The sequence below is a fragment of the Streptomyces sp. NPDC052079 genome, from assembly GCF_040680275.1.
Taxonomy (GTDB): domain Bacteria; phylum Actinomycetota; class Actinomycetes; order Streptomycetales; family Streptomycetaceae; genus Streptomyces.
The window spans coordinates 56168-170963 of sequence record NZ_JBFAWL010000002.1 but is presented as its reverse complement, the minus strand read 5'-3'; the positions used below and the strand labels follow the sequence as shown (position 1 = coordinate 170963).

General features: G+C 71.3%; 97 protein-coding genes, 2 tRNA genes and 2 pseudogenes. 57 read left to right on the top strand and 44 right to left on the bottom strand.

Going from position 1 to position 114796, the window contains the following annotated elements; translation table 11 throughout:
- The first annotated feature begins 254 nt into the window (after positions 1–254).
- Entirely contained in the window at positions 255–854 is a 600-nt protein-coding gene (locus AB0L56_RS05195) for a SigE family RNA polymerase sigma factor (RefSeq protein ID WP_365419166.1), read from the top strand.
- A gap of 218 nt (positions 855–1072) precedes the next feature.
- The gene (locus tag AB0L56_RS05190) at positions 1073–2125 is read left to right on the top strand and encodes a hypothetical protein (RefSeq protein ID WP_365419162.1); all 1053 of its coding nucleotides are present in this window, start codon (positions 1073–1075) and stop codon (positions 2123–2125) included.
- On the opposite strand, the gene AB0L56_RS05185 is transcribed toward AB0L56_RS05190, so the two are convergent.
- Positions 2092–2925 carry an SURF1 family protein gene (locus AB0L56_RS05185; protein ID WP_365419159.1) on the bottom strand — a complete coding sequence of 278 codons (834 nt, stop codon included), beginning with the start codon at positions 2923–2925 and terminating at the stop codon, positions 2092–2094. The genes AB0L56_RS05190 and AB0L56_RS05185 overlap by 34 nt on opposite strands.
- 247 nt (positions 2926–3172) lie before the next feature.
- On the opposite strand from AB0L56_RS05185, the gene AB0L56_RS05180 reads away from it, so the two are divergent.
- The gene (locus AB0L56_RS05180) at positions 3173–5023 is read left to right on the top strand and encodes a prolyl oligopeptidase family serine peptidase (RefSeq protein WP_365419156.1); all 1851 of its coding nucleotides are present in this window, start codon (positions 3173–3175) and stop codon (positions 5021–5023) included.
- A gap of 465 nt (positions 5024–5488) precedes the next feature.
- On the opposite strand, the gene AB0L56_RS05175 is transcribed toward AB0L56_RS05180, so the two are convergent.
- Positions 5489–7441, bottom strand: coding sequence for an NAD-binding protein (locus AB0L56_RS05175; RefSeq protein ID WP_365419934.1), 1953 nt, complete (start codon positions 7439–7441; stop codon positions 5489–5491).
- 249 nt (positions 7442–7690) lie between these two features.
- Here AB0L56_RS05175 and AB0L56_RS05170 point away from each other — a divergent pair, with 249 nt between their 5' ends.
- Together AB0L56_RS05170 and AB0L56_RS05165 are read left to right on the top strand one after the other, a co-directional pair.
- Positions 7691–8686 (top strand): permease, encoded by a 996-nt coding sequence (locus AB0L56_RS05170; RefSeq protein WP_365419153.1) that lies wholly within the window; start codon positions 7691–7693, stop codon positions 8684–8686.
- On the top strand, positions 8683–9402 hold the full coding sequence (locus AB0L56_RS05165; RefSeq protein WP_365419150.1) for a TIGR03943 family protein: 720 nt from the start codon (positions 8683–8685) through the stop codon (positions 9400–9402). The genes AB0L56_RS05170 and AB0L56_RS05165 overlap by 4 nt, the downstream gene beginning before the upstream one ends.
- 27 nt (positions 9403–9429) lie before the next feature.
- Here the strand turns inward: AB0L56_RS05165 and AB0L56_RS05160 are convergent, their stop codons facing one another.
- Entirely contained in the window at positions 9430–9717 is a 288-nt protein-coding gene (locus tag AB0L56_RS05160; protein WP_365419148.1) for a zinc-ribbon domain-containing protein, read from the bottom strand.
- A gap of 135 nt (positions 9718–9852) precedes the next feature.
- On the opposite strand from AB0L56_RS05160, the gene AB0L56_RS05155 reads away from it, so the two are divergent.
- The 3 genes from AB0L56_RS05155 (at position 9853) to AB0L56_RS05145 (ending at position 14881) form a co-directional block, all read left to right on the top strand.
- Positions 9853–11424, top strand: a complete 1572-nt coding sequence (locus tag AB0L56_RS05155) for a PH domain-containing protein (RefSeq protein WP_365419145.1) — start codon at positions 9853–9855, stop codon at positions 11422–11424.
- Between the two features lie 251 nt (positions 11425–11675).
- Positions 11676–13187, top strand: coding sequence for a potassium/proton antiporter (locus AB0L56_RS05150; RefSeq protein WP_365419142.1), 1512 nt, complete (start codon positions 11676–11678; stop codon positions 13185–13187).
- A gap of 488 nt (positions 13188–13675) precedes the next feature.
- Positions 13676–14881: a cation:proton antiporter gene (locus AB0L56_RS05145; RefSeq protein WP_365419139.1), complete on the top strand. Its 1206-nt coding sequence runs from the start codon at positions 13676–13678 to the stop codon at positions 14879–14881.
- 23 nt (positions 14882–14904) lie between these two features.
- On the opposite strand, the gene AB0L56_RS05140 is transcribed toward AB0L56_RS05145, so the two are convergent.
- Positions 14905–15363: a TrkA C-terminal domain-containing protein gene (locus AB0L56_RS05140; protein ID WP_365419136.1), complete on the bottom strand. Its 459-nt coding sequence runs from the start codon at positions 15361–15363 to the stop codon at positions 14905–14907.
- A 148-nt stretch (positions 15364–15511) separates the two neighbouring features.
- Complete coding sequence (locus tag AB0L56_RS05135) at positions 15512–15673, bottom strand: tetratricopeptide repeat protein (protein WP_365419133.1); 162 nt, start codon at positions 15671–15673, stop codon at positions 15512–15514.
- A 72-nt stretch (positions 15674–15745) separates the two neighbouring features.
- Between AB0L56_RS05135 and AB0L56_RS05130 the strand changes: the two genes are divergently transcribed.
- Together AB0L56_RS05130 and AB0L56_RS05125 are read left to right on the top strand one after the other, a co-directional pair.
- A complete protein-coding gene (locus tag AB0L56_RS05130; RefSeq protein ID WP_190166603.1) occupies positions 15746–15973 on the top strand; it encodes a type II toxin-antitoxin system VapB family antitoxin in 228 nt (75 codons plus the stop codon).
- Positions 15970–16380, top strand: a complete 411-nt coding sequence (locus AB0L56_RS05125; protein WP_365419130.1) for a PIN domain nuclease — start codon at positions 15970–15972, stop codon at positions 16378–16380. The genes AB0L56_RS05130 and AB0L56_RS05125 overlap by 4 nt, the downstream gene beginning before the upstream one ends.
- Positions 16381–16997: 617 nt before the next feature.
- Here the strand turns inward: AB0L56_RS05125 and AB0L56_RS05120 are convergent.
- The 5 genes from AB0L56_RS05120 to AB0L56_RS05100 are packed head-to-tail and all read right to left on the bottom strand — an operon-like array spanning position 16998 to position 21926.
- Positions 16998–17942, bottom strand: coding sequence for a hypothetical protein (locus tag AB0L56_RS05120; protein ID WP_365419127.1), 945 nt, complete (start codon positions 17940–17942; stop codon positions 16998–17000).
- The gene (locus tag AB0L56_RS05115; protein WP_365419124.1) at positions 17939–19114 is read right to left on the bottom strand and encodes a protein phosphatase 2C domain-containing protein; all 1176 of its coding nucleotides are present in this window, start codon (positions 19112–19114) and stop codon (positions 17939–17941) included. The genes AB0L56_RS05120 and AB0L56_RS05115 overlap by 4 nt, the downstream gene beginning before the upstream one ends.
- 8 nt (positions 19115–19122) lie before the next feature.
- Positions 19123–19797, bottom strand: coding sequence for a VWA domain-containing protein (locus AB0L56_RS05110; protein WP_365419121.1), 675 nt, complete (start codon positions 19795–19797; stop codon positions 19123–19125).
- A gap of 45 nt (positions 19798–19842) precedes the next feature.
- Complete coding sequence (locus AB0L56_RS05105; protein ID WP_365419118.1) at positions 19843–20367, bottom strand: hypothetical protein; 525 nt, start codon at positions 20365–20367, stop codon at positions 19843–19845.
- Complete coding sequence (locus tag AB0L56_RS05100) at positions 20364–21926, bottom strand: hypothetical protein (protein ID WP_365419115.1); 1563 nt, start codon at positions 21924–21926, stop codon at positions 20364–20366. The genes AB0L56_RS05105 and AB0L56_RS05100 overlap by 4 nt, the downstream gene beginning before the upstream one ends.
- A gap of 395 nt (positions 21927–22321) precedes the next feature.
- Here AB0L56_RS05100 and AB0L56_RS05095 point away from each other — a divergent pair, with 395 nt between their 5' ends.
- Positions 22322–22894 (top strand): tellurium resistance protein, encoded by a 573-nt coding sequence (locus AB0L56_RS05095; RefSeq protein WP_365419113.1) that lies wholly within the window; start codon positions 22322–22324, stop codon positions 22892–22894.
- A gap of 575 nt (positions 22895–23469) precedes the next feature.
- On the opposite strand, the gene AB0L56_RS05090 is transcribed toward AB0L56_RS05095, so the two are convergent.
- The 3 genes from AB0L56_RS05090 to AB0L56_RS05080 all read right to left on the bottom strand — a co-directional run bounded on the left by AB0L56_RS05090 (position 23470) and on the right by AB0L56_RS05080 (position 25353).
- Positions 23470–23543, bottom strand: a tRNA-Pro gene (locus AB0L56_RS05090).
- A gap of 48 nt (positions 23544–23591) precedes the next feature.
- A complete protein-coding gene (locus AB0L56_RS05085) occupies positions 23592–24356 on the bottom strand; it encodes a Pr6Pr family membrane protein (protein ID WP_365419110.1) in 765 nt (254 codons plus the stop codon).
- Positions 24357–24411: 55 nt separating this feature from the next.
- Positions 24412–25353 carry a metallophosphoesterase gene (locus tag AB0L56_RS05080; protein ID WP_365419108.1) on the bottom strand — a complete coding sequence of 314 codons (942 nt, stop codon included), beginning with the start codon at positions 25351–25353 and terminating at the stop codon, positions 24412–24414.
- Positions 25354–25454: 101 nt separating this feature from the next.
- Here AB0L56_RS05080 and AB0L56_RS05075 point away from each other — a divergent pair, with 101 nt between their 5' ends.
- Entirely contained in the window at positions 25455–25919 is a 465-nt protein-coding gene (locus tag AB0L56_RS05075) for a GatB/YqeY domain-containing protein (protein WP_361036158.1), read from the top strand.
- A 222-nt stretch (positions 25920–26141) separates the two neighbouring features.
- Here the strand turns inward: AB0L56_RS05075 and AB0L56_RS05070 are convergent, their stop codons facing one another.
- On the bottom strand, positions 26142–28424 hold the full coding sequence (locus tag AB0L56_RS05070; RefSeq protein WP_365419104.1) for a transglycosylase domain-containing protein: 2283 nt from the start codon (positions 28422–28424) through the stop codon (positions 26142–26144).
- 451 nt (positions 28425–28875) lie between these two features.
- On the opposite strand from AB0L56_RS05070, the gene AB0L56_RS05065 reads away from it, so the two are divergent.
- On the top strand, positions 28876–29214 hold the full coding sequence (locus tag AB0L56_RS05065) for a WhiB family transcriptional regulator (RefSeq protein ID WP_361036152.1): 339 nt from the start codon (positions 28876–28878) through the stop codon (positions 29212–29214).
- 63 nt (positions 29215–29277) lie between these two features.
- Here AB0L56_RS05065 and AB0L56_RS05060 read toward each other — a convergent pair whose 3' ends face one another.
- Together AB0L56_RS05060 and AB0L56_RS05055 are read right to left on the bottom strand one after the other, a co-directional pair.
- Positions 29278–30672, bottom strand: coding sequence for an ArsA family ATPase (locus AB0L56_RS05060; RefSeq protein WP_365419101.1), 1395 nt, complete (start codon positions 30670–30672; stop codon positions 29278–29280).
- 124 nt (positions 30673–30796) lie between these two features.
- Complete coding sequence (locus AB0L56_RS05055) at positions 30797–31774, bottom strand: ArsA-related P-loop ATPase (RefSeq protein ID WP_365419098.1); 978 nt, start codon at positions 31772–31774, stop codon at positions 30797–30799.
- Positions 31775–31913: 139 nt separating this feature from the next.
- On the opposite strand from AB0L56_RS05055, the gene AB0L56_RS05050 reads away from it, so the two are divergent.
- From AB0L56_RS05050 to AB0L56_RS05035, 4 genes are all read left to right on the top strand, one after another.
- Positions 31914–32075, top strand: coding sequence for a DUF4177 domain-containing protein (locus tag AB0L56_RS05050; RefSeq protein ID WP_361036144.1), 162 nt, complete (start codon positions 31914–31916; stop codon positions 32073–32075).
- Positions 32072–32539, top strand: a complete 468-nt coding sequence (locus AB0L56_RS05045; protein WP_361036141.1) for a RidA family protein — start codon at positions 32072–32074, stop codon at positions 32537–32539. Before AB0L56_RS05050 ends, AB0L56_RS05045 begins: the two co-directional genes overlap by 4 nt.
- Before the next feature lie 1004 nt (positions 32540–33543).
- Complete coding sequence (locus AB0L56_RS05040) at positions 33544–34425, top strand: NUDIX hydrolase (RefSeq protein WP_365419094.1); 882 nt, start codon at positions 33544–33546, stop codon at positions 34423–34425.
- Positions 34422–35252 (top strand): MBL fold metallo-hydrolase, encoded by an 831-nt coding sequence (locus AB0L56_RS05035; RefSeq protein WP_365419091.1) that lies wholly within the window; start codon positions 34422–34424, stop codon positions 35250–35252. The genes AB0L56_RS05040 and AB0L56_RS05035 overlap by 4 nt, the downstream gene beginning before the upstream one ends.
- Here AB0L56_RS05035 and AB0L56_RS05030 read toward each other — a convergent pair.
- On the bottom strand, positions 35249–36085 hold the full coding sequence (locus AB0L56_RS05030) for a nucleotidyltransferase domain-containing protein (RefSeq protein ID WP_365419088.1): 837 nt from the start codon (positions 36083–36085) through the stop codon (positions 35249–35251). The genes AB0L56_RS05035 and AB0L56_RS05030 overlap by 4 nt on opposite strands.
- A 136-nt stretch (positions 36086–36221) precedes the next feature.
- Positions 36222–36896 carry a Crp/Fnr family transcriptional regulator gene (locus AB0L56_RS05025; RefSeq protein WP_004928297.1) on the bottom strand — a complete coding sequence of 225 codons (675 nt, stop codon included), beginning with the start codon at positions 36894–36896 and terminating at the stop codon, positions 36222–36224.
- A 443-nt stretch (positions 36897–37339) separates the two neighbouring features.
- Between AB0L56_RS05025 and nth the strand changes: the two genes are divergently transcribed.
- From nth to AB0L56_RS05010, 3 genes are all read left to right on the top strand, one after another.
- On the top strand, positions 37340–38596 hold the full coding sequence (gene nth / locus AB0L56_RS05020; protein ID WP_365419931.1) for an endonuclease III: 1257 nt from the start codon (positions 37340–37342) through the stop codon (positions 38594–38596).
- 91 nt (positions 38597–38687) lie between these two features.
- Positions 38688–39383, top strand: a complete 696-nt coding sequence (locus AB0L56_RS05015) for a CoA pyrophosphatase (RefSeq protein WP_361035384.1) — start codon at positions 38688–38690, stop codon at positions 39381–39383.
- Positions 39384–39428: 45 nt separating this feature from the next.
- Positions 39429–40628 (top strand): MarP family serine protease, encoded by a 1200-nt coding sequence (locus tag AB0L56_RS05010; protein WP_365419084.1) that lies wholly within the window; start codon positions 39429–39431, stop codon positions 40626–40628.
- Between the two features lie 25 nt (positions 40629–40653).
- Here AB0L56_RS05010 and AB0L56_RS05005 read toward each other — a convergent pair whose 3' ends face one another.
- From AB0L56_RS05005 to AB0L56_RS04980, 6 genes are all read right to left on the bottom strand, one after another.
- Positions 40654–40836, bottom strand: a complete 183-nt coding sequence (locus tag AB0L56_RS05005; RefSeq protein ID WP_361035391.1) for a hypothetical protein — start codon at positions 40834–40836, stop codon at positions 40654–40656.
- Between the two features lie 139 nt (positions 40837–40975).
- Positions 40976–41941, bottom strand: coding sequence for an alpha/beta hydrolase (locus AB0L56_RS05000; protein ID WP_361035394.1), 966 nt, complete (start codon positions 41939–41941; stop codon positions 40976–40978).
- On the bottom strand, positions 41938–42426 hold the full coding sequence (locus tag AB0L56_RS04995) for a phage holin family protein (RefSeq protein WP_365419081.1): 489 nt from the start codon (positions 42424–42426) through the stop codon (positions 41938–41940). The genes AB0L56_RS05000 and AB0L56_RS04995 overlap by 4 nt, the downstream gene beginning before the upstream one ends.
- Positions 42427–42511: 85 nt before the next feature.
- On the bottom strand, positions 42512–43942 hold the full coding sequence (gene nhaA / locus AB0L56_RS04990) for a Na+/H+ antiporter NhaA (protein WP_365419079.1): 1431 nt from the start codon (positions 43940–43942) through the stop codon (positions 42512–42514).
- Positions 43943–44117: 175 nt separating this feature from the next.
- Positions 44118–46073: an acetate--CoA ligase gene (gene acs, locus AB0L56_RS04985; protein WP_365419076.1), complete on the bottom strand. Its 1956-nt coding sequence runs from the start codon at positions 46071–46073 to the stop codon at positions 44118–44120.
- Between the two features lie 197 nt (positions 46074–46270).
- Positions 46271–48730: a SulP family inorganic anion transporter gene (locus tag AB0L56_RS04980; protein ID WP_365419073.1), complete on the bottom strand. Its 2460-nt coding sequence runs from the start codon at positions 48728–48730 to the stop codon at positions 46271–46273.
- Between the two features lie 330 nt (positions 48731–49060).
- On the opposite strand from AB0L56_RS04980, the gene AB0L56_RS04975 reads away from it, so the two are divergent.
- Entirely contained in the window at positions 49061–50320 is a 1260-nt protein-coding gene (locus tag AB0L56_RS04975; protein WP_365419071.1) for a hypothetical protein, read from the top strand.
- A 3-nt stretch (positions 50321–50323) separates the two neighbouring features.
- On the opposite strand, the gene AB0L56_RS04970 is transcribed toward AB0L56_RS04975, so the two are convergent.
- Positions 50324–51304: an ATP-binding protein gene (locus AB0L56_RS04970; protein ID WP_365419068.1), complete on the bottom strand. Its 981-nt coding sequence runs from the start codon at positions 51302–51304 to the stop codon at positions 50324–50326.
- A gap of 101 nt (positions 51305–51405) precedes the next feature.
- Here AB0L56_RS04970 and AB0L56_RS04965 point away from each other — a divergent pair, with 101 nt between their 5' ends.
- Positions 51406–52230 carry an oxidoreductase gene (locus AB0L56_RS04965; RefSeq protein ID WP_361035415.1) on the top strand — a complete coding sequence of 275 codons (825 nt, stop codon included), beginning with the start codon at positions 51406–51408 and terminating at the stop codon, positions 52228–52230.
- Positions 52231–52635: 405 nt separating this feature from the next.
- Here the strand turns inward: AB0L56_RS04965 and AB0L56_RS04960 are convergent, their stop codons facing one another.
- Entirely contained in the window at positions 52636–53469 is an 834-nt protein-coding gene (locus AB0L56_RS04960; RefSeq protein WP_361035418.1) for an HAD-IB family hydrolase, read from the bottom strand.
- Between the two features lie 581 nt (positions 53470–54050).
- On the opposite strand from AB0L56_RS04960, the gene ssd reads away from it, so the two are divergent.
- From ssd to AB0L56_RS04925, 7 genes are all read left to right on the top strand, one after another.
- Positions 54051–55157 carry a septum site-determining protein Ssd gene (ssd, locus tag AB0L56_RS04955; protein WP_365419064.1) on the top strand — a complete coding sequence of 369 codons (1107 nt, stop codon included), beginning with the start codon at positions 54051–54053 and terminating at the stop codon, positions 55155–55157.
- Positions 55154–56365: a TadA family conjugal transfer-associated ATPase gene (locus AB0L56_RS04950; protein WP_361035424.1), complete on the top strand. Its 1212-nt coding sequence runs from the start codon at positions 55154–55156 to the stop codon at positions 56363–56365. The genes ssd and AB0L56_RS04950 overlap by 4 nt, the downstream gene beginning before the upstream one ends.
- Positions 56362–57237 (top strand): type II secretion system F family protein, encoded by an 876-nt coding sequence (locus AB0L56_RS04945; RefSeq protein ID WP_365419060.1) that lies wholly within the window; start codon positions 56362–56364, stop codon positions 57235–57237. The genes AB0L56_RS04950 and AB0L56_RS04945 overlap by 4 nt, the downstream gene beginning before the upstream one ends.
- Positions 57234–58022 carry a type II secretion system F family protein gene (locus AB0L56_RS04940; protein WP_365419057.1) on the top strand — a complete coding sequence of 263 codons (789 nt, stop codon included), beginning with the start codon at positions 57234–57236 and terminating at the stop codon, positions 58020–58022. Before AB0L56_RS04945 ends, AB0L56_RS04940 begins: the two co-directional genes overlap by 4 nt.
- Positions 58023–58171: 149 nt before the next feature.
- Positions 58172–58381, top strand: coding sequence for a DUF4244 domain-containing protein (locus AB0L56_RS04935; RefSeq protein ID WP_190166658.1), 210 nt, complete (start codon positions 58172–58174; stop codon positions 58379–58381).
- Positions 58368–58733, top strand: a complete 366-nt coding sequence (locus tag AB0L56_RS04930; RefSeq protein WP_365419054.1) for a TadE family type IV pilus minor pilin — start codon at positions 58368–58370, stop codon at positions 58731–58733. The genes AB0L56_RS04935 and AB0L56_RS04930 overlap by 14 nt, the downstream gene beginning before the upstream one ends.
- Positions 58730–59194, top strand: coding sequence for an Rv3654c family TadE-like protein (locus AB0L56_RS04925; protein ID WP_361035436.1), 465 nt, complete (start codon positions 58730–58732; stop codon positions 59192–59194). Before AB0L56_RS04930 ends, AB0L56_RS04925 begins: the two co-directional genes overlap by 4 nt.
- Here AB0L56_RS04925 and AB0L56_RS04920 read toward each other — a convergent pair.
- Positions 59175–61790, bottom strand: coding sequence for a DEAD/DEAH box helicase (locus AB0L56_RS04920; RefSeq protein WP_361035439.1), 2616 nt, complete (start codon positions 61788–61790; stop codon positions 59175–59177). The genes AB0L56_RS04925 and AB0L56_RS04920 overlap by 20 nt on opposite strands.
- Before the next feature lie 79 nt (positions 61791–61869).
- On the opposite strand from AB0L56_RS04920, the gene bldG reads away from it, so the two are divergent.
- The 11 genes from bldG (at position 61870) to AB0L56_RS04865 (ending at position 78136) form a co-directional block, all read left to right on the top strand.
- On the top strand, positions 61870–62211 hold the full coding sequence (gene bldG / locus AB0L56_RS04915) for an anti-sigma factor antagonist BldG (protein WP_365419050.1): 342 nt from the start codon (positions 61870–61872) through the stop codon (positions 62209–62211).
- A 115-nt stretch (positions 62212–62326) separates the two neighbouring features.
- Entirely contained in the window at positions 62327–62764 is a 438-nt protein-coding gene (locus tag AB0L56_RS04910; RefSeq protein WP_361035445.1) for an ATP-binding protein, read from the top strand.
- 318 nt (positions 62765–63082) lie between these two features.
- A complete protein-coding gene (locus AB0L56_RS04905) occupies positions 63083–65488 on the top strand; it encodes a sodium-translocating pyrophosphatase (protein ID WP_365419046.1) in 2406 nt (801 codons plus the stop codon).
- Positions 65489–65683: 195 nt separating this feature from the next.
- Positions 65684–66274 carry a small secreted protein gene (locus AB0L56_RS04900; protein WP_365419044.1) on the top strand — a complete coding sequence of 197 codons (591 nt, stop codon included), beginning with the start codon at positions 65684–65686 and terminating at the stop codon, positions 66272–66274.
- Positions 66275–66344: 70 nt separating this feature from the next.
- Positions 66345–67874 (top strand): methyltransferase, encoded by a 1530-nt coding sequence (locus AB0L56_RS04895; RefSeq protein WP_365419042.1) that lies wholly within the window; start codon positions 66345–66347, stop codon positions 67872–67874.
- A 353-nt stretch (positions 67875–68227) separates the two neighbouring features.
- Positions 68228–68425 (top strand): hypothetical protein, encoded by a 198-nt coding sequence (locus AB0L56_RS04890; protein ID WP_361035457.1) that lies wholly within the window; start codon positions 68228–68230, stop codon positions 68423–68425.
- 248 nt (positions 68426–68673) lie between these two features.
- Positions 68674–71487, top strand: coding sequence for a type I DNA topoisomerase (gene topA / locus AB0L56_RS04885; protein ID WP_365419037.1), 2814 nt, complete (start codon positions 68674–68676; stop codon positions 71485–71487).
- Positions 71488–71623: 136 nt separating this feature from the next.
- Entirely contained in the window at positions 71624–74917 is a 3294-nt protein-coding gene (gene tmk, locus AB0L56_RS04880; RefSeq protein ID WP_361035463.1) for a dTMP kinase, read from the top strand.
- Positions 74918–75038: 121 nt separating this feature from the next.
- Positions 75039–76244, top strand: a complete 1206-nt coding sequence (locus AB0L56_RS04875) for a DNA polymerase III subunit delta' (protein ID WP_361035466.1) — start codon at positions 75039–75041, stop codon at positions 76242–76244.
- 107 nt (positions 76245–76351) lie between these two features.
- Positions 76352–77941 (top strand): alpha/beta hydrolase, encoded by a 1590-nt coding sequence (locus AB0L56_RS04870; RefSeq protein ID WP_365419033.1) that lies wholly within the window; start codon positions 76352–76354, stop codon positions 77939–77941.
- A gap of 118 nt (positions 77942–78059) precedes the next feature.
- Positions 78060–78136 (top strand) — tRNA-Thr (locus tag AB0L56_RS04865).
- 306 nt (positions 78137–78442) lie between these two features.
- Here the strand turns inward: AB0L56_RS04865 and AB0L56_RS04860 are convergent.
- Together AB0L56_RS04860 and AB0L56_RS04855 are read right to left on the bottom strand one after the other, a co-directional pair.
- On the bottom strand, positions 78443–78835 hold the full coding sequence (locus AB0L56_RS04860; RefSeq protein WP_365419030.1) for a PIN domain-containing protein: 393 nt from the start codon (positions 78833–78835) through the stop codon (positions 78443–78445).
- The gene (locus AB0L56_RS04855) at positions 78832–79110 is read right to left on the bottom strand and encodes a hypothetical protein (protein ID WP_361035475.1); all 279 of its coding nucleotides are present in this window, start codon (positions 79108–79110) and stop codon (positions 78832–78834) included. Before AB0L56_RS04855 ends, AB0L56_RS04860 begins: the two co-directional genes overlap by 4 nt.
- 377 nt (positions 79111–79487) lie before the next feature.
- Here AB0L56_RS04855 and AB0L56_RS04850 point away from each other — a divergent pair, with 377 nt between their 5' ends.
- Both AB0L56_RS04850 and AB0L56_RS04845 read left to right on the top strand, forming a co-directional pair.
- Positions 79488–80384, top strand: a complete 897-nt coding sequence (locus tag AB0L56_RS04850) for a glycosyltransferase (protein ID WP_365419026.1) — start codon at positions 79488–79490, stop codon at positions 80382–80384.
- Between the two features lie 252 nt (positions 80385–80636).
- Positions 80637–82733, top strand: a pseudogene (locus tag AB0L56_RS04845) (BTAD domain-containing putative transcriptional regulator); the annotation flags it as partial.
- Between the two features lie 126 nt (positions 82734–82859).
- Here AB0L56_RS04845 and AB0L56_RS04840 read toward each other — a convergent pair.
- Together AB0L56_RS04840 and AB0L56_RS04835 are read right to left on the bottom strand one after the other, a co-directional pair.
- Positions 82860–84551, bottom strand: a complete 1692-nt coding sequence (locus tag AB0L56_RS04840) for a bifunctional 3'-5' exonuclease/DNA polymerase (protein ID WP_365419024.1) — start codon at positions 84549–84551, stop codon at positions 82860–82862.
- 97 nt (positions 84552–84648) lie between these two features.
- Positions 84649–85398, bottom strand: coding sequence for a Clp protease N-terminal domain-containing protein (locus AB0L56_RS04835; protein WP_365419021.1), 750 nt, complete (start codon positions 85396–85398; stop codon positions 84649–84651).
- A gap of 87 nt (positions 85399–85485) precedes the next feature.
- On the opposite strand from AB0L56_RS04835, the gene AB0L56_RS04830 reads away from it, so the two are divergent.
- Entirely contained in the window at positions 85486–86619 is a 1134-nt protein-coding gene (locus AB0L56_RS04830; protein WP_365419019.1) for a DUF2786 domain-containing protein, read from the top strand.
- Positions 86620–86673: 54 nt separating this feature from the next.
- Here AB0L56_RS04830 and AB0L56_RS04825 read toward each other — a convergent pair whose 3' ends face one another.
- Positions 86674–87219, bottom strand: a complete 546-nt coding sequence (locus AB0L56_RS04825) for a hypothetical protein (protein ID WP_365419016.1) — start codon at positions 87217–87219, stop codon at positions 86674–86676.
- Positions 87220–87626: 407 nt separating this feature from the next.
- Between AB0L56_RS04825 and AB0L56_RS04820 the strand changes: the two genes are divergently transcribed.
- Complete coding sequence (locus tag AB0L56_RS04820; RefSeq protein WP_361035490.1) at positions 87627–87911, top strand: DUF397 domain-containing protein; 285 nt, start codon at positions 87627–87629, stop codon at positions 87909–87911.
- A gap of 169 nt (positions 87912–88080) precedes the next feature.
- Here the strand turns inward: AB0L56_RS04820 and AB0L56_RS04815 are convergent, their stop codons facing one another.
- Positions 88081–88584 (bottom strand): ATP-binding protein, encoded by a 504-nt coding sequence (locus AB0L56_RS04815; RefSeq protein ID WP_365419014.1) that lies wholly within the window; start codon positions 88582–88584, stop codon positions 88081–88083.
- A 387-nt stretch (positions 88585–88971) separates the two neighbouring features.
- Between AB0L56_RS04815 and AB0L56_RS04810 the strand changes: the two genes are divergently transcribed.
- The 5 genes from AB0L56_RS04810 to AB0L56_RS04790 all read left to right on the top strand — a co-directional run bounded on the left by AB0L56_RS04810 (position 88972) and on the right by AB0L56_RS04790 (position 93877).
- Positions 88972–89796 (top strand): helix-turn-helix transcriptional regulator, encoded by an 825-nt coding sequence (locus tag AB0L56_RS04810; protein ID WP_361035626.1) that lies wholly within the window; start codon positions 88972–88974, stop codon positions 89794–89796.
- Positions 89797–89896: 100 nt separating this feature from the next.
- A complete protein-coding gene (locus AB0L56_RS04805; protein WP_365419011.1) occupies positions 89897–91357 on the top strand; it encodes an aldehyde dehydrogenase family protein in 1461 nt (486 codons plus the stop codon).
- A 64-nt stretch (positions 91358–91421) separates the two neighbouring features.
- Complete coding sequence (locus tag AB0L56_RS04800) at positions 91422–92069, top strand: PadR family transcriptional regulator (RefSeq protein WP_361035499.1); 648 nt, start codon at positions 91422–91424, stop codon at positions 92067–92069.
- 75 nt (positions 92070–92144) lie between these two features.
- Positions 92145–93119, top strand: coding sequence for an ATP-binding cassette domain-containing protein (locus AB0L56_RS04795; protein WP_365419007.1), 975 nt, complete (start codon positions 92145–92147; stop codon positions 93117–93119).
- Positions 93116–93877, top strand: coding sequence for an ABC transporter permease (locus AB0L56_RS04790; RefSeq protein WP_361035505.1), 762 nt, complete (start codon positions 93116–93118; stop codon positions 93875–93877). The genes AB0L56_RS04795 and AB0L56_RS04790 overlap by 4 nt, the downstream gene beginning before the upstream one ends.
- 98 nt (positions 93878–93975) lie before the next feature.
- On the opposite strand, the gene AB0L56_RS04785 is transcribed toward AB0L56_RS04790, so the two are convergent.
- The 3 genes from AB0L56_RS04785 to AB0L56_RS04775 form a co-directional block, all read right to left on the bottom strand.
- Complete coding sequence (locus AB0L56_RS04785; RefSeq protein WP_365419004.1) at positions 93976–94407, bottom strand: hypothetical protein; 432 nt, start codon at positions 94405–94407, stop codon at positions 93976–93978.
- A gap of 230 nt (positions 94408–94637) precedes the next feature.
- On the bottom strand, positions 94638–96035 hold the full coding sequence (locus AB0L56_RS04780) for a glutamate decarboxylase (protein WP_365419001.1): 1398 nt from the start codon (positions 96033–96035) through the stop codon (positions 94638–94640).
- A gap of 66 nt (positions 96036–96101) precedes the next feature.
- On the bottom strand, positions 96102–97388 hold the full coding sequence (locus AB0L56_RS04775) for an ion channel protein (protein ID WP_365418998.1): 1287 nt from the start codon (positions 97386–97388) through the stop codon (positions 96102–96104).
- 100 nt (positions 97389–97488) lie between these two features.
- Here AB0L56_RS04775 and AB0L56_RS04770 point away from each other — a divergent pair, with 100 nt between their 5' ends.
- Both AB0L56_RS04770 and AB0L56_RS04765 read left to right on the top strand, forming a co-directional pair.
- Entirely contained in the window at positions 97489–98250 is a 762-nt protein-coding gene (locus AB0L56_RS04770) for a MerR family transcriptional regulator (protein WP_365418995.1), read from the top strand.
- A 192-nt stretch (positions 98251–98442) separates the two neighbouring features.
- Positions 98443–99291 carry a VTT domain-containing protein gene (locus AB0L56_RS04765; RefSeq protein ID WP_361035520.1) on the top strand — a complete coding sequence of 283 codons (849 nt, stop codon included), beginning with the start codon at positions 98443–98445 and terminating at the stop codon, positions 99289–99291.
- A gap of 39 nt (positions 99292–99330) precedes the next feature.
- Here the strand turns inward: AB0L56_RS04765 and AB0L56_RS04760 are convergent, their stop codons facing one another.
- Together AB0L56_RS04760 and AB0L56_RS04755 are read right to left on the bottom strand one after the other, a co-directional pair.
- Complete coding sequence (locus tag AB0L56_RS04760; protein ID WP_365418992.1) at positions 99331–101028, bottom strand: threonine/serine exporter family protein; 1698 nt, start codon at positions 101026–101028, stop codon at positions 99331–99333.
- Positions 101029–101192: 164 nt separating this feature from the next.
- A complete protein-coding gene (locus AB0L56_RS04755; RefSeq protein WP_030828087.1) occupies positions 101193–101684 on the bottom strand; it encodes an inorganic diphosphatase in 492 nt (163 codons plus the stop codon).
- A 79-nt stretch (positions 101685–101763) separates the two neighbouring features.
- On the opposite strand from AB0L56_RS04755, the gene dacB reads away from it, so the two are divergent.
- The 6 genes from dacB (at position 101764) to folE (ending at position 109559) form a co-directional block, all read left to right on the top strand.
- Entirely contained in the window at positions 101764–103386 is a 1623-nt protein-coding gene (gene dacB / locus AB0L56_RS04750) for a D-alanyl-D-alanine carboxypeptidase/D-alanyl-D-alanine-endopeptidase (protein ID WP_365418989.1), read from the top strand.
- Between the two features lie 194 nt (positions 103387–103580).
- Positions 103581–104717, top strand: a complete 1137-nt coding sequence (locus AB0L56_RS04745; protein ID WP_361035531.1) for a zinc-dependent metalloprotease — start codon at positions 103581–103583, stop codon at positions 104715–104717.
- A gap of 194 nt (positions 104718–104911) precedes the next feature.
- On the top strand, positions 104912–105937 hold the full coding sequence (tilS, locus tag AB0L56_RS04740) for a tRNA lysidine(34) synthetase TilS (RefSeq protein WP_361035534.1): 1026 nt from the start codon (positions 104912–104914) through the stop codon (positions 105935–105937).
- Positions 105938–106005: 68 nt separating this feature from the next.
- Positions 106006–106566: a hypoxanthine phosphoribosyltransferase gene (gene hpt / locus AB0L56_RS04735; RefSeq protein ID WP_361035629.1), complete on the top strand. Its 561-nt coding sequence runs from the start codon at positions 106006–106008 to the stop codon at positions 106564–106566.
- A 187-nt stretch (positions 106567–106753) separates the two neighbouring features.
- The gene (ftsH, locus tag AB0L56_RS04730; RefSeq protein ID WP_361035632.1) at positions 106754–108796 is read left to right on the top strand and encodes an ATP-dependent zinc metalloprotease FtsH; all 2043 of its coding nucleotides are present in this window, start codon (positions 106754–106756) and stop codon (positions 108794–108796) included.
- A gap of 157 nt (positions 108797–108953) precedes the next feature.
- Entirely contained in the window at positions 108954–109559 is a 606-nt protein-coding gene (folE, locus tag AB0L56_RS04725; protein WP_361035537.1) for a GTP cyclohydrolase I FolE, read from the top strand.
- A 36-nt stretch (positions 109560–109595) separates the two neighbouring features.
- Here the strand turns inward: folE and AB0L56_RS04720 are convergent, their stop codons facing one another.
- The 6 genes and pseudogenes from AB0L56_RS04720 to AB0L56_RS04695 form a co-directional block, all read right to left on the bottom strand.
- Positions 109596–110087: a DUF3180 domain-containing protein gene (locus tag AB0L56_RS04720; protein ID WP_361035540.1), complete on the bottom strand. Its 492-nt coding sequence runs from the start codon at positions 110085–110087 to the stop codon at positions 109596–109598.
- A 61-nt stretch (positions 110088–110148) separates the two neighbouring features.
- Complete coding sequence (gene folK, locus AB0L56_RS04715) at positions 110149–110760, bottom strand: 2-amino-4-hydroxy-6-hydroxymethyldihydropteridine diphosphokinase (protein ID WP_365418985.1); 612 nt, start codon at positions 110758–110760, stop codon at positions 110149–110151.
- Positions 110757–111116, bottom strand: a complete 360-nt coding sequence (gene folB / locus AB0L56_RS04710; protein WP_365418982.1) for a dihydroneopterin aldolase — start codon at positions 111114–111116, stop codon at positions 110757–110759. Before folB ends, folK begins: the two co-directional genes overlap by 4 nt.
- 229 nt (positions 111117–111345) lie before the next feature.
- Positions 111346–111858 (bottom strand): nuclear transport factor 2 family protein, encoded by a 513-nt coding sequence (locus AB0L56_RS04705; protein ID WP_361035549.1) that lies wholly within the window; start codon positions 111856–111858, stop codon positions 111346–111348.
- Positions 111855–112769 carry a dihydropteroate synthase gene (gene folP, locus AB0L56_RS04700; protein ID WP_361035552.1) on the bottom strand — a complete coding sequence of 305 codons (915 nt, stop codon included), beginning with the start codon at positions 112767–112769 and terminating at the stop codon, positions 111855–111857. The genes AB0L56_RS04705 and folP overlap by 4 nt, the downstream gene beginning before the upstream one ends.
- A gap of 80 nt (positions 112770–112849) precedes the next feature.
- Positions 112850–114607: pseudogene (locus AB0L56_RS04695) on the bottom strand (phosphatidylglycerol lysyltransferase domain-containing protein).
- Positions 114608–114796 lie beyond the last annotated feature (189 nt).

Below are 114796 nucleotides of genomic sequence, written 5' to 3'. Positions count from 1 at the left end.
AAACCGGGCGTGGGGACGCCCGTTCATATGGGACACAGGGGAAGAGCGGGACGCATGAGGGCATGGGAAGTGCTGTCGGTGGTGCTGCCTGACGCGGGCGGGCGGCGGGCGGCACCGGTCGCCGCAAAAGTGACGCCCGGCACGTACAACCGTTACGGGGGGAAGCGTGTCCAACTGACGTGGCTGAGGTACTCGACTTCACAGCGCCGCGTGGCACGGCCCTCCGGCCGCCACGCCAGGCACTCCGACCCCGCATGCCCGGCGCGTCCGGCGGCGGCATGCCGGTGATCGCCCCCATGCCCGCAGCGCGCCCCGCCCGCATACCCGGTCAGCGTGACGGCGCGGACGACGCTGTCGCTGCCGGCACCACCGTCGACCACCTCACCGAGACCTACCGCGCGCACTACCGCTCGCTGCTGGGACTGGCGGCGCTCCTCCTCGACGACACCGCCTCCTGCGAGGACGTCGTCCAGGAGGCGTTCATCCGCGTCCACTCCGCCCGCAAACGCGTCCGTGACCCGGAGAAGACCCTGGCCTATCTGCGCCAGACGGTCGTGAACCTGTCCCGTTCCGCGCTGCGCCGCCGCATCCTCGGCCTGAAGCTGCTTTCCAAGCCCATGCCCAACATGGCCAGCGCGGAGGAGGGCGCCTACGACCAGTTGGAGCGCGACTCCCTGATCAAGGCGATGAAGGGGCTCCAGCGCCGTCAGCGCGAGGTGCTGGTGCTGCGTTACTTCGCGGACATGACCGAGGCGCAGGTCGCCGCGACGCTCGGCATCTCGCTGGGCTCGGTGAAGGCGTACGGCTCGCGCGGTATCGCGGCCCTGCGGCTGGCCATGGGGGCCGCGGCATGAGCGACGGCAGGGACGCGCGGCCGGGGGAGCGTGAGCCGGAGGGCTCGCACGCCTCCGACGCGGCGGCGGTGTCCGAGGGGGCGTCTGTGTCTGAGGGCGCGTCGGCGTCCGAGAGCGCGCCGGCGTCCGAGGATGGTGCGCGGTCCGGTGAGGACCGGCCCGGGCCCGGGACGCCGTACGAGCAAGAGCCGAAGCAGACGCACGCTGGGAACGGAACTGTGAACGACGGCCGGGACGAACAGGGCCCCGAGGGGCTCGGCTCGGACGAGCTGGAACTGCGCAGCCTGCTGCACCAGGCGGTGCGCGATGTGGAGCCGGGCGACGGCACCCTGGAGTATCTGCGCCGGGCGGTCCCGGCCCGCCGGGCACGTAAGCGCCAGGCCCTCGTCGGCATGGCCGCCGCCGCCCTCTTCGTCGGCACCGCGGTCCCCGCCCTCGTCCACGTCTCCGGTGTCACCGGCTCCGACGCCAACCCGTCCGCCGTCGGCCACGCCTCCCAGACGCAGGGCAGCACCGGCCGGGGCGAGGACCACGGCGGTGGCCAGAGCACCGCGGGCGGGCCCTCGGACCGGGTCGAGGGCACCGGCAAGGGCGACCAGAAGGACGAGGACAAGGGCGGCGAGAGCACCGGCTCCAGCGCGGGCACGACCGAGGGCGCCGACCCCAGCGCGGGCACCTCGGCCCAGGCGCCCGTCTGCACCGCCGCCCAGCTCGGACCGGCGGTCGCGAGCAGCGGCGCTCCCGAGACCACGGGCGCCGTCTACGGCTCCTTCCGGGTCACCAACGTCTCCACCGCGAGCTGCACCGTCGACGGCCCCGGCGTCCTCAACGTGACCCCGCAGGGCGCGGCCTCCGCCGGCAAGGTGAGCTCCACGCGGCATGTCGCGGGTGACGCGGCGGCCGGACTGCCCGACCCCTCCCTCGAGGCCCCGCAGCAGGTGCTCGAGCCGGGCGCGGCGTACGAGGTGCAGTTCGCCTGGGTGCCCTCCGAGACCTGCCCCACCCCGGGCGACACCGTGGGCGGCGGCACCGGCGGGCCCTCGGCCGACCCGACGCCCAGCAGTGACCCGACGACCACGGACGGTGCCTCCGCCGGCACCGCCGACAGCGGCACGGGCACTCAGCTGATTACGGAGGACGGGGGCGCCGCAGACGGCAGCGTGGCGGTGACGTACACGGCGTCGACGGGTTCCAGCACGGCCACCACGACGGTGAGCAACGCCTGCGCGGGCACGGTCTACTGGACGGGGCTGCTGACGCCCGTCGGCTGACGGGGCGTGCCGTTGCCACCGTCCCCGCCCGGCGCGTCCTTGTCCGGGGTCAGGCCAAGTTCCGCGTCGCGGGCGAGCTCCACCTCGCGGCGCAGCAGACGGAACCACATGAAGATCACGAAGCCGACGAAGGCGAACCACTCGGCGGTGTAGCCCAGGTTCTGGAACGCCTTCAGGTCGAGTCCCGTGCCGTCCGGCGCGGACGCCGGTACCGCCTTCATCCCCGCGTCCCCGCGGTTGAGCGTGACCCAGGCGTCGTACACGTCGTACGGCACCAGGTTGACCAGCGAGGCCGCGCTGATCGCGGACGTCTGGCCCTGCGGCAGGCCGCCGCGGGCGCTGACGCCGTTGCTGCCCGGTGTCTCGGACGCCTGGAGCGCACCGGTGACGGTGACCTCACCGGTCGGTGCCGGGGGCACCTCGGCCGGGTCGGGGGTGCCGGGCAGCCAGCCCCGTACGACGGGCAGTGCGCGGCCGGTGTCGGTGCGCAGCAGGGCCAGGACGTAGTAGCCGTCCTTGTCGTCCAGCTTGCGGTCGGGCACCAGCAGCTGGGTGTCGTACCGGCCGCTGGCGGTGGTCTGCTTGCCCGAGGTGGCCTTGGTCACCGGCAGCAGGTCGTCCAGCGGCCTGGCCGCCTCCCGCTTGTCCGTGGCGATCCGGGCCTCGGCGTCGCGGTGGCTGTCCACCCGGTCCTCGAACCTGCCCAGCTGCCAGGACCCCATGAAGATGCAGAAGGGGATGGAGAGCAGCAGGAAGACGTTGATCCCCCACCAGCGGGGCGTCAGCAGAAACCGGTACACGCCCTCAACGGTACGGGCCCGCGGGCGGTTCCCGTGTCGCGGGGTCGGCTCGCGGAGGCGTCGTGTCCGGCGGGCCGGAGCGGGCCGAGCGGGTGGCCGGACCGGGCGGAGCCGAGTGCCCGGATCGGGCCGAGCCGAGGTGCCCGGATCGGGCCGAGCCCGGGGGGCCGGTGAAAGATCGGGAGAAGTTGTCCACAGGCTGGGGACCTCGGACGCACGATGTCCCCAGGGCAGGCAGTATGGGGTCATGACTGAGAGCAACGGGTCCGACGCGCCGGACCGGGCGGACCACCAGACCGATCGAATGCAGCAGGGCGCCGCGGACATGCCCGACTGGGAGAAGCGCTTCCGCGCGCCCCGGGTGTCCCTGCCCGACTGGGCCGAGGACGCCCCGGACCGCTCCCTGTTCGTGTCGAACGCGACGGGGACGTACGAGCTGTACGCCTGGGACCGGGCGACCGGTGAGCAGCGCCAGGTGACGAACCGGCCCAACGGCACGACGGACGGTGTGCTCTCGCCGGACGGCGACTGGATCTGGTGGTTCGACGACAAGGACGGCGACGAGTTCGGCGTCTGGCGGCGTCAGCGCTTCTCGGGCGGAGAGGACGAGCTCGCGGCCCCGGGCCTGGACCCCTCCTACCCTGCCGGACTCGCGCTGGGCAGGGACGGCCGTACGGCGGTCGTGGGCCGCTCCACGGACGAGGACGGTACGACGATCCACCTGGTCCGCACCGGTGAGGCCCCGGTGGAGCTGTACCGGCACCGGGAGTCGGCGGGCGTCGGCGACCTCTCCTACGACGGTTCGCTGATCGCCGTGGAGCACACCGAGCACGGTGACGCGATGCACTCCGCGCTCAGGGTGATGCGCCCCGACGGCACGACGGTGGCGGAGCTCGACGACACCCGGGGCGGTACCGAGGAACTCGGTCTGGAGGTGCTGGGCTTCGCTCCGGTCGGGGGCGACACCCGGCTGCTGATCGGTCACCAGCGGCGCGGACGCTGGGAGCCGCTGGTCTGGGACGTGGCGACGGGGGAGGAGACGGACCTCGCGCTGGATCTGCCCGGCGACGTGAGCGCCGAGTGGTACCCGGACGGCTCCGGCCTGCTCATCGCGCACGGCTTCGAGGCACGCGGCGAGCTGTTCCGCTACGACCTGACCGAGCGCCGGCTGGTGAAGATCCCCACCCCGCGCGGCGCCGTCTCCGGTGCGACTGTCCGCCCGGACGGCAGCGTGGAGTACCTGTGGTCGTCGGCTGCCGAGCCGCCGGCGGTGCGTTCCACGGCGGGCGGAGTGGTCCTCGACCCGCCGGGGATGAAGTCGCCCGGGTCGGTGCCCGTGCAGGACGTGTGGGTGGAGGGCCCCGGCGGCCGCATCCACGCGCTGGTCCAGAAGCCGGCCGGCACGACCGGCCCGCTCCCGACCGTCTTCGACATCCACGGCGGCCCCACCTGGCACGACAGCGACGCCTTCGCGGCGGGCCCGGCCGCCTGGGTCGACCACGGCTACGCGGTGGTCCGCGTCAACTACCGGGGCTCCACCGGCTATGGGCGCGCCTGGACCGACGCGCTGAAGCACCGGGTGGGCCTGATCGAGCTCGAGGACATCGCGGCGGTCCGCGAGTGGGCGATCAGCTCCGGCCTCGCGGACCCCGCCCGGCTGATCCTCACCGGCGGCTCCTGGGGCGGCTACCTGACCCTGCTGGGCCTCGGCACACAGCCGGACGCCTGGGCGATGGGCATCGCGGCGGTTCCGGTCGCCGACTACGTCACGGCGTACCACGACGAGATGGAAGCGCTGAAGGCGATGGACCGCACGCTGCTGGGCGGCACCCCTGAGGAGGTCCCCGACCGCTTCGAGGCGTCGTCCCCCCTCACCTACGTGGACCGCGTGAAGGCCCCGGTCTACATCTCGGCCGGCGTCAACGACCCGCGCTGCCCCATCCAGCAGATCGAGAACTACGTCAAGCGCCTCGAGTCCCGCAACGCCGTCCACGAGGTCTACCGCTACGACGCGGGCCACGGCTCCCTGGTCGTAGACGAACGCATCAAACAAGTCCGCCTGGAACTGGACTTCGCAACCAGACACCTCCCCACCTGACCCCTCCGTAGCTGCGGCCAGTCGTGCCGCCGGGGCGGCACGGGTGGGCGCAGCGGCACCCCGCACGCGCGGGTAAGCGAACCCCACCCCCGCCCAGCCGCACCGCCGCAGCCGCAGACCGCCGGACTGCCGCCGCAGCCGCGGGCAGCCGCACCGCCGTAGCTGCGGGCAGTCGTGCCGCCGCAGCTGCGGGCAGCCGCACCGCCGTAGCTGCGGGCAGCCGCACCGCCGCAGCCGCAGACCGCCGGACTGCCGCCGCAGCCGCGGGCAGCCGCACCGCCGCAGCCGCAGACCGCCGGACTGCCGCCGCAGCCGCGGGCAGCCGCACCGCCGTAGCTGCGGGCAGTCGTGCCGCTGGGGCGGCACGGGTGGGCGCAGCGGCACCCCGCACGCGCGGGCAAGCAAAACCCACCCCCGCCCAGCCCAGCGCACGGCACCCGCAGCCCGCCCGCCCAGCGGCAAGCGCTACGTCACGCTCCGCGCCCGCCGCCCCAACAGCTCCGCCAACCCCCGCCGCGTAGCCGCCAGCACCACCCGATCCCCCGCCCGCAGCACATACGTGTCCGGCAGATCCCACACCAGCCCACCCCCCGGCGCCTCAACCAGCCCAGCCCCCGCCCCCGCTCCCGCCCCCACATCCCCCCGCACGGCAGTATCCAGCGCCAACACCCGCCACGCCCCCGCCCGAAACGCCTCCCCCACAGTCCGCCCCTCCAACTGCGGATGCCCACCCACCACCACCGCCGCGAACAACAGCACCCGCCGCTCCACCGGAATCGCCCCGAGGATCTGCCGCCCCATCATCGCCCCGGCGAACGCCGGCGCCGCCAGGTGTGACACACTCCGGCTCCGCGTCAGCGCACCAGGATGCGCCGTCCGCAACGTCCGGTACACCGCCTTCGCGAAGTCGTCGTCGTACAGCCGCAGCACGGCCCGCAGATCCTGCCGCACGGACCGCGCATACAGCACCGCCTCCAGATTCGTCGTATCCACACTGGTCAGCGCGAGCAACGCATCCGCACGATGGATCTTCGCGGACTCCAGTACGCCTTCCTGCGTCACGTCCCCGACCACCACCGGCACCCGCAGCCGCCGCGCCACAGCCACCCCGCGCGCCTCCGGATCCGCCTCCACGCACACCACCGGAATATGCAGCTCCCGCAGCCGCGTCAGCACCCGCGTCCCGATCTTGCCCAGCCCGAGCAGCACCACATGCCCGCTCAGCCCCCGCGGCGGCTTCCGCAGCGCAGACGCCGTGCGGAACATCCCCAGCGCCTCAAGGACCGCCGCCAGCAGCACCGGCAGCAGCAGCAACCCGACCACCATGGACAGCAGTTGCAGCACCTGCCGCCCGGTGGACTTGTTGTGCGCGGGTTCGTTGATGGCGAAGAGGTCCAGCAGCGTCACGTAGGTGGCGTGCAGCGGGTTGTCCCGGGTCACCACGGTGAGTGCGACGGCGAGCGCGAGCACCGCGGCGACCAGCCCCGCCAGCGACCACCGCAGCCGCCGCGAGAACAGCGAGGTGAGCGGCGGCCCGCCCCGCCCCGCCGGCAAGGGCGGCCCGGAGTAGGAGAGTTGCTCCAGCACCACCGCTCCGCGCCCGGTCGCCGCCGCCACCGCCGCCGCGTCGGGCAGCAGTTGGGGCCCCTGCTCGCCGCTGTCCTCCGCGCCCTCGTCCCCCGCCGGGTCGTTGCTCGTCGCGGACAGCAGCGCCAGCGTGCACAGCCCCGGGTCGGCCACCTCTCCCGGCCCCGGCGGCCGACGTTCCACGGCGCGCAGCAGCAGCCCTTCCGCGTCGACGACCTTGCTGGTGCCGACGAGCGCGGTGGCGACCAGCGCGGGCGCGGCCGTGTCGGCGTCGGACAGCACGGTAGTACCGATGTCGGCCCCCGAGCCCCCGTCCCGGCCCCCGTCCGCGCCCCCGCCTGCGCCCCCGCCATCACCATCATCCGCCCGCCCCGCAGCCGTACCGCCCGCCAACTCAGCGGCCTGGTCGAGCAGTTCCTCGATGTGCTGCCCGAGCCGCCGGTTGTAGAGCCGCAGCACGAGCCGCAGCCGGGGGTTGAGCCGGCGGGCGTTCAGCGCGGCGCGGATGTTGGTCTCGTCGTCGTCGTACACCAGCGCCAGCGCGGCGGCGCGTTCGACGCCCGCCTCGGCGAGCACGGCCTCGGTCGGCTCGGCGGCCTCGAGCACCCGCTCACCGGGAGCCAGAGTGTCGTCGGAGCCGCCGCCCCGGTTGTTGACGGCGGTCACGACCCGGTCGAGGAGGGCCGCGGAGACCGCACGGGCCCGCCCCACCATCGGCTGCCGTACGCTGCGCCCGGCCGGAGGCACGACGAGGGTCACCTGCTCGCGGTACACGCCCCGGAGTTCGGCGGCGAGCCGGTGCGCCAGTCCGTCGTCGCCGCACACCACCATGTGCGCGGAAGCGTCGTTGGGCAGGGCGGGGTTGGGAAGGAGGCTCACCACAGGGGAAGAGACTGCCTCATCACGACGGGTGGTTCCAGGGGGACCTGAACGCCCGCGCCCGGTCCTCCGTACCTAGGGGCGGGACCCGAGCGGCCCCGCTCTCTCGCGCGCCCATCTCCGGAGGTGCACCCGCCCGTGGCCACCACCACATCACCCCCGCGCGAACCAAGCGGGCCCCAACCCGAACCGTCCTCCCCCGTGCCCGAACCCGAACCCTCCTCCCCCGATACACCCCCCGAGCAGTCCCACCACCTCAGCTCCCCCCTCCTCCTCATCCTCGTCCTGCTCACGGCCGTGATGTTCCAGGGGCCGGTCCGCGGCGCCCTGGCCGCCCAAGTGATGCAGAGCTGGATGACGGTGTTCGTGGCCGTGGTCGTCCAGGCCCTCCCCTTCCTGGTGCTCGGTGTCCTGCTGTCGGCGGCGATCGCGGTGTTCGTCCCGCCGTCCTTCTTCGCCCGCGCCCTGCCGAAGCGCCCGGCGCTGGCCGTACCGGTCGCCGGCGCGGCGGGCGCGGTGCTCCCCGGCTGTGAGTGCGCGTCCGTGCCGGTGGCGGGCGCGCTGGTGCGCAGGGGAGTGGCCCCGGCGGCGGCCCTGGCCTTCCTGCTGTCCGCCCCCGCGATCAACCCGATCGTGCTGACGGCGACGGCGGTCGCCTTCCCGGACAACCCGGAAATGGTCCTGGCCCGTTTCGTGGCGAGCCTGGTGGTGGCGTGCGCGATGGGCTGGCTGTGGCAGCGCCTCGGCCGCACCGACTGGCTGCGCCCGCCCTCCCGTTCGTCGTACGAGGGGCAGAGCAGGGGTGCGGCGTTCTGGGGCTCGGTGCGGCACGACGTGATGCACGCGGGCGGCTTCCTGGTGGTCGGCGCGATGGCGGCGGCGACCCTGAAGGCGGTGGTCCCGGCGGAGTGGCTCCGCGCGGCGGCCGGGCACCCGGTGCTGTCCGTGCTGGTGCTGGCGGTCCTGGCCGTGCTGCTGTCGATCTGCTCGGAGGCGGACGCGTTCGTGGCGGCGTCGCTCACTCAGTTCTCGCTGACGGCGCGGCTCGCCTTCCTGGTCGTGGGGCCGATGGTCGATCTGAAGCTCTTCGCGATGCAGGCGGGCACGTTCGGCCGCTCCTTCGCCCTGCGCTTCGCGCCCGCGACCTTCGTGCTGGCGGTGGCCATGTCGGTGCTGACGGGAGCGGTGCTGCTGTGAGAACCCGGCTCAACGGCCAGGCCCAGGCCGCCCTCCTCTTCCTGCTCGGCGCGACGGTGCTGCACGCCGGCCTGACCGACCTCCACCTGCGGTACGTCAAGGCGGGACTGCGTCCGCTGCTGCTACTGTCCGGCGCGGTACTGATCGCGGCGGCAGCGGCCACGGTCTGGTACGAGTGGCGGCGCCCTCCGCACCCGGGGGAGTCGCACCGGGAACCCCGGGTCGCCTGGCTCCTCGCCGTCCCCCTCTTCGCCCTGATCCTGGTCGCCCCGCCGGCCCTCGGTTCCTACAGCGCCACCCACACCGGTACGGCCCTGCAGAAGCCCCTTGGTTTCCCCGAACTCCCTGCCAGCGGCCCGCTGCGTCTGGGCGTCGGCGAGTACGCGGCCCGCGCCGTCTACGACAACGGACGGCACCTGCGGGACCGCCCCATACGCATCACCGGTTTTGTGGCGATGAGCGGCACGGGCGCCCCGTACCTGGTCCGCATGGGCCTCAACTGCTGTGCCGCCGACGCCCAGCCCGTCAAGATCGCGCTGACCGGAGAACTTCCCCCGGTCCTGCGACCGGACACCTGGCTGGAGGTCACCGGCACCTACACCCCGCGCCGCACCAAGGACCCGGTCAACGACGGCCCGGTCCCGTACTTCGAGGTCACCCGCGCCAAGCCGGTCCCCGCCCCGCGCGACCCGTACGACGCGGCCTGGGACGGCTGACCCCCCCCGCGGACGCCGCTCGCGGGGCTACGACTGGTACGGCTGCTGGGAGTGGGGCTGACCGTACCCCTGCCCGCCGCCGAGGGCCTGCCCCTGGAGCTGTTCGGCCTGTTCCGCGGTCACCTTGTGCTCGGCACCGCAGAACGTGCACTGCGTCGTGTACTTCGTGGAGACCGGGAACAGCGGCACGAAGAACAGGGTGAACTTCGTGACCCGCTTTCTGAGCGTGTGCGCGGCGGGATTCCCGCACTGGGCGCACACCAGCGTCAGTATCGCCAGCTGATACAGATACCCCTTGGTACCGAAAATGATCATGTCGTCGATCCTTCCCGGGCCGCGGCCCCCGGAACCACCCCACCAGATGGTGACCGCGGTCGGCAACGTCACCGGGCGCAACACTGCCGCACCCTGCACAAGCGCACACCGGCCCCCGGTTGCCAGTCTTCTCGTATGACCGACTCCTGGGAAGTGAGCTGCCGTCCCCGCAGGAAGCGCACCCTGTGGGCCTTCGTCGGCCTTGGCTGGGCCGGAGCGGTGGCGGCGGTGGCGCCGGCCGCCTCCACGGGCAAGGGCGTCTGGCTGGTCCCCGGCCTGCTGTGCGCGCTCGCGGGGTTCGCCGCCCTGCACCGGGTCACCGTCCGGGTCGGCGCCGACGGCGGCGGACTGCACTCCCGCACCCTGCTGCGCCGCCGGAGCGTGCCCTGGAGCGAGGTGGCGGAGCTGCGCATCCGGGTCAGGTACGCGCACCTGGCCCGCGGCCAGGAGAGCCGCCGGGTCAGCGTGCGGCTCCGGGACGGGCGCCGGTGGGAGCTTCCCCTGCCGCGGGCCTGGACCCCGCGCACCGGCGAGTTCGACGCGACGCTGGACCGGCTCCGCGCACTGCACCGCCGGCACGGCTCCGGCGCGACGACCGCGGAACCGGGCCCTCTCACGGTCATCTCGGGCCGCACCACGGGCAGTGGTCGGCTCGGCTCCGTCGTCGCGTGCGTCCTGCTGCTGGCGGGCGCGGCCCTCGCCGCGCGGACGGTCCCGGACGCCGGCGCGTACGAACGGGAGTGGGAGTCGGCCACCCCCTGCGCGCCCGGAACGCCGGCGGCGGTGCGCGGTGACTGTCTCCGCACCGTCCGCGCCGTGATCGCACGCACGGAACCGGACCTTCCGAAGAAGACCAGCTGGCTGTACTTCACCGACGACCGCCCGATGGAGCGGCTGGCGGTGTCCTCGGAGGCGGCCGAGCAGTTCCGCGCCGGCGACCGTGTCCGGCTGACGGTGTGGCGCGGCGTGGTGAAGGAAGTCGCGGGGGACCGGCATGTGTGGCGCGAGCACACTCCCGGCGCCGGGGACTTCGCCATGCTCGCGGCCGCACTGGTCCTCGCCGCGGGCTACCCGGCCGCCCGGGTCCTGCTCCGGGTACGCGGGCGGCGCCGCCCCGACGGCGAGGTCCTGCCGTCCGCGCTCCCCTTCGGGGCGTCCCTCGTCGTCACGGCGCTGTGGCTCCTGCCTCTGTGCTACCTGCACCCTGCGGCACCGTTCGCCTCACCCACGACGACCGTCTGGACGTCGCTGGGCACCCTGACCACGCTCACCCTGCTGGTGTGGGCCTGGCGCGCCACCCGCATCCGCCCGCCCGGGGAGGATGGGGAGCCCGGGGTGCCGGCGGACCAGGAGGTCTTCCTGCCGGCCCGCTTCCTGGACGCCACCGACTACAACCCTCACCACTTCGGCACCCACGTCGTCGTGGGCGGCGACGGCCCGCCCGCCGTGGTTCCGCACCCCGGCCCCGGCCGCTTCGCGGCCCGCCCCCTCCCGGTCTCCCGCCTCACCCTCACCCGGGTCCGCCCGATCCGCGAAGGCGACGCCGACACGATCCCGGGCAACTGGCACGTGGCCGAACTGGACGACGCCGGCACCCCGGTACGCCTCGCCGCTGCTCCCGCCGACCTGACCCGGATCCTGCGCGCACTGCACCTCCCGCGAACCCCGGCCGCACCCGTCCCGGAGGCGGGAACGGTAACGCCGTAGCGACCTATGGTGCGGACCGGGGTGATCGGTGACCTCGGGGAGATGGCTGCCGAGGCGACCGGCGGCAATCTCCTCGGGACGGCAATGGCACTGTGTTCGGCTCCGTCGTGCCGTCCGCGATCATCGACAACCGCCCGGATCCTGAACGCGGCACCGGGAACGGAGACCGCCCGAACCCTGAACCGCGGGACCGGGAACGGACACCGCCCGGATTGTGCGAGCAGAACCGCGAACCGAACGGGAACTGGTCGATGACCCTGTCCGAGCTGTACGTCACGCTGCTGATCGGCGGCGCCGTCCTGCTGGCCAGCATCGTCGCCGCCCGCACCGCCCACCGCGTGGGCCTGCCGAGCCTGCTGCTGTTCCTGGCCGTCGGTGTCGTCGCCGGTGAGGACGGGCTGGGCCTGGAGTTCGACGACGCCCAGCTCGCCCAGGCGCTGGGGACCGCGGCGTTGGGGCTGATCCTCGTCGAGGGAGGTCTGAGCACCCGGTGGGAAGACGTCCGGCGCCAGCTGGCCCCCGCGAGTGTGCTCGCCACCGTGGGCGTGGCCCTGTCGGTCGTGGTGACCGCCGCCGGAGCGCACTTCCTGCTGGGCATGGACTGGCAGCTGGCGCTGCTGCTGGGGGCGATCGTCTCCTCCACCGACGCCGCCGCCGTGTTCGCCGTCCTGCGCGCACTGCCGATGCCCAAGAAGCTGCGCGGGCTGGTGGAGGCGGAGTCCGGCTTCAACGACGCCCCGACGATCATCCTGGTCACGGTGTTCTCCACCGCCACCGCCGACCTGCCCGGTCCCGGGTTTCTCGTGCTCAATCTGCTGTACCAGCTCGGGGTGGGCGGCGCGCTCGGCGTGCTGGCCGGCTGGCTCGGGGCAGCCGCGCTGCGGCACATCGCCCTGCCCGCCACGGGGCTGTACCCGCTGGCGACGGTCGGCTTCGGCATCATCGCGTTCGCCGCCGCCGGAGCGGTCCACGCCAGCGGCATCATCGCCGCCTATCTGTCCGGCCTGGTGCTGGGCAACTCCAAGCTGCCGCACCGGGCCGCCACCCGTTCCTTCGCCGAGGGCGTCGGATGGCTCGCCCAGATCGGCCTGTTCGTCATGCTCGGTCTGCTGGTCGACCCCAGCGAGCTGCCCTCCGCGATCCTCCCGGCGCTCGTCGTCGGATCGGTGCTGCTGCTGGCCGCGCGCCCGCTCTCGGTCGTGCTCTGTCTGCTGCCCTTCCGGATCCCCTGGCGTAAGCAGGCGTTCATCTCCTGGGCCGGCCTACGTGGCGCGGTGCCGATCGTGCTCACCACGTTCCCGATCGTCGCGGGGATCGACGGGGCACGCGACGTGCTCAACATCGTGTTCGTGCTCGTGGTCCTCTTCACCCTCGTCCAGGGCCCCGCCCTGCCCATCGTCGCCCGGCGCCTGGGGCTGGTCCGCAGCGGCGCGCTGCGCGAGCTCCAGGTGGAGACGGCCCCCCTCGACGTCCTGGACGCCGACCTCCTCACCGTGACCGTTCCGGACGGCTCCCGGCTGCAGGGTGTCGCCGTCTTCGAACTGCGCCTGCCGCCCCCGACGGTCGTCACCCTGATCGTCCGCGAGGGCACCACCCTCGTCCCCGACCCGGACACCGTGCTGCGCGCCGGCGACGAACTCCTGCTCATCACCACACCGCTGACCCGCGAGGCGACGGAGCGCCGACTGCGTGCCATCGGGCGCCGCGGCAAACTGGCCCGCTGGCTGGACGAGCAAGGATCTCCGCGCATTTCCGACGGATAGCCGCATTCATTACCGGTGGATAAATAGTCGAATGCGAAGAATAAGAGATTAGTCGTACGGTAAACTTCTTTACCGAGTCTTGGCGCTCCATTGAGCGACCACATGCTCATTCCGTGAGATGGCTCTCGATGCCGACAGGGGGAACATGACATGCGTCGACGTGACATGAACCGGCCCGTACGCATCGACAACGCCGCCCGTGACAGCGTTCCCGAACCGGGTACCGCCCTCTCCGGCGTCTGACCCCCGGACCGGCCCCGACGCAGCGTCCCCGCCCGGCCGAAGACCCACCGCCCGGCCGCTACGCGCCCGCCCCGCCCGGACGCCGACCACACCCCTCACCGCCCCCCCGCACCGGTCACGCCTGCTCACCGCCGACAGGCCTGCCCGCCGAGAACCGCCCGCCTGCCCCTGCCGCCACTGTGCAGCCAGCCCCAGCCGACCCCAGGCACTGACGCCGCCGTCACCGAACCGGAGGACCGACGCCCGTGCACAACACCACCGCCATGCTCATCGAACTCGGCGCGATCATTCTCGCGCTGGGCCTGCTGGGCCGCTTTGCCGGCCGGGTGGGCTTCTCGCCCATCCCCCTCTACCTGCTGGCCGGACTCGCCTTCGGCCACGGCGGCATCCTCCCCCTGCAGGCCAGCGAGGAGTTCACCGCCACCGGCGCCGAGATCGGCGTCATCCTGCTGCTGCTCCTGCTGGGACTGGAGTACAGCGCCTCGGAGTTGGTCACCAACCTGAAAACCCAATACCCCTCTGGCGCGGTCGACTTCGTCCTCAACGCGATACCCGGCGCCGTGGCGGCACTGCTGCTGGGCTGGGGCGCGGTGGCCGCCGTGGCACTGGCCGGCGTCACCTGGATCTCCTCCTCCGGCGTCATCGCCAAGGTCCTCGGCGACCTGCGCCGGCTCGGCAACCGCGAAACCCCGGTGGTGCTCGGCGTCCTGGTCATCGAGGACCTCGCCATGGCCGTATATCTGCCGATCCTCACCGCCCTGTTGGCCGGCGCCGGCCTGGCCGGCGGCTCCGTCACCCTGCTGATCTCCCTGGGCACCGTCGGTGCCGTCCTCTACGTCGCCCTGCGCCACGGGCGGCTGATCAGCCGCGCGGTGTCGTCTGACAACGCGGAGATGCTGCTGCTGGTCGTCCTCGGTCTGACCCTCCTGGTCGCCGGCCTCGCCCAGGAACTGCAGGTGTCCGCCGCCGTCGGCGCCTTCCTGGTCGGCATCGCCCTGTCCGGTGAGGTCGCCGAGGGCGCGAGCACCCTGCTCACCCCCCTGCGGGACCTGTTCGCCGCCGTCTTCTTCGTCTTCTTCGGCCTCTCCACCGACCCGGCCGACATTCCGCCCGTGCTGGTGCCGGCGCTGCTCCTCGCCGTGGCCACCGCGCTGACGAAGATCGCCACCGGCTGGTACGCCGCACGCCGGGCGGGCATCCGGGGCGGGGGCCGGTGGCGCGCGGGCGGCACGCTGGTCGCGCGGGGCGAGTTCTCCATCGTCATCGCGGGCCTCGCCGTCGGCGTCGAACCCCGCATCGGCCCCCTGGCCACGGCGTACGTCCTGATCCTGGTCGTGATCGGCCCGCTCACCGCCCGCTGGACCGAGCCCCTGGCCCGGCGCTTCACCCGCCGCCCCGGCCCGCCCGTCCCCCCGGCCACCACGGAACATCCGGAGCCCGCACACGCCTGATCGCTCAGGGCGGCCCGGAACCGCTACCGGCCGAGGATCTCGCCGGCGCCCCCGACGCCCTCACGCGTGCCGATCACGATGAGGGTGTCACCGCCGGCCAGCCGGAACTCCGGCCCAGGCGACGGGATGGCCTCGGCCCGGCGCAGTACCGCCACGACCGAGACCCCGGTCTCCGTACGCATCCGGGTGTCGCCCAGCGGCCGCCCCTGCCAACGCGAGCCCTCCGGCAACTCGATCCGCTCGGCGACCAACCCCAGCTCGGCCGTCGCCAGCAGGCTAGGACTGTGCCGGGCAGGCATCACGGCGTCAATAACCACCGCCGCCTCGTCGGCGGCCAGCCGCACGGACAGCACGTCGGCGTCCGTGCCGTACACGTTCAACGTCCGGGACCCGTCGAGATGGGCCACCACCGACAACCGCCGTCGCTCCCGCGTAGCCATGTCATACCGCACACCGCCACCCGGCAATGGCGTACGCCCCATGCGCGAAGCACCGCCCACAACCGCCCCCCTACCCCACGCAAGCGTTCCCACGGCCCACAATCGAGGCACCCTACGACACCCCCGAACCCCCACGGCATCCGCCCCGCACCCCGGGCAGGGTCCCACCGCCTCACCCATCCGTGACCGACTACAACCCCTCCAACTCGGCCTGTGCGGCCAGCGTGTCCGGGTGATCCTCACCGAGAACCCGCGCGCGGTCGTCCCGAACCTCGCGCAGCAGTGCGGCGGCGCTCTCGACATCCCCCTGCCGCGCGACGACCCGGGCCCGCCCGAAGCGAGTCCTGATCACCTCGGGGATCGCCCTGCGATATAGTCGATTATGTACAGTGATATACTTGCCAATATATGCGGAGGTGGGCTCATGAGCAGAACCGTCATCGATCTCGACGACGACGCGTTGGAAGCCGCAGCGAAGGAGCTGGGCACTTCCACGAAACGGGACACCATCAACACCGCCCTGCGTGAAATCGTCGCGCGTAACCGTCGCTTGCGGGCCTTGCATGAGCTGCAGGATCTCGCGGATGAAGGCGCCCTCGCCGTCGAACTCCTCTTGGACAAGCGCAACTACCGAGGTGGTTCTGCCCGGTGAGCGTGGCCGACTACCTCATCGATACGTCGGCACTGGCTCGCGTCCTGCTGCGTCAGGCCACCGAAGGATGGGAGCAGAGGATCGGCGCCGGTCTGGTCGCCCTGTGCGACCTCACCGAACTGGAAGTCCTCTACTCTGCCCGTTCCGAGAAGGACCGCGAGGCCATCCAGGAACGGCTGAACCAGTTCACCTGGTGCCCCATGCCGGACGGTATCTACCGGCGTGCCCGTGTCGTCCAGCGTGAGCTCACCGCCAAGGGTGAGCACCGCAGTGCCGGAGCCGTCGACCTGCTAGTGGCCGCGGCCGCGGAAGAAGCGGGACTCACGCTGCTGCACTACGACCGCGACTTCGAAACCATCGCCCGCACCACCGGGCAGCCGGCTCGCATGATCGACCTCAAGGGCTGAGACAGGGAACGCCTCAGGGTGCCCCGCCGGCAGCCCTCCCCGCCTAGGCGGAACTCGTGGACCACCTGGATTTCGCCGACGATGTGGGCGCTGCACGCGGGCCGTTGAAACCGGCGGCTCGGGAGACCGGACGAATCCCGTCGTACCACGCCAGTCACCCGTGGTGTCGCCCGGAGCGGCGCAGCCGCCCGCGCCTGGCGTCGCAGGCGACACGGACCTTGCGCCTTGGTTGCCGAGGGCCCCGGGAGGCGGGCCCACAACAGGGGGGCCGGGCGGAGGGTACATCGGCTGCCAGGGTCGCGGAGTCATGCTCCGTGCGTCAACGCCCGAGGCCCTCTTCGCCGTTCCGCCGATCTCGTCAACGCGTTGCCCCCGCTGAAAATGAGTCCACTCACCGGATGACAATGCGCTGCCGTCCCGCATTGCCCCGCCACTACAGCAGCGGCTGGCCTCGATGACACCAGCGGCCATCCAGCGTCCCCTACCTGCCAGCGGCTCGGCGGAACGTGAGGACCCACCGCCGCAGCAGCGGGTAACGCGCAGAACTGTCGGGACTACTTGTACGCGACTTACGTCGGAACCGGATCTCGTCGAGGCCCCGCCTGAGCTGCCGGTCGCTACCCGCGGCGCAGTTGAATCGGCCTGCGATCGCGGACGCCGTCCAGGACGGATGTGTCGACGACGGGCCGCTGTCTGGGCTTCGCCGCGCGGAGCCGGATGGTGCCGCGGTCGCTCAAGGCGTTGCACCACTCGCTCGGCTTTGGCCTAGTGCCGGCCGGGCCGCCCGCCTGCTCGAAGAGGCTGCGGACGGCCGACTCTTGGCGGTCGTTGAGGCAGCCGGCGACCAATTTGAGCGGGTCACCCGGGACCACGTACGGGTCCTCGGCGAGGATTCGTACGACAGCCAGGGCGGTCTTGAAGGCGTCACTGTCGACGCTCGCCCGCGCCGACGGGGTGTGCGGGTCACCCCACTCCGGGGTGTCGGCCTGGATCTGCACCGACGCTCCTCCAATACGACGGAAGCCATCGCAATCGATGAAGTGAACCATCGGCTCCGGCTGCAGGGACCAAAGGATGTTGGCGTGGGAGATGTCCCCGATGACCATGCTGGTGCTGTGGAACCAATCGACGGCCTTTGCACAGGCCATGGCCAGTGCGCGCCGCTGCTCCAGAGACGGGCGGCGAACGTTCTTCGTCGCGGGCCTCTCCGAGTAGAGCAGGTGCTGCAGCTCTAGGAGCTTGCTCTTGCCGTTCGGCGTCTGCCATCTGTACACGTCCGGTGCACTGCGCATGAGGAAGCCGACCGAACGGCCTCCGTCCGTCACGCGGCACAGCGGCCAAGCAGCAATCCGGTCCAGATGGGCGCGCTCCGGGGCAGACAGTGCCTGGCGGAGCGCGGGGAGAGTCGCCAGGGCGCTCTCGTTCACGGTGGCGGGGTTCTTGTACTCCTTGAAGAGCAGGTCATCGCTGGCTAGGTACACGTCGCCCTGACCGCCGCTGCCCATCTTGGCGCCGAGGGTGAGCGACGACTTCGCAACATCCTGACCGTCCTCGGCCGTCATCGGCCCGCCGCCCCCTCCCACACACAGATGACCGTGCGGTCGTCGTCGTACGTCTTGGCGCGGAGCTGCGCCTGCCTGAGGAAGTGAGACATGCTCGGGATCTCGCCGGTACCCCAGTAGGCGGCCAGACGCGCACGGAACTCGGGTTCCTGGTTGATCGGATTGGTGATTCCGTCGGTTCCGAGGAGCAGCAGTCCGCCCGGGTCGGATCGAAAGAGGTCGACCGCGGCATAACGGGTCGAAGGCAGGGCGGTCGTCCGCGTGCTGGCGATGCCACCGTCCTGGCCTTCCAACCCGTGCCACTCGCCATCGACGAGACGTAGCAAACCGCCGTCACCGATGCTGACCCACGCCCTGTACCGGATCTTGGTGTCCGTGGGCACCAGAAGGAGGTGCAGAGTAGTGGCGTAGTCCCGCTCGTCGAACACCTCGGTCTGTGCCGCCCACTTCTTGAGGCAGTCAGGCACGGCCTCGCCGATGGCGCTGTTGACGGCAGCGATGAGCATCTGATGGTCCTGGCCCACCAGCAGGCTGTGGAGGTCCGGGGCCTTCGTGTCCAAAGCCTTGATTACGGCGTGAGCCAATTCCTGCGAAGCGACGTGGGACCGCTTCGACGAACCAACACCATCCGCGACCGCGAGCACCAGCAACTGTTCGTTGCCCTCACCAATCCGAGCCAACACCATCGCGTCCTGGCGGCAGGTCCCCTCCCACCGATGGGAGTCGCCCCGCATGGACGCGCCCAGCACGGACAGTCCGGGCAGGGTGAGACCATCGACGACGGTATCCGGGATGAAGGCGGCGAAATCGTCCTCACCGACGGCCGGCTTGTTCTTCGGGAACGGTGGATAGGCGGGGGGACGCTTGCCAATGTGCTCGGGAAACGTGCGCGCAGTGCCGCCGCACGCGCAGCCGGGGTTCACCGCCGACGGATCGGGGATCGGCTGCGGGGCCGGTACCTGGGTGGGATCCAGGGTCAGTTGCGGCTGCGGCTGCGGCTGCGGCTGCGGCTGGACCTGCGTTTGCGAGGTCTCGTGGGGACCTGAAGCATCCCGCTCGACTTGCGGTTCCTGAGGGGTATGGGGCGCAGGCAGCACCGTACTGACCAGCGCGACGGCTTGGTCCATCTGCTCGGCCGGGCTGATTGGCACGCGCGGGTCGTCATGGTTCATCGGCGCGCTCACATCTTGTCCAGGGAAAGGCTGGTGTAGCCGTCCACGTGGTCGTCGACCTTAAGGTCGAAGCCTTCGCCCCCCTTGGACGAGATGCTAGTGGTCGAGTTGACGATCGAGTTTGTCAAGCTCGACGCGAACTCGCGCAGGGCGACAGCGGGAGACACATTGTCGCTCTCCTGGATGAACGCCTTGAAGTTGGCGACCTCGGCGATCGTCATCCGATCGGCCGTGCCAATGCCGAAGGCGATGATCTTCGGGGCGTAGGAGAACTCCTTGAGTTCCTTGAGCGCATCGCGCCAGACGGTGTCCGGCATGTCAGTCGGAGCACCGTCGGACAGGAAGAAGACGACCGGGCGGAAAACGGAGTGGCCCTCGCCCTTCAGCCGGTCGATATCCTTCTGGATGGTGTCCTTGAGCAGCTGAAACGCCGAGGCAAACGACGTCACGCCACCCGCCGACAGCGACGGCAGAGAGTCGATCTCGCTGAGGTCGACCAGCGGCTGGAGCAGGGTGGCGCTGGTGGAGAAGCCGATCATCGCGAAGCGGGCCTTGTCGGCGACGGCCGGGTTGGAGCTGATCTCGTCGTGCAGGTCCGGCAGGGCGTCGTTGATGGCGTCCACGCCGCCGGCGGCCATGGAGCCGGACTCGTCGCAGACCAGGTAGAAGGGAAGAAGCTGCATTGCTTGCTCCTGAATCGATGGAACGTGGGGACGACGGCCTGGCCGTCAGCGGGTGTAGAAATAGATTTCGATCGCGGCGCTGCCGGAGGTCGGGCTGCTCTGCCAGAACGGGCGCTTCACGGACCCGCCGAACATGTCCGGACGGGCCTTCTTCAGCGCCTTGTTGATCTCACCGGCGTACGCCTGACCCTGACTGGTCTCCGGAGATTCGCCGAAGGTGAGGACCAGAGCGGCCTGGCGGCCCTCATACCGCTTGGTGGCCTTGCGCACCTGCGAGACCATGGCGGACCGGTCGCCTGCGGCCGCCTGCACCCGGATCTTTACCGGCTTCAGCTCAAGCGACCGGGGCCCGGTGGGCGTCGGTGACGGCGAAGGGGACGCAGACGCCGAGGCGGACGGCGACGGCTTCGGCTTCGCCGCCGACTGGGCTGCGAGCGGGTCGGCCCGGTCCCCGAGGGAGACCAGGGCCAGGACGAGCAGCATGTCAGCGAAGAGCCAGCCGGCGAGGTGCAACGGGTTGAACCGGCTCAACCGGCGCCTCTTGCTCACGGATCCGGACGAGGTGGTCATGAGGCCTTGTCCAGGCTTGCCGACGGCCGCTGGGGATAGGCCGGTTCGGAGGACGGATGCGGCCTGGCATCCGAGCGCTCACGCTGCTGCGGCTGCGCGGGGAACGGGTTACCCGGCGACGTGGACGACACGGGAGGCACCGGCGGCGTCGACGCGGAGGCCTGGCCCAAGATCTCCTCGGCCCGTGCGAGCGCTTCCTGCGCCTGCGTCCTGGCGTCCTCCGCCATGCGGCGCTCGGCTTCGGCGGCCGCACGTGCCGCGTCGCCGTCCTTAGCGGCACGCTCGACGACGTCGATCAGGGCAGCGAACCGCTTCGCGGCCTCGTCGAGAGCCTTCGTGCGGTCGGCGATGCCGGAGACGGCGTGCCGGGAGTCCCCGGCCGCCTGTTCGGTGTGTTCGGCCATGGCCTTGAGGCCGTCGATGAGCTGGCTGTGCAGGTCGCCGACCACTTCGACGCTGGTGGTGAAAGAGCGCTGCGTGGCGGCCAGTAGCGTGACGGAGTCCTCGACGCGCTGAGCTGCGTCCGTGAGCGCGGTACGGACGTCGTCACCGTTGCCGGAGACGGTGGCCTCCAGCCTGTCTGTGGTGCGGGAGAGGAGGTTCCGCAGATCGTCGGTGGCGGTGATCAGGCTGTCGCGGCTGCGATCAAGGGCCTCGCGGTGGCCGTTGACGGCATCCCGGAGCTCGTCGCCGAGCTGCGTGAGCGGCTGGTCCAGGTCGCGTACGGCCGTACGGATTGCGGTGCTGCTGTCCCGGACGGTGTCAGCCATCCGCGCGACCGCCGTCTCGAGGGGGCGAACCGAATCGTCGGCCTTGGCGAGGCGTTCTTCCGCCTTGTCCAACGCCTCGCGGACCGCCTCGGCGGCGTTGACGAGCTGCTTCTGTGTGGCGAGCGCCTTGGAGTGCATGCGCTGGATCTTCCCGCCGGCCTTGTTGAGCTCCTCCGCGAACCTTCCCGGCGAAGCGAAGCGGTGCGCGTTGAGGATCAGCTGGGCCTCGGTCAGTACGGGTACCAGGCGGGCCATTGCGGCACGGGTCTCCTGCTCCGCCCTCTGCTCCGCGCGGTCCGCGGCGGCACGACGATTGCCGTGGAGCAGCGTGAGCGCGAGTAGGGCAAGGAGAGCGACGCTGCCGGCCTCGGCGACGTGGCCGAACTCGAACCAGCCGCTGAGGTGCCCTTCGAAGCCGGTCTGCCACAGCTGGAGGAAGGGGCGCGTGGCCGCCTTCGGGTCCGCGGTCGTGAGGTCGCCATAGGCGCTGGTCGCCATCGCGAGACCGGACCAGGTGAAGATGAGCGGCATGAAGACGAGTGCGCCGAGGACCCAGTCCAGCCCGTCGACGGTCTTCGACACCAGGGCGGCACGACGGCCAGTCGCCGGCGTCACGTCGCATGCCATGCTCTCGGGGCGGGCGAAGTTGGCCATCAGGTCGAGGTCGGCCCAGGCGTCCAGCGCGTCATGTTCGGGAGAGTCCATCGCGCGGGCGAGCGCGCGTAGTTCCTCAGCTCGTGGGGCAAGAGCAGGATCCTGCGCCTGGTCCTCGAGATGACGGGCGGTCACCGATTTGTCGTGCAAAACCCCCACAGGGCTCCCCTATCCCGCCCATGGCTGTCGCCAGGTCGTTTGACGGTTCGATGCACTGGCGGCACCGGTGCGTCTGGTCGGATCGCGCATGGCCCTCATGCCATATGGGCGTCGATCGGACGGATCTTCACATCCTGCACAAGAGACGGTCGAGAGTAGTGCAGGGTTGTAGTGAAAGTGTGATGAACTGTGAATCCGGTCGGGCTGACCCGATACGCAGTTGAGGGGGCGTGAGGCGGATGAGCGGGGACGGTCGTAAGCGAGGGGTCGTCCAACTGAAGCCGACGAAGGGGCGTCCGAGGGGGGCGATCACCGAACCAGAGCCGGAGCCGGTGCCGGAATCGCGGCGGGAGCCGCAACAGACATCGAGGGTGACCGGGTCTCCGGTCGAGCTGAGCAATTGGTCGCCGCAGGCCCGGATCGCGGGGCACGGACGGTTGCAGGTCAACCTCAACTGGTCGGCCGCAGCCAAGGCGGACCTCGACCTCGGGTGCATGGTACGTACGCGGGACGGTCGAGGCGACGCGATCCAGCCGCTGGGAGCCAACTTCGGCTCCTTCGATCACTGGCCCTATCTGGAACTCGATCAGGACGACCGCACCGGTCAGGCCTCGGACGGGGAGACGCTGCGGGTCAACCTCGAACGCTGGCGGGAGTTCCAACAACTCGTCGTCTACGTCTACGTCTACGAGGGGTCTGTGGACTTCCGCACGCTGGGTGGCGTGGTCACCATGACCGCGCCGAGCGGCACATGGCGCATCCACCTCGACGACTCCCCCGCCGGGGCGACCGCCTGCGCCATCGCGCGTCTCGTGCCGGGGCGGGAGGGGCTTGAACTGACGCGGGAAGTACGGTGGTTCAGCCCGAAGCTCTGGGACGGGAATCAACAGCAGATCGACCGGGCTTACGGCTTCGGGCTGAATTGGGTGTGGGGAACGAAGTAGCGCAGCCGTACCGGAATTAGAGGATCTGACGCCCCGGTAGCAGAAAGGTTCCGCTGACCTGCAAGGATGTGAGTGTCGAAGTCATATCCGCTGCAGGAGTCAGGGCACCTTTCTGGTGGTTGAGCGTACAGGGTAGGAGCGTCGGCTGTCCGTGGCGGCCGACAGGAAGAGGCTGATCGGTCATGCCGGGGCGGTGCTGCTGCGCCGGTGTGTGGACCGGACGGGCTGACGGGGGCGCTGGAGAAGGTGCTGCCGTCCAGTTCGGTGGCCGGTTGGCGGGACCGGGCAGGGGTGCTGGTGCACCTGCGGTCGCGATCGTGCTCGGGGCGTCGAACCTGTCGGAGTCCGAGCATCTCCAGCTTCACGGCTGTCCGAACCAAGGGGATTGGGGCCTCGCCCGTACTCCACGGCATCCCGTGACCTGCCAGGCGCTGCCTCCGTAGGGAGGCAGAGGGAGCTCGCTCTGGAGCTCGGGTTCCGTGGGCGGCTCCCGTATGGCTCCCAAGAGGCCCGGGAAATGAGTCAGGGGCCCGACCCGCTCGCGCGGATCAGGCCCCTGACCTGGTACTTCACTGTCGGGGTGGCGGGATTTGAACCCACGACCTCTTCGTCCCGAACGAAGCGCGCTGCCAAGCTGCGCTACACCCCGATCATCGCCGCTGTCGCGGCGACGACGTTTACTTTAGCCCACCGGTGGCTAGAGACGAAATCCGGTTTTCGAGGGGCGTCGGCGGACCGGGTTCGGGCGGGCGTGGTCCAGGGCCACGAGGAGAACGGCTAGGGCGTAGCAGGCGAGGCCGAGGAAGAGGGCGTTGGCGAGGACGTTCTTGTAGCCGTGCCGGACGACGTCCAGGAAGGGGTAGAGGTAGCGGATGGGGGAGCCCGGGAGGAGTTCGCCCCGGGTCAGAGTGAAGGCCACGTAGGCCAGGGGGTAGAGCAGCCAGGTCGCGGCCTGGCGGAGGTGCGTGCGGGCGGGTGGGGAGAGGAGGAGCCAGTCCAGGAGCGCCGCCACCGGGAGCACCGTGTGCAGGGTGTGGGCCGCGAGGGGCTCCAGCCAGGCGGGGCCGGCGGGGCCGTCCGCCATGGCGAGGCGCGGGGAGGTGTCCGCCAGGAGTACGTGGTGGACCAGGGCCGCCATGGTCACGTAGAGAAGCGTCGCCCCGGTGACGGCGCCCGGCAGCGGATGGCGGGCGAGCCACGCGCGGCGGGCCGACGTCAGCATGACCACGGCCAGCAGGACCGCGCTCTGGATCGCGAAGTAGCTCAGGACCCGGGAGGGGCTGCCGAGGAGGGTTTCGACGAGCACCGCGCCGGTGGCCAGCAGCGCCAGTGCGAGACGGTACGCCGCTGCCACGGGCCGCCGTATCAGCGGTACGACGGCTCTGGCGGGGGCGGAAATCCCGAGCCTCGTGCGCGGCAGGGCGGGGAGGTCCGGGATGTACCTACGTATCGGGGCGGTCATGCACCCCAGCGTGAGCGGATGTCCCGTACGGGGCGATATGGGTGGACCGGACGGGTTACCGGACGATGCCCTGGTCGCGGTCGACGAGGGTCAGCAGGGTCGCCTCCGGGGGGCAGGCGAAGCGCACCGGTGTGTAGCGGCTGGTGCCGCAGCCCGCCGAGACGTGGAGGTAGGACGTACGTCCGTCCGCCGTGTGCGTGGACAGGCCCTTCACGCGGTCCGTGTCCAGGTCGCAGTTGGTGACCAGGGCGCCGTAGAAGGGGATGCAGAGCTGGCCGCCGTGGGTGTGGCCGGCCAGGACCAGCGGGTAGCCGTCGGCGGTGAAGGCGTCCAGGACGCGCAGGTAGGGGGCGTGGACGACGGCCATGGAGAAGTCCGCGGCGTCCGAGGGGCCGCCGGCCACCTCCGGGTAGCGGTCGCGCTTGATGTGCGGGTCGTCCAGGCCGGTCAGCTCGACAGACGTGCCCTCGATCTTCAGGGTGCCCCTGGTGTTGGTCAGGTTCAGCCAGCCGGCCGAGTCGAATCCGTCCCGCAGGTCCTCCCACGGGTTGTGGATCGCGCCGACGACCGGGGGGTTGCCGTTCAGGCCGTGGCGGCCCTGGACCTTCTCGAGCAGATAGCGGGCGGGGTTGCGCGGCTGGGGGCCGTAGTAGTCGTTGGAGCCGAAGACGTACGCGCCGGGGAACTCCATCAGGGGGCCGAGCGCGTCGAGAACCTCGGGGACGCCCTCGGGGTCGGAGAGGTTGTCCCCCGTGTTGATCACGAAGTCGGGGCGCAGGCCCGCCAGGGAGCGCAGCCAGCGCTGCTTCTTGCGCTGCCCGCCGACCATGTGGATGTCGGAGACCTGGAGCACGCGCAGGGGGCGCATCCCGGAGGGCAGTACGGGCACCGTCACCCGCCGCAGTCGGAAGGAGCGGGCCTCGAAGCCCGCCGCGTACAGCAGTCCGGCGGCACCGGCCGCCGTGATTCCCAGGGGGATTCCGTATCGCGCGCGCATACGTCCATCGTGTCAGACCTTGCACGGCCGGCCGAACGCGCCTGTAACCAGGGCGCCTTAAATGCAAGCGTCCTGGTCCCCGCACCTGCGACAATCAAGCCATGACCACGCTCAAGTCGAAGCTGCAGGATGACCTCAACGCCGCGATCAAGGAGCGCGACGAGCTCCGCTCCTCGACGCTCCGGCTGACGCTCGCCGCGATCACCAAGGAGGAGGTCGCGGGGAAGGAGAAGCGTGAGCTCTCCGACGACGAGGTGCAGAAGGTGATCACCCGCGAGGCGAAGAAGCGCCGAGAGGCGGCGGAGGCGTTCGCCGAGGGCGGCCGCCCCGAGCAGTCCGAGCGGGAGAAGGCGGAGGGCGAGGTCCTGGCCGCGTACCTGCCCAAGCAGCTGTCCGACGAGGAGCTGAACGCGATCGTCTCCCAGGCCGTGGAGGAGGCGAAGGCGGCGGGTGCGGAAGGGCCGCGGGCCATGGGCGCCGTGATGAAGATCGTGAACCCGAAGGTGGCCGGGCGGGCGGAGGGCGGCCGGGTGGCCGCCGCGGTGAAGAAGCAGCTGGCCGGATGAGGGCCGGGGGCCTCGGGGCCGGCGGTAGGCCCGGGCTTCGGGGCCGGCGGTAGGCCCGGGCTTCGGGGCCGGCGGTAGGCCCGGGCTTCGGGGCCGGCGGTAGGCCCGGGTTTCGGGTCCGGCGGTACGCCCGGTCCCGCGTCCGGCGAGTACGACGGCGAACGGCCCCTTCCCCCACGCGGGGGAAGGGGCCGTTCGTCATGTCCGTGCAGTAGCCGCCGGTCAGTCGCGTCCCCCGGGGCCGTTCCCCGGGCCCTGGATGAAGCCCTCCGGGACGGAGAAGGTCGGGTCCGGCTCGGCGCCGCCTCCGCCGTTGCCGCCCCCGTTGCCGTTGCCGTTGCCGCCGCCGATCAGGCCGCCGATGAAACCGCCGTCGCCGTTGTTGCCGTCGTCGCGGTCGCCCTTGTCGCGGTCGCGGTCCTTGTCGCGGTCCTTGGCGTCCGGGATGTGCACCAGGTTGAAGGGGGGAGAGTCCTTGCCCGCCAGGGCGCCGGTCATGGCGTCCTTCCAGATGGGGCCCGGGACCGCGCCACCGAAGACGAGCGGGTGGTACTGGCCGCCGATCGTGATGTTCTTCATCTGGACCTCCTGGGTGGCGCTGCCCACCCAGACGGCGCCCGACAGGTTCGGCGTGTAGCCGACGAACCAGGCGTTCCGCCGCTCGTCCGTCGTACCCGTCTTACCGGCGTTGGCGCGGTCGCTGAGGCCGGCCGCGGTACCCGTACCGGAGTCGATCACGCCCTGCAGCAGGGTGTTCACCGTGTCCGCGGTCTTCTCGCTCATCGCGCGGGAGCACGTCGACTTCGGCACCTCGAGCGACTTCTGCTTGTTGCCGATCTTCTGTGTGATCGATTCGATGGCGACCGGTGTGCAGTACATGCCGCGGGAGGCGAAGGCGGCGTACGCGCTCGCCATCGTGAGCGGCGAGATGCCCGTGGAACCGAGCGTCATCGAGGAGGGCACCTCGGGGATCTTCTCCCCGTTGCCCTGGACCACACCGAGCTTGTCGGTCATGGTCACCACCGGGCACATACCGATGTCCTCGATCATCTGTACGAAGTAGGTGTTGACCGACTTCGCCATCGCTTCCTTGAGCGCGTACGGGCCCACCTCGGACTCGTTCTCGTTCTCGACCTTGTAGCCCCCGTCGTTCACCCACGGCTTCTCGCACCCGCGCACGGTCGACGGGTACGGCATCGAGTACGGGGCGGGGTGCGTCTGGGTCGGCGGCCTGCCCTCCTCCAGGGCGGCGGCGGCCACGAACGGCTTGAACGTCGAGCCCGTCGGGAACCCGAAGTTCGAGCCGCCCCAGGCCTTGTCGACCGAGAAGTTGATCTCGATCTCGTTCTTGCCGTACCCGTACGGCTTCGACTGGCCCATCGCGACGATCTTGCCGGTGCCGGGCTCGACCAGCGTGCTCGCGGCGGCCACCGGGTCGGACTGGTAGACGTGGTTCTTCAGCGACTGCTGCACCGACTCCTGTGCCTGCGGGTCGAGCGTCGTACGGATGGTCAGGCCGCCCTGGTTCCAGATCTTCGCCCGGTCCTCCCTGGTCTTGCCGAAGACCGGGTCGTTCAGGAACACCTCGTGCACGTAGTCACAGAAGAAGCCCGCTCCCTTGACCGCCGTGATGCAGCCGTTCTTCGGCTTGCTCACCTTCAGGCCCAGGGGGCTCTTCGCCGCCTCGTCGGCCTGCTCCTGAGAGACGTCGCCGATCTGAGCCATCCGCTGCAGGACGACATTGCGCCGCTTCTTCGCCTCCGTCTCGTCGTTGACCGGGTCGTAGCGGCTCGGGGACTGGACGAGACCGGCGAGGAGGGCGGACTCCTGGAGGTTGAGGTCCTTGGCGGACTTGGAGAAGTAGCGCTGGGCGGCCGCCTCGATGCCGTAGGCCTGCTGGCCGAAGAAGGTGATGTTCAGATAGTTCTCGAGGATCTTCTTCTTGCCCAGCTCCTCCTCGACCTGGATCGCGTACTTCAGTTCGCGGATCTTGCGGCCGATGGTCTGCTGGGTGGCCTGCGCGACCTTGGTCGGGTCGTCGCCGGCCTCCTCGACGAAGACGTTCTTGACGTACTGCTGCGTGAGCGTGGAGGCGCCCTCGGAGACCTCGCCGCTGCGCGCGTTGCTGTTGAGCGCGCGCAGGATGCCCTTCAGGTCGACCGCGCCGTGCTCGTAGAAGCGTGAGTCCTCGATCGCGACGATCGCCTTCTGCATGTACGGCGAGATGTCCTTGAGGTCGACCACCGTACGGTCGCGCGAGTAGACCGTGGCGATCTGGCCGCCCTGGGAATCCAGGATGGTGGTGCGCTGGCTCAGCGGCGGGGTCTTCAGGTTGGCCGGGAGCTCGTCGAAGCTCTCGACCGATCCCTTGGCCGCGAGGCCCAGCGCGCCCACGGCGGGCAGGGCGATGCCGGCCATGACGGCCCCCGCGAGGACACTGACACCGAGGAACTTCGCGGCCTGCTGCGTGGGAGACAGACCACCGCCCGAGCGCTTCTTTGGCATGGGAGCAGCCTACGTTCTCATTCGCCGGACAAGCGTATAGGCCTTGGCCTAAGCTGCACTCAACTGTCACAGCAGTGAGGCCACGTATCAATACGTCCGGCGAACCCGAATCGTTCCGGATCTCTTCGGCTTTCTTCATATGAGTTCTGTCGAGGGGTGTTGAGTCCGTGTTGAGTCCGTGTTGAGTCCGTGTCCGGATCCGCCTCGTGTGTCATGCGGTGTCCGTTGTGACGTAACTGAACTGACCCTGAACGCCCCCTTTGCCCCACATGTCGACCCCTCACTCCCCCGGGTGATCTGCCGCTTACCCATAGTCCGTTCGGACCATTCAAGATTGGGCCCGCTGGGGGTGTTGCACTGTGCCCACCTTCCGTAACGTCCTCAACTGGCGGCGGTGAATATGCCGCTGCCGCCGTGGGGGAGCCTCGATTCGGGAGAGGACGGCGCCGGTATGGGCTGGGTGACCGACTGGAGTGCGCAGGCTGCCTGTCGCACTACCGATCCGGATGAACTGTTCGTTCAAGGAGCAGCGCAGAACAGGGCCAAGGCGGTGTGCACCGGATGCCCGGTGCGTACGGAGTGCCTGGCCGACGCGCTCGACAACCGCGTCGAGTTCGGCGTGTGGGGAGGCATGACGGAACGAGAGCGCCGCGCACTGCTGCGCCGGCGGCCCACCGTGACCTCCTGGCGCAGGCTGCTGGAGACCGCGCGCTCGGAGTACGAGCGGGGGACGGGTGTCGTATCCCTCAACGAGGACGAGGTGTACGAGAACTTCGCCGCGGTGGGCTGAGACCCTCGGGGGGCCTTGGTCCCGCCGTCTGCCGTCTGCCGTCTGCCCTCCGCCCCGTCGGGCCTAGGGTGTGGCGGGCAGCTCCGGCCGGTCGGCCGCGAGCCGGTCTCCGATGTCCCGCAGTCCTGTGAGGTCGTGCACATCGCCGGGCAGTGCGGCCACCTCGGTCACCGCCACCTCGGGGTGGAGCGCGATGAAGCGGTCGCGTGTGCGCTGTTCGCGTGAGAGCAGCTGCATCCGCTCGGCGTGCAGCCTCAACAGGCCCGCGGTGAGACGGTCGACGGGCCGCTCCGAGCCACGATCCGGATTCGTGTCCACGTTCGTATCCGCGTCCGCGTGCGTGGGGTCGACGTCCGTGGGGGCGGGGGAGCCTCCGTCGGGAACGTCCGGTGAAGCGGGCGATTCTGAACTGTCGTACGGGTCGGGAGAGTTACGAAGTCCAGCTTTCCCGTCCTCCTGATCCACAATGCGGAGGTCCTCAAGATTTTCGGCGGCGGCGAGCGCCCGTTCCGCCGAGAGCCGGTCCGCGCCGCTGCCATGCACCCGGTTGAGCACCAGACCGGCCAGCGGCATGTCCTCCGCGGCCAGCCGCTCCACGAAGTACGCGGCCTCGCGCAGCGCGTCCCGCTCCGGGGCCGCCACCACCAGGAACGCCGTTCCTGGCGCCTGAAGCAGCTTGTACGTGGCGTCCGCGCGCGTACGGAACCCGCCGAACATCGAGTCCATAGCGGCCACGAAGGTCTGTACGTCCTTCAGCAGCTGACCGCCGAGCACCTTGCCCAGCGCGCCGGTCATCATCGACATCCCGACGTTCAGGAACTTCATCCCCGCGCGGCCGCCGACCTTCGCCGGGGCCAGCAGCACGCGGATGAGCTTGCCGTCGAGGAAGGACCCGAGCCGCTTGGGCGCGTCCAGGAAGTCCAGCGCGGAGCGCGAGGGCGGGGTGTCGACCACGATGAGGTCCCACTCGTCCCGGGAGCGCAGCTGCCCCAGCTTCTCCATCGCCATGTACTCCTGCGTGCCCGCGAAGCCCGCCGAGAGCGACTGGTAGAAGGGGTTTCCCAGGATCGCGGCGGCCCGGTCGGCGTCCGCGTGCGCCTCGACGATCTCGTCGAAGGTGCGCTTCATGTCGAGCATCATCGCGTGCAGTTCGCCGCCCGCGGAGTCGTCGATGCCCTTCACGCGGCGCGGGGTGTTGTCGAGCGAGTCGATCCCCATGGACTGGGCGAGCCGACGGGCCGGGTCGATGGTGAGCACGACCACCTTGCGTCCCCGCTCGGCCGCGCGCAGGCCCAGCGCCGCCGCGGTGGTCGTCTTGCCGACGCCGCCCGAGCCGCAGCACACCACGATCCGGGTATCCGGGTCCTCGATCAGCGGGTCGATGTCGAGCGTGCGGGTGGGGGAGAGGTGGCGACGGGCCGGGTCGTGGGTCCCCGCCGGTTCCGTATGACGGCTCATGGCATCCCCTGCTTCCGGTGCTTCCGATTCCGGTCTCTCCGGCTCGCGACGGGGCCGGTACGGCGGTTGCGGTGACGGAGGTGACGGCCGTCGCTGGGCGGCCCGGACGCGTCGGCGCGCGCGGTCATGACACGTCCTGCTCGCGCAGCTGCCTGGCCAGCGCGTACAGTCCTGCCAGGTCCATGCCCTCCGCGAGCAGCGGAAGTTCGTGCAACGGCACGCCCAGGTCCGCCAGCACGGCACGCTGCTCCGTCTCCAGCGCGTACCGCTCCGCGTACTCCTCCGCCTGCGCGAGGAGTGGCTCCACCAGCCGCTCGGCGTGTCCGCCGCGCCGCGCGCCGCCGAGGCCGGCGGACGACAGCGCCCGCGCAACAGAGGAACGAGGGACCGCCGCCACGAGTTCCAGGGCGTCCGCGTCCAGCACCTGCGGCCGCACCATGTTGACGATGACCCTGCCCACCGGCAGCCGCGCCGCGCGCAGTTCCGCAATGCCGTCCGCGGTCTCCTGGACCGGCATCTCCTCCAGCAGCGTCACCAGGTGCACGGCCGTCTCCGGCGATTTCAGCACGCGCATGACCGCCTGCGCCTGATTGTGTATCGGGCCGATTTTGGCGAGGCCGGCGACCTCGTCGTTGACGTTGAGGAAGCGGGCGATGCGGCCGGTCGGCGGGGCGTCCATGACGACGTAGTCGTAGACGAACCGGCCGCTGCGGTCCTTGCGCCGCACCGCCTCGCACGCCTTGCCGGTCAGCAGGACGTCCCGGACGCCGGGGGCGATGGTGGTGGCGAAGTCGATCGCGCCGAGCTTTCTCAGGGCCCGGCCGGCGCTGCCCAGTTTGTAGAACATCTGGAGGTAGTCCAGAAGCGCCAGTTCGGGGTCGATGGCGAGGGCGAACACCTCGCCGCCCCCCGGCGCGACGGCGATCTTCCGTTCTTCGTACGGCAGCGCCTCCGTCTCGAAGAGCTGTGCGATGCCCTGCCGGCCCTCGACCTCGACGAGAAGCGTCCGCTTCCCCTCCCTGGCCAGGGCCAGCGCGAGGGCCGCGGCCACCGTGGTCTTGCCGGTTCCGCCCTTGCCACTGACGACCTGGAGCCTGCTCACGTCTTCGAGCCTAAAGGCTCGCCGCGCGGCCCGGCGGCTCCGGGTGGCGGTTGGCAGCCGTCGCGCCCCGCGCGGCGGGCGGGCACACGGGCGGGCGGGGGCCGCGGGACCGGCTGCGACAGCGGCTAGAGTCGGCCGCATGACCAAGTGGGAATACGCGACTGTGCCGCTGCTCGTTCACGCGACGAAGCAGATTCTGGACACCTGGGGCGACGACGGCTGGGAGCTCGTCCAGGTCGTGCCCGGGCCGAACAACCCCGAGCAGCTGGTGGCCTACCTGAAGCGCGAGAAGCAGGCATGAGCGCCGTCGAGGCGAAGCTGGCCGAGCTGGGTCTGCGGCTGCCGGAGGTCGTGCCGCCGCTGGCCGCGTACCAGCCCGCCGTGCGGTCGGGACAGTACGTCTATACGTCCGGGCAGCTGCCCATCGTGGACGGCAAGCTGTCGACGACGGGCAAGGTCGGCGCGGAGATCACCGCGGAGGAGGCGAAGGAACTGGCGCGCACCTGTGCGCTGAACGCCCTCGCCGCGGTCAAGTCCGTCACCGGGGACCTGGACCGGGTGGCGCGCGTGGTGAAGGTCGTGGGCTTCGTCGCCTCGGCCGCGGACTTCACGGGCCAGCCGGGTGTCGTCAACGGCGCGAGCGAGCTGCTCGGCGAGGTCCTCGGCGACAAGGGCGTCCACGCCCGCAGCGCGGTGGGCGTCGCGGTGCTGCCACTGGACGCGCCGGTGGAGGTCGAGATCCAGGTGGAACTGACGGAGGCGTAGGGCTCGGCGGCCACGCGGGCACGCGGGCAGGGGAGCTTGCTGCCGGGTCGGCGGTGTTGTGGGCGCGGAGTCGGCCCGGTGTGGGCTGCAGGCCGACATCGGTGGTGCGTTCCGGCTTCGGCGGCCCTACGGGTGCGCGCCGCGTGGCGCTTGGCGCGTCGTTCCTGCGGCGGACGTGCGCAGGCGGCGGTGGCTTCGGCGGCTGTGGTACGGCGCCGAGCGGGCACGGGCCCGGCGGGACGGGCGTAGGACGGTCGGTGATCGGTCGCCGTGGGTTTGCTGCCGGGTCGGCGGTGTTGTGGGCGCGGAGTCGGCCGGGTGTCGGCTGCGGGGCGGCATCGGTGGTGCGTTGCGGCTTCCGGCGGGCCTTCGGGTGTGCGCCGCGTGGTGCTTGGCGCGGGTAGTTTTCTGCGGCTGCCGCGCGCGGGCGGCGGTGGCTTCGGCGGCTGTGGTTCGGCGCCGAGCGGGCACGGGCCCGGGCGGGACGGTCGGTGATCGGGCGCCGTGGGTTTGCTGCGGGAGCGGTGGCGTCGCGGGCGTGGAGTCGGCTGCGGGCTGGCATTGGTGGTGCGTGGCGGCCTCGGCGGGCCTTCGGTGTGCGCCCCGTGGCGTTTGGCGCGGGTCGTTTTCTGCGGTGGCCGCGCGCGGGCGGCGGTGGCTTCGGCGGCTGCGGTTCGCGCCGAGCGGGCACCGGCCCGGGCGGGACCGCGTAGGGCGGTCGGTGATCGGGCGCCGTGGGTTTGCTGCGGGAGCGGTGGCGTCGCGGGCGTGGAGTCGGCTGCGGGCTGGCATTGGTGGTGCGTTGCGGCCTCGGCGGCCCTTCGGGTGTGCGCCCCGTGGCGTTTGGCGCGCATCGTTGCCTGCGGCGGTTGCGCGCAGGCGGCGGTGGCCCGCCCCTGCCGACGTTGGTCGGGACGCGGTCAGCCTGAGGGCCCAGGCGGGGCGTTGCTCCGCCGTTCCAGGGGGCACTCGAACATCCGGGCGTCACGGGATAGCCTCCGGCCATGGCGAATGCGCAGGCAGGCGGTCAGTGGTACCCCCCGGAGTGGCCGGAGCGGATCCGGGCGCTCGCGGGCGGTCGCCTCACGCCGGTCACGCCGAAGCGTGCGGCCACCGTCATGCTGCTCAAGGACACCGGCGACGGACCCGCCGTGCACATGCTGCGCCGTCGTACGTCCATGGCCTTCGCGGGCGGCGCGTACGCCTACCCCGGCGGCGGCGTCGACCCGCGCGACGACGACCGGCACGTCCGCTGGGCGGGCCCCACGCGCGCGTGGTGGGCGGACCGGCTCGGTGTGGACGAGGCGGGGGCGCAGGCCATCGTCTGCGCGGCCGTACGGGAGACGTACGAGGAGGCCGGGGTGCTGCTCGCCGGGCCGACCCCGGACGGAGTGGTCGGTGACACCACCGGCGACGACTGGGAGGCGGACCGTGCCGCGCTCGTCGCGCGGGAGACGTCCTTCGCGGAGTTCCTGGACCGCCGCGGACTGGTCCTGCGCTCCGACCTGCTCGGCGCCTGGACCAGGTGGATCACCCCCGAGTTCGAGTCCCGCCGCTATGACACGTGGTTCTTCGTCGCCAGGCTCCCGCAGGGCCAGCGCACCCGCAACGCCTCAACGGAGGCCGACCGCACGGTGTGGATCACTCCCCGCGCGGCGGCCGATGCGTACGACCGGGGCGAACTGCTGATGATGCCCCCGACCATCGCGACCCTCCGTCAGCTCGCGGCGTACGCCACGCCCGCGGAGGCGCTCGACGCCGCTCCCGCGCGGGACCTCACGCCGGTGCTGGCCACCGCACGTCTGGTGGAGGGCGAGATCGTGCTCTCCTGGCCGGGACACGACGAGTTCACCAAGCACATCCCGACCGGGGGAGCCCCCGCATGACGGACGCAAGCACCCTGCCCGGCCAGCCACGGGGCGGCGTCCTCTCCGGACCCGCCACCGCGCGCGCCGTGAACGTGCTCGCCCCCAACCCCTCGGCGATGACCCTGGACGGCACGAACACCTGGATCCTGTCGGAACCGGACTCCGATCTGGCGGTCGTGGTCGACCCCGGCCCGCTGGACGACGGACATCTGCGGCATGTCATCGGCACGGCGGAACAGGCCGGCAAGCGCGTCGCGCTCACTCTCCTGACGCACGGTCACCCCGATCACGCCGAAGGCGCGGCCCGGTTCGCCGAGCTGACCGGCACGAAGGTGCGGGCACTGGACCCGGCACTGCGGCTCGGGGACGAGGGGCTGGCCGCCGGGAACGTCGTCACCGTCGGCGGCCTGGAGCTCAGGGTCGTACCGACACCCGGCCACACCGCCGACTCCCTCTGCTTCCACCTCCCGGCGGACCAGGCGGTCCTCACCGGCGACACCATCCTGGGCCGCGGTACGACCGTCGTGGCCCACCCAGACGGCCGCCTTGGCGACTACCTGGACACGCTGCGCCGACTCAGGTCGCTTACGGTCGACGACGGCGTCCACACGGTCCTGCCCGGCCACGGACCCGTCCTGGACGACGCCCAGGGCGCCATTGAGTACTACCTCGCTCACCGCGCCCACCGCCTGGCCCAGGTCGAGACGGCCGTGGAGGACGGCCACCGCACCCCGTCCGAGATCGTCGCCCACGTCTACGCCGACGTCGACCGCTCCCTGTGGCCGGCCGCGGAGCTGTCCGTGCGCGCCCAACTGGAGTATCTGCGGGAGCACGGCCTCATCTAAACATCGGTCACGCGGGGCGCGGGGCCTTTTACGCCGTGCACGCGCGCGTACTCCTCGGCGAGCCAGGGGCTGAGGTCGTCGACGTACGAGGCGAGGACCACGCGATCGCCGGTCGGCTCGCGTCCGAGGACGGCGGCGGTCCGCATCCCGGCCGCCCGCCGCGGGTAGTACGCGCCGAACGCCTCGGCCATCTCCGTCAGATCGCTGGTCCAGCCGTTCCAGCGGGGCATGACGAGGGTGAAGCCGGTCCGGACGAGGTGACGGGACATGAAGCGCACCAGGGGCCGCCGGGCCTCCTCCGTGTCGTCGGCCCCGGCGATCCGCTCGCGCCAGCGGGGGAGCAGCATGGCCAGGTCCCCGTTGGTCTGGCGGGCGAGCAGGGAGTCGGGCCGGTAGCGCGGCAGGGCGGTGGCGAGGTCCTCGCCGGACAGGGGCGTGCACAGGCAGGAGACGAACCATCCCAGGTCGTACCGCTCCCGCTCGCTCAGCAACCGCTCGCGGCTGTACAGCAGCGTGCCGACACCGTCGACCTCGCGGAACTCGCGGTCCAGCCGCTCCTCCAGCGTGCGGACGGCGTCGCGGTCGCCGGTGGTCGGCTCGCCGTGCAGCGCGACCAGCAGGTCGAGGTCGCTGCGGGCCACGCGCGCGGTGCCGCGCGGTACGGACCCGTAGAGGTACGCGCCGCTCAGGCGGGACCCGAAGGCGGCGGTCAGCCGCTCCCGCGCGGCGGCGACGACGGGGCGGAAGGCGTGCGGCACCCGCGCGAGGGAGCCCTCGCGCGCCATGTACCCGTGCGCGTCCAGTCCAGGGCGGTGTACGGCTGTGTCGGCCATGCGGATCACTCTGCCGCGCGGGGGACGCCCCGTGCAGGCGGTTTTCCGGGAGCGGCGGAAGCAGGGGGACGTCCGGACGCGACGGAGCCCCGCTTCCGGCGGGGAAGCGGGGCTCCGTCGGCGGCGTTGCCGGGTGTCAGCGGGAGCGCTTCGCGAGGCGCTCGACGTCCAGGAGGATCACCGCGCGGGCCTCCAGGCGGAGCCAGCCGCGCTGGGCGAAGTCCGCCAGGGCCTTGTTGACCGTCTCGCGGGAGGCGCCGACCAGCTGGGCCAGCTCTTCCTGCGTGAGGTCGTGCACCACGTGGATGCCCTCCTCGGACTGCACGCCGAAGCGGCGGGAGAGGTCCAGCAGGGCGCGGGCGACACGGCCCGGGACGTCCGAGAAGACCAGGTCCGACATGGCGTCGTTGGTCTTGCGCAGCCGACGGGCCACGGCCCGCAGCAGCGCGGTGGCGACCTCGGGGCGGGCGCTCAGCCAGGGCGTCAGATCGCCGTGGCCGAGGGCGAGCAGCTTGACCTCGGTCAGCGCCGTGGCCGTCGCGGTGCGCGGGCCCGGGTCGAAGAGCGACAGCTCACCGATCAGCTCGCCGGGACCGACCACGGCGAGCATGTTCTCCCGGCCGTCGGGGGACGTGCGGTGCAGCTTCACCTTGCCCTCCGTGACCACGTACAGGCGGTCACCGGGGTCGCCCTCATGGAACAGGGAGTCGCCCCGTGCCAGGGTCACCTCGCTCATGGAAGCGCGAAGCTCCGCGGCCTGCTCGTCATCGAGCGCCGCGAAAAGCGGGTTCCGCCGCAGAACGTCGTCCACGAGTTCTCTCCTTGTCGACCTGCTCAGGGGATCTTGCTCCCCACGTACCAGGGGACCGTGGTGCCCATTTTGCCGGACGGTCCAAACAGTGTGATCTGTCACAAGGATGCCGTACAGCCCGGTCGGGGTAAGCGGCAGGGGTCCAATTGGACGCCGGTCTTCGAGGCCCGGGGCGGATGTCGGTGCCGGGTCGTAGGCTGGCCGAGTGTCCAAATCGCCGGTGAGAGCAGGCCGAGGGAGCTGCACGGGTGGCAGTACGTCGCGATTCCGCTGTGGGCGAACAGGGCTCCGGCGACGGTAGGGAAACGGCGAAAGCGACAAAGGGCTCGCCGTCGAAGAGGCCGGACGAGGGGCCGACGGCTCCCTCGGGTGACGCGGCCGGGGAGAAGAGCGCGCCGAGGAAGAGGGCCGCCGCCGGAAGGGCGGAGGGCTCGGGCAAGCATGTGCCCGGCGGCGAGGAGACCGCGGGGGAGAGGGCCGCCGCCAAGAAGGCCACGCCCGCGCGGAAGGCCTCGGCGGCCGGGACGGCGTCCGGGCGCGATGCCGCGCCCGCGGGCAAGGGCGGCTCCACCGACAAGGGCGCCGGTCGCGGCAAGAAGGCCACCGCCTCTGCCAAGAAGGCCGCTTCCGCCAAGAAGGCCACCACCTCTGCCAAGAAGTCCGGTTCCGGCAAGAAGGCCGCTGCCCCTGCGAAGAAGGCCGGTTCCGCCAAGAAAGCCACCACCCCCGCCAAGAAAGCCACCACCCCCGCCATGAAACCCGCTTCCGGCAAGAAGCCCGAATCCGCCAAGAAGCCCGCTTCCGCCAAAAAGGCCACCGCCCTCATCAAGAAGGCCCCCGCCCCCACGAAGCCGCTCGTCGCCCCCAAGAAGGCGACCGCGGCCGTGCCGGCCGCTCCCGCGAAGCCCGTCTTCCGGCCCGCCCGGGAGGAGTCGTGTACCGCGCTGGTCCGGCGGGCGCGCCGGATCAACCGTGAGCTGGCCAAGGTGTACCCCTACGCCCACACGGAGCTCGACTTCGAGAACCCCTTCCAGCTCCTGGTCGCCACCGTGCTGTCGGCTCAGACCACCGACCTGCGCGTCAACCAGACGACCCCCGCCCTCTTCGCCAGGTACCCCACCCCCGAGGACCTGGCCGCGGCCAACCCGGAGGAGGTGGAGGAGATCCTGCGCCCCACCGGTTTCTTCCGGGCCAAGACCAAGGCGGTGATGGGGCTTTCGAAGGCGCTCGTCGAGGACTTCGGCGGCGAGGTGCCCGACCGGCTCGAGGATCTCGTCAAGTTGCCCGGTGTGGGCCGTAAGACCGCCTTCGTCGTCCTCGGTAACGCCTTCGGCCAGCCCGGCATCACCGTGGACACGCACTTCAAGCGGCTGGTGCACCGCTGGCAGTGGACCGCGGAGACCGACCCCGACAAGATCGAGGCGGCCGTCGGCGCGCTGTTCCCGAAGAGTGAGTGGACCGACCTGTCCCACCGCGTGATCTGGCACGGCCGCCGTATCTGCCACGCCCGCAAGCCGGCCTGCGGCGCCTGCCCCATCGCGCACCTCTGTCCGGCGTACGGAGAGGGCGAGACGGACCCGGAGAAGGCGCGCAAGCTGCTCAAGTACGAAAAGGCCGGCCTCCCGGGCCAGCGTCTGAAGCCCCCGCAGGCCTACTTGGACGCCGGCGGCAAGCCCGCCCCGCCGCTGGGGGCCGGATGACGGAGCGGAACACGCCGAGGCGGCCCGCGGAACGATCTCGGGGCCGCCGGGCGTTGGATCCGTGGGACGCGGCCGGACGACGGGGGTGGCGATGACGCGCACGAGCGGTACCCAGGGCGGGCCGGTGACGCTCAGCCGGGAGGGGCTGCCCTCCTGGCTGGATCCGGTGGTCCACGCGGTGGAGACGGTCGCGCCGCGCCAGCTGAGCCGCTTCCTGCCGCCGGAGAACGGCACGGGGCGCCAGTCCGCCGTCCTCATCCTCTTCGGCGACGGCGAACGCGGCCCGGAGCTGCTGCTCATGGAGCGGGCGAGTTCGCTGCGCTCGCACGCCGGGCAGCCGTCCTTCCCCGGCGGCGCGCTCGACCCCGAGGACGGCGACCCGCAGGGCGACGGGCCGCTGCGCGCCGCCCTCCGCGAGGCCGAGGAGGAGACCGGACTCGACCCGTCGGGCGTGCAGCTCTTCGGCGTACTGCCGAAGCTCTACATCCCAGTCAGCGGTTTCGTCGTCACCCCCGTACTGGGCTGGTGGCGCATACCCACGCCGGTGGGGGTCGTCGACCCGAACGAGACCGCCCGGGTGTTCACCGTCCCCGTGGCGGACCTCACCCATCCCGACAACCGGGCGACCACGGTTCACCCCAGTGGCTACCAGGGTCCGGCATTTCTGGTCGAATCCGCCCTCGTCTGGGGTTTCACCGCGGGTGTCATCGACCGGTTGCTGCATTTCGCCGGGTGGGAGCGCCCGTGGGATCGGAACAAGCAGGTCCCGCTGGACTGGCGGTCATGACAGGGTGGGCGCCGTGCTGGGTACGACGAGGCGAGGCTTGAAGCGGTGAACGTGCTGGACATCCTGTTGCTGGTCGCCGCCGTGTGGTTCGCCGTCGTCGGCTACCGGCAGGGCTTCGTCGTCGGCATCCTGTCGGTGATCGGATTCCTGGGCGGCGGTCTCGTCGCCGTCTATCTGCTGCCCGTCATCTGGGACGCCATGACGGACGGCTCCGAAGTCGGTACGACGGCGGCCGTCGTCGCCGTCGTCGTGGTCATAGTCTGCGCCTCCGTCGGCCAGGCCCTGACCACCCATCTCGGCAACAGACTGCGCCGCTTCATCACCTGGTCGCCGGCCCGTGCGCTGGACGCGACGGGCGGTGCCCTGGTCAACGTCGTCGCGATGCTCCTGGTCGCCTGGCTGATCGGTTCCGCCCTGGCCGGCACGACGCTGCCGACGCTGGGCAAGGAGGTCCGCAACTCCAAGGTGCTGCTCGGGGTCTCGCGGGCGCTGCCCGACCAGGCCGACACCTGGTTCGCCGACTTCTCCTCGGTCCTCGCGCAGAACGGTTTTCCGCAGGTCTTCAGCCCCTTCGCCAACGAGCCGATCACCGACGTCCGGCCCCCGGACCCGGCCCTGGCGGGCAGCCCCGTCGCCCTTCGTGCGCAGCGCTCCATCGTCAAGGTGATGGGAACCGCCCCGAGTTGCGGCAAGGTCCTGGAGGGCACCGGCTTCGTCTTCGACGAGCGCCGCATCATGACCAACGCGCATGTCGTGGGCGGCGTCGACGAGCCGACCGTGCAGATAGGCGGCGAGGGCAGGAAGTACGACGCCACCGTCGTCCTCTACGACTGGAAGCGCGACATCGCCGTCCTCGACGTACCCGACCTGAAGGCGCCCGCGCTGCGCTTCACGACCGAGGACGCGAGCAGCGGCGACAGCGCCATCGTCGCCGGTTTCCCGGAGAACGGGGCATACGACGTCCGCGCCGCGCGCCTGCGCGGACGCATCACGGCGAACGGCCCCGACATCTACCACCGCGGCACGGTCCGCCGTGATGTGTACTCGCTGTTCGCGACGGTCCGTCAGGGGAACTCGGGCGGCCCGCTGCTCACCCCGGACGGCAAGGTCTCCGGCGTGGTGTTCGCGAAGTCCCTCGACGACGCGGAGACGGGTTACGCGCTCACCGTGGACGAGATCCGGGAGGACATCGCCAAGGGCCGCAGCGCCAACCAGGAGGTGGACAGCGACAGCTGCGCGCTCTAGGAGTCGCGAACGGGCGTACGGATCGTCAGCCGCGCGGGTGACGCAGCCGGACCGAGACCCAGCGGGCCCGGCGGCGGAGGATGCGCGGGATTCCCACCCTGAGGTCCGTAGTCGCCATCTGTGGTGCACCACCTCGCTGGTGGGAACCCACACCGCCCGCCGAGCGGCGATTGCGGCTTGCGTCACTGTAGTCGTGCGTCCAGCCCATACCCCGACGTGTGCCCCCGGCTCATGGTCGATAACCGCTTTGTGGGCGGCCAATTGGCGTATGCGCCGGGCAATTGGCGTTCGTCGGACAAGCGTTCAGGGGGTGGGTGCCGGGAGCGGCACCGACAGCGGTCGTCCGGTTACCGATCCGGCTCCGGATCCTTCAGCCAGTTGATCAGTTCGGTCGAGAAACTGACCGGGTCCTCTTCGTGCGGGAAGTGCCCCAGCCCGTCGAACAGCCGCCAGCGGTAGGGCGCTTCGACGTACTGCCCGGAGCCGGCGGCGCTGCGCGTGCGCACCACCGGGTCCAGTGAGCCGTGCAGATGCAGCGTCGGCACCCGCACCGGCCGCTTCATCCGCCGGTTGAACTGGATGCCGTCCGGACGGGCCAGTGAACGCACCATCCAGCGATACGGCTCGATCGAGCAGTGCGCCGTGGAGGGAATGCACATGGCCCGCCGGTAGTTCTCCAGCGCCTTCTCGTCCGGCAGGTGCGGGCCCGACCAGTCCTGGATGAGCTTCGCCACCAGCGCACCGTCGTCCGCGGTGAGCTGCCGCTCCGGGATCCATGGCCGCTGGAACCCCCAGATGTGGGACATCGCGGCCGACTGCCTGGCGTCGGAGACCATCGCCGACCTCCAGCGCCGGGGATGCGGCATGGACGCCACCGCCAGCCGCCGTACGAGCTTGGGGCGCATCGCCGCCGCCGTCCAGGCCAGGTATCCGCCCAGGTCGTGGCCGACCAGCGCGGCGTCCGGCTCGCCGAGGGAGCGGATCACCCCGGTGATGTCCAGCGCGAGATTGGCCGGGTCGTAACCGCGGGGCGTGCGGTCGCTGCCGCCGACCCCCCGCAGGTCCATGGCGACGGCCCGGAAGCCGGCGTCGGCGAGCGCCGTCAGCTGGTGCCGCCAGGTCCACCAGAACTGCGGGAAACCGTGCAGCAGCAGCACCAGGGGGCCGTCGCCCAGCTCCGCGATGTGGAAGCGGGCGCCGTTGGCGGCGACGTCCCGGTGGATGAGCCCTGAGCCGCCGGGGATGTCGAGGCGTACGACCGAAGGGGGTTGCGCCGATGGAGATTGCCCCAAAGGGACGAAGGAGCCCGTCATGAGGACGAGCGTGCCACACCCTCGATGGCCTGGGGGACCCGGTCCTCCGGCAGGGCGGGACGCGGGTGCGGCTTGGCCTTCTGCAGCACGCCGGCCGTCTCCTTCATCGAGGCGGCGACCTTCTGCGGACCGCGGCTCTTCTTCGCCTTCTTGGCGAAGGTGATGCCGATCAGCGCGAGGACGAGGGCGATCAGTACGTTCGCGGCGAAGGACAGCAGGAAGCAGAGCGCGAGGTTCCACTCGCTCCAGGTGCGGATGCCGTAGGCGAGGGCGAAGTTCAGCATCGGCAGGGAGAACAGCAGCAGCACTCCGGCCGCCGTGAACGCGCCGCCGCTGGTGGCGCCCCGCTTGACGTCCTGCTTGAGCTGCGCCTTCGCCAGCGCGATCTCGTCGTGCACCAGCGCCGACATGTCAGCCGTCGCCGAGGCGAACAACTGGCCGATGCTGCGTTCGGCGCCGACCGGGCTGCCGTCGGGTGCGCTCATCGCGGTCTCCCTCTCCTGCGTACGTCCTGCGTACGTTCCTCGTGCCTGCGCGTACGCTGTCAGTCTTTTGTACCGTCTCGTCAGATCATGCCGGACCGTGGTCCTCATCGCTTGCCCCGCTCGTCACTTCGGCAAGCGCGTCTCGCTCGGCGGCCTTTTCCCGGGCGAGTCGCCGGTGGTCGGCGGCCTTCCGTTCGTGGATCTCCGCCATGCGCAGGTGGTACGCCGGGTCGTCCTGTTCGTAGACGTCCGGGACGCCGCTCAGGTCCTCGTCGCGCTCCTCCTCCTCGGTCAGCCTGCGGTACGTGGCGTTCCGCATTTTCAGCAGGACGCCGGCGACGGCGGTGGCGATCAGCGAGCCGGTCAGCACGGCCGCCTTCACGCTGTCCGTCATCGCCGCGTCGCCCTCGAAGGCGAGTTCCCCGATGAGCAGCGAGACGGTGAAGCCGATCCCGGCCAGGGTCGCCACCGCGAACACGTCCGCCCAGGCGAGCTCGTCGCTGAGCGACGCCCTGGTGAAACGGGCCGTCAGCCATGTGCCGCCGAAGATGCCGAGCGTCTTGCCGACGACGAGCCCGAGGACGACGCCGAGCGTCTCGGGCTGGGTGAAGACCTCCGCGAGGGCGCTGCCGGAGACCGCAACGCCCGCGCTGAACAGAGCGAACAGCGGGACCGCGAGGCCCGCGGAGAGCGGCCGCACGAGATGCTCGATGTGCTCACCCGGCGAGTGCTCCTCGCCCTCGCGGCGGTGGCAGCGCAGCATCAGGCCCATGGCGACACCGGCGATGGTGGCGTGGATGCCGCTGTTGTACATCAGCGCCCACACGATCAGCGCCAGCGGCACGTACACGTACCAGCCGCGTACGCCCTTGCGCAGCAGCAGCCAGAAGACGGCCAGGCCCGCGGCGGCGCCGCCGAGCGCCGCGAAGTTCAACTGGTCGGTGAAGAAGATTGCGATGATCAGGATGGCGAACAGGTCGTCGACGACGGCGAGGGTGAGCAGGAAGGCGCGCAGCGCGCTCGGCAGGGAGGTGCCGATGACGGCGAGCACGGCGAGCGCGAAGGCGATGTCGGTGGCGGTGGGCACGGCCCAGCCGGCGAGGGAGCCGCCGCCCACGCCGCTGGTGAACGTGTAGACGAGAGCTGGTGCCGCCATGCCGCAGAGGGCGGCGACGACCGGGAGTGCGGCGGCTCTGGGGTCGCGCAGGTCGCCGGCGACGAGTTCGCGTTTGAGCTCGACGCCCGCGACGAAGAAGAAGATCGCGAGCAGCCCGTCGGCGGCCCAGTGCTCCACGGACAGGTTCAGCCCGAGCGCCTCGGGGCCGAAGTGGAAGTGGCTGACGCTCTCGTAGCTGTCCTGCAGCGCGGGTACGTTGGCCCAGATCAGCGAGGCGACGGCGGCCAGCAGCAGGAGTACGCCGCCGACCGTCTCGGTGCGCAGCGCGTCCGCGACGTAGGAGCGCTCGGGCAGCGAGAGATATCCGAAGGCCTTGCGGGGGGTGCGGGGCGCGGTCACGGGTGTTCCTCTGATCGACGGGCAGCACGAATCGTGTGCCGACCAGACTTCCCGGCGCCCCATGAGACAGCTTTTTTACTTAGTCTAGCCAGCGTGCGCTCGGGGCGCACAGGCGCGCCTCGGGGCGCCCCACGCAGCGGTGGGGCGCCCCGGACGTGCTCGCACCGGTGCCGGCTCAGTCTTCGCTGGGCGCCTGGGGCAGCTTGACCTGGATGAGGTCCATGACCGTGGAGTCCGTCAGGGTGGTGACGTCTCCCAGCTGGCGGTTCTCCGCGACGTCGCGGAGGAGGCGCCGCATGATCTTGCCGGAGCGGGTCTTCGGCAGCTCGGCCACCGGCAGGATCCGCTTGGGCTTGGCGATCGGGCCGAGGGTGGCGCCCACGTGGTTGCGCAGCTCGCCGACGAGGTCCTCGGTCTCCGCCGCCGTGCCGCGCAGGATCACGAAGGCGACGATCGCCTGGCCGGTCGTCTCGTCCGTCGCGCCGACCACGGCCGCCTCGGCGACCGAGGGGTGGGAGACCAGCGCGGACTCGACCTCGGTGGTGGAGATGTTGTGCCCGGACACCAGCATCACGTCGTCGACCCGGCCGAGCAGCCAGATGTCGCCGTCGTGGTCCTTCTTGGCGCCGTCGCCGGCGAAGTACTTGCCCTCGAAGCGCGACCAGTAGGTATCGATGAACCGCTGGTCGTCGCCCCAGATGGTGCGCAGCATCGACGGCCACGGCTCGGTGAGGACCAGATAGCCGCCGCCGCCGTCGGGCACCTCGTTCGCCTCGTCGTCGACGACGGTCGCGGCGATTCCGGGCAGCGGGGTCTGGGCGGAGCCCGGCTTGGCGTTGGTCACGCCCGGCAGCGGGGAGATCATGATGCCGCCGGTCTCGGTCTGCCACCAGGTGTCCACCACCGGGGTGCGGTCCCCGCCGATGTTCTTGCGGTACCAGATCCACGCCTCGGGGTTGATCGGCTCACCGACGGAGCCCAGCACCCGCAGGGACGACAGGTCGAACTTCGCGGGGATGTCGTCGCCCCACTTCATGAACGTCCGGATCGCGGTGGGTGCCGTGTAGAGGATCGTCACGCCGTACTTCTGCACGATCTCCCAGAAGCGGCCCTGGTGCGGGGTGTCCGGGGTGCCCTCGTACATGACCTGGGTGGCGCCGTTGGCGAGCGGTCCGTAGACGATGTACGAGTGGCCGGTGACCCAGCCGACGTCGGCCGTGCACCAGTACACGTCGGTCTCGGGCTTGAGGTCGAAGACCGACCAGTGCGTGGAGGCGACCTGGGTCAGGTAGCCGCCGGAGGTGTGCAGGATGCCCTTCGGCTTACCCGTGGTGCCCGAGGTGTAGAGGATGAACAGCGGGTGCTCCGCCCCGAACGCCTGCGGGGTGTGGTCGGCGCTCTGGCGCTCCATGAGGTCGTGCCACCACACGTCCCGGCCCTCGGTCCAGGCGACGTCCTGGCCGGTGCGGCGGACGACGAGGACGTGCTCGGCGCTGTCCACGCGGCTGACGGCCTCGTCCACGGCCGGCTTCAGCGCGGAGGGCTTGCCGCGCCGGTAGCCGCCGTCGGCGGTGATGACGACACGCGCGTCGGCGTCCTGGATACGGGTCGCCAGCGCGTCCGCCGAGAAGCCGCCGAAGACCACGGAGTGCGCGGCGCCGATGCGGGCGCAGGCCAGCATCGCGACGGCCGTCTCGGGGATCATCGGCATGTAGACGGCGACCCGATCGCCCTTCTGGACCCCCAGCTCCAGCAGGGCATTGGCGGCCTTGGAGACCTCGTCCTGGAGCTGGGCGTAGGTGATGGCGCGGCTGTCGCCCGGCTCGCCCTCGAAGTGGATCGCGACCCGGTCGCCGTGCCCGGCCTCCACATGACGGTCCACGCAGTTGTAGGCGACGTTGAGCTCGCCGTCCTGGAACCACTTGGCGAACGGCGGGTTCGACCAGTCCAGGGTCTCGGTGGGCTCGGTGGCCCAGGTCAGCCGGCGGGCCTGCTCGGCCCAGAAGCCGAGCCTGTCAGCCTTGGCCTGTTCATACGCCTCCGCCGTGACGTTGGCGTTCGCGGCCAGGTCGGCGGGGGGCGTGAAGCGACGCTCCTCCTTCATGAGGTTGGCCAGGCTTTCATTGCTCACGGCATCTGCCTTTCCCAGGGTGTCCGTTGTGTCCCAGGCCACAGCTCATCAGACCCGGGGGTGCGCTGACAAGGGCCGACGGAAAATTGGTTTAGACCTGTCGGGTGGTGTGGTGCGCTGTGCGACACCCCTTCCCACGGGGCCGGGAGCATGCCGGTTCAAGGGGTGTAACGCCTCTCACATCGGGACGCGCCACCTCACGTCGCCAGGTCCACGGCCCGGACCCGTTCGAACACCCTCTCCCTGCCCCGCTCGGTGAGCAGATACGCCTGGGCCTCACCCACATGGAAGTACAGCCCGTGCAGCTCCAGGGCCTTGTCCTTCAGGGCCCGGGCCACCGATTCATGGGCACGCAGATGCTCCAGCTGCTGCACCACGTTCGCCAGGCAGAGCTCCTCCACCGCGTCGGCGACCGCCCTGCCGGTCAGCCGCGGCGCGGGCCCGCTCGCGTCGCCCAGATGCTCCAGGCTCGGCCGCCCGTGCCGCAGCCAGCGTCTCAGCGACGTACGGTCGCCGCCCGGTTCCGAGGCCAGCAGTGCCTGCATCGCGCCACAGCCCGAGTGCCCGCACACCGTGATCGAGCGCACCGCCAGTACGTCCACGGCGTACTCGATGGCGGCCGCCACCGAGTCGTCGCCGCTCTCCGCGCCCGGCGGCGGCACGAGATTGCCGACGTTGCGCACCACGAACAGGTCCCCCGGACCACTCGACGTGATCATGGAGGTGACCACCCGTGAGTCGGCGCAGGTAAGGAACAGTTGCGCCGGCCGCTGCCCCTCGCGTGCCAGCCGGGCCAGCTCACCGCGTACCAGCGGGGCGGTGTTGCGCTGGAACGCGCTGATGCCGCGCACCAGTTGGCTGCCCCCGGTGCCGTCCCGCTCCGGCTCGCCCTCGACGGTCCCGTTCGTACGGTCTGCTCGTTCCTTCGTGTCTCTCCCTTCCCTGCTGTCGGCCGTGCCCGGCGGCCGGTCGACGTCCGGCACGGGGCGCGGGCGTTCGCACTGGTGGTTGCGCCAGGCGGTCCAGGGCCGGCAACGGCAGTCGGAGTGGGATGGCTCGGCCTCCTCGGGGCCCTCGGCGGGATGCTCCGAGGTGAGGGCGGCGGGTTCGGCGATCCGGACGCCGGCGCGGCGGCCGGTGATCTTGACGGTGCCGCCCCGCGCGGTGTGGGTGCTCTGCCAGTCCTGCAGCGTCTCGTACGCCGCGTGGTCCATGAAGGAGCCGTCCAGCGCCACCACGACGTCGGCCCCTTGGGGTACGAGATGCAGCGCGCGGCTGAGCCGTGGCACCGCGAGGAACGTCAACTGCCCTCTGACATGTACGTGATGGACTCCTTCCTGTTCCTGGTGGGTGATGCGGGTGCGGGTGAGGCGGTGCAGGGCCACGCCGACGGCCACGGCGATCCCACAGGCCACACCTTCCAGAACGCCCAGGGACACGACGCCGAGGGTGGTCACGGCGTAGACGAGCACTTCCCGGTGGCGGGTCACCGTGCGGATGTGGTGCAGGGACACCATCTGGATGCCGACGGCCATCACCAGGGCGGCGAGTGAGGCGAGGGGGATGAACTCCAGGAGCGGAACCATCAGCAGCGCGGCGACTACTACCAGAACGCCGTGCAGCATCGTGGAGTTCCGGCTCACCGCACCCGCATGGACATTCGCTGAACTGCGCACCGCGACCCCGGCCACGGGCAGCCCGCCGAGCGAGCCGGAGACGATGTTGGCCGCGCCCTGTCCGAGCAGTTCGCGGTCCAGGTCGGACCGCCCGACGTGGCCCGGGCCGGGGCGGCCGGACACCAGCTTGTCCACGGCCACCGCGCCGAGCAGTGACTGAACGCTGCAGACCAGTGTGGTGGTGAGCACGGCGGCCGCCAGGCCGAGCACCGGGCCCTCGGGCAGTCCGGCCAGGGCGTGGTTGCGCCAGGACGGCAGGTCCACCTTGGGCAGGACGAGGCCGGCCGAGGCGGCGATCGCGGTGGCTCCGGCGACGGCGACGAGCGCGGCCGGAACCGCACGCAGCAGGCGTCCGGTCCGGCCGGGGAGCCGCGGCCAGAGCAGCAGCAGGGTCAGGGTCAGCACGCTCACCGAGAGGGCCGCGGGGTCCAGGTCCGCCAACTGGGCGGGGAGCGCACGGAGGTTGTCGGGGACGGAGCTCTGCGGGGTGCCGCCGAGGACGATGTGCAGCTGGGCGACGGCGATGGTGACGCCGATGCCGGCCAGCATTCCGTGAACGATCGCGGGGCTCACGGCGAGCGCTCCGCGGGCCACGCGCAGACAGCCGAGGCCGAGCTGGGAGAGGCCGGCGAGGACGGTGATGGCGCAGGTCGTCCGCCATCCGTACTGCTGGATGAGGTCGGCGGTGACGACGGTGAGTCCCGCGGCCGGACCGCTGACCTGGAGTGGGCAGCCGCCGATCCGCCCGGCGACGACTCCGCCCACGGCGGCGGCGACCAGACCGGCCTGGAGCGGAGCGCCGGTGGCGAGGGCGATGCCCAGGGACAAGGGGAGGGCGATCAGGAAGACCGCGACCGCGGCCGACACATCGGCGCCCGCGATGCGGAAACTCCGGGGGCCGCGCCGCGGCGGGCTGTGGGGTGGGTGGGCGCGCTCGGTGTGGTCCGAGTCGGCGGCGCGGGCTGGAACGCAGGCTGACATGGGGTCCCGTCTCCTTCGAGTCTGCGCGGTCGCGTAACTGGTGGCCCGTCGGCGGCAGGGCGGTCGCGGCCGTGGGCGCACGGCCCCAGAACGGCGGGATGTGAGCACAATCAGTAAACGGATCGTAATTCGGAGTAAAGGGCTGGCATAGACTTTCCGGGCAAATGGGGGAAGTTATCACTCTGGCGAGTGAAGCAGCTGTTTCATCGGCTCGTCGTATTAATTCCTTCTCTCTTCCGTGCGACGTTGGCGCCGCCGTCGGAAAGGACCGGCACGGCACCGACATCGCCCTCGTCGAGCTCAGCCCGAGAGAAGGAAGAAGGTGGGCGGATGGCCGCCACGCACAGAATCGCCGCGGGCATGGTGATCGCCGCTGTCTGCGCCGCCTCCCTCACCGCCTGCGGGGCAGGCGCCGACACCACCGGCGAGCAGGGGAAGGTCCAGCCGGCCCCGGCACCCAAGAGCGGCCTGCGGCTGATCGGGGACGGCTCCACCGCCTATACCGGGGCCCAGCCGCACCTGCCGCGGCCCGAGCGGCTGAAGCCCGGTAAAAAGCCTCCGCAGTTCGTCGTCTTCTCCTGGGACGGTGCGGGCGAGGACGGCCAGAAGCTCTTCTCCCGTTTCCGCAAGGTCGCCAAGAGGAACGACGCGACCATGACGTACTTCCTGAGCGGCGTCTATCTGCTCCCGGAGGAGAAGCGCGATCTGTACGAGCCGCCGAAGCACTCCCCAGGGCGCTCCGACATCGGCTTCAACGACCGGCAGGGCATCGCCGACACCGTGAAGCAACTGCGGCTGGCCTGGCTCGAGGGCAACGAGATCGGCACCCACTTCAACGGGCACTTCTGCGGCAGCGACGGTGGGGTGGGCGAATGGTCGGTGGCGGACTGGAAGGACGAGATCGCCCAGGCCAAGCGCTTCGTGCAGACCTGGAAGACCAACGCCGGCATGAAGGACGCGGCCCCGCTGCCCTTCGACTACGACAAGGAGCTCATCGGCGCCCGCACCCCCTGTCTCGAGGGGCGGAAGAACTTCGTGAAGGCCGCTCGCGATCTGGGCTTCCGTTACGACACCAGCGGTATCAACAAACAGGTGTGGCCGAAGAAGAAGCGAGGACTGTGGGACCTGTCGATGCAGCTCGTGCCCTTCCCCGGGCACTCCTTCGAACAGCTCACCATGGACTACAACTTCATGGCCAGCCAGTCCGGCACCACCACCCAGGGCGACCCGGCCAAGCATGAACTCTGGGGCGACCAGATGCGCGACGGCCTGCTCCGGGGCTTCGCACGGGCCTACAAGGGCAACCGGGCGCCCCTGATCATCGGCAACCACTTCGAGTCCTGGAACGGCGGCACGTACATGCGTGCCGTCGAGGAGGTCATCGAGACGGTGTGCCCCAAGGCCGGCGTCCGCTGTGTCTCCTTCCGGCAACTGGTGGACTGGCTCGACGCCCAGGACCCGGCCACCTTGAAGAAGCTGCGCTCGCTGGGCGTCGGCGAGGCCCCGGAGAAGGGCTGGAAGTCCTTCCTGGGCGGCGGCCCCGCCCCGGCGCCCAAGGGGGCGCCCGGGTCCCCGGCGGCGAACGGGTGAACGTCAGGCGGACGTCGTGACGGTGTCGCCCAGCACGAAATCGGGGTCGACCTGGGCGGCCAGGTCGGCCCCCGTCCGCTCGTTCCCCCACGACCGGGCGTTCTTCAGATGGAAGTGCACCATCTGGCGGGTGTAGCGGTCCCAGTCGCGCAGTTCGTACGTCGCGTCTGCCGCCGACCGCATGAGGTGCAGGGCGTGCCGGTTGGCTTCCTCCAGGAGGCCGAACCGGGGCGGCCGGCCCTTCTCCAGGGACCGCACCCAGTCCGAGTGCCCCACGGTCACCAGCAGGTCGTCCCCGACCTCCGCGCGGAGGAAGTCGAGATCGTCAGGCCCCTGCACCTTGTTGCCGATGACCTTCAGGACGACGTCGAAGTCCCGGGCGTACTCCTTGTACTGGCGGTAGACGGAGATCCCCTTCCGGGTCGGCTCGGCCACGAGGAACGTGATGTCGAAGCGGGTGAACATGCCGGAGGCGAACGAGTCGGAGCCGGCGGTCATGTCGACCACGACGTACTCGTCGGGGCCGTCGACGAGGTGGTTCAGGCACAGCTCCACCGCTCCGGTCTTGGAGTGGTAGCAGGCGACCCCCAGGTCGGCGTCGGTGAAGGGGCCGGTGACCATCAAACGGACGGCTCCGCCGTCGAGTTCCACCGGACGTGCGCAGGCGTCGTAGACCGGGTTCTCCTCACATACCCGGAGCAGCCGGGAACCCTCGCCCGGAGGTGTCGTTTTGATCATCGTCTCCGCGGACGCGATGCGCGGGTTGCTGCCGCGCAGGTATTCCTTGATCAGCGGAAGATGGTCGCCCATCGCCGGCAGACCGGCCGCCACTGTCTCGTCGAGGCCCAGCGCGGCCCCGAGATGCTGGTTGATGTCGGCGTCGACCGCGATCACCGGAGCACCGCAGGCCGCGAGATGACGGATGAACAGGGAGGACAGGGTCGTCTTTCCGCTGCCGCCCTTGCCCACGAAAGCAGTTTTCATGTTCACCAACAGTAATGGCTCCATGGCGGTCGGTGACAGTCGGGCGTGAAGAAGACCACTCCAACGTGGGGCGGGCGCCCTGGGTGCGTAGGGTCGTACTCATGAGTACGACAGGCGCGACCGCCGATCCGCTCGCGGCCCTGGGTGCCTTGCCCGGTGTGGCCGATTCCGTGGAGACCGTGCGCAAGGCCGTGGACCGGGTCTACGGCCACCGGGTCATGCGACGGCGCAGCAACGAGATCACCTCCGAGGCGGCGCTGCGCGGTGCCCGTGGCTCGGCGGCGCTGGCGGGCGCGGACTGGGCCCTCGAGGAGGTGCGCCGGCGCACTGACTTCAGCGGCGACGACCAGGCGCGCACGGTGGGCGCGGCCCTGCGCCTGACGGCCGAGGCGGGGCAGCTGCTGTCCATCTGGCGGCAGTCGCCGCTGCGCGTGCTGGCCCGGCTGCACCTGGTCGCGGCCGCTGACAAGGCCGAGCAGGTGGGGCGGCCCCGGCAGGAGGGCGATCCGGTCGACGAGCCCCTGATCGGGCTTCCCCTGCCGGGCGCGGCGGAGGCGCACGGCCGGCTGGACGGGCTGTCCGGGCTCATCATCGCGGGCGGCTCCGCACCTGCGCTGGTGACGGCTGCCGTTGTGCACGGTGAGCTCCTCGCGCTGCGTCCCTTCACCTCCCACAACGGGCTGGTCGCCCGCGCGGCCGAACGCATCGTGCTGGTCGGCAGCGGACTCGACCCCAAGTCCGTCTGCCCCGCCGAGGTCGGACACGCCGAGCTGGGGCGCGAGGCGTATCTGGCGGCGCTGGAGGGCTATGTCTCCGGAACGCCTGAGGGAGTGGCCGCCTGGATCGCCCACTGCGGGCGGGCGGTCGAGCTCGGGGCCCGCGAGTCGACGGCGGTGTGCGAGGCCCTGCAGCGCGGAGCGGCGTGAACGGGACGGTGTGAAAGGGCGCGGCCAAGGGTCGCACAGAGATGCGGCGGTACGACTACTCGTACCGCCGCTGGCATGTCCACCGGGTTACCAAGCGTCCTCGGTATATGCCCATCAGGTCGGGAACTTTGCCCGTCACCTGGTGCGGCTGGCCCGTAATCGACGGGTCGACGTCGCGTGGGTGCCCGGTATTCATGCTCGGTCCGTGGGGCCAAATGCGTTGTAAAGGTCATCCTCTCGGATGTCCTTGGTCTCGCGGGCCGTTAAGTCCTTTGTACTCCGGCTTCGCAGTAAGCGGAAGGCATGGGTCTGCTTCTTTACTTTTGCGTTCAAAGACATGCAAAACGGGCGTCGGTGCGACGAACACGGTAGATGTGTCGCCGCCCGGACCGCGGAGGCGGGCGGTCAGGCCACCGAAGCGCGGCGCCGGCTGGCGTACCAGACGAGGCCCGCGGTGGCCGCCGCGGCTCCTATGGCGGCCGCCGCGACCAGGGCGGGGCGCGGCGGCACGGAGAGCGCGGGGATGCGCTGTTTTAGCCGTACCGGCCGGTGGAAGTCGAGGATCGGCCACTCGCGTGCCAGGGCCTCGCGGCGCAGGGCGCGGTCCGGGTTCACGGCATGCGGATGACCCACGGACTCCAGCATCGGCACATCGGTCGCCGAATCGCTGTAGGCGTAACAACGGGCCAGGTCGTAGCCCTCGGACGCGGCCAGTTCCCGGATCGCCTCGGCCTTGGTCGGGCCGTACGCGTAGTACTCCACCTCGCCGGTGAAGCACCCGTCGTCCCCGACGACCATACGGGTGGCCACGACCCGGTCGGCGCCCAGGAGCTCGCCGATCGGTTCGACCACCTCGGCACCCGACGTGGAGACGATCACGACGTCGCGTCCCGCGGTGTGGTGCTGCTCGATGAGGGTGGCGGCCTCGTCGTAGATGATCGGGTCGATGAGGTCGTGCAGCGTCTCGGCGACGATCTCCTTGACCTGCTGGACGTTCCAGCCTCGGCACAGGGCGGAGAGATACTTGCGCATCCGCTCCATCTGGTCGTGATCCGCGCCGCCGGCGAGGAACACGAACTGGGCGTATGCGGTACGCAGGACCGCCCTGCGGTTGATCAGACCGCCTTGGTAGAACGACTTGCTGAACGTGAGTGTGCTCGACTTCGCAATGACCGTCTTGTCCAGGTCAAAGAAGGCGGCTGTGCGCGGCAAGGAGTGGTTTTCCACATCCTTGAGCATAGGCGCACCCCATTCGGCGTAAGGTGGGGCGTGTGGGTTTGCCTGAGAGGGCTCTCGGGTACACCATGGAAGTCACGGATCGTTCGCGACCGTGTCTAACCCGGTCCGACTCCTCCCCCCCCGAGTCGGCCGTGGGGACGACCCCCGCTCTCCCCCCCGGCGGGGGTCGTCGCATGTCCGGACGCATTTTCTCCGCTCTGCCCCAGGCGTGAAGTGCCGTGGTGAGGATTGTCCGTGCTCTTGTCATATGCATGACTAGTTACCGTTGGTAGTCGGAAGGCTGCCCTGTGGAACGTGCGCACAAGGCGCCCAGGGCTCACCGGTATGGGTGACCGCGATATTCACAGCTGTCGTCTCGTCCACAGTTTTCCACCAAGATCCACATCTTTTTCCGGATCGCTGCACCGTGATTCCTGCGCGACCCGCTCGCCGCGAGTTCCGTCCCGGTTCCGAATGCCCGGGTCGCGTTTGGCCGGTTTCCGCTGGCCGCTCACAGGAAGACCGCTTGGCCGGTTCTTCCCACGTCTGGGAATCGCGGGGCCGCAGGGGCTGCGCGAGAGAAGCAGCAAAGGGGGACGAACATGAACGGAACCATCACACACGACCCGCCGCCCGCCTCCGGAGGAGGCCGGCAGGGCGCACCTCTGATCGTCACCGAGGACGCCGGACTCCTCGACGACCTGTTGCGTCTGTGCGCGGCGGCCGGCGCCACACCGGAGGTCCATCACGGGCTGCCCGAGCCGAGGGGCACCTGGGAGGCGGCGCCGCTCGTCCTGGTCGGCGACGACGCCGCCCGGCGGGTGCGCGGGGCGGCACGCCGGCCGGGTGTGGTCCTGGTCGGCCGTGACCAGGACGACTCCGGAGTCTGGCGGCGGGCCGTCGAGATCGGCGCCGACCACGTGCTGATGCTGCCCGACGGCGAGCAGTGGCTGGTCGACCGCATCGCCGACGTGGCCGAAGGCGTCGGACGGCCCGCCCTGACCGTAGGAGTCATCGGTGGCCGGGGCGGTGCCGGAGCGTCCACACTCGCGTGCGCGCTCGCCGTCACCTCCGCACGGGAGGGCCTGCGCACGCTCCTCGTGGACGCCGACCCCCTGGGCGGCGGCCTCGACGTGGCTCTCGGCGGAGAAACGGCCAAAGGGCTGCGCTGGCCCGCGTTCGCCGCGTCACACGGGCGGGTGGGCGGCACGGCCCTGGAGGAATCACTGCCGGAACTGCACTCGTTGCGGGTGCTCAGCTGGGACCGCAGCGACTGCCTCGCCGTACCGCCCCGGGCCGTACGCGCGGTGCTCGCCGCCGCCCGGCGCGGGGGCGGCACCGTCGTGGTCGACCTGCCGCGCCGCGTCGACGACGGCGTCGCCGAGGTCCTCGCCCAGCTCGACCTCGGACTCCTCGTGGTCCCCGCGGAACTGCGCGCCGTCGCCGCGGCGGGCCGCGTCGCCTCCGCCGTGGGCATGGTCCTGCGCGATCTGCGGGTGGCGGTACGGGGTCCGTACGCGCCCGGCCTGGACGACCGGGAAGTGGCCCGGCTGCTCGGACTGCCGCTCGCCGGAGACCTGCCCGTCGAGCCCGCCCTGCAGCGTCCGTACGACGCGGGACGACCACCCGGTGCCTCGGGCAGGGGGCCGCTGGCCCGCTTCTGCAAGGAGTTCTGGGAGCGCGCACTGGTGGAGGCGAGGGCGGCATGAGCAGTGCGGTGACGAGCGGCGGGGGAATGCCTCCGGGCCTGCTCGACGGGGTGCGGCGGTGGCTGGCCGAGAGCGGGGCCGAACCGACGCCCGCCCGGGTGGCGCAGGCGCTGCGGGACCAGGGACGGGTGCTCGGGGATGCCGAGGTGCTGGGAGCGGCCGAGCAGTTGCGGTCCGAGCTGGTCGGCAGCGGGCCGCTGGAGCGGCTGCTGGCCGACCCCTCGGTGACCGACGTCCTGGTGTCGGCGCCGGACCGGGTCTGGGTGGACCGGGGCGGCGGGCTGGAGCTCACCGAGATCTCCTTCCCGGAGGAGACGGCCGTCCGGCGCCTGGCACAGCGGCTCGCCGCCGTGGCCGGCCGGCGCCTGGACGACGCCCGCCCCTGGGTGGACGCGCGACTGCCCGACGGGACCCGGCTGCATGCGGTACTGCCCCCGGTGGCGGTCGGCGGGACGTGTCTGTCGCTACGGGTCGTGCGGCCGCGCGCCTTCACGCTCGACGAGCTGACGGCGGCCGGGACCGTGCCGCCGGGCGGGGACCGCGTACTGCGGGCACTGCTGGACGCCCGGTTGTCCTTCCTGGTCAGCGGGGGCACCGGCAGCGGCAAGACGACCCTGCTCAGCGCGCTGCTGGGATTGGTCGGTCCGGACGAACGCGTCGTCCTGGCGGAGGACTCGGCGGAACTGCGGCCCGAGCATCCGCACGTCGTCCGCCTGGAAACGCGGCCCGCCAACCAGGAGGGCGCGGGCCTGGTCACCCTCGAGGACCTGGTGCGGCAGGCGCTCCGGATGCGGCCGGACCGGCTGGTGGTGGGGGAGGTGCGCGGCCCGGAGGTGGTCCATCTGCTGGCCGCCCTCAACACCGGCCATGAGGGCGGCTCGTGCACGCTCCATGCCAATGCGGCGGGTGATGTGCCGGCCCGGCTGGAAGCACTCGGCACGGCCGCCGGACTCGACCGCTTCGCCCTGCACAGTCAGCTGGCGGCCGCCGTCTCGGTGGTGCTCCACCTCGTACGCGACCGGAGCGGCGGGCGGCGGATCGCGGAGGTGCATGTACTGGAGCGGGACCCGTCGGGGCTGGTGCGGACGGTGCCGGCGCTGCGGTGGGGGCCGGCGGCGTTCGTCCCCGAGCGGGGGTGGGAGCGGCTGCGGGAGCTGCTCCGGTCCGCGAACGCCGCTGACGGACGGCGAGAGAGGACCGGGGGATGAACGGCACGACCGAAGTGTCGATGGGCGCGGCCGCGGCCTGTCTGGGAGCCGCGGCGTGGCTGCTGGGCGGCGGGTGTGCAGGGGCCAGGCGGACCCGGTTGCTGCTGGCCGGAGGGGGCGCGGTGGGGAGCGGGCCGCCGGGATGGGCCCGGATGCTCCGTGAGTGGGCGCGGATCCGAGGGCGGCTGCGCGCCGAGTGGTGGTCGTTGGCCGCGGGGCTGGTGCTGGCGGTGCTGGGAGCGTCGGTGCTGCCGGTCGCCGCGGGGGCGGCCGGAGTGCCCCTGCTGCGTCGGGTGCGGCGCGCCGCCGAGGAGCGCCGGGCTCAGGAGAAGCGCCGAGAGGCGGTGATCGCGTTGTGCGGGGCGCTCGCCGGTGAGGTGCGCGCCGGGCGGCAGCCGGGTGAGGCACTGCTGCCGGCCGCGCGGGACTCCGGCGGGCTCGGTGATCTGCAGGCCGCCGTGCTGGCGGCGGCACGGTTCGGAGGGGACGTCCCCGACGCGCTCGCGGCGGCGGCACGGCAGCCGGGCGCCGAAGGGCTGCGGGGGCTTGCCGCGTGCTGGCGGGTGGCGGTCGACCAGGGTGCCGGACTCGCGGCCGGACTGGACCGGCTGGGGGCGGCGCTGCGTGCGGAGCGGGACCAGCGGGCCGACCTGCGTGCCCAGTTGGCCGGTGCCCGCGCCACGGCGGTGATGCTCGCCGGGCTCCCGGTCGTGGGTCTGGCCCTTGGCGCGGCGCTCGGCGCCGACCCGCTGCACATCCTGCTGCACACCTCGTCGGGACTGGTCTGTCTGGCGGTCGGCGGGGTGCTGGAGGGGTTGGGGCTGTGGTGGGCGCTGCGGATCATGCGAGGTGCCGAGGAGGGGACGGCGTGAGCGGAGAAGTTGTCCACAGGCTGGGGGTGGCGGTGGGGACCGTACCGGCCCTCCTCTGGCTGGCGGCCTGGTGGGACCGCACGCGGCGGGCACGGGGAGTGCGGCGGCGACTGGCCGGGATGCGGGCGCCGGGACGCACGGCGCCCGCCTCACGCCCCGGGCTGCCGAGTGCCGTGCGGAGGTGGCTGACCCACACGGGCGTGGTGGGTGCCGGCTGGGCGCTGGTGGGCGGCCCCGTCGGCGTTGTGCTCGGGCTCGTCGCCGCGGCCGGGTTGTGGCGGTGGCGGCTCCGGCAGACGGCAGCGGCAGCGCACACACGCGGCCCGGACACCGCGGGAGCGGCACGGCAACTCCCCCTGGCGGCCGATCTGCTGTCCGCCTGCGTCGCGGCGGGCGCCGGCCCGGTACCGGCGGCACAGGCCGTCGGAGAGACCTTGGGCGGGCCGGTCGGGGACGCGCTGGCGCGGGGTGCGGCGGAGGTGCGGCTCGGCGGTGAACCGGCCGCGGCGTGGCACCGGTTGGCGTCACTGCCGGGTGCCCTTCCGTTGGCACGGCTGCTGGAACGGGCCGATGCGTCCGGGCTTCCCCTCGCCACCCCGGTGGGCCGGCTCGCCGCCGAGGCCCGCGCGGAGTGGACCCGCGCCGCGACCGCACGGGCCCGGAGAGCGGCCGTCATGGTCAGCGCGCCGGTGGGGCTCTGCTTCCTGCCCGCGTTCATCGCGGTCGGCGTCCTGCCCGTGGTGATCGGACTCGCGGGCGGGGTGCTGGGAGGAGGTGGTGCGTGACGGGCGGTCCAGGCGGGGCCGGCAGGGCGGCTGCAGAGCTGGCAGAACCGGCAGGACCAGCGGAACCGGCGGAACCGGCGGAAGCGGCGAAACCGGCAGAACGAGCGGTACTCACAAGATCAATGCGAGTTTTTCTCATGGGAGTCGAGATGTATCAGGCGGTGCGGGCACGGCTGCGTGCCCTGGTGTGCAAGGCGCGTGCGGCACGAAGGGACGCCGGAATGGTGACTTCGGAGTACGCGATGGGAATCGTGGCGGCCGTGGCGTTCGCCGTGGTGCTCTACAAGGTCGTCAACAGCGGACCGGTCAGCACGGCGCTGCGCAACATCGTGCAGCAGGCACTCGATGGCCGGATGTGAGCGTCGCGCCGACCGCGGGTTCGTGACGGCGGAGGCGGCCATGGTGCTCCCCGTGCTGGTGATGTTCGCGACGGCGCTGGTCTGGGGCCTGCTGGTGGTGGCGGCGCAGATCCAGTGCGTGGACGCGGCCCGCACCGGTGCTCGCGCGGCGGCCCGGCAGGATCCGCACGGCGCGGTCGTGGAGGTGACCCGCGAGGCGGCGCCGCCCGGCGCTCGGATCACGGTGCACCGGGAGGCCGGGCAGGTCCGGGTGGTTGTCGAGGCCAGGCCGCCGGTGCTGCACGGGCTGCCGTTCGATCTGCGGGAGGAGGCCGTGGCGGCGGTGGAGGAGACGGTGGGGGTGGGAGCGTGAGGGCCCGGTCCGGCAAGCGGTGGCTTCGCGGCAGTCGGAGGCGCGCGCAGTACTCCGACGAGGGGTCGGCGACCGTCTGGAGCGTCGGGGCGATTGCCGTGCTGTGTGTGGTGTTCGGCATCGTTCTCGCCCTCGGACATGCCGTTGTGGTCCGGCACCGGGCTGCCGGCGGAGCCGACCTGGCGGCGCTCGCTGCGGCCGACCACTGGACGAGGGGCGGCACGGCGGCCTGTGCGCGGGCGGACCGGGTGGCCCGTGAGCAGGGCACACGGCTTGTGCGGTGCGTGCTCACCGGTGAGGTCTCGGATGTGTCGGTGACGTCGGGCCAGGGCCCGTTCACGGTGGAGGTCAGGGCACGGGCGGGGCCTGCCGGCCCGGTGGAACCACCACCGGGGGCTCCGGCACCGGCGGACCCGGCAGGGGTTCCGGCGCCTACCCCGGCTACGCCTCCGCCCCCGTAGCTCCGGCCGCCCCGGCACCGTCCGCCTCGCTGACTTCGGCAGCCCCGACGGCACCGTCGGCCTCGCTGACTCCCGCAGCCTTGGCTGCGCCAGCCGTCCCGGCGGCACCGTCCGCCTCCTCGGACCCCTCCGCCTCCTCCGGTTTCTCCCCCGGTGCGCCCTCCAGCAGCACCGTGAGGAGGCGTACCGCGCCCCGCTTGTGCAGAGGGTCGTTGCCGTTGCCGCACTTGGGGGACTGGATGCAGGAGGGGCACCCGGCGTCGCACTCGCAGGAGGCGATGGCCTGGCGGGTGGCCGTGAGCCAGTCACGGGCGGTGTGGAAGGCGCGTTCGGCGAAGCCCGCGCCGCCCGGGTGGCCGTCGTAGACGAAGACCGTGGGCAGCAGGGTGTCGGGGTGGAGCGGGATCGAGACGCCGCCGATGTCCCAGCGGTCGCAGGTCGCGAAGAGCGGAAGCATGCCGATCGACGCGTGTTCGGCGGCGTGCAGGGCACCGCCGAGGATCTCCGGGTTGATCCTGGCCCGGTCCAGCTGGTCCTCGGTGACCGTCCACCACACCGCACGGGTGCGCAGAGTACGCGGAGGGAGGTCGAGTTTTGTCTCGCCCAGCACTTCACCGGTGATCTGACGCCGCCGCAGGAAGGAGACCACCTGGTTGGTGACCTCGACGGAGCCGTAGCACAGGCGGCCGTCGCCCCACGGGATCTCGGTGTCCGTCTCCAGCACGGAGATCGACGTGGTGTCCCGGGCCACCGTCGTGTAGGTCGGGCTCGCCTGCTCGACCAGGGCGACGGAGTCCTCCAGGTCGAGGGAGCGTACGAGATAGGTGAGGCCCTGGTGCAGATGGACCGCGCCCTCGTGGACGCTGGTGTGCGCGGCACCCGCGTCGACCGTGCCCAGCAGCCTGCCCGTACCGATTTCGACGACCTGCACCGGTCGGCCGCCCGCGCCCCGGATGTCGGTCAGATCGGCGGCCCGCTCGCGGCGGGTCCAGTGCCAGGCCCTGGTCCGTCGGCGCAGCAGCTTCGCGGCCTCCAGCTGCGGCAGCAGGTCTTCGGTGGCCGGACCGAACAGGGCGAGGTCCTCGTCGGTCAGCGGGAGTTCCTCGGCCGCGGCGCACAGGTGCGGGGCCAGCACGTAGGGGTTGTCGGGATCGAGGACGGTGGACTCCACGGGACGGTCGAAGAGGGCCTCGGGGTGGTGGACGAGAAAGGTGTCCAAGGGGTCGTCGCGGGCGACCAGGACGGCGAGGGCGCCCTGGCCGGAGCGTCCCGCGCGGCCGGCCTGCTGCCACAGGGACGCCCGGGTCCCCGGATAGCCGGCGATCACCACCGCGTCCAGGCCGGAGATGTCCACCCCGAGCTCGAGCGCGTTGGTCGCCGCGAGGCCGAGGAGTTCGCCGGAGTACAGGGCGCGTTCGAGAGCACGGCGCTCCTCGGGGAGATAGCCGCCCCGGTAGGCCGCGACACGCCGGGCCAGCGAGCGGTCGACCTCGGCGAGGCGTTCCTGGGCGATCACCGAGATCAGCTCGGCGCCACGCCGGGAGCGTACGAAGGTGACCGAGCGGATGCCCTGCACGGTGAGGTCGGTCAGCAGGTCGGCGGCCTCGGCGGTGGCCGTGCGGCGGACGGGGGCGCCCTTCTCGCCGTGCAGCTCGGTCAGCGGCGGCTCCCAGAGGGCGAACACCAGTTCACCGCGCGGGGAGGCGTCGTCGGCCACCTCGACCACCGGCAGGCCCGTGAGCCGGCGGGCGGCGACCGCGGGCTCGGCGGCGGTCGCGGACGCCAGCAGGAAGACGGGCGAGGCGCCGTAGCGGGCGCACAGGCGGCGCAGCCGGCGCAGTACCTGGGCGACGTGCGAGCCGAACACGCCGCGGTAGGTGTGGCACTCGTCGATGACGACGTACTTCAGCGACTTAAGGAAGGAGGACCAGCGGGGATGGGACGGCAGGATGCCCCGGTGCAGCATGTCCGGGTTGGTCAGGACGTAATTGGCGTACTGGCGGATCCACTCGCGTTCCTCGAACGGCGTGTCCCCGTCGTAGACCGCGGGACGCACCGAATGGCCCAGTGGTTGTGAAAGTTCCTTCACGGATCGGCACTGGTCCGCTGCCAGGGCCTTCGTGGGCGCGAGATACAGGGCGGTCGCCCCGCGGCCGTTCGGGGCCTGCGCGCCGTCCAGGAGCGTGGACAGGACGGGCGTGAGGTACGCCAGGGACTTGCCGGACGCCGTGCCGGTGGCGACCACGACCGACTGGCCGTTCAGGGCGTGCTCGGCGGCGCGTGCCTGGTGGACCCAGGGATGATCGATGCCCGCGGCCTGCACGGCGGCGACGACCTCCGCACGGATCCGGTCCGGCCAGACGGCATGCCGACCCGCACGCGGGGGCAAGTGCTCCGTATGAGTAATGCGCGAAGCCCGGCTCGGTCCGGACGCGAGCCGGTCCAGGACCACGCCCGGCGCGGTCCTGGAGGGCGTGTCCGTCGGGGGTCGATCGGATCGGTGATTCTTGGCCATCGGCACCGAGTGTGTCACTGGAGTGACGGACAATGGGGCCAAGGCGTCGTGCACGCCTGCCGGTAAGTGATTGAATGCCATCGCGGCTGGCGAACCGTCCCGGGGGCTGAGCCGAGATGCCCCAAGGGCGACCGCTCGATAGCTAGGTGCTGGAGGATCCGTGGACCTGTCCCTGTCGACCGAGACCGTGGGCGATCGCACGATCGTCAGGGTCGGTGGCGAAATCGACGTATATACCGCGCCCAAGCTGCGCGAGCAGCTGGTCGAGCTGGTGAACGACGGCAATTTCCACCTTGTCGTCGACATGGAAGGTGTGGACTTCCTCGACTCCACCGGACTCGGCGTGCTGGTCGGCGGCCTGAAGCGTGTCCGAGCCCATGAGGGCTCGCTGCGCCTGGTCTGCAACCAGGAGCGCATTCTGAAGATCTTCCGCATCACCGGCCTCACCAAGGTGTTCCCCATTTACAGCTCGGTTGAGGAAGCGGTGGCGGCGACCGACTGACCACCGTGGCCCGGGCCCCGGTGCCCGGGCGCGGCGGAAGAGAGAACCACGAGGAGGGCCGGGCGTCCGGCGGCCCGGCCTCTCCACAGCACGCCCGTACTTGCGAGGGGGATGCATGGCCACCGTTGAACTCCGCTTCAGCGCGCTGCCCGAGCATGTCAGGACCGCCCGTCTCGTTGCGGCTGCGGTGGCGCGCAGGGCTGGAGTCGACGAGGCCGTCCTCGACGAGGTCCGGCTCGCCGTCGGTGAGGCGTGCACCCGTGCCGTGGGACTGCATCAGCACGGCGGCATCTCGGCGCCCGTGAAGGTGCTGCTGATCGAGGAGGAGAAGCAGTTCTCCATCGAGGTCGGCGACGAGGCGCCCCACGCGGTCCGAGGCGCTCGCGGCTCCGGTGACGGGTCGGGCGCCACCGGCGGGGAGACCGAGGAGGACGAGATGGGCCTCGCGGTCATCAGCGGCCTCGTCGACGACGTCGAGGTCAGCGCGGGGGAGCAGGGCGGATCGATCCGCATGAGGTGGCCCACCGTGCCGCCGGCCACCGTCCTCGCCTGATCGGTTCACCCGGACGGCGACTGTTTTCCGAAGGGCCCCCTGGTGGGGCCCTTCGTCATGTGCGAGTGCCGGCGCCCGCCCTTACAGTGGTCTCGTGCGGTTGATCGCGTGAATTCATTCACGATCGACCCGCGTCCTGGAAAACCGATCATGTGAATGCCTCAGGGGCATTACCGATTTCGGGCAGCTGGCCACCCGGCGATCATTGGGAAGAGTGCGTGCCGGCCATTTACATTTCACGCGCTCTGTTTTGATCAGGTTCCGGTACCTACAATCCCGTCCACATCTTGAGCTCAGCCCAAGCGTCAAGGAGGACGAATGGCGGGGCTTTCCATCTCACACGAGTCGGGCCAACCCACATCCCTCGCAGCCGCCGTGCTGACCGACGACAACCGCCTGCTCGTGGTGGTCATCGGGGTCGTCGCGCTGGCGGCGCTCGTGGTCGCGGGAGTCCTGGTGCGCCAGGTACTCGCGGCCGGCGAGGGCACCGACAGCATGAAGAAGATCGCGGCAGCGGTCCAGGAGGGCGCGAACGCCTATCTGGCCCGTCAGTTGCGCACACTCGGCGTATTCGCCGTCGTGGTGTTCTTCCTGCTCATGCTGCTGCCCGCGGACGACTGGAATCAGCGTGCCGGACGGTCGGTGTTCTTCTTGATCGGAGCGGCGTTCTCGGCGGCCACCGGATATATCGGTATGTGGCTCGCCGTACGCACCAATGTGCGGGTCGCTGCGGCGGCACGCGAAGCCACTCCGTCGGAAGGCGAACCGGAAAAGGATCTCACCGCCGTCTCGCACAAAGCGATGAAGATCGCTTTTCGTACGGGCGGCGTCGTCGGCATGTTCACCGTGGGCCTCGGCCTGCTCGGCGCCTCCTGCGTGGTGCTGGTGTACGCGGCGGACGCGCCGAAGGTGCTCGAGGGGTTCGGCCTCGGGGCCGCGCTGATCGCGATGTTCATGCGGGTCGGCGGCGGCATCTTCACCAAGGCCGCCGACGTCGGCGCCGACCTGGTCGGCAAGGTCGAGCAGGGCATTCCGGAGGACGATCCGCGCAATGCCGCGACCATCGCCGACAACGTGGGCGACAACGTCGGCGACTGCGCGGGCATGGCGGCCGACCTCTTCGAGTCGTATGCCGTGACCCTGGTGGCCGCGCTGATCCTGGGCTCGGCGGCGTTCGGCGACGCGGGTCTGGCATTCCCGCTGCTGGTGCCGGCGATCGGGGTCCTCACCGCCATGCTGGGCATCTTCGCCGTGGCGCCGAGGCGCGCCGACCGCAGCGGCATGAGCGCGATCAACCGTGGGTTCTTCATCTCCGCGGTGTTCTCGCTCGTCCTCGTCGCGATCGCCGTGTTCGTCTATCTGCCGTCGTCGTACGCGGACCTCGACGGCGTGACCGACGCGGCGATCCAGGACAAGGGCGGCGACCCGCGGATCCTCGCGCTCGTCGCGGTGGCCATCGGCATCGTGCTCGCCGCCCTCATCCAGCAGCTCACCGGCTACTTCACCGAGACCACCCGGCGTCCGGTGCGGGACATCGGCAAGACCTCGCTCACCGGCCCGGCCACCGTCGTCCTGTCCGGTATCTCCCTCGGCCTCGAATCGGCGGTCTACACCGCGCTGTTGATCGGTCTCGGCGTGTACGGGGCGTTCCTGCTCGGCGGTACGTCGATCATGCTGGCGCTGTTCGCGGTGGCGCTGGCCGGAACCGGACTCCTGACCACGGTCGGTGTGATCGTCGCCATGGACACCTTCGGCCCGGTCTCCGACAACGCGCAGGGCATCGCCGAGATGTCCGGCGACGTCGAGGGCGCGGGCGCCCAGGTGCTCACCAACCTGGACGCCGTCGGCAACACCACCAAGGCCATCACCAAGGGCATCGCGATCGCCACGGCCGTACTGGCGGCGGCGGCGCTGTTCGGCTCCTACCGGGACGCCATCACCACCGGCGCGAGAGACGTGGGCGAGCGGCTCAGCGGTGAGGGTGCGCCGATGAGCCTGATGATGGACATCTCCCAGCCCAACAACCTCGTCGGTCTGATCGCGGGCGCCGCGGTCGTCTTCCTCTTCTCGGGGCTGGCGATCAACGCGGTGTCACGGTCGGCGGGTTCGGTGGTCTACGAGGTGCGGCGGCAGTTCCGCGAGAAGCCCGGGATCATGGACTACAGCGAGAAACCGGAGTACGGCAAGGTCGTCGACATCTGCACCAAGGACGCCCTGCGCGAACTCGCGACGCCCGGTCTGCTCGCCGTGATGGCACCCATCTTCATCGGGTTCACCCTCGGCGTGGGTGCCCTGGGCGCCTTCCTCGCCGGCGCGATCGGCGCGGGCACGCTGATGGCGGTGTTCCTCGCCAACTCCGGTGGTGCGTGGGACAACGCGAAGAAGCTCGTCGAGGACGGCAACCACGGCGGCAAGGGCAGCGAGGCGCATGCGGCGACCGTGATCGGGGACACCGTCGGCGACCCCTTCAAGGACACCGCGGGGCCCGCGATCAACCCCCTGCTGAAGGTGATGAACCTGGTGGCGCTGCTCATCGCGCCCGCGGTCATCAAGTTCTCCTACGGCGTGGACAAGAGCGTCGGGATGAGAGTGCTCATCGCGCTGCTGTCGCTGGCCGTCATCGTCGGCGCGGTGTATGTGTCCAAGCGTCGCGGTATCGCCGTGGACGACCAGGACGACTCCGAGCCGAAACCCAAGTCGCCCGATCCGGCGGTGGTTTCCTAGAGCGGACGGCGGACACCGGGTCAAGGTGCGGGCGGACGGCGCGTATTGGCGTGCCGCACGCCCGCACCGTGGTTCCGGCGCCCCTCTGCCGTGAGCCTTCTCTCGCTTGGTGCAAATGGCTTCTAAAAGTGTCTTAACGGACGTTCGACGGGTGGCTTTAGTCCATCCGGCGTGTATCTTCCGGGGCCGAAGGCCATGGAAGGGACCAATCCGGTGAACAAGAAGCTCGCGGCCGCACTGTCCGGCGGTGCGGTACTGGTACTGGCGCTGACGGGATGCGGCGGCGACGACAACAACGAGAAGCTCGACGCCTGGGCGAAGCAGGTGTGCGACTCGGTCCAGCCGCAGGCGGCGAAGATCAGGTCGGCCAACGCCGCGATCCAGAAGGAGACCTCGGACAACAGCACACCGGAAGAGGTCCAGAAGGCCGACTCCAAGGCATTCCAGGACATGTCCGACGCCTACAGGGCGATCGGTGCCGCCGTGAGCAAGGCCGGGCCGCCGGACGTCGAGAACGGCGAGAAGAAGCAGACGGACGCGGTCAAGGAGCTCAACAGCATCTCCGCCTCGTACGCCTCGCTGAAGAAGCAGGTCGACGGCCTCGACACCGACGACCAGGCGGAGTTCGCCGACGGCCTGAAGGACATCGCCGCCGAGCTGGACGAGCTGAGCAAGAGCGGCAACGACGCCCTCAGCGCGCTGGAGGAGGGCGAGGTCGGCGAGGCAATGTCCCGTCAGGAGAGCTGCCGGACCGCCACCGCGCCGGCGGGTGCCACCAAGAGCTGACGCCGCGCCGCCGGCCGAAGTGTCCCGGTGGCTGCTGCCGCGGGCGCGGCGGAAGGGGGCGGCCGCCACAATGGAGGGCGTGAGTGACGCCAGCCTGCCGCCCCTGCCCCCGTCCGACCGTCCCGACGCCGCCGCGCGGTTGCGGAACGCACTGCTCGAAGCCTCCTTCACCGCCGATGGACTGCTCGAACTGCTCGGCGCCCCCGCGTACGCGGCGCTGGCCCGCGGCGAGACCGTGCCCGCGCTCCGGGCAACGCGCGGGGACACCGCGCTGGAGACGCTCGTACGGCTGTTCCTGCTCCAGCAGCCGGTGCCGCGGGCGCGCGTGGCGGACGTGCTGCCCGTCGGCCTCTGTCTGGAGACCGGGTGGCTGACCCCCGCCGGCGCGGACGACCTCGGCTCGACCGTGGACGTACGGCCGTACGGCGGGCCGTCCGGCGAGGACTGGTTCATCGTGTCCGACCTCGGATGCGCGGTCGGCGGCGCGGGGGGCATCGGCAGCCGGGACGAGGGCGTGGTGCTCGGCGTCGGCGGGGCCTCGACCACCCTGGCCAACATCACCGTCCGTACGCCCGTGATGTCCGCGCTCGACGTCGGTACGGGCTCGGGCATCCAGGCGCTGCACGCCTCCCGCCACGCCACCCGGGTGACCGCCACCGACGTCAACCCGCGCGCGCTGCACATCACCGCCCTCACCCTCGCCCTCTCCGGGGCGCCGGCCGCCGATCTGCGCGAGGGGTCGCTGTTCACGCCGATCCGCCACGACGAGACGTACGACCTGATCGTGTCCAATCCGCCCTTCGTGATCTCGCCGGGAGCCCGGCTGACCTACCGCGACGGCGGGATGGGCGGGGACGATCTGTGCCGCACGATCGTTCAGGAGGCAGGGGAACGGCTGAACGAGGGCGGGTTCGCGCAGTTCCTCGCCAATTGGCAGCACGTCGAGGGGGAGGACTGGCAGGACAGACTCAGGTCATGGGTACCCCGCGGGTGCGACGCCTGGATCGTGCAGCGCGAGGTGCAGGACGTCACCCAGTACGCCGAGCTGTGGCTGCGGGACGCGGGCGACCACCGCGGCGACCCGGCCGAGTACCAGGCGCGGTACGACAGGTGGCTCGACGAGTTCGAGGCGCGCAAGGTGAAGGCGGTCGGCTTCGGCTGGATCACCCTGCGCAAGTCGGGCCACGCCGTGCCGTCGATCACGGTGGAGGAGTGGCCGCACCCGGTCGAGCAGCCGCTCGGGGAGACGGTCCGGGCACACTTCGACCGGCTCGACTATCTGCGGGCGCACGACGACGCGGCGCTCCTCGAGGCGCGTTTCGAGCTGGCCGCCGAGGTCGTGCAGGAGCAGGTCGGCATGCCCGGCGCCGAGGATCCGGAACATGTGGTGCTGCGGCAGACCCGCGGGATGCGCCGGGCCACGAAGGTGGACACGATCGGCGCGGGTTTCGCCGGCGTGTGCGACGGCACCATGAGCGCGGGCCGGATCCTGGACGCCATCGCCCAGCTCCTGGGGGAGGACCCCGTGGTGCTGCGCGACCGCACACCGACGCAGATCCGGCTGCTGGTGGAGCAGGGCTTCCTGGAGCCGGCCCGCTGAGTGGGGGCGAGGCCGCGGCCCCACACCAGGGCTTCTTGGGGCCCGCCCGCTGAGTGCGGGCCAGGGCGCGGCCCCCGCGGCCCCATGGGCCACGCGGGCCAGGGCGCGCCCCCGCGGTCCCTGGGGTCACGTCGCTGTCAGAAGTCGCCCCTTTCACGCCAGTGCCGGTCGCCGCCGTGCCCCTTTCACATCGATTCGAAATTTCCGTCGACGGCTTCCCCGACCGGTTCCGGCCGAGTTGCTCCGCCCCGTAGCAGCCACGTTCACCTCCGGTTCGTCCGGGCGCCGCCCGGGCGTGGCAGCGTCACGGACGGGCCGGTGTCACAGGACGGGAAAGAGGGGCGCGGGAGACCATGGAGAGCGGACCGGCGATCTTCGCGGGAGTGGTGTTCTGCCTGTTCGGGGCCGCATTGCTGGCCTGGACCGTGACCCGCGCGCGGCAGCACCGCCCGGTCGCCCAGGGTGTGAGCCCGGTCGCATCCGTCACCGTCGCCGGGGCCGTCGCGGTGACCGCCCTGGCCCTCGGCGCATGGTGTTTCACCCGCCTCTGAAAAGCGGGAAACCCTGGCCGCCCGCAGTAACCGATAGGTCGCGCTCCGCATAAGGGCGGGCGGAGTATGGACACTCCGGGCGGCAGGAACGGGGGTAGTCGGGTTACCGTTCGAGTGGCCGTTGCGGGCTTTTCCCGTTTGACACGAGGGCGGGATGTACCGTCACACTCCGCAGCGTCACCATGACCCGATACCCCCGGGGAGAGCGCCTGGGGAGGCCCCAGCGTCGACCGGAGAGAAGAGCGAAGTTGTCCCCGACCAGCGAGACCGCGAACGGCGGCCGCCGACTCGTCATCGTCGAGTCGCCTGCCAAGGCGAAGACGATCAAGGGCTATCTCGGCCCTGGCTACATCGTCGAGGCGAGCGTCGGGCACATTCGCGACCTTCCCAACGGCGCCGCGGAGGTGCCCGAGAAGTACACCGGCGAGGTGCGCCGGCTCGGTGTGGACGTCTACCACGACTTCCAGCCGATCTATGTGGTCAACGCGGACAAGCGCGCCCAGGTCAAGAAGCTCAAGGACCTGCTCAAGGAGTCCGACGAACTCTTCCTCGCCACCGATGAGGACCGCGAGGGCGAGGCCATCGCGTGGCACCTGCAGGAAGTCCTGAAGCCGAAGATCCCGGTCAAGCGGATGGTCTTCCACGAGATCACCAAGGACGCGATCCGCGCGGCGGTGGCCAACCCGCGCCAGCTCAACCAGAAGCTGGTCGACGCCCAGGAGACCCGCCGCATCCTCGACCGTCTTTACGGTTACGAGGTCTCGCCGGTGCTGTGGAAGAAGGTCATGCCCCGGCTGTCCGCCGGCCGGGTCCAGTCGGTCGCCACGAGGCTGGTGGTGGAGCGGGAACGCGAGCGGATGGCGTTCCGCTCGGCCGAGTACTGGGACCTGACGGGCACCTTCGCGACCGGCCGCAAGGGCGACGCGTCGGACCCGTCGTCGCTGGTCGCCCGCCTGCAGTCCGTGGACGGGCGGCGGGTCGCGCAGGGCCGTGACTTCGACTCCCTGGGGCGGCTGAAGAGCGCGAACACCCTCCACCTCGACGAGGCGAACGCCCGCGCACTGGCGGCCGCACTGGAGAACACGCGGTTCGCCGTGCGTTCCGTCGAGTCCAAGCCCTACCGCCGCTCGCCGTACGCCCCGTTCCGTACGACGACGCTGCAGCAGGAGGCGAGCCGCAAGCTCGGCTTCGGCGCGAAGGCCACCATGCAGATCGCGCAGAAGCTGTACGAGAACGGCTACATCACCTACATGCGTACGGACTCGACGACCCTGAGCGATACGGCGGTCGCCGCCGCCCGCGCCCAGGCCACGCAGCTGTACGGCGCCGACTACCTGCCCCCGCAGCCGCGCACCTACGCCGGCAAGGTCAAGAACGCGCAGGAGGCGCACGAGGCGATCCGTCCCTCGGGCGACCGCTTCCGCACGCCCGCGGAGACCGGTCTGACCGGCGACCAGTTCAAGCTGTACGAGCTGATCTGGAAGCGGACCGTGGCCTCCCAGATGAAGGACGCCACCGGCAACTCCGTCACCGTGAAGATCGGCGGCACGGCGGCCGACGGCCGGGACGTCGAGTTCAGCGCCTCCGGCAAGACGATCACCTTCCACGGCTTCCTCAAGGCATACGTCGAGGGCGCCGACGACCCGAACGCCGAGCTCGACGACCGCGAGCGCCGGCTGCCGCAGGTGAACGAGGGCGACCCCCTCACCGTCGAGGAGATCACGGTCGACGGGCACGCCACCAAGCCCCCGGCCCGCTACACCGAGGCCTCGCTGGTCAAGGAGCTGGAGGAGCGGGAGATCGGCCGCCCGTCGACGTACGCGTCGATCATCGGAACGATCCTCGACCGCGGCTATGTGTTCAAGAAGGGCACGGCCCTGGTGCCGTCCTTCCTCTCCTTCGCCGTGGTCAACCTGCTGGAGAAGCACTTCGGCCGGCTCGTCGACTACGACTTCACCGCCCGCATGGAGGACGACCTCGACCGCATCGCGCGCGGCGAGGCGCAGGCCGTGCCGTGGCTGAAGCGGTTCTACTTCGGAGAGGGAACCAGCAACGGCGACGCGGCCGAGGCGGGCAACGGCGACGGGGACCACCTCGGCGGGCTCAAGGAGCTGGTGACCGACCTGGGCGCCATCGACGCGCGCGAGGTGTCGTCGTTCCCGGTGGGCAACGGCATCGTGCTGCGGGTCGGGCGCTACGGCCCGTACATCGAGCGCGGCGAGAAGGACTCCGAGCATCACCAGCGCGCCGACATTCCGGAGGATCTGGCGCCCGACGAGCTGACCGTCGAGCTCGCCGAGGAGCTGCTCGCCGAGCCGAGCGGCGACCGCGTGCTGGGCACCGACCCGGAGACCGGTCATGAGATCGTCGCCAAGAAGGGCCGCTACGGCCCGTACGTCACGGAGGTGCTCCCCGAGGGCACCCCGAAGACCGGCAAGAACGCGGTCAAGCCGCGCACCGCCTCCCTCTTCAAGTCGATGTCCCTGGACACGGTGACCCTTGAGGACGCGCTGAAGCTCATGTCGCTGCCGCGCGTGGTCGGTGTGGACACCGACGGCCAGGAGATCACCGCGCAGAACGGCCGCTACGGCCCGTATCTCAAGAAGGGCACGGACTCGCGGTCGCTGCAGTCCGAGGAGCAGCTCTTCACGATCACGCTGGAGGAGGCGCAGGCGATCTTCGCGCAGCCCAAACAGCGTGGCCGGGCCGCGGCCAAGCCGCCGCTGAAGGAGCTGGGCACCGACCCGGTCAGCGAGAAGCCGGTCGTGGTGAAGGACGGCCGCTTCGGCCCGTACGTCACCGACGGGGGGACCAACGCGACTCTGCGCTCCGGTGACAGCGTCGAGACGATCACGCCGGAGCGCGCGTACGAGCTGCTTGCCGAGAAGCGGGCGAAGGGTCCGGCCAAGAAGACCGCGAAGAAGGCCACCAAGAAGACGGCGGCCAAGAAGACGGCGGCCAAGAAGACCACGGCTGCGAAGAAGACCACGGCCGCCAAGAAGACGACGGCGAAGAAGAGCGCCGCCAAGAAGGCGACCGCCTCGAACGGCGCCGACGACTGACCTCCCTTCCGGTGACGCCGGGCGGTCTTCGCCCGGCGTTCGGAATGCGAACGCCCCGGCAACACTTTGGTGTCGGGGCGTGTGCATGTCAGGCGCGTCGCGCCGGGTTGTCGGCGCGGGCCGATAGGCTGAACGCATGACGCGAGCCGAGCAGCCAACGGCCCCTCAACCGGCCCCCGACGACACCCTTGTCGCGGACTCCCGCGAGCGTGCCGTCCGCGCCCTGCTGCGCCGGCCGCAGCTGAAACGGCTGTGGAGCGCGCAGCTCGTGGGCGGGGTCGGCGATGTCCTCGCCCTCTTGGTGCTGATCCTCCTCGCCCTTCAGGCGGCGGTCGCCGAAGGGGCGTTCGGCGGGGGGTACCGGGGCGCGGCGTTCGCAGTGGCGACCGTTTTCGGGGTGCGCATCCTGGCGACGCTGCTGTTCGGCGCCGTACTCCTCGGACCGCTCACCTCGCTGACCTCGCAGGATGGGCCGCTGGACCGCCGCTGGACCATGGTCGGCGCCGACGGGCTGCGCGCCGCGCTGCTCATCGTGGCGCCCCTGTGGATCGACTGGACGCCCGAGAACGCGCTGGCCGTCCTCCTCGTCACCGCCTTCGTGGCCGGTGTCGCCGAGCGGTTCTGGACGGTGTGCCGGGAGAGCGCCGCGCCCGCGCTGCTGCCCGCCCCACCGCCCGAGGGCGCGACCGTGCGGCCGCTGCCCGACCACATGGACGCGCTGCGCCGCCTGTCGCTGCGCACGAGCTTCGTGGCGATACCGCTCGCGGCCGTCACGCTCGTCGTCGCGGCCCTGCTCAACAACGTGCTCGGCACCGGCATCGCATGGTTCGGCCAGCACCAGGCCGCACTGGCCTCCTATGTGGCGGCCGGACTCTTCGCCGCGTCCCTGTCCGTCGTCACCTTCCTGGAACTGCCCGACACCCGCACCCCCCGCCCGCGCTCGCCGCTGGAAGGCCTGCGCCGCCCCAGGAGCGCCGCCGGTCCCGACAAGGGCCGCACGGGGGCGCTGCCGCTGCTGGTGCTGGCCTCCGCGTCCGTCGCCGCCGCCGTGTCGGCCGCCGTCGCCGTGTCGGTGCTGCACGCCAGGGACCTGGGCGGCGGCCCCGTGCTCTACGGCCTGATGGTGGGCGCGCTGACCGGCGGCGTCGTCATCGGCATCCGTACGGCGCCCGCCCTGCTCCCGGCCCTGTCGCGGCGCCGGCTGCTCGCGCTCTCCCTCGCCTTCACCGGTGTCGCGCTGCTGGCCGCCGGGCTCGTGCCGGACGTCACCAGCGTGCTGCTGATCATGGCGCTGGCCGGCATCGGCGCGGGCATGGCCGCCAACACCGGCCACACCCTGCTCGACCAGGAGACCGAGGACCAGCGCCGGGTCAGGACGACCGAGCATCTGCACGCGGTCGTACGCGTCCTGGTGGCGCTCGGCGCGGTCGTCGCCCCGCTGGTCGCCGCGGTCATCGGCCCCCATCGGCTGGAGAACGGCCGGTTCGTCTTCGCGCACGGCGGTGCGGCATTCACGCTGATGCTGGTCGGCGCGCTGCTGCTGCCGGTGGCCGCGCTGGTGCTGGCCAAGGTGGACGACCGCTCCGGGGTGCCGCTGCGGCAGGATCTGCGCGACGCCCTGCTCGGCGGTGACGACCCCGCCCAGGCGCCCGCCGGCGCCGGCTTCTTCATCGCCCTGGAGGGCGGCGACGGCTCCGGCAAGTCCACCCAGGCCGAGGCCCTCGCCGAGTGGATCCGGGCCAAGGGCCACGAGGTCGTCCTCACCCGCGAGCCCGGCGCGACCCCCGTCGGCAAGCGGCTGCGGTCAATCCTGCTGGACGTCTCCAGCGCCGGTCTCTCGCACCGCGCGGAGGCCCTGCTGTACGCGGCGGACCGCGCGGAGCACGTCGACACCGTCGTACGGCCCGCCCTGGAGCGCGGCGCGGTCGTCATCACCGACCGGTACATCGACTCCTCCGTCGCCTACCAGGGCGCGGGGCGCGACCTGTCCCCGACCGAGATCGCCCGCATCAACCGCTGGGCGACCAACGGGCTCGTCCCGAACCTGACGGTGCTGCTGGATGTCGCCCCGGAGACCGCGCGGGAACGCTTCACGGAAGCGCCGGACCGGCTGGAGTCGGAGCCGGCCGAGTTCCACGCGCGCGTGCGGGCCGGTTTCCTCACCCTGGCCGCCGCCGACCCCGGCCGCTACCTGGTGGTCGACGCCGGTCAGGAGCCGGAGTCGGTCACCACGGTGATCCGGCACCGGCTCGACCAGGTGATGCCGCTGTCCGAGGCCGAGATCGAGGCCCGCGAGGAAGCACGCCGCAAGGCCGAGGAGGAGGCCCGCCGCAAGGCGGAGGAGGAGGCGGCCCGCAAGGCCGAGGAGGAGCGTCTGGAGCGCGAGCGCCAGGAGCAGTTGGCGCGGCTGCGCGCCGAGGAGGAGGAGCGTAAGCAGCGCGAGCTGGAGGAGGCGCAGCGGCGCGAGGCCGAGCGGCAGGCGGAGGAGGCCCGGCAGCGCGCCGAGGAAGCGCGCCGACGTGCCGAGGAGGAGCGTCAGCGCCTGCTCGCCGAGGAGAAGGCGCGGGCCGAGGAGGAGGCCCGCCGCAAGGCCGAGGAGGAGCGCCGCCGCAAGCAGGCCGAGGAGGAGGAGCGGCTGCGCGCCGAGGCTGAGGCCCTGCGCCTGGAGAAGCAGCGCAAGGCCGAGGAGGCGCTGCAGCGCGCGGAGGAGGCCCGGCGGAGGGCCGAACAGGCGGCGGCCGCGGCCGAGGCGGGACCGCCGAAGCCGACGCGCGGCCCCGACGCCGCACGGCCGTCCGGGCCTGGAACCTCCGGCTCTGGGACCTCCGGCCCTGGAACCTCCGGGCCGGGAGCCGATGACGCGGTGACCGTGCCGACGCCGGTGGTGACGCCGACGAACGCGTCGGGCGGACCCGTGGACGAGACGGCCGTGCTGCCGCGGGTTCCGGACGAGGACGGCGGACAGCGGTCCGGACGGTCCGGTGCGGGGGTGTCCGACGCCGAGGTGACGACCGAGATGCCCCAGCCACAGGTTCCGCCGGGTGCCGCGGATGAGACGGCGGTGCTGCCGCCCGTTCCGCCGGGTGCGGCGGACGAGACCGCGGTGTTGCCGCCCGTGCGCGGTGACGAGCAGGGGTCCGCGGACCGGGTTCCGCCCGGCTACTTCCGGGACGAGCACCCGGCGGACCGACCCGGTGCTCCCGGCGGATCCGATGCCTCCGACGGCCGCGACGACCGCACGCGCGAACTGCCGCAGGTCGGATCCGAGCCGGCGCCGCGCCGGCGCCGGAAGCGTTCCGACTGGGCCGAGGAGACCCCCCTGGACGACCTGCCGACGCTGGCCGACGAACTGCTGGGCCCGCACGACGAGGAGCACGGCGACGACGACGACGGCGGCAGCCGCGGCGGCGGCCGGGGCCGCAGGCGCTAGGTGTTGTGATCACGAACGTTGTTGACGCCTGTCGGTGCTTGTCGGTGCTTGTCAGTGCCCACCCGCACAATGGATCCCGTACGGCAGACATGACGGACGCGACGGAAGGGAGGGCCGGCCCATGACCGTATGGGACGACCTCGTCGGGCAGGAACGGGTGAGCGGCCAGCTCGCCGCCGCCGTCCGGGACGCCGACGCGCTCGTCACCGCCGCGGCGGCCGACGCGCCCCCGCCCGAGGCGTCGAAGATGACGCACGCCTGGCTGTTCACCGGCCCGCCCGGCGCGGGACGCAACCAGGCGGCGCGCGCCTTCGCCGCCGCCCTCCAGTGCGTCAGCCCCGACCGCGCGCTCGGCGGAGCCCCCGGCTGCGGCTTCTGCGACGGCTGCCACACCGCACTGGTCGGCACGCACGCCGACGTCAGCTCGATCGCCGCTGTGGGCTCCCAGATCCTCGTGGACCACATGCGCGACACCGTCCGCAAGTCGTTCACCGCCCCGGCGAACGGCCGCTGGCAGGTGATCCTCGTCGAGGACGCCGAGCGGCTGAACGAGAGGTCCGCCAACGCCGTCCTCAAGGCCGTCGAGGAGCCCGCCCCCCGCACCGTCTGGCTGCTGTGCGCGCCCTCCATCGAGGACGTCCTGCCGACGATCCGCTCCCGCTGCCGCCACCTCAACCTGAGCACGCCCTCGGTGGCCGCCGTCGCCGACATGCTCGTACGGCGTGAGGGCATCGAGCCCGATGTCGCCGCCGCCGTCGCCCGCGCCACCCAGGGCCACGTCGACCGGGCCCGCCGCCTCGCCACCGACCCCGCGGCTCGCGCCCGCCGGGCCGCGGTGCTGAAACTGCCCCTGCGGGTCGAGGACATCGGCGGCGCGCTCAAGGCCGCCCAGGAACTCGTCGACGCCGCCGCCGAGGATGCCAAGCAGCTCGCCGAGGAGACGGACGGCAAGGAGACCGAGGAGCTGAAGGCGGCGCTCGGCGCGGCCCAGGGCGGACGCCTGCCGCGCGGCACGGCGGGCGTGGTCAAGGACCTCGAGGACATGCAGAAGCGCCGCAGAACCCGCACCCAGCGCGACAGCCTCGACGTCGCGCTGACGGACCTGACCAGCTTCTACCGCGACGTCCTCGCCCTCCAGCTCGGCTCGCGCATCGCCATCGCCAACACGGACGCCCAGGACGCGCTGGAGCGCCTGGCCCGCGGCAGCACCCCGGAGTCCACGCTCCGCCGCATCGAGGCGATCGCGGCCTGCGGCGAGGCCCTGGACCGCAATGTCGCCCCGTTGCTCGCGGTGGAGGCGATGACGATGGCGCTCAGATCGGGCTGACCCACACCCGGCGCCCCAGCCGCTGCGGCTGCTTGACGCCGTAACCCGTACGAGGCACGGTGTGCGCGCAGAGCTTCCATTCCATTGCGTACAGTTACGATCGCTGTATGCACTCAAGGCGCACCCCTCGTGGGACCCGTACCGGAGCCACCCTGCTCGCCGCCGTCGCGCTGCTCGCCGCCGGCTGCTCCTCAGGGAGCTCGGCGAGTACGGCGAGCTCGGCGGAGGAGGAGGCGGCAGCAGCGGCCCTCGCCCCCCTGCCCCGCTCCACACCCGCCGCGCTCACGCGGTACTACGAGCAGAAGCCGGCCTGGCGCGACTGCGGCGCCCCCGGCTTCCAGTGCGCCACGCTGAACGCCCCGCTCGACTACGCCGAACCGGCCGCCGGTGACGTCCGTCTCGCCGTCGCCCGCAAGAAGGCCACGGGCCCGGGCAAGCGTCTGGGCTCGCTCCTGGTCAACCCCGGCGGACCGGGCGGCTCGGCGGTCGGCTACCTCCAGGGGTACGCCGGAATCGGCTACCCGGCCGCCGTGCGCGCCCGTTACGACATGATCGCCGTCGACCCGCGCGGCGTCGCCCGCAGCGAACCCGTCGAGTGCCTGGACGGGCCCGAGATGGACGCGTACACGACGACGGACGTCACGCCGGACGACGCGAAGGAAAGCGAAGCGCTGGTCGCGGCGTACAAGAAGTTCGCCGAGGGCTGCGGGGCGGACGCGCCGAAGCTGCTGCGCCACGTGTCGACTGTCGAGGCGGCCCGGGACATGGACATCGTGCGGGCGGCGCTGGGCGACAAAAAGCTCCACTACGTGGGCGCCTCGTACGGCACCTTCCTGGGGGCGACCTACGCCGGACTGTTCCCGAAGCGCGTGGGCCGTCTCGTCCTGGACGGCGCGATGGACCCCTCGCTGCCCGCGCGGCGGCTCAACCTCGAACAGACGGAGGGCTTCGGCACGGCGTTCACCGCCTTCGCGAAGGACTGCGTCCGGCAGAGCGACTGCCCCCTCGGCGACGCGGGCACGACTCCCGGGCAGGCAGGCAGGAACCTCAAGGCGTTCTTCGACGACCTCGACGCCCGCCCCCTCCCCACCGGCGACGCCGACGGCCGCCGGCTCACCGAGTCGCTCGCCACGATGGGGGTGATCGCCGCCATGTACGACGAGGCCGCCTGGCAGCAGCTGCGCGAGTCCCTGACGGCGGCCATGCGGGAGAACGACGGCGCCGGACTCCTCTTCCTTTCCGACAGTTACTTCGAGCGGAACGCCGAGGGCGAGTACGCCAACCTGATGTTCGCCAACGCGGCGGTGAACTGCCTGGACCTCCCGCCCGCCTTCGCGTCCCCGGACCAGGTACGAACGGCCCTCCCCGACTTCCAGAAGGCCTCCCCGGTCTTCGGCGAGGGCCTCGCATGGGCCTCCCTGATCTGCGCGTACTGGCCGGTGGCGGCCACGGGCGAGGCCCGGCGCATCGAGGCGAAGGGCGCGGCCCCGATCGTCGTCGTCGGCACCACGCGGGACCCGGCGACTCCGTACCGCTGGGCCGAGGGCCTGGCCGGCCAGCTCTCCTCGGCCCGCCTCCTCACCTACGACGGCGACGGCCACACCGCCTACGGCCGGGGCAGCGCCTGCATCGACTCCGCGATCAACACCTACCTGCTCGCCGACACCCCGCCGAAGCACGGAAAGCGCTGCTCATAGCGGTGCCACCGGCCCCGGAGACAGCCCCCGCCGCCCGCCCCCGGGGCCGGTACGAAGCACCCTCGGAAACTGTGTAGACTTACCGACGTCGCTGATCGCACCATGGTGCACACAGCACGCCGCCTTAGCTCAGATGGCCAGAGCAACGCACTCGTAATGCGTAGGTCTCGGGTTCGAATCCCGAAGGCGGCTCCACTGAGGAGACCAGGTCAGATGCCTTCTGACCTGGTCTTTTCTGTTGAGCTCCTGACGGTTTGCCAGATTGCGGGTTGTCGAGGTAGGGGAGCGCAACCAGGGTGCTTCACTCGGCCGGTGCCGTCGGCGCCTACCCGGACACGTCGTGACCCTCTGCCTCGCGGTCTGGTCTGTCGAGCACTGCGTTTGTCCGGTTTCGCGGTGGCTCGCAGTGCCCGTTCATCTCGCCTACGAGCCGCTGTGCGATCCGAGGGCCTTCTGCAACACGTTTAACGCAGGTGCTTCAGGCATGAGGTTCGGTGCGATTCAAACTTTGACCGCGCGGACGCCGTGCCCGCACAGCATGTGGAGGTCTTCGGGGTCCGAGGTCAACACGGTAACCGGGGCGGGTGAAGCGAGTGCGGTGGCGGCGACGATCGCGTCGAGTGCGTATTTGTGGCCGTGGATTCCGGCTGCGGCGAGCAGTTTGCTGGCGTGGCGGGCGATGGCTTCGGTGGGCGGGACGATGTTGACGCGGGAGGCGGCGTAGTCGAAGCGGGCCTGGTTCGTCTTCGGGTCGCGGGCTTCGACGAGGGTGACCGAACTGGTGACGACGCGGATGTCCTCGGCTTCGGCCGCGGCCAGCCATTCGGTGAGTTCGGGTGTGCGGCGTACGAGTTTGGACAGGCCCTCGCAGTCGAGGACGAGGGTGCCGCTCACGCGGTGTCCGCCGAGCCGGCTGCGTCATCGCGCAGGATGGCCCGCTTGGCCTCGACCGCGGCCTGGTCGACGGCTCCGTGTTCGGCTTCGGCGTCCTCGATGAGTTCGCGGAGCCGGTCGCGCTCCAACTGTCGCTGGATGAGTGCTTCGACGTAGGCGGACATACCCCGCCGACCGGCACGCGCCTTGAGGGCCGCGATGGTGCCCTCGTGGAGGGAGACGGAGACCGGGCGGATGGGGCCTTCACCGGGAGCGGGATCAAGGGTCGTGGCCATGGAAGCCATTTTAACAAAAGGTTTGTTATTGCGGGGTGACCCTGCGACGGTCAGGTTGGCCGGACAGGTGGTGGATCGACTCGCGGGGTACAGCTCCTCTGTGATCACCAAGCGTGACGATGTGAGGCCTGCTGGGCAATGCCACCGAGCTTGTAGGCCGGTTCATAGCCCTACCGAAGGGCTCCATCGCTGGCCTGGGAGTTCGTTGTCGGCGCCGCCCGGTGCGACCGGTGAACCGGTATTGTCCGGCAGCGGGTGGGCGGGTGCGGCGCGGGCCGGCGTGCCGAGTGCCCTACCGTCGTGCGTACTTAAGGCGTCCTTACCGTGAACGGCTAGCATCGCGCGTCACAGAGGGCCGGTCGAGTTGGGGTGAGGGCATGGAGACGACGCCGAGGATCGCCGTCGCCGTGGTGACCATGGGGAACCGGCCGGCCGAGGTGGACGCGCTGCTGGAGTCCGTGGCCAAGCAGGACGTGCCGCCCGCGCGGATCGTCGTCGTGGGCAACGGCTGTCCGCTGCCCGAGTTCGCCCGCCGGCTGTCCCTGCCCGGTGAGGTCACCACCGTCGAACTGGAGGAGAACCTCGGCTGCCCCGGCGGGCGGAACGTGGGCATCCAGCGGTTGCGGGAGTTCGGGGATGTGGACGTCGTCGTCGAGCTGGACGACGACGGTCTGCTCGTCGACGCCGATGTGCTGCGCCGCGTGCAGGAGTTGTACGCCGCGGACGAGCGGCTCGGGGTTGTCGGGTTCCGGATCGCCGACGAGCTGGGGGAGACCCAGCAGCGGCACGTGCCCCGGCTCGGGAACGCGGACCCGATGAAGGGCGGCTACGTCACCGGCTTTCTCGGGGGCGGGCACGCGCTGCGGATGGAGATGCTCGACGAGATCGGCGACTGGCCGGGGGAGTTCTTCTTCGCACACGAGGAGACCGATCTCGCCTGGCGCGCCATCGACGCCGGATGGCGGATCCTCTACGCGCCCGAACTGCTGCTCCAGCACCCGAAGACCTCGCCCGCCCGGCACGCCATCTACTTCCGGGTGAACGCCCGGAACCGGGTCTGGCTGGCCCGGCGGCGGCTGCCGCTGCCGCTTGTGCCCGTGCATCTCGGCGTGTGGATGCTGCTCACCGTGGCGCGGAACCGTTCCGCGCGCGGGCTGCGTGCCTGGTTCGGCGGGTTCGTGGAGGGGTGGCGGGAGCCGGCCGGGGAGCGGCGGGCCATGCGCTGGCGGACGGTGGCGCGGCTCACCCGGCTCGGACGGCCACCGGTCATCTGACCTGCCGGGGTGGAGACAGGCCGAGGGCCCGGTCGTTCACCTTGTCGACCGGGAACCCTCGTACCCGGACCGGGCCGCGACGGCGACACTCCCCCGAGCTGCGCGTTCTACGCGCGCACCCCCGGGCCGGGTCCGATGTAGTGATCACATCAGAACTTGCCAACGGATCGCTAACATGTGGCCAATGGTCGTAGTCCCCAGTCACCCGGAAGGCAGTGGTGCGGCGTGACACGAGGCGGGCTGCGGTTCGGACTGCTGGGGGAGCCGGTTCTGTACGAGGGCGGGGACGGACGTGAGCTCCCCGGCGGCGTCCGGGAGATCCGAAGCCCCAAACTCCGCCTCCTGCTGGCCGTGTTGCTGCTCGACGCCGGGCGCGTCGTCTCCCTCGAGGTGCTGAAGGAGGCGATGTGGGGCGCGTCGCCACCCGTCTCTGCGCAGCCCTCCCTGCACAATCACGTGGCCCGGCTACGGCGGTTGCTCGACGATCCCGCGCGGCTGGTCACCGTGCCCACGGGGTACGTGCTGCGGGTCGGCGACGGCGAGTTGGACGTGCAGCTCTTCGACGCTCACACCACCGCGGCGGGCGCCGCGCACACCGCGCGGGACTGGGAGCGGGTGCAGCGCGAGTGCACGTCCGCGCTCGCGCTGTGGCGGGGCACCCCGCTGGGCGCGCTGGCTCCGGAGGCCGGCGGATACGCCCTGGTGCGGCGGCTGTCCGAGGCGCGGCTGCTGCTCCTGGAGTGGCGGTACGACGCCGAACTCGCCCTCGGCGGCGGGCGCCTGGCCGATCTCGTTCCCGAGCTGGCGGCGCTGGCCGCCGAGCATCCGATGCGGGAGGCGTACCACCGTCAGCTGATGCTCGCCCTGCACCGCACCGGCCGCCAGGCGGAGGCGCTGGTGGTCCACCGCGATCTGCGGGCCCGGCTGGCGGACGAGCTCGGCATCGAACCGGGGCCGGGGGTCCGCGAAGCCCATGTGGAGGTGCTGCGGGGCAGGAGGGGCGGCGATCGGGGGCATGAAGGCGGCGATCCGGGACACGGCCACGATCAGGGGGAGGGCCAGGACCGGGGCGACGGCAACGGCACCACCCCGCCGCGCCCCGCCCAGCTCCCCCCGCCCCCCGTCCACTTCACCGGCCGCGAGGTCGCCCGGGACCGGCTGATCCGTGCGCTCACCCGCCCGCAGCGGAGCGACGTGCCCGCCGTGACCCTCATCGGGGGGACCGCCGGGGTCGGCAAGAGCGCGCTCGCGCTCCAGGTCGCCCATGCACTGAAGGAACGTTTCAGCGATGGTCAGCTCTACGTCAACCTGCATGGCGCGACCCCGGGGATGACGCCCCTCACCCCCGCCCAGGCCCTTACCGCGCTCCTCCGCAACCTCGGAACCGATCCCTGCGCCATCCCCGAACACCCGGATGCGGCCGCCGCACTGCTGCGTTCCCTGCTCGCGCCCACCCGCACCCTCCTGGTGCTGGACGGCGCCGCCAACGCCGCGCAGGTACGGCCGCTGCTGCCGGCGGGCGCCGGCTGCGCCGTGATTGTCACCAGCCGCTCGCCGCTGACCGCACTCGACGGCGCCGCCCGCGTCCTCCTCGCCCCGTTGTCCGACGAGGACAGTGCTGCCCTGCTGCGGGCGGTCTCCGGCCGGGAAGGGCTCGACGCCGGTCATCCGCTGGTCGCGCTCACCGGCCGGCTTCCGCTGGCCCTGCGGGTCGTCGCGGCCCGGCTCGCCGCGCGCCGGGCCCTCACTCCGGAGGCGCTCGCCAGGGAGCTCTCCGCCGGCGACAGCCGGCTGCCCCACCTGGAGTACGACGACCTGAGCGTCCGCCGTTCGCTGGCCGTCGCGCACGACGCGCTCAGGGGCTCCGAGCGGGAGGCCGACCGCGACGCCGCCCGCGCCCTGTGCTGCTTCGGAGTGCTCGACCTGCCCGGCTACTCCGCGCCCCTGATCGCCCGGCTCACCGGCACCGACGAGCGCCGGGCCGGGGCCGCGCTGGACCGGCTGGTCGATGTGGCCCTCATGGAGGAGACGGCGTACGGCCGCTATGTCCCCTACGACCTGGTCCGCGACTTCGCCCGTGAACGCGCCGCTGCCGACACGGCCGCCGTTTCCCGCGAGGACGCCGCCGACACCGCCCTGCGCTGGTACGCCGCCGTCGCCGAACGCGCCCTCGCCGCGATCGTCGAACCCGGCCTGGATCTGGATGACCGGCGTCGTCCAACACTGTCCCAGCCGCCCGGGCACACGGCCCACCTCGACACCGTGCCCCCGTTCGCCGACGCCGCGGCAGCCTTTGCTTGGGGCGACCGGGAGCTGGAGAACATCGTGACCCTGGTCGAGCGGAACGCCGGTTGCACCACCGACGCGGGTGGGGCTCCGGACGGCCATGACGTCGACGCGCTGGACAGGACGGACGAGCAGGCGGTGGTGGCGGAACTGCGGGAGCTGCTGGCCGGGTCCCGGGCGGCGGGCTGATCATTTGGCGTCGGCATAGCACTCCACCACCGCCGTCGTGAACGGGAACCGCACCGGTGTCTCCCCGAACGTCAGCCGGCCGGCCAGGCCGGCGGCCTGCCGTATCGCCTCCGCCACCGTCGCCGCCTCCTCCTCGGGGCAGTGCACGATCACCTCGTCGTGCTGGAAGAAGACCAGTTCGGCCGCCATGCCGGCGAGGGTCTGCCGCAGCGCGGCGAGCAGCAGCAGGGCCCAGTCGGCGGCGCTGCCCTGAACCACGAAGTTGCGGGCGAAGCGGCCACGGGCGCGGGCGTTGGTCGAGGCGTAGCCCGGGACCCACTGGCGGGCGTCGGCGGCCTGGTCCTCCTCCGCGAGCGGGATGCCCGCCTCCTCCGCCGCGTCGTCCGTCGCACGGGCCGCCGGTGGGCAGGTGCGGCCCAGCCAGGTCCGTACGAGCCGGCCCTCCTCGCCGGCGCGGGCGGCCTCGTCGACGTAGGCCACCGCTTGGGGGAAGCGGCGTCTGAGCGCGGCGAGGTTCTTCAGGCCGTCGCCGGAGGTCTGGCCGTAGACCGCGCCGAGAACGGCGAGTTTGGCCTGTGCGCGGTCGCCGGAGAAGGCACGGTCGGACACCGACTGGTACAGGTCGGTCTCGCGCCCGGCCACCTCCATCAGCCCGGGGTCGCGGGAGATGGCCGCCAGCACCCGCGGCTCCATCTGGTCGGCGTCGGCGACCACGAGCCGCCAGCCCGGGTCGGCGACGGCGGCTCGGCGGATCACCTTGGGGATCTGCAGGGCGCCCCCGCCGTTGGTCACCCAGCGGCCGGTCACCGTCCCGCCCGCGAGGAACTCCGGCCGGAAACGGCCGTCGCGCACCCAGTCCTGCAGCCAGGACCAGCCGTGCGCGACCCAGATCCGGTACAGCTTCTTGTACTCGATCAGCGGTTTGACGGCCGGGTGGTCAACGGACTCGAGCTCCCAGCGGCGGGTCGAGGACACCTTGATGCCGGCCTGCGCGAAAGCCTTGACCACATCGGCCGGCAGATCAGGCCGGACCCGGCGGCCGAAGGCGGCGGACACCTCGTCGGCGAGCGCGGCGAGCCGGCGGGGTTCGCCACCGCCCGCGTACCGCTCGCCGAGCAGGTCGTGCAGCACCGCGCGGTGCACGTCCGCCCGCCAGGGCAGCCCCGCGCGGTTCATCTCGGCGGCCACCAGCATCCCCGCCGACTCGGCCGCGGTCAGCAGCCGCATCCGGTCCGGGTGCGCGGTGGCGTCCGTCCGCCGCTGCTGCTCGGCGTAGACGGCAAGGAGGTCGGTCAGTGGCAGGGACGTGCCCCGGGGTTCGAAGAGCGGTGACTGGGCGCCCGGTTCGGCCTGGCGCTGCGGCGGATCGGGCGGTACGGGGCCGCCGCGCAGCCGGGCGAGTGCGGCCGCGGCCGAACGGGGTTCCCCGTACCGCCCCTCATGACCGAGGAGGAGGGTCTCGGCGGCCTCGATGTCGTATCCCCGCTCCACTCGCACCCCCGTGGCGAGCAGGCGCGGGTAGACCTCGGCGGTGGACCGCCACACCCACCGCGTGACTCCGGGACGGCTCCGCACGGCCTCGGCGAGGTCCGCCTCCCGCCGCACCGGGCCGACGGGCAGCCCGTCCGGACCGAGGGGGGCCACGTCAACGCCGCCTTCCTCGGCCGGAGTGAGTGCCCACCGGTCGGTCATGCTGCGAGTGTGGCAGGAGGGTCTGACAATCGGCCCTGGCCAGGGGTTTCACCGTTTCGCGCGGGCGCGGAATCACCGGTTCAGGGGTCCGGCCGGATCACCCCTCCTGCGCCGGCTCGTCCTCCGTGCGCGTCTCGACGTACTGGGCCAGCATCTCGGCGATGTGGCGCTCGGTGGCCGCCTTGTCGATGCCGAGGCCGCTGAGCAGGCCCTCGCCGTTCTCGTGCTCGAGGAGCGCCAGCAGGACGTGCTCGGTGCCGATGTAGTTGTGGCCGAGGCGGAGGGCCTCGCGGAAGGTCAGCTCCAGGACCTTCTTGGCCGCCGGGCCGAACGGCACCAGCTCGGGCGCGTCCTCGGCGGCCGGCGGGAGCGCCGCGCGGGCGGCCTCGCGGACCGCGTCCACGGTGACGCCCTGCTCGGTGACCGCCTTGACCGCCAGGCCCTGCGGCTCGGCCAGCAGGCCGAGGACCAGGTGCGCGGGGAGGCCCTCGGTGTTGCGCGCGGCCCGGGCCTCGTTGTGTGCGGTCATGACCGTGTTGCGGGCGCGGGGCGTGTAGCGGTTGAAGCCCTGGCTCGGGTCGAGGTCGTTGCCCCCCTGGGGGACGAAGCGCTTCTGGGCGGCCTGACGGGTGACGCCCATGCTCTTGCCGATGTCCGTCCAGGAGGCGCCCGAGCGCCGGGCCTGGTCGACGAAGTGGCCGATCAGGTGGTCGGCCACGTCACCGAGGTGCTCGCCCGCGAGCACCGCGTCCTGGAGCTGTTCGAGGGGCTCCTCATGGACCTTCTTGATGGCCGCGATGAGGTCGTCGAGACGGACGGATGACTTGATGGCGGGGTTCGTCGTCATGTGTCAACCGTAAGTTGACAGTTGGGGGGCGTCAACCCGAAGTTGACACTTAGGGGTGACATCGCCGAGTCATGGCACGATCGGCCTGTGAGTACGTCCAGCACCGCCGACCGTGCCTTCCGGTCCGCCCTCTACGACACCGGCGACACCGCCCTCGACACCGGAGCCTCCCTGCTCGCCGCCGATCCGGCGGCCGACGGGGAACTGTCCCGGCGGGGCGAGGAGCTCGTGGCGACCGCCTGGCGGCGCGGCTGGCAGCCCGCCGACGTCGTACGGATCGTCCGGCGCGAACTGGACGACGTCCATGTGCGCCTGGTCGTGGCGCTGATCCGCGCGCAGGCACCGTGCGACGAGCAGCCCCGGAGCCCGCGCTGGAAGGCCCAGCTGGCCCGGATCGACGCACGCGCGGCGGAGGACCCCGCCCCCGCCCCGCGCGGCGACCGCTTCTCGTATGCCACGGCCGTACTGGAGCTGTACCGCCTGCTGCTGCGCCTTCCCGTCCTGGAACCCCTCGACGCGACGGCGGCCCCGGACCCGTCGGACCGGCGGCCGGAGTCCCGCGTGTCCGGCCGCATCCGCGCGCTGCTGGCCAAGGCCGAGGCGACCGGGTTCCCGCAGGAGGCGGAGGCGCTCAGCGCCAAGGCGCAGGAGCTGATGGCGCGGCACAGCGTCGACGAGGCGCTGCTCGCCGCGCGGGCACCCTCGGCCGAGACGCCGAGCGCCTGCCGGATCGGGGTGGAACCGCCCTACGAGCAGGCCAAGGCGGTGCTGCTGGACGCGGTCGCCCGTGCCAACCACTGCCGGGCCGTGTGGAACGAGCCCCTCGGCTTCTCCACCGTCGTCGGCTTCGCCTCCGACCTGGAGGCGGTCGAACTCCTCTACAGCTCACTGCTGGTGCAGGCCACCACCGCGATGACCAAGGCGGAGGCCGCACAGCGCGCGGGCGGACGGAAGCGGACCAAGACGTTCCGGCAGTCCTTCCTCGCGGCCTACGCCCACCGCGTGGGGACGCGGCTCGCGGCCGCCGCCGAGACCCCGGTGAGCGACGATCTGCTCCCGGTACTCGCCTCCCGCGCGGTGGCGGTCACCGACCGGACCGACCGTCTGTTCCCGGAGACAACCACCACGCGGCTGCGCGGGGTGAGCGACGAGGCGGGATGGGAGGAGGGCGCCCGCGCGGCGGACGACGCCCAGGTCAGCTCGCGCCCGCCCCTTGCCTGACGACCGGACGACCGGACGACCTGACGAGGAGCCGTACCGCCGGAGGGGCGATGCTCAGGAGCCCAGCCCGGCCGTCGGGAACCCGGTCGGGAGCTTGCCGCCCTCCGCCTTCGTGTAGGTCTCGGTGCCCAGGGCGCCCTCCCAGGTGACCTTCAGGGTGGTGCCGTCGACGGACTCGACCGTGCCCTTCGCCCGCTCCTCGGTCCCGTCGTCGCACTTCAGGCTGATCGACCGGCTCCCGGCGTCCTCCTTCGTGCTGCCGCTGCACACGGGACCGCCCGTGGCGAAGAGGCCCGCGTTCTCGCCGGTGATCACCAGGGCCACGGCCTTGCCCCCGGCCGTGGTGAGCCAGCTGCCCTCCAGCTTGCCCGCCGGGGCCCCGCTCGCCCCGGAACCTCCCGTGCCGCCACCGGAGTCCCCGGTCGCCGTGGCGGACGGGGTGGGGCTCGCCGAGTCGTCCGAACCGCCGGACCCGTCCCCGCTGCACGCCGTCAAGGCGAGCGCGCCGGCCAGTCCCACGGCCGCGGCGGCCACCCGCGCGCGCCGGGAGCGTGCCCTCCGCGCCCCGCGCGGTGCCCGCGCGGTAGGCGGGTACGTCACCGAGCCGATCACATCTACCGAGCTCACCAAAGCGTCCGAATCCGAAGTCACTGCAAGCCCCCTGCCTGTTGCCGGCCCCACCGGCCGGACGACCGCCGTCAGCTAACAGGAACCGCACGCCACCCGGCCAGACCTCCGTGACATACCTCGCACGCTCGGCGACCCGCTTCACCGGAACGGCACAGGATGGAACACAAACGCCCCCGCATGCGTCTACAAGGCAGCGGGGCTTCGGTAAAGCGTCCGTCAAAGCGGGCACAGCACGACCGTCGACGCTGTAATCGCAGGAACACCCCGCGTGCACGTGCATCTGTCCATGCATCTGCACGTGAACGAAGCTATGATCCCGGTCAGTTGACCACTGCATCAATGGCCACACCAGCCAGTGCACCAGCGGGGAGCGACCTGTGGACCACGACGTGTACGACGGTGACGTGTACGACGGTGCCGACGCGCCCGGCGTGTACAACGGCATGGCGGCCACCGGGCTGAACGGCGTGGCCTGGCAGAAGAGCCGGCACAGCAACTCGCAGGGGTCCTGCGTGGAGTTCGCCCGGCTGCCCGGGGGTGAGGTGGCCGTGCGCAACTCCCGCTTCCCCGACGGCCCGGCGCTCGTCTACACCCGCGCGGAGATCGAGGCCATGCTGCTGGGCGTGAAGGACGGCGAGTTCGACCACCTGGTCCGGGGCTGAGGACCCGGCGGGGCCCCAAGGCCCGGAGGTGCGCACCGTTGCAGGAGACACTCCGGGCCGAAGGAGGTGCTCAAGGTGCTCAGGGTCGGCAGGAGGTCCTCAGGGTCCCGAAGGCTCCAGGTGGCGACGACGCGCGTAGACACCCGACACGCCAAAGGGCCCAGGTGCGTCATACGCCGCCGGTCCCCGGCCGCCTCTCGGCAGCCCGCGGAAGCCGGAACAGCGCCCACACCACCTTGCCGCTGAGCGCGCCCGCCAGCGGGTGCCAGCCCCAGCTGTCGCTGAAGGAGTCGACGAGGAACAGCCCCCGGCCGGACTCGGCGGAGAAGTCGTCGGAGTCGCGGGCGACGGGTCCCTCGTCGCTGGGGTCGCGCACCGCGCACACCAGCCGCTCGCTCCAGCGCAGCAGATGCAGCCGTACCGGCGGGTCCTGCGGTCCCGGTCTCGGCGCGCCGCCCGGCACGGCATGGCGCAGGGCGTTGGTGACCAGCTCGGACACCACCAGGCACACATCGTCGAAACGGTCGCCGACATCCCACTGGTCGAGTGTTTTGCGGGTGAACTGCCGTGCGTCGCGGACCGCTTCGTAGCGGGCGGGGAGGGCGCAGCAGGCGGCGTCGGAGGCGGCCGCGAGGTTCAGCGGCGGAAGGCCCTGCCGTAACGGCTCGAGCATGGTCGATCCATTCGTCCCCATGCGAGGCACTCCCGGGAATTCGCGGTCGTAGCGAGCGGCGGTGGTGCGGGGACCATGGTTTCGGATGCGAACAGCAGATGCAAGGGCAGATGCACGTGCAGCTGACCGACTTCGCCCTTCCTGTGCTGGTTTGTTGGCCAATTTTTCCGTCATCTTCACGTCCCTGACCGGCTGCTCCCTTGCCTCCTTGTTGCTCCATCCCTGCCCGTTCCGTGCCGCTTCCTGAGCGGACTGAGCGGCTCGATTCCGTTTCCGTAACCGGACGTGTACTGCTCGAAGTGTTTTAGTGGCAGACTGCGGGCCCTGAAGACGTTGGGGAGGCTGGCGAACGTGAGCGCGGGAGAGCCGGGATCGGTGGTGCGGCGCATGCTGCTCGGATCACAACTCAGGCGACTGCGTGAGGCGCGGGGGATCACGCGCGAGGCGGCGGGCTACTCGATCCGCGCCTCCGAATCGAAGATCAGCCGGATGGAGTTGGGCCGGGTGAGCTTCAAGACCAGGGATGTAGAGGACCTGTTGACCCTCTACGGCATCACGGACGAGCAGGAGCGCACCTCGCTGGTCTCCCTGGCCAAGGAAGCCAATGTCGCCGGGTGGTGGCACAGTTATTCGGACATTCTGCCCAGCTGGTTCCCCACCTATGTGGGGCTGGAGGGCGCGGCCTCGCTGCTGCGCGCCTACGAGGTGCAGTTCGTGCACGGCCTGCTGCAGACCGAGGAGTACGCCCGCGCGGTGGTGCGGCGCGGCATGAAGAGCGCCAGTGACGCCGATGTCGAGCGGCGGGTGGCGCTGCGCCTGGAGCGCCAGAAGTACCTGGTCTCCGAGAACGCCCCCGAGTTCCACGTCATCCTCGACGAGGCCGCCCTGCGCCGGCCCTACGGCGACCGCGCGGTGATGCGCGGGCAGCTCCAACACCTCATCGACGTCTCCGAGCGGCCCAACGTCCGGCTGCAGGTCATGCCGTTCAGCCTCGGCGGCCACTCCGGCGAGTCCGGCTCGTTCACCATCCTGAGTTTCCCCGAGTCCGACCTGTCGGACGTCGTGTACATGGAGCAGCTCACCAGCGCGCTGTATCTCGACAAGGCCGAGGACGTGGCTCAGTACGAAAAGGCGCTCAAGGAGCTCCAGCACGACAGCCCGGGCCCGTCGGAGAGCCGGGACCTGCTGCGCGGACTGCTGCAACTGTCCTGAGATCGCCTTCAACCGGGTTGAAACATAAGTACGATGACGTTCGATCAGACCGCGCAGCTGATCAGTGCTCTGCTGATGCAGCAAGGGATCGAGGGATCACATGTCGCCGTACTTCACCGACCTGGCTCAGCAGTACATCGACGGTGAGTGGCGCCCGGGAACAGGCTCCTGGGACATCATCGACTTCAACCCGTACGACGACGAGAAACTCGCGTCGATCACCATAGCGACGGTCGACGAGGTCGATCAGGCGTACCGGGCGGCCGCCCGCGCGCAGAAGGAGTGGGCGGCGACCAATCCGTACGCACGCCGCGCGGTGTTCGAGAAGGCGCTCCGGCTGGTCGAGGAGCGCGAGGAGGAGATTGCCGAGGCGATCGTCGCCGAGCTCGGCGGTACGCGTTTGAAAGCGGCCTTCGAGCTGCACCTCGCCAAGGAGTTCCTCCGCCAGGCGGTCCACCTGGCGCTGCGTCCCGAAGGCCGGATCATCCCGTCGCCGGTGGACGGCAAGGAGAACCGCGTCTACCGCGTGCCGGTCGGCGTGGTCGGTGTGATCAGCCCCTTCAACTTCCCGTTCCTGCTGTCGCTGAAGTCGGTCGCCCCCGCGCTCGCGCTCGGCAACGGCGTGGTGCTCAAGCCGCACCAGAACACGCCGGTCGTCGGCGGCTCCCTGATCGCGAAGATCTTCGAGGACGCCGGTCTGCCCGGCGGTCTGCTGAACGTGCTCATCACCGACATCGCGGAGATCGGCGACGCCTTCCTGGAGCACCCGATACCGAAGGTCATCTCCTTCACCGGCTCGGACCAGGTCGGCCGTCACGTGGCGACCGTCTGCGCCTCCCACTTCAAGCGCTCGGTGCTGGAACTCGGTGGCAACAGCGCCCTGGTGGTCCTGGACGACGCCGACGTCGACTACGCCGTGGACGCGGCCGTGTTCAGCCGGTACGTCCACCAGGGGCAGGTCTGCATGGCCGCCAACCGCGTCCTGGTGGACCGCGCGGTGGCCGACGAGTTCACCGAGAAGTTCGTCGCCAAGGTCAGGTCCCTCAAGGCGGGCGACCCGCGCGACCCGGAGACCGTCATCGGCCCGGTGATCAACTCCCGGCAGGCGGACGCCCTGTCCGGTGTCGTCGAGCAGGCGCTTGCCGAGGGCGCCACCGCCCTGGTGCGCGGGGACCGCACCGACAACCTGGTCCAGCCGTCCGTCCTGACCGGCCTGTCCGCGGACTCGGCCCTGCTCCGGCAGGAGGTCTTCGGGCCCGTCGTCTTCCTCGTCCCGTTCGACGGCGAGGAGGAGGCCGTACGCGTCGTCAACGACACCCCGTACGGGCTGAGCGGCGCCGTGCACACACGTGATATCGAGCGCGGCGTGAACTTCGCCAAGCGGATCGACACCGGCATGTTCCACGTGAACGACGGCACCGTGCACGACGAGCCGATCGTCCCGTTCGGCGGTGAGAAGCACTCGGGCATCGGCCGGCTCAACGGCGACACCATGCTGGACGCCTTCACCACGACGAAGTGGATCTCCGTCCAGCACGGCCGCAGCGGCTTCCCGTTCTGAGCGGCCTGCGCCGGAGGACGGGGCAGCTCCTGGGCGTGACCCCGCGCGGCCTACCCTGGACCGCATGTCAGTGATCCGTCTCCTGGTGCTCGGCGCGGTGCGCCAGCACGGGCGGGCCCATGGCTACCAGGTGCGCAACGACCTGGAGTACTGGGGCGCGCACGAGTGGTCCAACGCCAAGCCCGGCTCGATCTACCACGCGCTGAAGCAGATGGCCAAGCAGGGACTGCTGCACGCGCACGAGGTCGCCCCGTCCACGGCCGGCGGCCCTCCGCGCACGGAGTACGAGGTCACGGAGCAGGGCACCGAGGAGTACTTCCGGCTGCTGCGGGAGGCGCTGACCTCCTACGACCAGAAGCCGGACGTGCTCTCGGCCGCGCTCGGCTTCATGGTCGACCTCGAGCGTGCCGAGGCCCTCGCCCTCCTGGAGCAGCGGATGCGCTCCATCGAGACGTGGCGCAAGGCCGTCACCGAGTACTACACGCCCGAGGACGGGCCCGGTCAGCTGGGGCACATCGGCGAGATCATGGACTTCTGGGTCCACTCGGCGGACACCGGGGCCGAGTGGACCCGCGGTCTCATCGAGCGGATCCGGGGCGGCGCGTACACGTTCGCCGGGGAGGGCGAACCGTTCGTCGGCGTTCTGGCCGACGGCGAGGAGAACCCGTTCGCGACCGAGGACCGGGAACCGCATCCCGGGGACACCCGGTAATCAAGTTTGACCAGAGCAGGAAGCGGGAATTAACCTGAACGCAGGTAGTCAAATTTGACTAACAAGGGAGTCCCTGTGGCCGACGCGGCGATCACCGTCGAGGAAGCACGCAAGACATACGGCGGAAGCGGCGGTGGAAACGGCAGCCCCGCACTGGACGGGCTCGACCTCACGGTCTGGCGCGGCACGGTGCACGCGGTGCTCGGGCCCAACGGCGCGGGCAAGACCACCCTGGTGAGGATCCTCGCCACCCTGCTGCGCCCCGACGCGGGCCGCATCGAGGTGGCGGGGCACGACGTCGTGCGCGAGGCGTACGCCGTACGGCTGCGCATCGGCCTGCTCGGCCAGCACGCGGCGCTCGACGAGGAACTCGGCGGCCGGCAGAACCTGGAACTGTTCGGCCGGCTGCACCACCTGGGCGCGCGGCGCGCACGCGCGCGTGCGGACGAACTGCTGGAGCGCTTCGACCTCTCCGGCACCGGGTCCAAGGCGGTCAAGCAGTACAGCGGCGGGATGCGGCGCCGCCTCGACCTCGCCGCATCCCTGATCACCGAACCGGAGGTGCTCTTTCTGGACGAACCGACCACGGGCCTCGATCCGCGCGGCCGCGCGGAGGTGTGGGACTCCGTCCGCTCCCTGGTCGGCGGCGGCACGACGGTCCTGCTCACCACCCAGTACCTGGAGGAGGCCGACCAGCTCGCCGACCGCATCAGCGTGGTGGACGCCGGCCGCGTCATTGCCGACGGCACGGCCGACGAACTCAAGGCGGCCATCGGCGGCGACCGCATCGACGTCGTGCTGCGGGACGCCGGGCACCTGGGCGCGGCCGTCGCCCTGCTGCCCGTACCGAAGGACGCGGTCACGGTGGACACCGACCGGCGGCTGCTGAGCGCCCCGGTGACCGACCGCATGGCCGCCCTCACCGGGGTCGTCCGCGCGCTGCAGGACGCGGGCATCGAGGCCGAGGACATCGCCCTGCGCCGGCCCACGCTCGACGAGGTGTTCCTCCATCTGACCGGGCCCGACAACCGAACGAAGGAGGCCGTATGACCACCTACGCGCTGACCGACTCCTGGACCATGACCCGGCGCGAACTCGCCCGCTGGGGGCGGCAGCCCGTCGCGGTCGTCGTGAACCTGGTCTTCCCGGTGATGCTGCTGCTGATGTTCGGCTACCTGGTCGGCGGCGGCCGGGGCGTGAGCGGCGCCTACCTCGACTTCCTGGTGCCCGGCATGCTCGCGCTCACCATGGCCTTCGGCCTGGAGGGCACGATGGTCGCCGTCACCCAGGACCTCAACAAGGGCGTCATCGACCGCTTCCGCTCCATGCCCATGGCCAACGGCGCGGTCCTCGTCGGGCGTTCCGCCGCCGACATGCTCCAGTCGGCGCTCGGCCTGGCGGTGCTGCTCGCCGTCGCCGCCGCGCTCGGCTGGCGCACCCATGGCGGCCCGGCGGGCTTCCTGGGCGCCGTGGGACTGCTCCTGCTGCTCCGGTTCGCCATGCTGTGGATCGGCATCCACCTGGCGCTGGTGGCCGGGAAACCGGAGATGGTGCAGGCCGTGCAGATCCTGGTCTGGCCGGTCGGCTTCCTGTCCAACGCCTTCGCCGAACCGAAGTCCATGCCCGACTGGCTGGGCACGGTCGTCCAGTGGAACCCCCTCTCCCAGACCGCCACGGCCGTACGCGACCTCTTCGGCAGCCCCGGCGGCGAACCGGGCCACGCCTGGGCCGCCATCGCCTGGCCGCTCGCGCTCCTCGCGGTGTTCTTCCCACTGGCGGTACGCCGGTTCGCGCGGCTCAGCCGGTGAACGGAACGGTGCCTCTCCGCTCGGCCGGGAGAGGCACCACGGTTCCGCTGGGGGCTACGGGCCCTTCCATGCCCCCGTGGCCGCCTGCGCCCGGCGGATCAGGTGTGGGACCACCCCGTGCCCCAGCAGTTGTCGGTGGACTTCGTGGGTACGTCGAACTCGCAGAGTTCGTAGGTGATCTGGCCGTTTTCCTCGAAACTCTTGTTGACGTTCGTCCAGCCGGCGGCCTTGCCGTGGTCGTTGTAGATCACACCGCTGCGGCTCGGGTAGCCCGGGTTGCTGTACCACCACTTGATGGCGACGGGGAGGCCGTCAGCGTCCTCGTCCTTGAGCCAGAACCGTTCACCGTACGGCTCGAAGCAGGCGGTGGCGTTCCAGTCGCTGAGCCCACAGGCCCGGGAATCCGGACCGCTCCCGCCGACCACGTTCGCTCGCTGAACACCGTCGGCCGCAGAGGCCGGTGAGCCGGCCAGGGCCAGGACAAGCGCGGCACCGAACAGCCCGCTCGCAAAAGTCCGTCCTACGCGCACGATTGCTCCCCCTCCGAAATGGATGATCACGTACCTGACTGTTGCCGGACCGCGGAGCAGCCGCACCGCGGACCGCTTCCGGATCCGGCTGGGTGCAGCTCCTGACCGACAGCCTCAAGATTGTCGGCGAGTGGGAGGAAAGCCAGCAGATACGGCTGTCCCGGACAGGGGAGGGGCTGTCCGGCGTGGTCGGAGCCCTGTCCGGGACAGGCTGCCGCAGTGCGGACCGGTCAGTGGTGGAAGCCGGTGGCCGCGTTTCTGTCGTGGGTGAGGGGGCCCGGCTGGCGGCGCAGGTCCGGCAGGAGGCGGTTCAGGTCCTCGGCGAACATGTCCGCGAGGTCCTCCGAGAAGCCGTTGCGGCACACCACCCGCAGCACCGAGAGGTCCTCGCGGTTCGCCGGGAAGGTGTACGCGGGCACCAGCCAGCCGTGCTCCCGCATCCGCCGGGACACGTCGAAGACGTCGTACGCCGAAACCTCCGGCGCGGTGGTGAACGCGAACACCGGGAGCTGGTCGCCCCGGGTGAGCAGCCGGAAGTCGCCCGTCGCCTCGATGCGTTCACTCAAGCCCCGCGCGACATCCCGCGCGGCCTGCTGCACCGCGTGGTAGCCCTCCCGGCCGAGCCGCAGGAAGGTGTAGTACTGGGCCACGACCTGGGCGCCCGGGCGGGAGAAGTTCAGCGCGAAGGTGGGCATGTCGCCGCCCAGGTAGTCCACCCGGAAGACCAGCTCCTCCGGCAGCGCGTCCGCGTCCCGCCACAGCGCCCATCCGACACCCGGGTACACCAGCCCGTACTTGTGCCCCGAGGTGTTGATCGACGCCACGCGCGGAAGGCGGAAGTCCCACACCAGGTCCTCGTCGAGGAAGGGCGCGATCATCCCGCCGGACGCCCCGTCGACGTGCACGGGGATGTCGAGGCCGGTGCGCTCCTGGAGCCCGTCCAGCGCCGCGCACAGCTCCGCGATCGGTTCGTAGGACCCGTCGAAGGTGGAGCCCAGGACGCCGACGACCCCGATGGTGTTCTCGTCGCACAGCTCGGCGGCGGCCTGAGGATCGAGGTGGAACCGTTCGCCCTCCATGGGCACCTGACGCGCCTCCACCTCCCAGAAGGTGCAGAACTTGTCCCAGCAGACCTGGACGTTGACGCCCATGACGAGATTCGGCCGGGCCTCCCGCGCGGGAGCGCGCCGGCTCCAGCGCCGCTTCAACGCCATCCCGGCGAGCATGCACGCCTCGCTCGAACCGGTCGTCGAACAGCCCACGGCCGCCGACGGATCGGGCGCGTGCCACAGATCGGCGAGCATCGCCACACAGCGCCGCTCCAGCTCGGCCGTGCGCGGGTACTCGTCCTTGTCGATCATGTTCTTGTCCCGGCACTCCGCCATCAGGACACCGGCCTCCGGCTCCATCCACGTGGTCACGAAGGTGGCGAGGTTCAGCCGCGCGTTGCCGTCCAGCATCAGTTCGTCGTGCACCAGCTGATACGCCGTCGAGGGCGCCATGGGCGCGGCGGGCATCCGGTGCCGGGGCGGCGCCTCGGTCATGTCCCCGACCGGGTTCGCCGGCCCCACGAAGGGGTTGACGGACATGGGGCGCTCGTCGTGCTGCGTGGCTCTGTGGAGCGGCATGGCTGACTCCGTGGTGCGGTGTCGGGGATCCCGTGAGGGCCGTACGGATCCATGGACGGCCGCTGCTCACCGGACGGCCGTTCCGTCCGGCCGCAGCTGCATATGGGGGCGGCCCGTGACCAGCAGCCAGGCCGGCAGGGAGGCGACGCACAGCAGCGCCAGAATCCCGGGGGCGGCGACCAGGACGGCGGCGACGAACAGGCTCACCCAGCCCTGCCGCGTGATGGCCAGCAGGATCCCCAGGACGGCCGCCGACACGCCCACCGCCGGATGCACCCCGGGCACCACGGCGTGCGTGCACAGTCCCAGCGCCGTGCCCACGAACACGGCAGGGAAGATCCGCCCGCCGCGGAAGCCGCAGGACGCGGCGACGAGCAGCGCCGCCAGCTTCACCACCGCCATCGTGGCGAACTCGCCCGCCGTCCAGCCGTCCGGATCGCGCGCCAGTTCCGCGATCTCGTCGAGCCCCTTGAACAGCGTCAGATGCCCACCCAGGGCCGCAAGGGCGCCCAGCACCACACCGCCGGCCGGAAGCATCAGCATCGGATGCCGCAGCCGCGCGAAGGCCCCGTGGACGTACGGGAAGGCGTAGACGGCCAGCATGCCGAGCGCCGCGCCCGCCGAGGCCACCACCAGCGACGCCAGCAGGTCGCCCCAGCCGGGCCGCCCGAACGGCGGCAGAGGGAGATCGAAGCTCGGCTGCGACACCAGCGAGGCGGTGAGCGCACCCGCCCCGGCGGCCAGCAGCGGCGCGAAGAGGCTGTCCCACAGCTGCCCCTTGATCCGCTGCCCGGCCAGCGCCTCCGAGATGACCAGGGCGGCGGCCACCGGCGTACCGAACAGCGCACCGATCGTCCCGGCCTCCGCCAGCGCCACCCAGCCGCGCTCCCCCGTCTGCGGAAAGGCCCGGAGGCCCGCCCACACCGCCAGCGAGACGTTCACGGCGATGATCGGGTTCTCGGGCCCCAGGCTCGGCCCGCCGGCCAGCACGAGCGCGGTCGCCAGCAGCAGCCCCGGCAGCACCCCGAGCGGCAGCACCGGCGCGTCGAGGCCGGTGGTCGCGGGGTCGGGGCCCGCATGGCCCGGGGCCTTCCACACCACCAGGCCGACCGCTACTCCGGTGGCGAACAGCATCACGAACATCCACAGCACGGAGTACCGGCCGACGCCGAGGGCGTCGGGCAGGGTCTGCCAGAGGACGTCCTGTAACTCCTCCGCCGCCGTACTCACCCCGAGCAGGACCAGACTCGTCCCCACGCCCACCAGCAGGGCCGGAACGATGGTCGGCAGCAGGGCGCGCGCCGCGGTCGCCGCAGGGGCGGGGGGTGCGGGCTGCGCGCTGTCCTGGGCCACGCGCACACGATAAACGGATCAGACGGACAAATCGGGAACCCGCTTGCACCTCACGTCGCGTAAGGACCCAGGCTGGACCGCGGAAGGGAAAGGAGCGGAAGTGAGCTACTCCGTGGGACAGGTGGCCGGCTTCGCCGGCGTCACGGTGCGCACCCTGCACCACTACGACGGCATCGGCCTGCTCGTGCCCGGCGAGCGCAGCGGGGCCGGGCACCGGCGCTACAGCGACGCCGACCTCGACCGGCTGCAGCAGATCCTGTTCTACCGCGAGCTCGGCTTCCCGCTCGAGGAGGTCGCCGTCCTGCTCGACGACCCGGACGCGGACCCGCGCGCACACTTGCGCCGCCGGCACGAGGTGCTGACCGTCCGGATCGAGAGACTGCGGAAGATGGCGGCGGCCGTGGAACAGGCCATGGAGGCACGCAGGATGGGGATCAATCTGACACCCGAGGAGAAATTCGAGGTGTTCGGGGACTTCGACCCGGATGCCTACGAGGAGGAGGTGCAGGAGCGCTGGGGCAACACCGACGCCTACCGTCAGTCGCAGCAGCGGACGGCCTCCTACACCAAGGAGGACTGGCAGCGGATCCAGCGCGAGTCCGACGAGCTCACCCGGCGTTTCGTCGGGCTGATGGAGGCGGGCGAGCCGGCGGACTCCGAGGCGGCGATGGACGCCGCCGAGGCCCACCGCCAGGGAATTTCCCGGAACTACTACGAGTGCGGACACGAGATGCACACCCGCCTGGGCGACATGTGCGTCACCGACGAACGTTTCACGCGAAACATCGACCAGGCGAAGCCCGGTCTCGCCGCCTATATGCGGGACGCGTTCCTCGCCAACGCCATCAGATACACCTCCTGAGCCGGTCGTGGCCCGGCTCTCGTCCGGGCCACGACCAGCACGGATGCCCCTCGGCGCCGGATCGCGGCTTTCTCCGGGGACGAGGACGGTGCATGCTGGGGTACCCCCGCGGAACCTGGGCGTCGACGGCTGCGTTCATAATTTGGGCAGCCAGCCCAGCCCGTACCTCCCAGCTGCAGGAGCCACATCCCCGTGACCACGCTTGCGCTCGGCCCTGAGTGGCTGAGCCCGGACTACCTGATCGAGACGTTCAGCCTCCCCGGCATCCTCCTGATCGTCTTCGCGGAATCCGGACTCTTCGCATTCCTGCCCGGCGACTCCCTGCTGTTCACGGCGGGTCTCTTCGTGGCTGAGGGCAACTACATCAGCCAGCCGCTGTGGCTGGTGTGCACACTGATCGTGCTGGCCGCCGTCATCGGCGACCAAGTCGGCTACATGATCGGCAAGTTCTTCGGGCCCAAGCTGTTCAACCGGCCCAACTCCAAGCTCTTCAAACAGGAGAACCTGGAGAAGGCCCACGAGTTCATGGAGAAGTACGGCCCCAAGGCGATCGTCCTGGCCCGCTTCGTCCCGATCGTGCGCACCTTCGCCCCCATCGTGGCGGGCGCCGGCCGCATGAAGTACCGCACGTTCCTCACGTACAACGTCATCGGCGGTGTCGCCTGGGGCTGCGGCGTCACCTGTGCGGGCTACTGGCTCGGGCAGATCGAACTCATCAAGACGAACATCGAGCCGATCCTCGTCCTGATCGTCCTGATCTCCGTGGTGCCGATCATCATCGAGTACCTGCGCGAGCGCCGGAAGAACAAGCGCGCCGCTGCCGAGGCCCCGGCCGCCGCCGTCCCGCATCACCCCCAGGCGGTGATGGACGACGCCACCACCCAGCTGCGCCGCATCACCCCGGACACCCCGCCGCCGCCCCAGCAGCACTACGGCAACGGCAACCAGGGCGGCTACCCGCAGCAGCGGCCCCAGCAGCCGTACGGCAACGACCAGTACCACGACCGGAACCAGCAGCAGCCGTACAACCGCGGCTACTGAGGCGCCCCTGGAGGCGCCGGGACCAGAAGGGCGCAGGCGTCAGAAGCCGCGCGTCCGCTTGGCCGCCCGGCGCTTCTCCGGGGAACCGATCCGCAGGAACATGCGGGAGATCTCCGACCCGAGGTTCACCCCGATCGCGATGGCCATGGCCAGTGCCACGGCCTTCGTGAGGGACGTCAGACCCGAGTCGACCTCGTTCTGCGCGATGCCCAGCAGACCGAAGTACGTGGCCGAACCGGGCAGCAGCGGCCCGATCGCCGCCGTGGTGTACGGCAGCGCGGACGCGAACCGGTAGCGGGCCAGCAACTGCCCGAACAGGCCCACCACGCCCGCCGCCACGGCCGTGGACGCCACCGGCGAGATGCCGCCCGTGTAGTGCATCGCACCGAACACCACCCAGGCGACCCCGCCGTTCAGCGTCACCATCAGCACGGTGGACCGTTCCTGCTGGAGCAGCACGGCGAAGGCGAGCGCCAGCGCCAGCGACGCGGCGATCTGCAGCATCGGATGCGGGTCGCCGACGAGCGCCGCGTCCGGGTTCAGGTTGGCGCCCAGCTGCACGCCGAAATACAGCACCGTGAGCACCCCGATCACGATGGCCACAAAGAAGTACAGCACCTCCAGCAGACGCGCGGACGCCGTGATGTAGAAGCCGGTCAGACCGTCCTGCACGCCCGCCACCAGCGCCCGCCCGGGCAGCAGGGCGAACAGTCCACCGGTGATCACCGCGGACGCCTTCACGTCCGCGTGCGTCAGCGTCAGCGCCACCCCGATCGCGGCCGGCGGCATCGCGGCGGCCGTGAACTGGTAGAACTCCGGCAGTCCCCGCCCCGCGCACAGCCAGGCCAGCCGGTCGCCGAGCATCGCGCCGATCGCCGCGTAAACGAACACCAGGAAGCCACCGCCGACGAGCACCGAGGCCGCGCCCGCGAGGAGCCCGCTCGCCGCCGTCAGCGCCCAGCCGGAGTACGGGTGCCGGTTGCGGCGGATCTCCGCCAGCCGCCGGTAGGCCTCCTCCAGGGAGACGTGCGTCTCCTCGTCGCTGAGGTCGTCCACCAGCTGGTAGACGGCCGCCAGACGGGTGTAGTCGGGGCTGCGGCGCCGCACCGTGCGGGAGGCGGTCACCGGGTCGTCCACCAGGGACGGCTGGTAGGAGATCGCCAGCAGCGTGAAGGTGACGTTGGGCTCGCAGCGGTCCAGGCCGTAGGAGCGGCAGACGGCGAACATCGCCGCCTCGACGTCCTCGGCGCCCTCACCACCGGCCAGCAGCAGCTCCCCGATACGCAGGGTCAGGTCGAGCACGCGCGGCACGGCCGGGCCCGTCTCGTCCTGCCGCTGCGCCGGCTCCGGCGCCGGCCGTTCGGTCACCGGCATCCGCAGCATCGTGCGCATCCGGTCCTGCCACGGCACGTCCCGTGTGAGCCTGACCGCCGGCACACCGCTCGGCGGGGTGAACGACGGCGGCGGCTGCTTCGAGCTGTACGTACTGGGCGGGTTGAACGCCGAACCCTCGGACTCGGTGGACTGCGGCGGCGCCACCTCCAGGCCGTCCGGCACCGAGAACTCCGAGGTCGTCTCGGACTCCGTGTCCGACTTCGAGACCTCCAGCCCCTCGGGAAGCGCGAACTCGGACGTCGTCGACGCATCGCCCTCCGCCTGCGCCGCGACACCGGCGGGCGGCGTGAACGCACTCCTCGCCTCGTCCGTCTGCGGCTTGCGGTCCTCCGCGTCCGTCACTTGCCCTTCGCTCCCTGTACGTCACCGTCCGTAGGACCGTTCCCTTACCAGCCCCTCCTCTTGCCCCCTCCCATCGCCCCCTATTGCCTCAGTATGCGCACGCACGACAAAACGGGCCGCACGCGCGCGTACGGCCCGTTCTGCGTCTCGCAGCGGGGGAGGCCTCAGTGGCCGCCCGTCTCCTTGAAACGCTTGTAGGACCGCTCGATCTCGGCCTCGGCGTCCACCCGGCCCACCCAGTTGGCGCCCTCGACCGACTTGCCCGGCTCCAGGTCCTTGTAGACCTCGAAGAAGTGCTGGATCTCCAGGCGGTCGAACTCCGACACGTGGTGGATGTCGCGCAGGTGCTCCACACGCGGGTCCGTCGACGGGACACACAGCAGCTTGTCGTCGCCTCCGGCCTCGTCCGTCATGCGGAACATGCCGATCGCGCGGCAGCGGATCAGGCAGCCCGGGAACGTCGGCTCGTCCAGGATGACCAGCGCGTCCAGCGGGTCTCCGTCCTCGCCGAGGGTGTTCTCGACGAAGCCGTAGTCGGTCGGGTAGGCGGTCGAGGTGAAGAGCCGACGGTCCAGCCGGATCCGACCCGTCTCGTGGTCCACCTCGTACTTGTTCCGCGAACCCTTCGGGATCTCGATCGTGACGTCGAACTCCACCGGACGCTCCTCCCTGATCAGCACATAGTTCTGGTGATTAAGTGTCCCTCACGCAGGTGTGTGATCGCGAAAGGGGCTGGTGGTCGTGCCAGAGCTGAGGCCTTGGCGGGCCGCGAGACCGCATGTCGTGCGGATCGCGGACGCCGTACGGCAGCGTCTCGCCCGGGCCGCGGACAGCGTACGACCACGTCCGGGGCGCATCGCCGCGGCCCTCGGGCCACGGTCCGCACGGCCGGACCGGCCGGGATCACCGCGGGTCCCGCGGCCGAAGACCTGGCAGTTCACCGCGACCGCCGCCACCGCCGGTCTGGCGCTGGCCGCGGGAGTGGTGACCGCCGCCGGTCCCTGGGACTCCTCGGGTCAGCGTACGGCCGAGCGCCACCGGGCCGTGGCCCTGGAAGCCTCGCGTGGCGCAGATCACGGCGGCAGCCGCGCCCACGCCGGTACGCCGCCCCGGGGACCGCAGGCCGCCCCGCCGGCCGCCTCGGTGCTCACCGGCCTCGGCGGCACCGCCACCGCCGCCCGGTCCGCGCCCGCCGCGAAGAGCCTCGCCGGCGTACTCGGCCCGCTGCTGAAGTCCCCGGTCCTCGGCCGCCGCTCCGCGGCCGTCGTCGACGTGGCCACCGGCGAGCGGCTGTACGGCACCGGCTCCGACGACGCCCTGATCCCGGCCTCGACCACGAAGATCGCCACCGCCGTCGCCGCGCTCTCCGCGATGGGCCCCGACCACCGCCTCACCACCCGCGCGGTGTACGAACCCGACACCGAGGAGGTCGTCCTGGTCGGCGGCGGCGATCCCACGCTCACCGCCCGCAAGAAGACCCGGGGCCTCGCAGGGCTGCACGACCTCGCCGAGCGGACCGCGGCCGCCCTGGCCAAGCGCGGTGTGCGCGACGTGACGCTGTCCTACGACACGACCCTCTACAAGGGCGCCACGATGCACCCGATCGGGGTCAATCCGAACCTCTCCGCCGTCACCCCCCTGATGGTCGACGAGGCTCGCACCGACGACTCCACCAGCGGCCCCGCCCCGCGGGTCGCGGACCCGGCGGCCGACGCCGCCCGGAAGTTCGGCGAGCTCCTCGAGAAGCACGGCATCAAGGCCACTCCGCCCGGCCCGTCAAAGGCGAGCACCCGGGCCATCACTCTGGCCACGGTCGCCTCGCCCCCGCTCGCCGCCCTCGTCGAACGGATGCTGACCAACAGCGACAACGACCTCGCCGAGGCCCTCGCCCGGCACACCGCCCTCGCCACCGGAGGCACCGCCGACTTCGCCGGCGGGGGTGCGGCGATCATCGCCCGCCTCACGCACCTCGGTCTCCCCGTGAAGGGCGCCGGCATCGCCGTCAAGGACGGCAGCGGCCTGGACCGCCGCGACAAACTCACCGCCGACCTCCTCACCGCCCTGCTCGTCAAGGCCGGTGACCCCGCCCACCCCGAACTGCGCCCCGCCCTCACCGGCCTGCCCGTCGCCGGCTTCACCGGCACCCTCGCCGGCCGTTACACCGAGGGCGCGGCCGGCGTCGTACGCGCCAAGACCGGGACGCTCACCGGCGTGAACACTCTCGCGGGCACCGTCGTCGACAAGGACGGCCGCCTCCTGGCCTTCGCCTTCCTGGCGAACAACACCCCCGGCCCGGCAGCGGCCCAGACCGCCATGGACAAGGCCGCCACGGCCCTGGCAGCCTGCGGCTGCCGGTGACCGGAGCCGGTGACCTGAAAGGGCTCCGCCACGCGGGCGCACGGGGGTTCTGGGGGCGAAGCCCCGAGGGACGGGAGGGGAAGGGGCGGCGGGGGCGACAACCCGAATGCCCCACACCCCCACGGCCCCGCGACCGGCACCCCCGCCACCTCGCCGCCCTGCCCCGAACCGGGCCACTCACGTACCGTTGACGCATGACGAGCATCGGTGGTGCTGCCTCCTCCGGGATGGTCGACTGGAATCTCGCGGTCGCGACCGCGACCCGGCTCATGCGACCGGGCCCCGACGTGAGCCGTGACGAGGCCCGCGCCGTCGTCGCGGAACTGCGCAGGCACGCGCAGGCCTCGGAGGAACACGTCCGGGGCTTCACTCGTCTGGGCACCGAGGAGACCCACGACACCCCTCTCCTCGTCGTCGACCGCCCCGGCTGGGTCCGGGCCAACGTCGCCGGCTTCCGCGAACTCCTCAAGCCGCTTCTGGACAAGATGCAGGAACGCCGCGGCAGCGGCCCCGGCAACGCCGTCCTCGGCGCCGTCGGCGGCAAGGTCACCGGTGTGGAACTGGGCGTGCTGCTGTCGTTCCTCGCCTCCCGCGTCCTCGGCCAGTACGAGACCTTCGCCCCCGACACCCGCGACCTGCCGGCCGGCGCGAACGGCGGCGGACGGCTGCTGCTCGTCGCTCCCAACATCGTCCATGTCGAACGCGAACTCGATGTCGAACCGCACGACTTCCGCCTGTGGGTGACCCTCCACGAGGAGACCCACCGCACCCAGTTCACCGCCGTGCCCTGGCTGAGGGACCATCTGGAGGGCGAGATCCAGTCGTTTCTGGAGGAGACCGACGTCGACCCCATGACCGTCCTGGAACGCGTCCGCGAAGCCGCCCAGTCGCTCGTCGGCGGGCGCCCCGAGGGCGAGGAGGGCGAGGAGGAGGGCCGCTCCCTCGTCGAAATCGTGCAGACGCCCGCGCAGCGCGAGATCCTTGCCCGGCTCACCGCCGTCATGTCACTGCTGGAGGGCCACGCCGACTTCGTGATGGACGGCGTGGGCCCCCAGGTCGTGCCGACCGTCGCCGAGATCCGGGAGAAGTTCCAACAGCGCCGGGCCAAAGGCGCCTCCCGCCTGGACATGGCCCTGCGCAAGCTGCTCGGCCTGGACGCCAAGCTCCGGCAGTACCGCGACGGCGAACGCTTTGTGCGTGCGGTCGTCGAGGAGGTGGGCATGGACGGCTTCAACCGGGTGTGGACCTCCCCCAACACGCTCCCGACCAAGGCGGAGATCTCCAAACCCGCGGACTGGATCGCCCGGGTGCACCGCAAACCGGAAGCGTGAGCCCCGCGCTCCCTGTCATGCGACGGATCCGGCCGATGGCAGACGGGCGCCCCTCCAATCACCCGTCCGAGGGACCGTGGGCCCTGGGCAGGCGTGCAATGCTCGGGGAACGGCCCGGTTCTGTCACCATCTACACACTCTGCGTGACCGAACCTCGGGCTCACCCCCCGAAAACTTCATGAAGGGAACCGGACATGGGTCCCCATCCTGCGGTCGCGGCGATACGCCTGGCGGTCCGCCGCGTCCTGACCGACATCCTCGACGACCACGGCCGAACGCCCGGCCGGCATCCGCACGAGCGGCCCTCCTCCCCGCTCGTGCTGGTGGCCTGCTCCGGCGGCGCCGACTCCATGGCGCTCGCCTCCGCCCTCGCCTTCGAAGCCCCCCGGCTCGGCATCCGCGCCGGCGGCGTCACCGTCGACCACGGCCTCCAGGCCGGCTCCGACCTGCGCGCCGCCGAAGTCGTCGTGCGGCTGCGCGAACTCGGCCTCGATCCCGTCGAGTCCGTCGCCGTCACCGTCGGCCGCGACGGCGGACCCGAGGCCGCCGCCCGGGACGCCCGCTACGCCGCCCTGGACACCGCCGCCGAGCGGCACGGCGCCGCCGCCGTCCTGCTCGGCCACACCCGCGACGACCAGGCCGAGACCGTCCTGCTCGGCCTCGCCCGCGGCTCCGGCATCCGCTCCCTGTCCGGAATGGCCGCGGTCTCGGGGGCCGACGGCCGTTACCGGCGCCCCTTCCTTCAGCTCGACCGGCAGACCGCCCGCAAGGCCTGCATGGTCCAGTCCCTCCCCGTCTGGGACGACCCGCACAACGCCGACCCCGCCTACACCCGCTCCCGGCTCCGCCACGAGGGCCTGCCCGCCCTGGAGAAGGCCCTCGGCAAGGGCGTCGTCGAGGCCCTCGCCCGCACGGCCCAGCTCTCCCGCGACGACGCCGACGCCCTCGACGCATGGGCCGGCCGGGCCGAGGCCGGCGTCCGGGACGCCGACGGCCGCCTGGAATGTGCCGCACTGCACGCCCTGCCGCCCGCCGTGCGCCGCCGCGTACTGCGCCGCGCCGCCATCGAGGCCGGATCCCCGGCCGGTTCGCTGTTCGCCCGCCACATCGAGGAGGTCGACCGGCTGATCACCGGCTGGCACGGTCAGGGAGCCATCAATCTCCCCGGCCGGGTCGTCGCCCGCCGGCAGGGTGGCAGACTGGTGATTCGGCAGGGCTGAATCCGGACCCCACCGACCCGTACGAGTCGCGGGGCGGACCGGACCGGCCGGTAGGACGACCGAAAGTGATGCGGGTGGACGCGAAAGACATGGGTGCCGACCTCGAGAAGGTGCTCATCACCAAGGAAGAGATCGACGCCAAACTGACCGAGCTGGCGGCGAAGATCGACGCGGAGTACGCGGGCAAGGACCTGCTGATCGTCGGCGTGCTCAAGGGCGCGGTGATGGTGATGGCCGACCTCGCCCGGGCGCTGTCCACCCCCGTCACCATGGACTGGATGGCCGTATCCTCGTACGGGGCGGGCACCCAGTCCTCCGGTGTGGTACGGATCCTGAAGGACCTCGACACCGACATCAAGGGCCGCCACGTCCTGATCGTCGAGGACATCATCGACTCCGGACTGACCCTGTCCTGGCTGATCTCCAACCTCGGCTCGCGCGAGCCCGCCTCCCTCGAGGTGTGCACGCTGCTGCGCAAGCCCGAGGCCGCCAAGGTCGCCATCGACGTGGAATGGGTCGGCTTCGACATTCCCAACGAGTTCGTCGTCGGTTACGGCCTGGACTACGCCGAGAAGTACCGCAACCTTCCGTTCGTCGGTACGCTCGCCCCTCACGTCTACGGCGGCTGAACCCCGGGGCGCGGCCCGCCGTACTTGATCGGGAACCCCGGCGGGCTCCGCGGCGTTGGAGCATGCGTGGACGCGATTGCCGGCTGTCCCCCACAGCTTCGGGGGACAATGCTGGGGTACCGTCCGAAGAACAGCCTTTATCAAACTCACTATGGCAGGAGGGACGGGGCGGCACCGCTCCGTATGGATGGACGTGAAGCGATACTTCCGTGGGCCGGTCATGTGGATCGTGCTGGCCGTCCTTGCCGTGGTCGTGTTGATGCAGGTCGTCGGCTCGTCGGGCGGCTACAAGACGGTGGACACAGGCCAGGTCGTCCAGGCGATCAATGAGAACAGGGTCGAGCAGGCCAAGCTGACCACCGGCGACGAACAGACCATCAAGGTCCAGCTCAAGGACGGCCAGAAGGTCGAGGACAGCTCGAAGATCCAGGCGAGCTACATCGGCGATCAGGGCGTCACCATCGCCGCTACGCTGCAGGACAAGTTCCAGAACGAGCAGATCCCGGACGGCTACACGGTCTCGCCGTCCAAGCAGAACCCGTTCGTCAGCATTCTGCTGTCGCTGCTGCCGTTCGTCCTGATCGTGGTCGTCTTCCTGTTCCTGATGAATCAGATGCAGGGCGGCGGCTCCCGCGTCATGAACTTCGGCAAGTCCAAGGCCAAGCTCATCACCAAGGACACGCCCAAGACGACGTTCGCCGATGTCGCGGGCTCCGACGAGGCCGTCGAGGAGCTCCACGAGATCAAGGAGTTCCTGCAGGAGCCGGCGAAGTTCCAGGCCGTCGGCGCCAAGATCCCCAAGGGTGTGCTGCTGTACGGCCCGCCCGGAACCGGCAAGACCCTGCTCGCACGTGCCGTCGCGGGCGAGGCCGGGGTGCCGTTCTACTCGATCTCCGGCTCCGACTTCGTCGAGATGTTCGTCGGTGTCGGTGCCTCCCGGGTCCGTGACCTGTTCGAGCAGGCGAAGGCCAACGCCCCGGCGATCGTCTTCGTCGACGAGATCGACGCGGTCGGCCGTCACCGCGGCGCCGGCCTCGGCGGCGGTCACGACGAGCGCGAGCAGACCCTGAACCAGCTCCTCGTCGAGATGGACGGCTTCGACGTCAAGGGCGGTGTGATCCTCATCGCCGCGACGAACCGGCCGGACATCCTCGACCCGGCCCTTCTGCGGCCCGGCCGCTTCGACCGCCAGATCGCGGTCGACCGCCCGGACATGCAGGGCCGGCTGGAGATCCTCAAGGTGCACCAGAAGGGCAAGCCGGTCGCCCCGGACGTCGACCTGTCGGCCGTCGCCCGCCGCACCCCCGGCATGACCGGTGCCGACCTGGCCAACGTGCTCAACGAGGCCGCGCTGCTGACCGCGCGCAGCGATCAGAAGCTGATCGACAACCACATGCTGGACGAGGCGATCGACCGTGTGGTGGCGGGCCCGCAGAAGCGGACCCGGATCATGTCGGACAAGGAGAAGAAGATCACCGCGTACCACGAGGGCGGACACGCCCTGGTCGCGGCGGCCTCACCGAACTCCGACCCGGTCCACAAGATCACCATCCTGTCGAGAGGCCGTGCCCTCGGCTACACCATGGTCCTGCCGGACGAGGACAAGTACTCCACCACGCGCAACGAGATGCTGGACCAGCTGGCCTACATGCTCGGCGGCCGCGCGGCGGAGGAGCTCGTCTTCCACGACCCGACCACCGGCGCCGCCAACGACATCGAGAAGGCCACCGGCCTGGCCCGCGCGATGGTCACGCAGTACGGCATGACCGAGCGTCTGGGTGCGATCAAGTTCGGCGGTGACAACAGCGAGCCGTTCCTCGGCCGTGAGATGGCTCACCAGCGGGACTACTCGGAAGAGGTCGCCGCGCTGGTCGACGAAGAGGTCAAGAAGCTCATCGAGACCGCGCACAACGAGGCATGGGAGATCCTGGTCGAGAACCGCGACGTCCTCGACAACCTCGTCCTGGCCCTCCTGGAGCGGGAGACGCTGGGCAAGGAGGAGATCGCCGAGATCTTCGCGCCGATCGTCAAGCGCCCGCCCAGGCCCGCCTGGACCGGCTCCTCGCGGCGTACGCCGTCCACCCGCCCGCCGGTCCTCTCTCCCAAGGAGCTGGCCCTCACCAACGGGGCGAACGGCGCGACGCCGGCCATCAGCACCGCCAAGAGCACCACGGCGGAGCCCGCCGGCCCTGCGTCGGAGCGGACCCCGGAGGAACGCCCGGAGAGCTGATCCAAGGCTCCCGGTCTGCCCCACCGGGCCCGGAATGGATGCCGTGCCCCCCTGGTTCTAGCCTGGGAGGCGCGGCATTTCGCGTACCCGCAGTTGATTCGCGTACCCGCACTTGAGACGCGTGCCCCACGCGTGAAGGCACAGGAACGAGGCATCCATGACCGACCCCGTGACGCTGGACGGCATAGCCCCCATCGGCGAGTTCGACGAGAAGCGGGCCCAGAACGCCGTACGCGAGCTCCTCATCGCGGTCGGCGAGGACCCGGACCGGGAGGGCCTGCTGGAGACCCCGGCACGGGTGGCGCGGGCGTACCGGGAGATCTTCGCGGGCCTGTGGCAGAAGCCCGAGGACGTCCTGACGACGACCTTCGACCTCGGCCACGACGAGATGGTGCTGGTCAAGGACATCGAGGTCTACTCGACCTGTGAGCATCATCTGGTGCCGTTCAGGGGCGTGGCGCACGTCGGGTACATCCCGTCCACCAGCGGCAAGATCACCGGGCTCTCCAAGCTGGCCCGGCTCGTGGACGTCTACGCCCGGCGCCCCCAGGTGCAGGAGCGACTCACCACGCAGATCGCGGACTCCCTGATGGAGATCCTGGAGCCGCGCGGGGTGATCGTCGTGGTGGAGTGCGAGCACATGTGCATGTCCATGCGAGGCATCCGCAAGCCCGGCGCGAAGACCCTCACCTCGGCAGTCCGCGGTCAGCTGCGCGACGCGGCGACGCGCAACGAGGCGATGAGCCTGATCATGGCCCGCTGACGCGACGCGTGCGCCGCCATCGGCCGTGTGCCGCGTTCAGGCCGCCGGTGCCGTGCCCGGGCCGTGGTTGTTGTCGTCGTCCTCCGGGAGTTTGCAGACGCGTTCCAGGAACATGGCGGCCGCTATGACTCCGATCCCTGCCAGCACCGAGAAGCCGGCGTAGATGGCCTGGTCGCGGCGGGCGGGGATGTCCAGGAACTCCAGCAGGAAGACGAACGTGCCGCCGTAGATGCCGGCGACCAGCGCGGCGACCAGTGCGCTGGCCTGCCCGAAGACGACCGCGCGGGCCGCCATCAGCGGGTCGACCCCCTTGGCGTCGTGCTGCCGCTCGCGCTGGGCCTTGAGGCGGGCGCGGAGGTTGAGCGCGGTGGCCGCGAGGACCGCCGCGATCAGGGCGAGGACGATGGGGGCGGCCACCGGCACGCTCGGGAGGGTCCCCAAGGAGTTCCACAGGCGGGCGCCGGCCCAGGACAGGAGCCCCGCGGCGACGAAGACGCCGGCCAGCACCCTGATGCGCAGCTCTTTCACGGTGTCCCTTCGCGTTCCCCCGGACCGGTGCCCCGGAAAGTGGTCGTCTTGACCTTAACGGCTACTCGGGCAGCCGGAGTTCCAGGTCCGTGCGGGGCATGACGCCTTCGCGGGTGACCGTCCCGAGAAGGTCGGCGACCGGTCCGCGGCCGGGGAGTTCCGCCTCGGGATCGATGTCGTGCCAGGGGGCGAGCACGAAGGCGCGTTCGTGGGCGCGCGGGTGGGGGAGGGTGAGCCCGGGGTCGTCGGAGTGGAGGTCGGCGTAGGCGACGATGTCCACGTCCAGGGTGCGCGGGCCCCAGCGCTCGTCCCGGACCCGGTGGAAGGCCTCCTCCACCGCGTGCGCCCGCTCCAGCAGGGAGGACGGGGGCAGGGTGGTCCTGAGGACCACAACCGCGTTCAGGTACGAGGGCTGGCTGCCGGGCTCGACGCCCCAGGGCTCCGTCTCGTACACCGGGGAGACCGCCTTGACCCGGATGCCCGGGGTGTCCTCCAGGGCGTCGACGGCTCCCTGGAGGGTCTCCAGGCGGTTGCCCAGGTTGGCGCCGAGGGAGACCACGGCCCGCTTGGGGTTCTGCAGGGTGCTGTCGGCGGCGTCGACCTGCTCGACCACGGAGGCGGGGACGGGCTGGACGGTCGGGTCGGTGTGGCCCGTGGTGGACGGCCTGGTCATACGCGGCTCCGGGTGATGGTGACGGTCACGTCGTCGAAGGGCACGGTGATCGGCGCGTCCGGCTTGTGGACGCACACCTCGACCTCCTGCACCACATCGTGCTTCAGACAGACCTGGGCGATGTGCTCGGCGAGCGTCTCGATGAGGTTGACGGGCTCGCCCTGGACGACGGCCACGACCTCCTCGGCCACCATGCCGTAGTGCACCGTCTTCGTCAGGTCGTCGTCGGCCGCGGCCGGCCTGGTGTCCAGGCCGAGGACGAGGTCCACGATGAAGGTCTGGCCCTCCTCGCGTTCCTTCGGGAACACACCGTGGTGCCCGCGGGCCTTCAGGCCGCGCAGCGCGACACGATCCACGCGAATCACTCCTGCAATCGTCGGTCCGGCCGGTCGGTGCTCTGTGCGGAGGCACACCGGCCTGCCCTCCCGAATCTACCTGCGGTCGCCGACACTGCCGGTGCCCCGGGGTGTCGCCGCGCGCCGGTGTCCGGAGCCTTCACCGTCCGTTTGCCCTGCGGACGGCGGGAGGTCACCGTCCGGTGGCGGTTTCGGGGTCGCCGCCGTGATTCCTGCCACGCGGGGCTTTTCAGGTCGGGGTGCCCGGGGTGTCGTCGTCCTCGGTGTCGTCCTCCTCGGCGAGGACCGGGGAGGCGTGGTGCGACCAGAGCTTCCAGCCGGCCGGTGTGCGCCGGAACACGTTGGTGGCGACCACGAGCTGACCGACCAGCGGCCCGAGCTCCTCTCCGGCCTCCGGGGCGGGGCCGCCGCTGAGGATGTTCTCGGTGCAGGTCACCAGGGCGGTGTCGCCGGTGACGGAGACATGCACGTCGGTGAGGAAGAACTGGATGTAGTCGGTGTTCGCCATGATCAGGGCGTACGACCTCAGCACCTCGCCGCGTCCGGTGAGTACGGGCCAACCGGGGTGTACGCAGGAGATGACTCCGCTGTCCGCGGGGTCGTGGTACGTCTCGTCGACGCCGAGGTCGGCCGGGGTGAGCCAGAGCGACGCGACCTCTTCGAAGTCGCCCCGCTCCAGCGCCTCGTAGAAGGCGGTGTTGGCGGCTTCGACCTGCTCGACGTCGGTGTGGGGTGCGGTCACCGGGCTCCTTCTGCGCCGTGTGCGCCGGGTTCGGAGGGGGTGGGCGGCGCCGTACGCGCCTGTTCTATCGCACGGGTGACCCGGACGGCGTCCGCGGTCGCACGGACCTCGTGGACGCGGACCGCCCAGGCTCCGGCCTGAGCGGCGAGGGCGGAGACGGCGGCGGTGGCCGCGTCGCGTTCCCGCGCGGGCGGGGGCGGGGCGTCCGGGCCGGCCAGGACACGGCCGAGGAATCGCTTGCGGGAGGCAGCGACCAGCACGGGGTGGCCGAGGCCCAGGAGGCGGTCGAGGTGGGCGAGCAGGGCCAGGTCGTGGCCGGCGTCCTTGGAGAAGCCGAGGCCGGGGTCGACGATCACCCGGTCGGCGGCGATACCGCCCTCCAGGACGGCCTCCACGCGCGCGTGGAGTTCGTCGACGACCTCGGTGACCACGTCGGCGTACACGCCTTTGACGTTGCCGCCCTCCAGGAAGCCGCGCCAGTGCATGACGACGAACGGTGCTCCGGCGGCGGCCACGACGGGGACCATGCCGGGGTCGGCGAGGCCGCCGCTGACGTCGTTGACGAGTGCGGCGCCGGCCGCCAGGGAGCGCTCGGCGACGGAGGCGCGCATGGTGTCGACGGAGACGGTGACGCCCTCGGCGGCGAGGCCGCGCACCACGGGGATGACGCGCTTGAGCTCCTCCGCCTCGTCGACGCGGGTGGCGCCGGGCCGGGTGGACTCGCCGCCGACGTCGACCAAGTCGGCGCCCTGGGCGACGAGGTCGAGGCCGTGCTTGACGGCGGTCGTCGTGTCGAACCAGCGGCCGCCGTCGGAGAAGGAGTCGGGGGTGACGTTCACGACTCCCATGACCGCGCAGCGGTCCCAGTGAGGAAGGCCCGCTACCTGGCGGCGTCCGCTGTGGTTGCTCATAAGTTCAGCGTAGGCCCAGGGGACGGCGGGGGTGCGCCGCGGCCCAGGCGGGGCGGGGCGTGGGGCGTTCCTGGGACGGCTCACGCCGTGCGGGGGGGCTGCTTTCCGCCCGTGCCGGGGCGCGTTCCGGTGTCGTCCGGTGGACGCAGGGGCGTGCGGCGGCGAAGGAACCGGGGCAGGGGGAGGGCCAGCTTGAGGAAACCTTCCGCCTGCATTGCGGCGAAGCCGATGCGCGGCAGATCGGCCTGGGCGATGGACGACGAAACGCGGTTCCCAGCGCGGCCGGGAACGTGGCGTCGAACTTTACCGGGATTCGATCTGAAACCAGCAGGAGAGAAAGACCAGCAGCCCGCGCCAGGCCCCCAGCACCCGTCCGGCGCCGAGCGGAACATGGCGAAGTCGAGTGAGACGCGTGCGATGCGGAATCCCGGGGCGGCCTGAAGCGCGGCCACGATGAGCAGCTCGTTCATTCGGGGGTCGGCCGAGCGGTCGCGGCGCATCAGATCCAGTGAGGCGCCGTCCGTGCCCGACGGGACGAAGTGCAGGACCGCATCGAGGCGGCCGTGCTCAGCCGTCGTGGCGTCGGCCCGGTGTGCGGTGGCGACGAGGCAATCGCCGTCGGCGGGGTCGCCGACGTGGCCCAGTGCCATGGAGAAGCCGCATTGGTGTCGGTGCCGCGCCAGTCGTCAGCGGCGCGGTGGATCCGGTCCAGCTCGGCCTCGCCGAGGTCACGGACACGTCGTACCTGGGTTGGGTAACCGGCCCGCTCGATGCGCTTCACCATCTGGCGTACGTTGCACATAGGGCGGCCGGCGAGCGAGAAATCCGCGACGTCCACCACCGCCTTGTCCCCGAGTTCGAGGGCGTCGAGCCCGGTCGCGGGTTCACACCTCGCCGCCGGTCTCGGAGCAGCCCATCCCGGCGGGGGTCCAGGAGTGGGCTCTGGCCTCGTCCATGAAGTGTTCGATGGTGCCGGGCCAGGCCTCGACGCCGCCGATCGGATCGCCGCCGGCGAGCGTCACCCCGGAGACCACGTGGTAGGTCACTGGGGCCTTGCCGCTGGGGAGAAGACGACGGCCTTGTCGCGGCGCAGCGCGAAGTGTCCGAGGGAGTCCCGGTCGCCGTGCCGGTCGAGCAGGGCGCGCAGTCGTGTCTCGTCGCACTCGGTGAGCCGTCCGGCCGGGTGCTTTGGCCGGAGGGCGAGGTAGATGGTGGTGACGGCCGTGAGCAGACCGAGCGCGCCGAGGGAGAAGGCGACGGCCCAGGAGGCATCGGCCCCGGTAGTGGACCGGGCCCTCGAGGCCGAACAGGCCGTACAGGACGTGGGAGAGCCAGTCGGCCAGGCTCGGATCGCCGACCAGCGGTCCGGGGTGGGCGTTCACGATGACCAAGCCCAGGAGCAGCGAGCGGGCGCCCATCAGGACGACGTTGGCCGGCGCCCGCCATCTGCTGCGCGGGTCGGGCAGCGCGGTGAACTGGTGACGGTGGCGCAGCAGAGGCGCGAGCAGCGCGACTGTGAGCAGGACGCCCAGGAGGGAGTGGCGGTACGTGAACTGGGCGACCGCACCGGCCGGCAGAAGGACGACGGCGGCCCGCCAGGCCCTGCGCTTGCCCCGATTGAGTCCGTGCGCGAGCAGCAGCAACAGCACACCGGCACTGAGCGAGAGGGCGGCCGCGAAGGGGCCGAGCGCGCCGGGCAGCACCTCGTCGACGGCGTGCATACGGCTGTGTCGGAAGCGAGGGAAGACGCCCGCGTCGATGTCCAGGAGGGCCACCAGGGGTCCGTCCGTGGGTTTCGGTACCCCGCTCGATATTCCCTCACCTGTCCTGACAGCCATCCCGTCCCGTGGCCGCGGGCGACCGTGGTTCCGGTGTCGATTCGGGCATTTGGCGATATTACGCCCTCCAGGACGGTGTCTCCGGGGGAGGATCCCGCAGTGCCGGCAAACGGGAAGTGGAATGCGCCGGAAGCGACTTCACTGTCCAGCGATGACGAAGCGATCTTGATGAAATCGGGTCTTCTGTCT

Coding starts and splice junctions, on each gene's coding strand:
- AB0L56_RS04800 (WP_361035499.1), top strand. CDS start 91,422: ATGTCAGTGATCCGTCTCCTGGTGCTCGGCGCGGTGCGCCAGCACGGG.
- AB0L56_RS04835 (WP_365419021.1), bottom strand. CDS start 85,398: ATGACGACGAACCCCGCCATCAAGTCATCCGTCCGTCTCGACGACCTC.
- AB0L56_RS04910 (WP_361035445.1), top strand. CDS start 62,327: ATGGCCACCGTTGAACTCCGCTTCAGCGCGCTGCCCGAGCATGTCAGG.
- AB0L56_RS04935 (WP_190166658.1), top strand. CDS start 58,172: ATGTATCAGGCGGTGCGGGCACGGCTGCGTGCCCTGGTGTGCAAGGCG.
- AB0L56_RS04875 (WP_361035466.1), top strand. CDS start 75,039: ATGACCGTATGGGACGACCTCGTCGGGCAGGAACGGGTGAGCGGCCAG.
- AB0L56_RS05140 (WP_365419136.1), bottom strand. CDS start 15,363: ATGGGGCGTACGCCATTGCCGGGTGGCGGTGTGCGGTATGACATGGCT.
- AB0L56_RS04895 (WP_365419042.1), top strand. CDS start 66,345: ATGGAGGGCGTGAGTGACGCCAGCCTGCCGCCCCTGCCCCCGTCCGAC.
- AB0L56_RS05005 (WP_361035391.1), bottom strand. CDS start 40,836: ATGGGCTGGACGCACGACTACAGTGACGCAAGCCGCAATCGCCGCTCG.
- AB0L56_RS05035 (WP_365419091.1), top strand. CDS start 34,422: ATGACGGACGCAAGCACCCTGCCCGGCCAGCCACGGGGCGGCGTCCTC.
- AB0L56_RS04980 (WP_365419073.1), bottom strand. CDS start 48,730: ATGTCAGCCTGCGTTCCAGCCCGCGCCGCCGACTCGGACCACACCGAG.
- AB0L56_RS05115 (WP_365419124.1), bottom strand. CDS start 19,114: ATGAACCATGACGACCCGCGCGTGCCAATCAGCCCGGCCGAGCAGATG.
- AB0L56_RS04890 (WP_361035457.1), top strand. CDS start 68,228: ATGGAGAGCGGACCGGCGATCTTCGCGGGAGTGGTGTTCTGCCTGTTC.
- AB0L56_RS04920 (WP_361035439.1), bottom strand. CDS start 61,790: ATGGCATTCAATCACTTACCGGCAGGCGTGCACGACGCCTTGGCCCCA.
- AB0L56_RS05130 (WP_190166603.1), top strand. CDS start 15,746: ATGAGCAGAACCGTCATCGATCTCGACGACGACGCGTTGGAAGCCGCA.
- AB0L56_RS04815 (WP_365419014.1), bottom strand. CDS start 88,584: ATGCTCGAGCCGTTACGGCAGGGCCTTCCGCCGCTGAACCTCGCGGCC.
- AB0L56_RS05065 (WP_361036152.1), top strand. CDS start 28,876: ATGGGCTGGGTGACCGACTGGAGTGCGCAGGCTGCCTGTCGCACTACC.
- AB0L56_RS04965 (WP_361035415.1), top strand. CDS start 51,406: ATGAGTACGACAGGCGCGACCGCCGATCCGCTCGCGGCCCTGGGTGCC.
- folE (WP_361035537.1), top strand. CDS start 108,954: ATGACCGACCCCGTGACGCTGGACGGCATAGCCCCCATCGGCGAGTTC.
- AB0L56_RS04970 (WP_365419068.1), bottom strand. CDS start 51,304: ATGAAAACTGCTTTCGTGGGCAAGGGCGGCAGCGGAAAGACGACCCTG.
- AB0L56_RS05080 (WP_365419108.1), bottom strand. CDS start 25,353: ATGCGCGCGCGATACGGAATCCCCCTGGGAATCACGGCGGCCGGTGCC.
- tilS (WP_361035534.1), top strand. CDS start 104,912: ATGGGTCCCCATCCTGCGGTCGCGGCGATACGCCTGGCGGTCCGCCGC.
- AB0L56_RS04745 (WP_361035531.1), top strand. CDS start 103,581: ATGACGAGCATCGGTGGTGCTGCCTCCTCCGGGATGGTCGACTGGAAT.
- tmk (WP_361035463.1), top strand. CDS start 71,624: ATGACGCGAGCCGAGCAGCCAACGGCCCCTCAACCGGCCCCCGACGAC.
- AB0L56_RS05015 (WP_361035384.1), top strand. CDS start 38,688: ATGACGCGCACGAGCGGTACCCAGGGCGGGCCGGTGACGCTCAGCCGG.
- AB0L56_RS05075 (WP_361036158.1), top strand. CDS start 25,455: ATGACCACGCTCAAGTCGAAGCTGCAGGATGACCTCAACGCCGCGATC.
- AB0L56_RS05050 (WP_361036144.1), top strand. CDS start 31,914: ATGACCAAGTGGGAATACGCGACTGTGCCGCTGCTCGTTCACGCGACG.
- AB0L56_RS04855 (WP_361035475.1), bottom strand. CDS start 79,110: ATGGCCACGACCCTTGATCCCGCTCCCGGTGAAGGCCCCATCCGCCCG.
- AB0L56_RS05000 (WP_361035394.1), bottom strand. CDS start 41,941: ATGACGGGCTCCTTCGTCCCTTTGGGGCAATCTCCATCGGCGCAACCC.
- AB0L56_RS04995 (WP_365419081.1), bottom strand. CDS start 42,426: ATGAGCGCACCCGACGGCAGCCCGGTCGGCGCCGAACGCAGCATCGGC.
- AB0L56_RS04945 (WP_365419060.1), top strand. CDS start 56,362: ATGAACGGCACGACCGAAGTGTCGATGGGCGCGGCCGCGGCCTGTCTG.
- AB0L56_RS05030 (WP_365419088.1), bottom strand. CDS start 36,085: ATGGCCGACACAGCCGTACACCGCCCTGGACTGGACGCGCACGGGTAC.
- AB0L56_RS05110 (WP_365419121.1), bottom strand. CDS start 19,797: ATGCAGCTTCTTCCCTTCTACCTGGTCTGCGACGAGTCCGGCTCCATG.
- AB0L56_RS05180 (WP_365419156.1), top strand. CDS start 3,173: ATGACTGAGAGCAACGGGTCCGACGCGCCGGACCGGGCGGACCACCAG.
- AB0L56_RS05060 (WP_365419101.1), bottom strand. CDS start 30,672: ATGAGCCGTCATACGGAACCGGCGGGGACCCACGACCCGGCCCGTCGC.
- AB0L56_RS05085 (WP_365419110.1), bottom strand. CDS start 24,356: ATGACCGCCCCGATACGTAGGTACATCCCGGACCTCCCCGCCCTGCCG.
- AB0L56_RS05175 (WP_365419934.1), bottom strand. CDS start 7,441: ATGGTGGTGTGCGGCGACGACGGACTGGCGCACCGGCTCGCCGCCGAA.
- ftsH (WP_361035632.1), top strand. CDS start 106,754: ATGGACGTGAAGCGATACTTCCGTGGGCCGGTCATGTGGATCGTGCTG.
- AB0L56_RS05045 (WP_361036141.1), top strand. CDS start 32,072: ATGAGCGCCGTCGAGGCGAAGCTGGCCGAGCTGGGTCTGCGGCTGCCG.
- AB0L56_RS04780 (WP_365419001.1), bottom strand. CDS start 96,035: ATGCCGCTCCACAGAGCCACGCAGCACGACGAGCGCCCCATGTCCGTC.
- AB0L56_RS04810 (WP_361035626.1), top strand. CDS start 88,972: ATGCTGCTCGGATCACAACTCAGGCGACTGCGTGAGGCGCGGGGGATC.
- AB0L56_RS05105 (WP_365419118.1), bottom strand. CDS start 20,367: ATGACCACCTCGTCCGGATCCGTGAGCAAGAGGCGCCGGTTGAGCCGG.
- AB0L56_RS04870 (WP_365419033.1), top strand. CDS start 76,352: ATGCACTCAAGGCGCACCCCTCGTGGGACCCGTACCGGAGCCACCCTG.
- AB0L56_RS05155 (WP_365419145.1), top strand. CDS start 9,853: ATGACCGACTCCTGGGAAGTGAGCTGCCGTCCCCGCAGGAAGCGCACC.
- AB0L56_RS04900 (WP_365419044.1), top strand. CDS start 65,684: ATGGAAGGGACCAATCCGGTGAACAAGAAGCTCGCGGCCGCACTGTCC.
- AB0L56_RS05150 (WP_365419142.1), top strand. CDS start 11,676: ATGACCCTGTCCGAGCTGTACGTCACGCTGCTGATCGGCGGCGCCGTC.
- AB0L56_RS04840 (WP_365419024.1), bottom strand. CDS start 84,551: ATGACCGACCGGTGGGCACTCACTCCGGCCGAGGAAGGCGGCGTTGAC.
- ssd (WP_365419064.1), top strand. CDS start 54,051: ATGAACGGAACCATCACACACGACCCGCCGCCCGCCTCCGGAGGAGGC.
- AB0L56_RS04790 (WP_361035505.1), top strand. CDS start 93,116: ATGACCACCTACGCGCTGACCGACTCCTGGACCATGACCCGGCGCGAA.
- AB0L56_RS04930 (WP_365419054.1), top strand. CDS start 58,368: ATGGCCGGATGTGAGCGTCGCGCCGACCGCGGGTTCGTGACGGCGGAG.
- AB0L56_RS04905 (WP_365419046.1), top strand. CDS start 63,083: ATGGCGGGGCTTTCCATCTCACACGAGTCGGGCCAACCCACATCCCTC.
- folK (WP_365418985.1), bottom strand. CDS start 110,760: ATGACCAGGCCGTCCACCACGGGCCACACCGACCCGACCGTCCAGCCC.
- AB0L56_RS04950 (WP_361035424.1), top strand. CDS start 55,154: ATGAGCAGTGCGGTGACGAGCGGCGGGGGAATGCCTCCGGGCCTGCTC.
- AB0L56_RS05160 (WP_365419148.1), bottom strand. CDS start 9,717: ATGATCATTTTCGGTACCAAGGGGTATCTGTATCAGCTGGCGATACTG.
- AB0L56_RS05040 (WP_365419094.1), top strand. CDS start 33,544: ATGGCGAATGCGCAGGCAGGCGGTCAGTGGTACCCCCCGGAGTGGCCG.
- AB0L56_RS05070 (WP_365419104.1), bottom strand. CDS start 28,424: ATGCCAAAGAAGCGCTCGGGCGGTGGTCTGTCTCCCACGCAGCAGGCC.
- AB0L56_RS04960 (WP_361035418.1), bottom strand. CDS start 53,469: ATGCTCAAGGATGTGGAAAACCACTCCTTGCCGCGCACAGCCGCCTTC.
- folP (WP_361035552.1), bottom strand. CDS start 112,769: ATGAGCAACCACAGCGGACGCCGCCAGGTAGCGGGCCTTCCTCACTGG.
- hpt (WP_361035629.1), top strand. CDS start 106,006: ATGCGGGTGGACGCGAAAGACATGGGTGCCGACCTCGAGAAGGTGCTC.
- AB0L56_RS05195 (WP_365419166.1), top strand. CDS start 255: ATGCCCGGCGCGTCCGGCGGCGGCATGCCGGTGATCGCCCCCATGCCC.
- AB0L56_RS04975 (WP_365419071.1), top strand. CDS start 49,061: ATGGCCGCCACGCACAGAATCGCCGCGGGCATGGTGATCGCCGCTGTC.
- AB0L56_RS04850 (WP_365419026.1), top strand. CDS start 79,488: ATGGAGACGACGCCGAGGATCGCCGTCGCCGTGGTGACCATGGGGAAC.
- AB0L56_RS04805 (WP_365419011.1), top strand. CDS start 89,897: ATGTCGCCGTACTTCACCGACCTGGCTCAGCAGTACATCGACGGTGAG.
- AB0L56_RS05120 (WP_365419127.1), bottom strand. CDS start 17,942: ATGACGGCCGAGGACGGTCAGGATGTTGCGAAGTCGTCGCTCACCCTC.